This is a genomic window from Henriciella sp. AS95, from assembly GCF_038900055.1.
Taxonomy (GTDB): Bacteria; Pseudomonadota; Alphaproteobacteria; order Caulobacterales; family Hyphomonadaceae; genus Henriciella.
Genome location: NZ_JBBMQM010000001.1, coordinates 1578152 through 1692301, shown reverse-complemented (window position 1 = coordinate 1692301; position 114150 = coordinate 1578152). Strand labels below are relative to the sequence as shown.

The following is a 114150-nucleotide window of genomic DNA, read 5'->3' as shown; positions in this document are numbered from 1 at the left end:
CCGACGCGGAGACGCTTTGGCCGCAGACGCGGCCCCTGCTCGATCAGATCGACAGCCATGATCAGATGGTCTTCGCGCGCTATCGCCACCGCACCCATCCAGACCCTGTCGGCGGACCAAAGCTCGTCCATATCGGCGATGCCTGGCATGCCGCCTCGCCGCAGCTCGGACAGGGGGCGAACATGGCGCTGCTGGATGCATATGCGCTCGCCCTCGCCCTGGATGTCACCAATGAGGTGAGCCTGGCCTTGGCCCGATACCGGTCCCTGCGCAAGTCACATATCGGCCTCTACCAGATGATGAGCTGGCTGTTCACGCCGGTCTATCAGGGCGACAGTCGAGTGATGGCCTGGCTGAGGGACTATCTCGCCGCGCCGCTGACCCGTATTCCGCCGGCGCCGAAATTGCTGGCGGGGATGGTGACGGGCGCGTTCGGGTCGCCGCTCAAAGATCTCGGATTGCGGGACTGATCTGGACGGCCTCCCCGCCAGCGTGCGAAGAGTGACGCGACGATAGTTGCACCTGCAAAGAGTATTTCATGACCGCTAATCTCGACGCGCTGAAGACCATTGAGCAACGCCTGCTCTGGCTGTCGGCCTGGACGATCCACAATGCGAACAATATCCGGCCGAAGGCGGATGGGGCGATCAAGGTGGGCGGGCACCAGGCCTCGTGTGCGTCCATGGTGCCGATCATGACGGCGCTCTATTTCCATACGCTGAAGCCGGAAGACCGGGTGGCCGTGAAGCCGCATGCCTCACCCGTCTTTCATGCGATGCAGTATCTGATGGGCAATCAGACGCGCGAGAAGCTGGAAGACTTCCGCGGCTGGGGCGGCGCACAATCCTATCCGAGCCGCACGAAAGACGTCGACGATGTCGACTTCTCGACCGGCTCCGTCGGCCTTGGCGTGGCGGCGACGGCGTTCAACGCGCTGGTGCAGGATTATATCGCCGCGAAGACATGGTCGAAGGACATCAAGCTTGGCCGGCAGGTCGCGCTGGTCGGTGATGCCGAGCTCGACGAAGGCAATGTCTATGAGTGCCTTCAGGAAGGCTGGAAGCATGACCTTCGCAACACATGGTGGGTGATCGACTACAATCGCCAGAGCCTCGACGGTGTCGTGCATGAAGGCCTGTGGGAAAAGATCGACGCCATCTTCAAGGCGTTTGGCTGGCGCACCGTGGTGCTGCGCCATGGGGTGCTGCAACGCGAAGCCTTCAAGGAGCCGGGCGGCGAGGCACTCAAGACCTGGATCCAGAATTGCCCGAACTCGGACTATTCGGCGCTCACCTATCAGGGCGGCGCGGCTTGGCGCAAACGCCTGATGGACGATATTGGCGACCAGGGCGAGGTGACCAAACTGCTCGACAAGCGCAGTGACGATGAACTCAGCGCGCTGATGAACAATCTCGGCGGCCAGTGCCTGAAGACCCTCACCGATGCGTTCGATTCCATCGAGGACGACACGCCGACCGTGTTCCTCGCCTATACGATCAAGGGTTGGGGCACGCCGCTGGCCGGGCACAAGGACAATCACGGCGGCATCATGAACAAGCCCCAGTTCGCCGACTTCCAGAAGAAGATGGGCGTGCCAGACGGCGAGGAATGGGAGAAGTTTGCCACCGTGGAGGACAAGGACGCGCTGCAGGCCTTCCTCGACAATGTCCCCTTCTTCAAGGACGGCACGCGCCGCTACACCGCGCCGGAAGTGAAAAGTCCGGGCCCTGTCTGGCTGGATGATCGTGAACTCGCCACCCAGGCCGGCTTCGGCAAGATCCTCGACGGACTGGCAAAATCAAAGTCAGAGCTCGCTGACCGGATCGTCACCATGTCGCCGGATGTGACCAGCTCGACCAACCTCACAGGCTGGGTGAACCGGCGCTCGCTGTTCGCGCGGCGCGAGGTCTCCGATACGTTCAAGGAGAACTCGATTCCGTCGGCGCAAAAGTGGGAGTTCTCCCCCGAAGGCCAGCATCTGGAGCTTGGCATCGCCGAGATGAATTTGATGCTCCTGCTCGGACAGGCGGGCCTCGCGCATTCGCATTTCGGCGAACGGCTGATCCCCATCGGCACGGTGTACGACCCGTTCATCGCACGCGGCCTCGATGCGCTGAACTATGCCTGTTATCAGGATGCCCGCTTCATCATTGTCGGCACGCCGTCGGGTATCACGCTCGCCCCGGAAGGCGGCGCCCACCAGTCCATCGGCACGCAGCTCATCGGCATGAGCCAGGACGGCCTTGTCAGCTTTGAACCCGCTTTCCTCGATGAGCTTTCCATCATCATGGACTGGAGCTTCGACTATCTGCAGCGCTCTGGCGAGAATGACCCGGATGAGCGCACATGGCTGCGCGATGAGACCGGCGGCTCTGTTTATCTCCGCCTCTCCACCCGCCCGATCGAACAGCTCGGTCCCCGCAACCGCGACGATGAAGAGTTCCGCCGCGGCGTCGTCGACGGCGCTTACTGGCTCCGAAAGCCCGGCCCGAATTGCGAAGTCGTTATCGCCTATCAGGGCGTCATCGCGCCGGAAGCCATCGAGGCCGCCGGCCGCATCGGCAATGACCGGCGCGACATTGGCGTGCTCGCTGTCACCTCGGCCGACCGTCTCAACTCAGGCTGGACCGCCGCCCGGCGCGCAAGAGCACGCGGTCATGCATCCGCGCAGAGCCAGATCGAGCGGCTGATGGCTGACGTCCCGCGCGACGCGACCCTCATCACCGTCACCGACGGCCACCCCGCCACGCTCGCCTGGATCGGCTCCGTCGCCGGCCACATGACCGCTCCCCTCGGCGTCGAGCATTTCGGCCAGACCGGCACCATCCCCGACCTGCACAAACACTACCAGATCGACACCGATGCCATTGTGAACGCGGCGCAGCACCTCAGCGCAGGGCGGAAGATCAGGCTGGCCAAGAGCTAAGGTGCTGCGCCGCGTTGGCCATCAGTGCATCTGCCGCACATCGGCGGGGGCCGCCTTCTGTCTGAACAGGAAGATCAGCGCGACGATGGCCCCGCCGAGCACCAGGCTCGCACTCACCCGGCTCAAGTCTAGGCCGCCCTGCGCGTAGGGTTTGTCGAGAAAATCGCCAACGACCGCACCAAGCGGTCTCGTCAGGATGAACGCGGCCCAGAACAGCGCTACACGGTCAATTTTGCTCCAGAAATAAGCCATCGCAATCAACGCCAGAAGCGATCCGAATATCAGCGCTGAGCCGAGATAGCCGAGCGGACCGTCCGCGATCCAGTCACCAAGCGCTGTCCCGAGCGTCTGCGAGAATGTGATTGTGATCCAGTAGAAGATTTCGGCCTTCGGACGGTGAATAGACGCGACAGAAACGGTCCCCAGCGTCTGACGCCACACGAAAATCGACGCCAGAACACACAGAAACAAAAGAAGCGATCCACCCGAATACCCAATCCCGAGCGACCGGGTCGCAAAATCCGCCATTGTCGTCCCGGCAGTCGTGGATGCGATGATGGCCGCCCAATAAAGCCAGGGATTGAAGCGGCGGGCGCGGATTTGCGCAAAGACCAGCACGGCCAGCGCGAGGCCAAAGATGCCCGTACCGATCAGATAACCGTTCTGCCAGAACGCGTTTGATGCATTGGCCGTCGTCTCGCCAAGCCACGACATCGACACGCTATCGCCTGCCGTCTCGCCGAATGTTGTTGCCAGTATCTTGATGATCCAGAACCCCAGCGTAATCGCGGGGACTTTGGTCAGGATGGCTTTGTCAGTCTCGTTCACAGCGTCTCACCTCTTGAGTTGGTAGATGGGATCGCGACTTAATGAGACGGTGGAGAAAGCCTATAAGCACGCGCTTAGAGCGGGCCAAATAAGCAGAAGTCCATGCAGAACGCGCAGCCAGAAAGCATCATCCGATGAGACATCACACCAACCTCAAACTGGCCTTCCCCATAGGTCTGATGGTCCTGCAACTGCTCGCTGCGGGCTTCTTCGTCATCGACGGATTTGAAGACTGGATCGCTGCAAGCACCAACGGACCTGGGCTGGAATTCGCCATGGAATGCGTGATCGCGCTCGCCCTGCTCACGGGCGTGGTTCTCAGCTCGCGCAATCTGATGCGCCTGACGGCAGACCTCCGCCAAAAGGAGCGTTCGCTTGCTCAGGCGCGCGGCGCGCTTGGCGAGCACATCATGATCCGCTTCAAGGAATGGGGGCTGACCAGGGGCGAAGGTGAAGTCGCGCTCTTTGCGCTGAAGGGCTGCGATATTCAGGAAATAGCCCGCCTGCGAGGTGCCGCGGCCGGGACGGTCAGATCTCAGCTAAGCCAGGTCTACGCCAAGGCCGGCGTCAGCAGCCAAGCGACGCTCATGTCCGTTTTCATAGACGACCTCATCGAGAGCCCGCCGCAGACTACGGCTCAGTAGACAGTTTCAGTATGCTCTTCCCCCTCAATCGACCCGCGTGAACATGACCTCAGGGCTCGAAAGATTGAACGTCAGGCCACCGTCGACGAAGGTGACACGGAAGAAGTCCACATTCAGCCCAAGCGGCAGCTCTTCAACCACCGCAAGCCCGAACGTGTCGCCGTCTTCATGGGTCAGGAGAAATGTCGCAGCTGGCGTTTTCAGTCTCAAACCGCCCGCTTCATGGGTGATTTCAAGCTGGCCATACCCTTCCGCGCGATAGGATCCGACGAGCGCCTGGGGCGCCTGGCGCATGGCGGCTTTATCCGCATCGCTCAGTCTCGCCGCTTCAGGTGATGCGAGACCATCAACCGGTTTCACAATAACAGGATAGTCCTCTACCGGCGTTTGCGTGAGGCCCAGCATGCACCGCATCAGAAGGTCATTCACGACGTTCGGCAGCAAGGAATCCTGCTGATTGGTCAGCGTAACAAATCCGAGGCTTTCCGACGGGACGAAAAGGACGTGCGCAGTGAAGCCGTTTTCGTTGCCGCCATGATGCACGACATAATGCCCATCGACCGACTTGATGAACCAGCCATAGCCATAGCCGAACAGATAGATGCCCGGCGCGTCGCTTTCGGGAGGGCTGCCATCATTAATGGCCTGCATCGAAATCGCCTGCGCGACATAGTCTGCTGGCAGCACATCTGCGCCCTCATCCATCCAGACATTTGCCCACTTCGCCAGATCGCGCGCCGACGCATACACCTGCTCGCCGAACACATATTCCGTCGCTTTCGGGACAGCCCCGGCGTCTCGCAGACCGTATCCCGTGGCCGCTCTATCGGATGATTTGAAGTCTGCGGTCGCGCTCACACTGTTCGCCATGCCGACCGGCCCCAGAATGCGTGTCGCCAGCAGGTCGGACTTTGACTGGCCCGTGACCGCCTCAGCGATCATGTCGAGCATGATGAAATTGAAATTGTTATAGGCCCAGCAATCGCCAACGCGGCAGGACGAGCCAAAGCTCGATAGCCGGCCTGCCAGCTCGCCCTGCGTCGCTTCCGGAAACAGCACATACGATCCCTCAAGCCAGGGCAAACCCGAGGTCTGCGACAGAAGGTTCGAGACACGCAGATCCTCCTGCAGATTCTGATCGCCGAATTCGAGGCCGGGAACATAGTCGGACGGGTGCGCCTCGAGATCGACCAGCCCCTCCTCTTCAAGCGTGCCGATCAGCCCACTGGTGAAGGACTTGGCGACCGACCCGATGGCATATTGCGTTTCCGGGGTCGCTGGCGCGCCTGACGCGATATCCTGCAGCCCGGCCGCATGGGTGAATATGATCTCCCCGTCCTTGATAACGGCCACCGACACCGACGCCGCTTCATAGCGCGCCAGCACTTCGGAGATATCGCTCACGGCGCGGGCCTTATCCAGACCCATCGTAGCCTCACCTGCCCCATCAGGCTGCGCCTGCCCCGCAAGGCCTGACAAGGACATCACCCCCGCACAACAACAAGCTTTGAAAACGCGTATCAACATGTACCGACTCCAGATTTCGAAGTCGGCGAACTAGGCTGTGAACCTGCTTGCTTTCGTCCGACTACGCGAAGTCGAACGCTTTTGACGGCGCCGCGACCGCCGTTCGGCGATACTCGCTCGGTGTCATCCCGACATGTTTGCGGAACGCGGTATTAAACGATGATTTCGAATTGAACCCCGACGCATAGAGCACCGTCAGCACAGATTGCTTTGGCGTTGCCAGCAACTCCGCTTTGGCGTGTTCGACGCGGTACATGTTCACAAAGTCAAAGAAGTGAAGCCCCAGCGACTGGTTCAACAGTTCCGACAATTCGCGCGGGGTGAGCGCCACTTGCTCGGCCAGCCCCGAAAGCGTCAGCTCCGGGTCGAGATAGGGCTGCTCGGTATCCATATGTCGTTTCAACCGGGCCGCGTCTGCCTGGCCATTGGAGGCCGCATCGGGAGACCGCAGCAGACGCCGGTCCACATCCCGAAAGAGCTCAGGCTGCATCAGCGATTTCAGCGCGATCCAGCTCATCACAGACAGCGCAACAGACGCCCCAATGACCTGCAAGACCAGCACGAATTCAGGACTTATCGCCGGGCCAATCAGATCGCGCGACAGTATGATGAGACGCGCAAAAAGGGACGCCGCGGCCAGCTGCACCAGCCAGACCAGCATCTGCGAGCGCCCGCCTGAATGATGCATTCGAAACTGCGCCTTAAAGCGCCAGAGCAGCACCAGGATCGCCGCCATATAGCCAAAATAGATGAGCTGCGAGACCGCCCACCCCTGATGCGTCCATTCATCGAACAGACCCGCCAGAAACCCGCCACCCGGCCCGCCCGGAACCGCAAGCAGCAGACAAAGCAGAGCTGGCAGGAGGTGAAGCAGATCATGCCGCTTCAACCGCAAATCCGAATAACAGGCCGAGAGAAAGAAAAAGAAGAAGGCTGGCATCTGCAGCCGCCCAAGCGCACGCCAGACCGCTATCAGCTCGCCATCTCCGCCCGCCTGCCACCCGCCCCAGACCCAGATGCTGAGCTCAATCGCGGTCAGCGTCAAAAACGCTGCGAGAAACAGGTTCGACGTCTTCCGCTTCGACGGAACAGCCACAAGAAACCCGCTCAGAAGCAGACACACGAACCCCGTCAGTATGCCAACGACCCCGAAGAAATTCTCATATGAAAGGGCGATCTCACCGTCTCCGTTGGGGCCTTTGGCCACGAGGATCGAAGGTGATGGCCCAGCTTGGCCTTTTAGCTACCAGCTGGCACACCGACAACGTCATGTCGCATCCAGAACCTGACACACATCGGCCTCCGGCTCATTCGAGCAGAAATCAGGCGCTCCGGCCTGCCGCCAGTAATCCAGCAGGCCGAGGTTTCGCACAATACCGGTAAAGCGTGGGCCAGTGCGAAAGGCGGCATTGCGCGGATCGTAGAAGATCACCGCGTTGATGAAACGGCCCTTTTCGCTTTCGCGTTCAGCGATGGTCAGCATGGTATCGGTGTCGCCTGTTTCCTGAATGAGGCTGATCGCCATCTGCGCCGGCAGTCCAGCCTCATACGCCTCCAGCATTTCACGGGCGAAAGCCTGCACCTCGTCCGGGTCTGATCGGCTGTAGACCTCGCGGGCGCGGTCGAAATACCCGCACGCCTCGCCGATCGGGCATTCGGACTGCCAGTTTGCCATCTCGTCAAACTCGCCTTGCCAGAGCAGCACCATCCAGCGGCCAAACCAGGTGACCGGTAATTCGAGGCCATGCTCGTTCCAGACTGTCTCCAGCAGCCGGCGCCCCTCGGCTGCATCAACGTAGAAGGTGGTATTCATCGCCATTTCATTCAGCGCTGGCGGGTAGTTCGGCTCGATGTCCAGCGCCTGCTGCGTCAGCGCGAAGGCCTCGCCCATATATCCGGCCTCCCGGCTATGGCCGGCGGCCCAGAGGAAGATGGTCGGATTGTCCGGGTCGCGGGAGAGAGCGTCTTCGTAGATGTCGCGCGCCGTGATCCAGTCGCCGCGCCGCTCGGCGATCTCGGCCATGAGGGTGCGTGGCTCGACCAGGTCCGGGTTCAGGCGGAGGGCACGGTCGGAGGCGAGCAAGGCCTTGTCCAGCGCCGCATTGAGATCGGCCTCCTCATCATAGGTGGGATAGGTTGCCCAGGCCGAGGAGAGCGCGGCCCAGGCTTCGGCGAACCCCTCATCCTGCTCGACCGCTTCGGTCAGCAGCAGGATGGCGCGGCGGTTCGGCTCCTTGCCGCGCTGCTGCCAGAGCGCGAGGCCGCGCTCATAGAGATCGAGCGCATTGGCATTGTCGGTCAGGGCGGCGGTCTCAATGGGAGGCGGCGATGCGGCGGTCTCACGTCTGAGGTTCAGATAGCCAAGGAAATTCAGCGCCAGAAGCGCGACAATCGTGACGCCTGCGGCCCAGGGCCAGATTTTCTGCAACAGGCGGCCTGACCCGCGCCCCTCCGCCACGCCGTCGATTGCCCCGGGCGTGCGCGAGCGGATCCAGTCATCGAGCTCGGCGGGATGGGCATAGACCGTGCTGCGGGCCTCATGGACCTGACGATGAACCGGCAAGCCCTCCTCGGCTTCCCAGCGCCGGGCGGTGCGCTCGCTACAGCCGACATGGCGCGCGATGCGCTTCCAGCCGATCAGGCGTTCGCCATCGGGAGTTGAGCTGTCTGTCGCCATTCCTGCCCTGCTGTCACCATGGGTCCCCTTCGACCCCTAGCCTAGCAAAAGTGAACGGACAATTGCGGCCATCGGGCGGCCAGACGCGGTCAGCCCCACGCCGTCTGTAGATATTGCTGCAGCAGGGCGCTCTTCTCGTCTCACCAAACGGGGAGACCTTAAATGCTACCTTTTCCACGCGCGCACCTTTATGTCGGCGCCTTCCTGCTCGCGACCTTTGCGGCCTTCTGGCCGTCCTATTTCTCGGTCTTCGGCGAAGCGAGCTTCGCCCATCATCTGCACGGCATGACGGCGACGCTGTGGCTCGTGCTGATCATGGCGCAGAACTGGACGATCCATCACCGCCACCGCGGCTCCCACAAATGGCTCGGCCTCTCCAGCCTGCTTCTTATCCCGGTCTTCACGGTCGGCGGCCTCCTGACGACGCGGGACAGCGTGGCGAGCGACCACCCCTTCACCGAAATGTTCGGCATCCGCCTCGCCGTCGCAGACCTCGTCGCAACCGTCATCGTCTGCCTGTTCTTCGCTCTGGCGCTCCGGCACCGGCGCAATGTGCACCTGCATTCGCGCTACATGCTGGCGACCGTGACGCCGCTCCTCGGGCCATCGCTGTCGCGGCTGTTCAGCAATTACATGCTGGGCTTTTTCGTCGAGGGTCCGTTTGTGCTGTCAATGTTCGCGATCGGCGCAACTGTGAGCGTGGTGTTCGCCATCCTTCTGCTCGCCGTCCTGATCTGGCGGGACTATCGCAATGACCGGCCGACCCTGCCCTTCACCCTCGCCCTGATCGGGACGCTGGTGATGTATAGCGGCTTCTTTCTCTGGGGCGACTGGCCGGTCTGGATCGCCACAATGGAGGCCTATGGCACCGTGCCGAGCTGGGCCCTCTGGGTGATCGGCCTCGCCATGGGGACCGCCGCCGGCGCATGGGGCTGGCAAACAGGCAAGCGGCCGATGACACCCGCAACCCAGGCCGCGATCCTCGGCGAGGCTGCCGTATAACGTCTTCCCGCAGGCGTGGGGACACATCGCGGAAGCGGCCGGGCGAAGTGTGAAAGCTTCGCCCATTGCCTGCCGGGTCGCGCAGCGTCTTCGTCGGGGCCTGCCGTTTCTGTGGCCGCGTGCCGCAGTTGTCTTTTGGTCTATCCTGTCGTCCTAAACGCGGGTCATGACTGCAGTCACATCCTCCTCCCGCTCACGGCTCATGTCGTTGCTCGGCGCTTTCGCGCTGATCGCGTTCGTCGTGCGCGGGCTCGTGCCTGCAGGCTACATGCTGGAGACATCGGCTGAGCCCGGCCAGTTCGTGAAAGTCGCGATCTGTCACGGAGACGGCGGCAGCGGCACGCTCACACTTGATCTGAAAACCGGCAAATACGTCGATACCGATGACCTGCCGGGCCAGTCGGATCGCGATCAGACGAGCAGCTGCCCCTATGCGATGACGGCGTTTTTCTCACTGCCTGCGGTGGCTGTGACACTGGACAAACCGGTTTACGAATCCTACGCGCCGGCGCTGGAATTTGCCGTCGTCGCGCCGGGTCACGGTCTGGCCGCACCGCCGCCGCCGCCGCGAGCTCCCCCTCTTTCAATCTGAGCCCTCAAGCCCGCGCACGCTGCCAGCGATGCGCGTTTCCTGTGCTGGCCGCAAAGGCCCGCTCCGATTGTTCAAGAGTACAAGACATGAAAACCAACCTCCTATGCAGCACAGCTGCCACCCTCCTTGCTGCGACCTTCCCTGCGCCTTCAGCCATCGCGCAGTCCCCGACCGAACTGCCGCCCATTGATGCGCAAGACGCCGAAACCACCCAGCCAACCGGCCCGGCCGGCGCGTCTGCCGGCGGCTATTCCGTCGCCCCTGAGGAAATCGACAAACGCCGCACCAGCTCTGCCGACCCGCTCATGCTGCTCTCGCGGGAGCCAGGCGTCGCGGTCCAGTCGAATGGGGGCATCGCCTCCCTGCCCATCCTGCGCGGTCTCGCCGATGACCGCGTCGGTGTGCTGATCGATGGGCAGCAGGCGACAAATTACTGTCCGAACCACATGAACCCGGTGACGTCCTATATCGACGCCTCCCGCGTCGAGCGGGTCGTCGTGACGCCGACGCTTTCCCCCGTCAGCCTGGGCGGGGACAATATCGCCGGCATTATCTCCATCGAGACGCGCACCCCTGACTTTTCCGACGGCGGCGTCGAGGTCTTCGGAGAGGCCGGCCTAGGCTATCGCAGCGTGTCCAATGGCAGGTCCGCGTCGCTCGAGGCCAATGTCGCCGGCGAAAAGGTCAGCGCGCGCTATGAGGCCAGCTGGAACCGGGCTGACAATTACGAAGCCGGCGACGGCAAGGAGGTCCGCTCGACCCTTTACGAGAATTACGATCAGTCCCTGCTTCTGGCCGCGCGCCCGGCTGACGATGTGCTCTTCTGGATCCGGATCGGCCAGCAGGGCGTCCCTTATGAAGGCTTCGCCAATCAGCGCATGGACCTTGTCGATAATAAATCAAACAGCGTCCAGCTGCACGGCGAAGGCCCGGTCGGCGCCGGGCGTCTGACGGCCGATGCGTCCTGGCGCGACGTCGACCACGAGATGAACTTCCTGTCCGACAAGGGCGGAACGTCGAATGGCGGCATGCCCATGATCACCAAGGGCGAAGATATCTCCGCCAAGCTGAAATACGAACTCGCCGTCGAAGGCGTTGGTGATCTCCGCTTCGGCGCCGAGACCTTCCGCGCATCGATGGACGATTACTGGCCCGCCGTTCCGGGCAGCATGATGATGTCCCCGCTGGACTATGTGAACATCAATGATGGCGAGCGAAACCGCACCGGCGCATGGGCGGAATGGGAGGCTGAGCCGACCCCGAAATGGTCCACCCTGCTCGGTGTCCGCTATGAGCGCGTCGAGATGGATACAGGCGAGGTGCAGCCCTATTCGTATACCGGCATGATGAATATGGCCGATGCCATGGCCGCGATGGCCTTCAACGCGGCCGACCGGGCCCGCGAGGACGACAATGTCGACGTTACCGCCAAGGCCACTTGGAAGCCCACGGACACGGTCGCCATCGAGTTCGGCGCCGCCCAGAAGACCCGCTCGCCCAATCTCTATGAGCGCTACGCCTGGGGACGCGGCAACATGTCGACGTCGATGACCAATATGACGGGCGACGGCGCCGGTTATGTCGGCGATATCGGACTGGAACCGGAAGTCGCCCGCAGCCTTGCCGCCACGCTCGACTGGACAGATGGCAAAGAGGATGGCCGCGCCCTCCGTCTGTCAGCCTGGGCATCGCAGGTCGATGACTATATCGATGCTGACCCGCTCGGCACGCTGAATGACGGTCTGCCTATCCTGCGGTTCGCCAATCACGATGCTGAACTCTACGGCTTTGAGGCCAGCGGAACGATGCCGGTCTGGCAATCGGAGTTGGGGGACACTCGTCTGACCGGGACGCTCAGCTGGTCCAAGGGCACCAATGAGGATACCGGCGACAACCTCTACAACATCGCCCCGCTAGAGGGCGTCATTTCCCTCGAGAATACCAAGGGCGCCTGGACGCAGGCCCTGGAAGTGGAGCTCGTCGACGAAAAGGACAGCGTCAACGCGCTCCGCCAGGAACTTGAAACGCCGGGTTATGTGCTCGTGAACCTGCGGCTCGGCGGAGACATTGGCAGGTTTACGGTCAATGCCTCGATCGAGAACCTTCTCGACCAGGACTATGACCTGCCCCTCGGCGGGATTGCCTTCGGCGACTACAAATATGAAGGCAGCGTCGGGCCGTTCCGCCAGGTTGCCGGTCCGGGCCGCTCGGTCAATCTCGGCCTCAGCGTCGCCTTCTAGCATGTGGGGACAGACGTCCCTGCCCGTATCCCTGACGAGCGCAGCCCTCGCTGCGCTCGTCCATGCGGCTATTGCCGCTATCCTGCTCCTTTTGCCCGTTTCAGCCGGGACCGGCGAGGGGCTCTCCGAAACAATCATCCCCGTCACACTGGTGGCGCCAGCAGTCGAGGAGACGCCTCTCCCCGAACCGGACCCTCAGCCTGAACCGGAGCCTCTCCCGGATCCAAAGCCGAAGCCCGTCCCGACACCAGAACCAGAACCGGCAGTCTCCCCGCCCCCGGAACAACAGCCAGCCCCCGAAGCCGAAGCGCCGCCTGAGGCGATGGACGTTATAGAGGACACGGACGAGCCGGACATGCCGGCGCCGCCACCTCCGGACCCATCCGCGCAGGAGGACGGCGTCGCGCTGTCACCGCCTGCTGTCGATCCCGCTCGCGAGCCCCCTCGTCCCTCAGACGCACACGACACAGCTGATCGCGACGACGCGCCAATGGTGTCCCAGGCGCAGGCGTCGCCACCCGGAGATGGCCGCAAGCGCTCAGGACGCGACAGCGACACGGCGATGACCGCCTACCTCGTTCAGGTCAGGCAGCATTTGCTGCAGCACGCGCCCAAAGCCATCTCGGGCGCACGCGACTGTGAGGTCGAGTTCCATCTTTCCCCTGAAGGCGAGGTCACTTCCAGAGCCATCCGCACCAGCAGCGGCACGCCCCGCTATGACCGCCGCTGCCTGAAAGCTGTCCAGTCCGCAGCCCCCTATCCGACAGCGCCTCCGGACGCCAAAGACAATGATCTTCACTTCTCCATCCTCATCCGTCAGCCACGCTAGCATTTGCCATCAGCCGCCCCCGACAGCTCACGACATGCCCCGCCGGCGGGAGGCTGTACGCTGCCAGACCTCAGTTCCGGCTCCGGCCCCAGCTGCGGGTGATCTGGTCGCGGACCCGGTCGATTTCATCCTGCGGGATCGAGGCGCCGACGCCTTGTTCCAACGGGTCGGAATGGAAGATGTAAAGCCGCGAGGTGAACTCCGCGATTGGCACCGAGGATTCACCGTAGGATTCGCCATTGCCCGCCGTCGACACGATGATCCCGTCGCCCCAGTCCTGACCGCTGTCATTATTGGGATTGAAGAAATAGACGCGAACATCGCCGGATGGGTCGCGCGCGACGCGGATGATGGCGATGGCATGCCAGCCCACGAAGCGTGCCGCGCTGTCGGTCACCGCGATCCCGGCAGGCCCCGGATGGATGACGGGCTGGTTGCCATTATAGTCCGGATGGAAGGCGGCATAGAAACGGCGAACGAACCCGTCGATATCGACGAGCTTGCCCGTCGGCACATCGACGACAATGTTGAATTCGCGCGAAACCCACCAGCCATGCATCTCGGGATTGATCCAGCGATGCGGATCGCCTTCCCGGTCCGCGCAGAGTCGGCCCATCTCCATGTAGATGCGGTCCAGGTGCGGCACGAGGATCGCCGAGACGGGGTCGACCTCCACAAGCGGGCCCTGAGCCATGGCGGCCGTAAGCTCACCAGACGAGACGGGCTGCCCCTCAAACGACATGCGAATCTCGTTGTCGCGGGCTGCCCATGTCACCAGCTGGAGCAGGTAATCGGGATCGACATAGGACCACATCGCAATCGCCCGGGCCGCCTGGCAGGTTGGGTTGTTTCCCTGGCCGACACCGAGCGGCTGGCCCAGTACGCTGATCACGCCGGCAAGAAGCCAGGCCTCGGCGTCCGGCGCCGGTCCGAAACTCTCGACAAGACGCTCACGCGCTTCCTGTGAAAGAATGAGCTTGAGCTGGCGCCACAGGGCCGGCGCGGTCGGCGGAAGGTGCAGGATGCCCCGCTCGAGCATGAGCGAGAGGCCATAGATCGCCTGCGCTGTTTCGACATGAATTGCCTTTTCCGCCAGCGCCTGAATGAGCGTGGCAAAGGAGCCGTAATTCTCCCGCCCCGTCGCCGACAGGCCAAGGCAGTCCGGAATCAGATCGCGGCGATGCTGCAGCAAGTGGCGCAGCAGGACAGCGTGATAGGCCGAGACAAGGCCGGTATCGTGCATGGCGCGCGCCATGGCCGTGGCCTCCTGCGAAAGCGCATTCTCGTCGATGGCGGCCAGGCGCTCCTGATAGGCCTCGACGCCGGGGTCTTCACGGCACTCATTGGTCGGGCCGAACAGCGCGCTGACGAGCCGGTCGGCGCCCCAACCCGACGGAGACTGGTCGCTCGCCGCCTTGCCGGACCAGGCCGCGAGCTGCGCGATCATCGCCTTGATGCGGTCCGTCTGGATCGGGCGCTGCGCAAGGATGCGCCAGATTTCGGCAATCACGGCATCGAAGATGCTGCTATAGCCGATCTCCTCTGCAATCATCGCGAACAGGCCTTCGATGGCCTGTGCCCAGTCCTCTCCGATCTGGCGAGACACCTCCGTGCCCCCGCCGAACAGGCGCTCGAGGTTGAGGCCGAGGACCTGAGCCAGAAAGTGCTGCGCTTCTTCCGCCGACAGCGTCTCCAGCATGTAGTCCCCGCGCGCCACCGCGAGGAAACGCAGCTCGCTCAGCGTTTCCAGGGTGACCGCATTCGGCGCGCCGGCTTCGAAGGTATGGCGCACCAGGACCGGCTTCAGATGCGCCGGATCGTTCCAGTCCGTACCGACAAAGACACCGGCCTCGGCCAAGGCCTCAATCCGCTCCATGCAGGCGGAAAGCCCGCCCGGGGCACACAGCACCTTGCCGGCCTGATCGATCACCGTCGGCTGATGCGTGCCCTTCAGCAGGTCACTTGCATTTGCCAGCCGCGCGATGGCACTGTCCAGCCGCTTGAGGAGGACAGCATCAACGCCCGGCACGGCCTGATTTGAGTCTGCCTGGCTCACAGCGCTTGGCCCTTTCGAATCCATGCAGGAAGGTTAGCGAAGACACCCTGGTCTGCCTACTGACCTTTAACGCCTAGACGTAGAAGTCGACTTCTTCCTGGGCCTTGAGCAGGTCGCGCATGGTGACCGCATCATCGCCATGGAAATAAACCAGCCCCCAATGCGTGCCGAAGGCCGAGCGCTTGGAGACCTTGTTCTCCATCGGCTCACCAAGCTCATGCCAGTCGAAATAGGGATGGTCTTCGGTCTCTTTCGGGATTTCCAGACGCGACACCACGCGGTTGCGCGGATAGACGCCGAAGCAGCCAGCATAGCCATTCGCATCCTCGACGGGCGTCGGCAGGAAGTTCTCGATCTCTTCTTCGGTGGTCTTCGGGTCGAACATCATGACCATGGCCTGATAGGCATTGAAGCCGTAGACGCGCTCAAGCAGCTCGAACACCTTGAAGCCCGGCGGGCGATAGGCGACCTCGCCAAAGTACATGACATCATCCGGCCCGATGAAATATTCCGGGTGGATAAAGCCGAACTTGATGTCGAACGTCTTGATCAGTTTCTCGATCTCGGCCTCGACCTTGTCGCGCATGGCTTCCAGCTCCGGGCTCGCCGGCACGAAGACCGAATAGCCGAGCCGGACATATTCGGAGATGTTCAGGAAGCGGATCTTGCCGTCATGAATCCAGGCTTCGGCCGCAAATTCCCAGCCATCGAGATGGCTTTCCATCAGGACGGGGAAGTCGCTGTCGGGGATTTCCGCGACATCTTCCACGGTGCGGACCACGCGGTGCCCCATGCAGCCGGCCAGGTCGAAGGCCTTGATGTGGATCGGATCATTGTCGTCGCCTTCCTGCTTCAGCAGGGTCTGGTTCACGCGCTTAAGGAAGCGCTCGACATCATCACGGTCATGGGCCTCCTCGAAGATGCCGACCCGGATGCCGCCAAGCTGTGCGCGGCGCTTCATCAGCGACTTGTCGCGAAACAGCATGGACTGGCCAAGCAGGCGCGGATTGTCGAGCAGCACGGCGTTCACCGCGCCGGCCCATTCCACAGTTTCCTCGTAAAGCGGGACGGCAACGTCAACGCCTTCATCCTTCAGCATCTGCGCGATCTCGAAGGAGTTCTCGTTCAGCCGTTCGAAATTCCACGACATGAAGGGGATATCGTGCTTGTCGGCATAGTCTTTCGCCCAGCTCGGTGCGACGACGATGTAGCGCCGGTCGAACTTCTTCATTGCATCGATGGCATTCAGGCTCCAGCCAAGAAGCGCGATATAGCCTTTATCGGGATTGTAATCAGTCATTGGACCTCCGGGGGTCGGTTGAAATTAGGAGCGCATGGATAAGGCAGCGAGGCGGGATAACGCTCAGGTCGCGGCTGCCCAAACGTGCCTGATCTAACGAGAAAAGCGTTTTTTATCAGACACAAAATCAATTTGTTGAGGGTAGGGTATGAGGCCTGCGTGTCAATCAGCTGCGTCGATGGTTCTGAAAGGGCCGTGCGTTTGGCACAGCCGCATCAGCTGTCACCACTCCTGACACACCCCTGTCAGCAGTGGGGCCTTTACCTCACCCCCACTCCGCACCATCTTGCCGTTCATGGCTCGTTCTCCTTCTTCTGGCGTCGCTGATGCAGGCGCGACATTCAACTGGTCTGGCGCGGCGCGGGATGCTGCTGGCGGGCTGCCGTCCGACAACTGGACGCCGCACCGGCCGGACCGGCAGTGGGAAAAGATCGAGGGCGGCAAGCGCTTCAAGGTCGCGTCGGACTATGAGCCGGCGGGCGACCAGCGCACCGCCATCCCGGAACTCGTCGAGGGCATCGAGGCCGGCGAACGCGACCAGGTCCTGCTCGGCGCGACGGGCACCGGCAAGACGTTCACCATGGCCAAGGTCATCGAGGCGGTGCAGCGTCCGGCGCTGATCCTCGCGCCCAACAAGACGCTCGCGGCGCAGCTCTATGGCGAAATGAAATCCTTCTTCCCGGACAATGCGGTGGAGTATTTCGTCTCCTATTACGACTATTACCAACCGGAAGCCTACGTCCCGCGCGCCGATCTCTATATCGAAAAGGAATCCTCCATCAACGAGGCGATCGACCGGATGCGCCACTCGGCGACGCGGGCGATCCTGGAGCGCGATGATGTGATCATCGTGGCGTCCGTCTCGTGCATTTACGGCATCGGCTCGGTCGAGACCTACACCTCGATGACGTTCAAGCTCGAAGAAGGCCAGCAGATCGATCCGCGCGAGGTGACGCAGAAGCTCGTCGGCCTGCATTACACGCGCAATGACGCCGCCTTCCAGCGCGGCAGCTTCCGCGTCAAAGGCGATGTGATCGACATCTTCCCGGCGCACTATGATGACTGCGCGTGGAAACTCTCCTTCTTTGGCGATGAGCTGGAAAGCATTGTTGAGTTCGACCCGCTCACCGGCAAAAAGATCCAGGATCTGCCGGCGATCAAGATGTACGCCAACAGTCACTATGTGACGCCGCGCCCGACGCTGAACAATGCGATTGGCAGCATCAAGGCTGAGCTGAAGGAAACGCTCGCCCATTTCGAGAAGCATGGCAAATTGCTCGAGGCGCAGCGCATCGAACAGCGCACGACCTATGACCTCGAAATGATGGCCGCGACCGGCAGCTGTAACGGCATCGAGAACTATTCGCGCTATCTCACCGGCCGCAAGCCCGGCGAGCCGCCGCCGACCATGTTCGAATATCTGCCGGAAAACGCGCTCGTCTTCGTCGATGAGAGCCACCAGACCGTGCCGCAGATCGGCGCCATGTTCAAAGGCGACTTCAACCGCAAGTCGACGCTGGCTGAATATGGCTTCCGCCTGCCCTCATGCATCGACAACCGGCCGCTGAAATTCCCCGAATGGGAGGCGATGCGGCCGCAGACGGTGCATGTCTCGGCGACGCCGGGGCCGTGGGAGCTCGAGCAGACGGGCGGCGTCTTCACCGAGCAGGTGATCCGCCCGACCGGCCTGATCGATCCGCCTGTGGAAGTGCGCCCGGTCACCGGCACGAAGGACAATGGCAATATCAACCAGGTCGATGATCTGATGTCCGAGGTGAAGGCGGTCGCGGAAAAGGGCATGCGCTCGCTCGTCACGACGCTGACCAAGAAGATGGCCGAGGACCTCACCGAATATCTCCACGAGAATGGCGTGCGCGTGCGCTACATGCACTCTGACATCGACACGGTGGAGCGGATCGAGATCATCCGCGACCTGCGGCTCGGCGAGTTCGACGTGCTGGTGGGCATCAACCTCTTGCGCGAGGGGCTCGATATCCCGGAATGCGGCTTTGTCGGCATTCTTGATGCGGACAAGGAAGGCTTCCTGCGCTCCGAGACCTCGCTGGTGCAGACCATTGGCCGGGCGGCGCGGAATGCCGACGCGCGGGTTGTTCTCTATGCGGACCGGATCACCGGTTCGATGCAGCGCGCCATGGACGAGACCGAACGGCGCCGCGAGAAGCAGATCGCGCACAATGAGGAACACGGCATCACGCCGACCACCATCGTGCGCGCCGTCGCGGACATTCTCGGCGATCTCGGCGAGAGCCGCAGCAAGACCCAGCAGCTCAAGGGCGGACGCTCACGCAAACTGCCGCGCGGTGTCGCCGAGGAGAAAGCCCCTGCCCTCGAGGCCGGCTCAGGCCACAACCTCAAAGCCGCCATCGCCGACCTGGAAAAACAGATGCGCGAAGCGGCGGCGAATTTGGAGTTTGAAGAAGCCGCCCGCCTTCGCGACGAAGTCAACAAGCTGAGAGAAGAAGAACTCGGCCTCTGACTGGAGTTTGAGGGTTCGACCCGGCCCGCAGGGCAAAATCGATCCAGTGGATCGATTTTAGGGTCGGACGCGCGGCTCAAGGATGAGATGAAGAAGCTGCGGGAAGAGGAGCTGGGGCTTTAACGTCATCCCGGTCTCTTCCCCATCATCCCGCCCCCTCCACCGTCATCCCGAGCGAAGTCGAGGGACTACGGTCTTCGAAGGTAATCTGTCAGGCAGAGCTGGTCGGGCCCGCTCCCGAAAAATTGAAACTTACAAGGAGATTGCGCAACAGACGTAATTTCCAAGCAGTGAATGCTTGGAAAGCTCCTGAGCGATTCAATGCCACAAGAGGGTGAGCATTGACGCCATTGAACAAAAGCGAAACGATTATCGATGGACCACAAGAAAAGGGTTGCTGTTTACACAAGCCTGCAGCACCATCTCCGCACAAAGGAGAATCTCATGTCCGTCTCAGTTCACCCCAACGAAACGAAACCCTACTTCGACATTCGCGTCATCACTCCCGAGGAGGCCGCTGGGTATCTGGGACGAGCACGAAACAACGCACCGATGGATCGCCGACTACTGGCCTCCTACATTCGAGACATGTCTGCCGATGCCTGGTGCTTCAATGGCGACCCAATTATTTTCTCAATGGACGGTGCTCTGCTCGACGGCAGACTGCGACTCAAGGCGTGCTGTGAATCGAAGCGACCATTTTCCTCACTAGTTATTCACAACATTGACCCTGCAACCTTTCTCACGATTGACGCTGTCCGGCGCCGAACCGCCGGCGACATTATGCACATTCGAGGGGAGAAAGACGGGCGCGCGCTCGCTGCTGCTCTAACGCTAATTTGGCGCGCCGGGAACGGGGATCTGGATAAGCAATCCAAGAAGCAGTCGTCCAACGAGCTCATCGAGATTTTGGACAAGAACCCCACAATTCGCAGGTCACTCGCGGTAGCCAAAGTCGCAGCTCCATTGCTGCCGCACGGAATGGCAACCGCATTGCACTTCCTCTTCCAGAACGAAGATAGACGGCTCGCAGATCGCTTTTTCGAAGAATTTGCTTTGGCCGATGAAACCAAGCAAGGAGCCCCCTACGCACTATGGAGGGCTATCGACAACATTAGAAGTGAAGGTGGCAGTCGATCATCCAGGCAGCTTATCGGATTAGTGCTCAAGGCGTGGGCGGCCTTCCGAGAGCAAAAAGAAGTCAAAGTCATTCGCTTTGTCCCGGAAACCGAAAGCTTTCCCGAGACACCCGGACTGGAAAATCTGATAATGCCGGACTCCACCGTCAGAGACGGCGAACCTACTCCACAAGAGGCAGCGAGAGTGACGCGCAAGACGGAATGTCCGTCGGGGATTCGGGTAGAAATCGTCGACATTGTGCCGGATTACGCAGAAGAACTTTTGCAATCAAACGACAGGAATCGGAAGATCGCTGCGGCCGTGGTGAACAAATACGTTCGCGACATGAAAAACAACGATTGGGCACTGAATGGGCAAACAATTAAGGTTGGCGCGAGTGGGCAGCTGCTTGATGGCCAACACCGATTGTCAGCCTCCGTTAAATCCGGCAAGGCGTTTCCAGCAATCGTGGTTTACGGCCTAGACGATGAAGTCTTTGGAACGTTCGACGTCGGCAACAAGAGATCTTTTTCTCACATTCTCACTGATCTAGGCGAAACGAACACGGCGCTTCTCGCCGGGACGTTGCGGCAGATATGGGAGCTAGAGAACGAGTTGGTGACCACGCGGATCGCCGCACCTTCGGAAAACGAATTGCTAGATACGCTGGAAAAACATCCCGACGCTCGCGCAAGCGTTCGATTGGGAAACAAGCTACGGAAGATCGGCCCTCCATCGCAACTTTGCGCGCTGCATTACTGGTTCGCCAAGACTAATCCTAAAAAGGCCGAGCATTTTATGGACAAGCTGGTATACGGCGACGGCCTCCACCGAGAGAGCCCGATTCTGGTTTTGCGAGAGATTTTGAAAGACGACAAAAACAATCTGAAGCGCCGAATGGCTATTTCCGAGCGTATCGCCCTTACAATCAAGGCTTGGAATGCGTTCGTCGAAGGTCGTCCGGTGAAAAACCTTAAGTGGACGAGCTCAGGCGCCAGAAGGGAAGCCTTCCCGAGCATTCGTGGAATTTCCTTTGACGGAGGTATCGATGTCCGAAAGGCAGCATGAAAAGCTGACCGAGTGCGTCCGTGTTCGGGTTGGTTATAACGAAAAGCAGATGATCGACGCCGCATCGGAGCGAAAAAAAGTGACTAGCGCAGAGTTAATACGAACCGCCGTCCGAGACTATCTGTCGAATGACGAAGACGGCGGTGACCAAGCTAAGGACCTCGACTAGGCTTCTCTGATATCACTCGCTCTCTCCAATGGTAGCGCAGTTGCAACAACAGTTCTCCGTGCTGATAAATGCATCTCCCTACCCACACCAATCCACCTGCCTCCCCTCTTCCAGCGGGCGCGCCAGCCCGTCCTTTGAGAGCAGCCAGCCGACATGCGTCCCGTCGAGATAGACGTGGGCGCGGGTGCGGCCGTATTGATCGGCGCCCTCCGGCAAAAAAGTGACCTTGGATCCGGCCGAGAAGAGCGCCCGCGCGCGGGCCTCTGTTTTCTGGCCGAGCGCGTCCTCTTCGGGGCAGCGCGCCGCGTCGCCCGTCTCGGGACTGTCCCATCCGATGAGGCGCAGGCGCACCCGCTCCTCCCCGCCCCGCGCATTGAGCCGCCGGAGCTCGAACGTGTCGCCATCCACCGCCAGGAGATCGCGCACCGGAACGCTGACGCAGCGCGTGCCCGCCTCCGCGCAGAGATTGGCCGGCTGGTCATACCCGCCGCTATTGCAGCCGGCGAGCGCCAGGATGTGGGCTGCTATGCCCGCCCCTGTCATCAGCGTCTTCATCACCCCGCTCCCCTCGCAGACCTCTCGACATGCAAGGAAGCAGCGCTCTGCAAAATGCGCAAGCCGGAGAGCGGACAGGCGGATAAGTCGGCCTGTCGGATCATGGTGCAGCGTTATCCACAAGCGCCGATCTGTGCCACCAACGATGCTGCGCATGCGAACGAAATCCCGGCGTCTGGAATAGTGATTACAGGACCCGTGAGGCCTCGCCTGAGACGCGAAAACACTTGTCCACAGCCTTGTCTTAAATCTGTGAAATAATGCTTGAAACCGCTCGACTCACCCCCGGCTTTAAGACATCATTTACCTACGCCAACGAGAGCCGGGCGAGGAGCAAACCTCGACAATCGGCGCGCTGGCAGACCATCGCCCCCGACGTGTCGGCCGGGCCAGGAGCAAAGCGGCGAGAGCTGCGGCGTAAAAGGCCAGGTGCAGGCAGACGGGACAAAGCAGGTGATGGCCGCAGGCGGGTTTTCGAGACCCAGAACTGCGGGGCCGTAAGTCGCGACCGGGGCACGATCCGAAGCGCGATGCCAAAGGCGGAACGAGCTTTCTTTATAGAGAGCTTTGCCAGCGGCGGCCAAAGGTTGTCGTTTCTCGCGAGACGGGAATCGACTGCCCCAGGCAGACAGACGCGGCGTGTCCAGTGCACAATAGGATGCGAAGCGGCTCGAAGCTGAAGGCGGTCGACCCAGATCACAGAAGTTGATCGGCCCGCGGCACAGGCTAGCCGGGTGATGGCTCTGGAAAGACAGACTGAATGTGGGCCCTCAGGGGCACACGGACAGGAAGACGGACCAGATGTGACCCAAAGGCCTGAAATGATCGGCAAGCCGGCCCGGTGGGCCCAATTCCGGACCGGCGTGTCAGATCAAAACTGGGCAAATGGACCTGGACTGGACAGTAGGTGTCAAAGCCTCAATGGCCGGAAAAGGAAAAGGCGCCCAAGGTGCTCGGACCCGGACGCCTCATTCGCTGTCACAGGCATTTGAGTAACCGATTCGAAGCATAAGGGAAAGACGCGGAGTCCCATAAACCGGACGACGCGTCTTTCTTGCTTTTGGGGCCAGCATGACAAATCAGTGCGGCGCAGGCCGGCAACCGGGTTGCGCGGCGGGCACAAAATTGTCCCCTGCGGCGCAACCAGTTCCGCAAAACCGCGTTATCCGCTCATCGCAACCTGTGTGAAAAGGATGACGCACATGAAGATGACGAAGAGCATTTTGCTGGCCGGTATCGTTGGCAGCAGCTTTTTCCTGACCGGCTGTCTGGCTGCCGCTGTGGGCGCCGCATATGTGGTCGGTGAAGAGGTCAACGAGAATGATGGCGACTTCGACCCACTGGATGAAATCGTCGACGGCTAGACGCTTCCCCCGTCTCGCGCGCCCTGCGAGGCAACCATCAGACGGCCCGGGTCCGACTCCCGGGCCGTTTTTCGTGCGCCGCCCGAAACTAGGCGAACCGATCGCGCGCTCCGGCGTTTATGTCTGAGGCTACCTCAAGACAGAAAAGGACGCCGCCATGAAACTCGACCTTCAGAAAATTGACCCGAAACCGCTGATCCTCGCCGGCATCATCGGCGCCAGCTTCTCGCTCACCGGCTGTCTCGCCGCCGCTGCCGGCGCAGGCTATGTCGCCGGCGAAGAACTCTCCGAAGACGACGGCGACTTCGACCCGCTGGACGAGATCGACGAGTAAATAGTAGAACCAAAAAGTGCGGCTCCTGCTGACGGAGCCGCACTCCTCGATCGCTACTGATTTGCGTCAGCGTCTCTAATTGCGGAAGATATCTCCTCGATCGAGAATTTCTCGTCCTTGTTGCTTGAAAAGAACCTCGGGGTCAGAATTGCTCTGATTTTTTCTTGAGTTGGAGCGTCTAGCGCCGACAGATAGGGCCCAAGCGCAGCCAACTGCAACTGCCGCTCTCTAGCGTTTTCTGCAATTTTCTTTTGCCTTCTAGCTTGCGCCACCGCGTATCCTGCAGGGGCAAACAGGACCGTTGAAATCGGAAGTCTGGTCAACACTTGCATCCAATCTATCCCAGTAAATCCGGCCTGCGCGTACGATATCAAACTTGGACCCACCAGTATAAATATTGCAACAATCATAGCAGCGAACACAACTCGATCCCAAAAGTTCGCTGCGGCCTGAGCGTTGTCCGCTTCCTGAGAGTATCCGCCTATCTGAGCGTCTCGGCCAACAATACCATATATGTCTAGAATGCCTGAGTGCTTCAGCTCTGCGTCCTGTTGAATTTCATCGAGGAGTTCATCTCGCTTTGCCTTTTGCGTCGCAATATCTTCCGTTTGCAGCTCAAAGAACTCATCAAAGTCACTTTCAATTTGCGATATCAGCTCAGTTCGCTTCGCCGCTAGCTCATCGAGTTGAGTTTGAAAAGCTTGGCTTCTAGTAGCCTGGGCCGACGTAAACTGACTTTCAACATTGCCGAGACCTTCAGATATTCTGTTTCGCTCAGCCTCAATTTCGGCCCTTAATTTTTCCGCCTGCTGCGTCACAGCGGCAAGTTTGGAGCTGGATCCACCAATACTATCCACTAAACCGTCCAGTATGGACTGGGACTTCTTGCTCAGTTCGGCAATGACATTCTGATAAACTGCTTTAGAATTCGATTTGTACCGAACCGGAAATATTCGAAGCACCTGCGAAATCTTGTCTAGAAACTGATTGAGATGCGCGTCGCTTCCGTTTGATCGATAGTTAGTGAATTCATTATACGCTTCCGTAAGAACACGATGGCCATCAACTAGTGCGGATGTTGGAGTTTGAAGTGGGTCCGAACCTACGACATTTTCTTTGGCGAGCGCGAATAGACTGACAACTCGATCAAACCGATTCTTCTCTATAGTCGGTTCGCTTTCGATCCATGCGTCGAACTCCTTCGATGTTCGCTCCATCAACTGGAAAAGTGCATGTTTCTCTGCGTCGCGCGCTGAATATACCACAAGAAGTCTCCAACCTTCACGACAAGCACCGTATCAACTTAACCTTAAATTCCGCTAAAGCTCTATGAGCAAATCTGTGAAGCGGATGATCACCCCCTTCCCTTTCGCCCCTAATCGCGTTTACAAAGCCGCCCCGCTCTCTTGTCCAACCAGAATGGTGGCTGTTGGTAGATGTTCGAACTTGTTGCGTTGCATGAGACCGACCCGAAACGGGTTGCGCATTTCCTGGAGATCAATCGCGAGCGGTTCCAGCCTTTCGCCCCAACGCGCACCGATCATTACTTCACACCGCGTCACTGGCGTGAGGCCTGCAAGCTCGCCAAGGCCGAGTGGAAAGACGACAAGGCCTACCGGTTCTGCATCATCCACAAGGGCGAAGAGGTGATCGGCAAGATCGATCTCGACCAGGTGACGCGCGGGCCATTCATGTCGGCAGTGCTGGGCTACATGCTGGACCGGCGCCATGAGGGCCAGTCGGTGATGCGCCGCGCGCTGGATGATGTGTTGGACCTCGCCTTCGGTGAGTTCGACCTGCACCGCGTCCAGGCCTCGATCATGCCTCACAATGAACGCTCACGCACGCTCATCGAGCGCCTTGGCTTTCGCGAAATCGGCCTGGCCGAGCGCCATCTTCTACTTGATGGGGCGTGGCGCGATCATGTTCTTTACGAGAAACTCGCGCCGTAAATTCCCGTTTTGGGAGTAAAAAACGCGAAACGGCCCCGTTCAGCTCACATTAAAGCGGCATAATGTATGCATGCATGGGTTGACCGCCCCAACCGTGACTGTCCAAATGGCAGTCGAGGGACTGGGGCCATTGCCTGTGACTTTTTGGTCGCAGGATTGTCGAGTATCGAGTAGATTGGCCGCCATGGATGACACCCGCACACCCCGCCCAGAGTCGCTTCCGACTGTGACGCCGATCCAATCGGCGTCTCCGCCATCGCGCCATCTGGCCGCGCTGGAAGAGGCGCGTGACCGGGGACGGGCGTTTGGCTGGCTTGGTCTTGGCCTCGCGCTCGCCTGGTGGGTGGCCGCCTTTGGCGGTGTCACAGCCCTGCTCGGCCTCGAACAGCTCTCCGAATATTCCGCCGCGGTGATCGCCGCTGGCGGTGTCGCCCTCGCCATTCCCGGCTTCATGATCTTGCTGGCTGGCATGCTGGCGCGCGAAAACTCTCGCGCCGCCTCGACCAATGCCGTGGTGCTGGAAGCGGCCGCACGCCTGCTGGCCCCGATGGAAAAAACCGGGTCCGACGCGACAGTCTTCGCCGAGCACATGAAGAAATCGGCGTCCGAAGTGGACCGCTCCATGGCGCATGCCTTGTCGTCGATGAAGGCGATGGCGGGTGAAATTTCTGATGAAAGACAACGCCTTGAGAGCGTATCCTACGTCACCGCCGATAATGCGAAAGAGCTGTCCGGACGCCTCGGCGATGAGCGCAAGGCGCTCGAAACGCTGGCCTCTGATATTCGTAAACAGACCGAGATGATGGGCGAAGCGATCCCGCGCCAGGCCGCTCAGATGCGCGATTCAGCGCGCGCGGCAGCGTCCGATATTGCGCAAGCCGACCAGGCCCTCGAAATCCGTCTTGAGACCCTGCAAACCGCCAGCGCAAGTCTGACCGAAAAAGTGTCGTCGCTGGACAAGATGTCGGTCGAGGCGGCCAAGCGCAGCGAAGAGCTGATCTTTGCGGTCACGCGCATGGAAGAGAAGCTCGAACAGTCCCGCAAGATGGTCGAGCAAGCGCTCCGGGCCGGCGAAATGGTCGCCGCCAGCGCGTCGACAACCGGTGACAGGCTGACGGACGCGGTGAACTCCGCCCTTGAGCGGGCCCGCATGGCGTCGCGCGACATACAGGCCGAAGCTCTGGAAGCCTCCGAAAAGGCCGCACGCTCGCTTGCCGCGCTGAAAACTGCCAGCCTCGATGCGACGTCAGCGGCGCGCCAGCTCAAGCACGAAACCGGCATGAGCGATGAGCAGATCCGCGGTTCACGACTGGAAGTTTCTCCAGATCCTTATCTGCATGAAGAGACGCGGCGTGACGCTGCCCGTCCTGCGGCTCAGCGCGGACCATCCCAGCCAACGCTTGAGGATGACGATGTGTTTGACGAGCCGGCCCAAACGACGGCTCGCACCGATGACAGGCCGCCTGCGCAAAACCGCGATGACACCGAGCTGTTCGAAGACCAGGACGAGCCTCGCGCCAGCCGGGCCCCCGAAACACCAGCGGCGACACCAAAGGTCGAAGCCGACAATGAAAATGAGGTCGAGGGATCGCCTGTGGCCAATGAACCGGTGCAGTTTCGCCGCCGGGCCAGCGATCGCACGCCGGGCTATCTGAAACCTGTCGGGGGTCGTCAGGCCGCCAATCTTGCCGCCGCTGAAGACTTCGCCGAAGACGAAGACACTGACATGATCGCAGATGCAGAGGCCGAACCGGAGATCGAGATCGACATCGAACCTGACGTCGAAACCGAGATTCAGACACCGCCGGCTCCAGCGGCCGAGACACGCGCCGATAGCCAACAGTGGCGCGACATCATCGCGGACATGGAACGTGACGAGCAGGCCCCTCTCCCGCGTGAAGAAAACGCCGAAGAGATTATCCACCGGCTTCTGGATTCAGGTATCCGACTGTCGGAAATCTTCCGTCCACGCGACAAGAAGCGGATCGCCAATGCCGCCCGCAAGAGCGAAGGCATGCGTCGCAAAGCGATTGTCGATGCCGCCGCCCGGCAGGTCCAGCGCGTCCAGAAACGCCTCGACGCAGACCGCCAGCTGATGGCGATGGCCCGCGAATTCCTCACCATGGAAGAGCCGGACGCCCTGATGGCGCTCGACAAGACCTGTCATTCATCGAAATCAGCAAGCCCTCGGCTGGCCGCGTTCCTGCTGATTGATGCTGCGCTCGGATAAGCTTGCCAGGCTTGCCAATGGGGTCGCCCGTCATGGTGATCGGCAACGAGAACGAAGTCTTCGTCGTCATATAGACGCAGCAATTGGCTGTTCGCGCCACGGACATCAAGTAGGTCGTGATCTTTTGGAAGGTGCGCTGCCGGTTTGAGGCCAGCGCAGCAAAATGGTTTCAAACAGACAACTGACGCTTTAGAGAAGTCCGGAGCCAAGCCCGAGCCCCACCCGAACAGACGCGAAAGACGATGATACCGATGAGATCAGCCCTGAAGGTGATCAACGGTCTGGTTTTCCTCTTCGCCCTCATGCTGGCAATGCCCGCTTTCGGCCAGTCGACAATCAGTGATGGGGCGCTGGAACGGCTATCGGAAATCGAAACACGGCTGGATGCCATTGCAGGCGAAATCCAAGACCTGTCAGAAGCCGAAGAGGCGGTCGATGACAACAGCGCCCTCGGCAGCAGGATCTTCCGATTATCGAGTATCCGAGATGAGCTCGGCACGCTCGAACAACGCGCGATGACCATCCGGACCCAGTCGCAGGAAGCACTGGACGCGGTCGCGGATCTCCTGCCCGGAAAGCGTGAGACAGCCGACGCCTCGCAGTCAGGCGAGACGGCGAGCAATGAGAGCCCCGCCGCAGACACAAGCGAGCCGGACCGCCTCGCGAGCAGCGAGCTTTCCGGCGTGACCGCTCCCTATCGGGAGCTTCAGCGCCGCGCGAGCATCGCGGCTGCGGATGCCCGTCTCCTTGCAATTGATGCCAGCCGGCTTTCTGACCAGATTACACAAGAACGCGAGACGGCATTCGTCTCATCCGTGGCGGAGCGCGGCCTCTCACCGGTTCGTCCTGCTGTGTGGGTTGAGGGCCTCCAGACGGTCGACGATGTCTGGAACCATATCTTGCGGCAGGCGAGCGCCTGGCGACAGTCGCAGATAGATCGGGGTGCGCCCTACCCCGTGCTGATCCTGTCTCTCGTATCCTTCGTCCTGCTGGGCGGGCTGATGCTGCTGTACAGAGCCTTCTATCGCTGGGAGACCAAGCGAAACACCCAAAGGCGTCCGAGCCGTCAGACTGTGGCAACGCTGGCCATGACGAGCTTCCTGCTGCGCTTCTCAACGGCTTTTGCTGTGGTTCTGGCGATTGCAGGCGTCGGCTATCTGTTCGGCATAAAGCTGTTCGACACGCCCGCCGGACAATCTATAGCATTCGTCATGATCGCGGTTCTCTGCATGCGCGCCCTCGTATCCTCCGTCATGGCACCGCGCACAACAGCCTTCCGCCTCATCGGTGTCGGCGATGAGACGGCGCGGGCCATTTCCATCTCCTTTCTTATTCTTGTTGTCGCCTTTGCCGCGGACTCCGTTTTTACAGCGACCGGCGTGCTGGCCTCACCAGGGAGTGCGCTCACAGCCCTGCGCACGTTCTGCTTTGCCCTGCTGACGGGGGGCCTGCTCGTCTGGCTTGCCATCAAGCTGAGAGCGAAAACAGACACCGGAAAATCGACGGTGCGCATTGTTATTCGCTGGCTCATTCTGCTTCTTGCCTTCACAGTCGTGGTGACGTCCCTTGCAGGGTATCACTTCCTCTCGGGCTATATTGTCGAACGCATTGTTCTGGTTTCGATCGTTCTCATGATCGCGATCCTCGTGCGCGAATTCGTCCGGGCCGCAGCGCTCAAAATGCTATCCGGCGTCGTTGAAAAGCGCCGTTACGCATCCGCGCGGGAGCAGGATGAGGCAGACGACGATACGAGCCTGATCAACTCGGAATTCTGGATCAAGAGCAGTGTCGACACGATCGTTATCCTGGCCCTGCCACCATTTCTGGCCCTGGCTTTTGGCATGCCGCCGGCCGAGCTCTGGACCGAGATCAAGCAAATCCTGTCCGGATTTGACATCGCCGGGCAGCGCATTTCCATCGGCGGAATCCTCTCAGCCCTGTTCACCGTGTTTGCGATCATGCTGGCGACCCGCCTCATCCAGCGCACGCTGGAGCGCCAGATCCTGCCCAAGTCCCACATCAGCAGCGGCGCGGCCAACTCACTTGTCACGCTGCTCGGCTATGCCGGCGTCATCATCGCCATCATATCAGCCGTCGGTGTGATCGGCTTCGATCTTTCGAGCCTTGCGATCATTGCCGGTGCGCTCTCTGTAGGCATCGGGTTCGGCCTGCAGAGTATCGTAAGCAACTTCGTCGCCGGCCTGATCCTGCTGTTCGAGAGGCCCTTCAAGATTGGCGACTGGATCGTCACCCCGTCGGGCGAAGGCACTGTGCAGAAGATCAATGTGCGTGCGACCGAAGTCCTGACCTTCGACCGTCGTTCGATCATCGTTCCGAATGCGGAACTTGTCAGCAATTCCTTCGGCAACTGGACCCATAAGAGCGACGTCATGCGCGTCGCGATCGCCGTGGGCGTGAAGTATGGCAGCGACACGCGCAAGGTCGAGAAGCTGCTCCTGGAGATCGCAGAGTCGGTCCAGTACATCCACAAATACCCGCAGCCCTATGTCGTGTTCAAAGATTTTGCCGACAGCTCGGTGAATTTCGAACTGCGCGCCTTTATCGTTGCAGACCACATCGTGGTCGCGCCCAGCGAAGTTCGCCACGAGATCGCGCGGGTGTTCGAGCGCGAAGGCATCACGATCCCCTTCCCGCAGCGCGATATCCATTTCGACTGGCCAGACGCACCAGAGGGCCTTGGCCGTCAGCGCCAGGGTAAAGAGGATGACAGCGGCCAGAGCAAACCGGCCTCAGACGAAAACGAGAAACGCGCGGCAAGTGAGCGGGAAGACAGCTAGTCTGAAAGATCGCACCGCATCCCTGTCCCGCAGGTCCGTCCGGCGCATCCTCTCCTGCTAGCGACCCTTCACGAAGCGGAGTACGCCGAACAGGCGCAAGGCTATTTCATCCAGCGAGAGATGACGGGCATTCGGTTGACTGGCCTGCTCAGTCAGTTGGTCCGGAAACGATCTCGTGACCGGACAGCCAATCTCCAAATGCCAGGCGCCCTGCGCTCATCGCAGGGTTCTTTTTTGTCCCAAGCCCGCGCCAATCTGTGGTAAAGGCTGAAGGAAGCGGGACAAGCAGCTCGGTGACAACCGGCTGCGATTCCGGGTGCAGGCCAACAGCCATTAGAGATTGAAGATGAGCAAGCTCACCATTCAGGTGTTTGGTCCCGTGCGCGTAATTGCAGGGGGCGAAGACGTGGCGCTGCCTGCCTCCCGCAAGACGCGTGCATTGCTGGCCTATCTGGCGATGACTGGACGACTGCACAGACGCGAGCGTTTATGTGACCTTCTCTGGGATCTGCCGGACGATCCGCGTGGCGCCCTGCGCTGGTCCTTGAGCAAACTCCGCAGCGTGTTCGACCGCGATGATGTCACGCGGATTGTTGCAGACCGCGAACGGGTTCAGTTCGACATTGAAGGCGTGGACATCGATTTCCTGAAAATGCGAGACATCGCGAACGGCAATGAGGCGCGCCCGGAAGACCTCATCGAGGCCTGGGAGATGACCGAATCCGAGTTGCTGGAAGATTGCGAGCTGCCCAACCAGCCCGGGTTTTCGGCATGGCTGTCCCAGCAACGAAATGAAGTCATCAGGCTGCGTGTGCGTCTTGCGCGCCGCCTGGCGGTCTGTCCTGACCTGCCCCCCGAAGCCTCGGAGCGATGGGCCGACAGGTGGCTGCAGGACGCCCCTTTCGACCCCATCGCGGCTGCATATGCGGTCGACGCCCGGCGCGGACTGGGACGAGAACGGGAAGCTGACGCGCTGGCTGAAGACTTGCATCAGGCCTTTGAAGCGCAGGGGCTGGACGCGCCCTCATTCTCCTCCCCTTCCGAAAGCAGCATCGCGCCCATCGCCAACACCGCCTCAACCGATACGCCTGACGGCGTTCTCGTCCCGACCCAGTCCATTCGTTTTGCCAAGACTGAAGACAATGCCCTGCTTGCGTGGGCGAGCGTTGGCAGCGAGTCCAATCCACCGCTGGTCAAGGCGGCCAATTGGCTGTCACACCTCGAACTGGACTGGGAAGCGCCGATCTGGAGCCCGCTCTTCCGTCAACTGGCGACCACGTTCAATTTCGTCCGATATGATGAACGCGGATGCGGGCTGTCCGACTGGGACGTGCCGGATATCAGCTTCGAGACGTTCGTCAGCGACCTCGAACGGATCGTCGATGCGGCTGGCCTTGAAAAATTTCCATTGCTGGGCATCAGCCAGGGCGCGGCCGTCTCCATCGAATACGCGGCGCGCCATCCCGACAAGGTCTCACACCTCATCCTGTTCGGCGGATATACGGCCGGTTGGCGGCACACGGCGACCCCCGAAGAGGCCAAGGAGCGCGAAGCCATGATGGTGCTGACCGAAACCGGGTGGGGCCGGCAAAATCCGGCCTACCGGCATGTGTTCTCGCGCACCTTCATGCCGGACGCGACAGCCGAAGAACTCGCCTGGTTTGACGAATTCCAGAAAAACACGACGTCGCCCGAGAATGCGGTCCGGTTTCTTGAAGCCTTTTCCCTGCTTGATGTGCGCGATCGTCTCAAGGACGTGCAAGCGCCGACGCTCGTCATTCATTGCCGCGGCGACATGCGCATTCCGATCGCATCCGGCAAGCAGATTGCCGCTGAGCTGCCAAACGCCGAATTCCTGACGCTGGAAAGCAACAACCACCTGCTGCTAGGCCGCGAACCGGCCTCGAAGATCTTCATCGAGGAGATCGAGCGGTTCCTGAAGGCCTGATCATACAGGGTTCAGGTCAGCGCTATTTTCCGCGAAAGAAGCGGGCAACACCGAACAGGCCAGCCAAGAGGGAGCCGACACCGCCGAGCACCATGAACAGTGGGTCGAACTGGTCCGCCGCAGCGATGACCTGTCCAAGGCGGGAGACCTTCACCTCGACACTGTCAGAGAAGGTTCTGATCGGCAGCGCTTCATTGTTTTCAAGCGCGAAAAGCTCGATCCGTAGGGTCTGCACACCGGTTTCCAGCGGGGTCACTTTCCAGCGCCAGACATTTTCAGTGACGGGAGAGACGGTCTGGATGGATGGCGAAATGGCCTGGATGTCAAAGGCTGGCCCGGACAGAATGGCCTGCGCCTTCTCCAGAACCTGCGCCTCACCCTCGACGATATTGCCTTCGCCTGGAAGCGCATCGACCGCTGTGCTGTCCCCGGTCGCATCGATCGCGACAGTGACCTCGAAGCTTCGATTGTAGCGCGCGGACGAGGGCGTCTCATGCGCGATAGGGACGGTCCGCAAGCGGCTCATCATGCTGCTGCGGGTACTGGCGGTCGAAAACGTATCCTCATCGTCGGCCACAAAGGCTTCAACTGGCGCACCAGGCGTTCGCTCTCTCGCCATTTCGGCCGGCGCCGATGTGCTCGCTTCGGATATTTCAGGCGAGGCGCCCGTTTCGCCTTTGTAATAGCGAAGCCCGCCCCAGGCGACGAAGCCGATGCCTGCCAGTATCAACAATAAGGAGAGGAACCTGATCATCGCATATTCCCTTCGTCCGATCGGTCACACGTTCGGTCTGGACCGCATGTTCACCTGATCGGCGAGCCTTGTCCAGCGCAGCTGAATCCGCGCTGAACGATCAGTTGCTCAGACCATCCGTTCCTTGGTCGCGGTGAATTTGAGGTCGGGGTTCTTTTCCTGCGCGTAGCCGACATCCCAGGCATTCTTGGCGAGGTAAACGGGCGCGCCATCAAGATCGGTGCCCGTGGTGCCACGGTTCTTTTCAAGGAAGGCTTCCAGCTTTTCCGGGTCGTCTGACGATATCCAGCGCGCGACATTGTAGGTGGCCTGTTCGAACACGACTTCGAGATTGTATTCGGCGGCGACGCGCTCTGCCATCACATCGATCTGAAGCGAGCCGACCGCGCCGACAATCATGTCCGAGCCGAGTGCCGGGATGAAAAGCTGGGTGACGCCCTCCTCGGCCAGACTTTCGAGCGCCTTGCGAAGGTGTTTGGATTTCATCGGGTCCTTCGGACGCGCCCGGCGCAGGATTTCCGGCGCGAAGTTCGGAATGCCCTTGAACTTGATGTCGCCATTCTCGGACAGGCTGTCACCGACGCGCAGCTGGCCATGGTTCGGCACGCCGATCACATCGCCTGCATAGGCTGTCTCGGCAATCTCACGGTCCTGGGCGAGGAACATCAGCGGATTGTGGATATTGAGTTGCTTGTTCTCGGTCGTCTTGAGGCGCATGCCGCGCTTGAACTCGCCTGAGCAGAGACGCAGGAAAGCGACGCGGTCGCGGTGGTTCGGGTCCATATTCGCCTGGATCTTGAAGACGAAGCCCGCGACGCCCTTGTCAGAGCGCTCGATCGTGACTTTCTCGCCCTTCTTCTCGGCCGATTGCGGGCGCGGAGCGGGCGCGAACTCGGCCAGCGTCGAGAGCAGCTCATTGACGCCGAAGTGACGAAGCGCGGAGCCGAAGACGACGGGCGTCATATGGCCCTCTCGGAAGGCTTGCTCGTCAAAGTCCGGCAAGGCTTCGGAGGCGAGGTCAGCGCCCTCCTCCAACTCGTCCATGACCATTGTGTCGAGCGTCCCGCGCGCTTCCTGCATACCGACGCGCGTGCTTGGCCCCGGCTCCATATTCTGGTCCGCAGTCTTCTTGAGATAGGAAACAAAGTCGCCCTTGCGCAGATCCTTCATGCCGGCAAAGCGCTGGCCGGACGCAGCTGGCCAGTAGAGCGGCGAGGTGTCGAGTTGCAGCTTGTCCTGGATCTCGTCGAGCAGTTCCAGCGGGTCGAGCGCTTCACGGTCCATCTTGTTGATGAAGGTGATGATCGGGATGTCGCGCATCCGGCAGACTTCAAACAGTTTCAGCGTCTGCGGCTCGATGCCTTTGGCGGCGTCCAGCACCATGACTGCAGAATCTGCCGCCGTCAGCGTGCGATAGGTGTCCTCGGAGAAGTCCTCGTGGCCGGGCGTATCGAGCAGGTTGAACATGAGGTCATCATGCTCGAACGTCATGACGGAGGCCGAGACCGAGATGCCGCGGTCGCGTTCGATCTTCATCCAGTCAGAGCTCGTGCGACGGCGCTCACCGCGCGCGGCCACCTGGCCAGCCAGACGGATTGCGCCGCCTGCGAGCAGCAGGTTCTCGGTCAGCGTCGTCTTACCGGCATCCGGGTGCGAAATGATGGCAAATGTCCGCCTGCGGGCGGCTTCTTCGGCAGGTGAAAGTGACATGGAGGAAAAATCAGTTTTTCAGATAAGTGTTCGCGCCCGTCGCTAGCCGATCTGGCAGCCCTTGGAAAGCGGCTGACTGGATTGCCTTCTACCGCAGAGCGCGGCTAGGGTCGGCATAATCAAAATTTCGAGGGCTGAAACGGATGTCAGATCAAAGCGCGCAGGCGCCGCAGAAGGGATTTCTCGGCTGGGTCGAGAAGACGGGCAACAGGCTCCCGGACCCGGTTTTTATCTTCTTCTATCTCATCATCGCGCTGATGATCATTTCCGCGATTTGCGCCTGGGTTGGCGTCTCCGCGCTTCATCCAAGCCTCACCAATCCAGATGGCACGCCGCAGGTTGAGGAGGCTGTCAGCCTGTTCTCTCCTGAAAATATCCAGCGGCTCTGGGTCGAGATGCCAGCCACGTTCACGCACTTCCATCCGCTGGGCTATGTGCTGGTCGTGATGCTTGGCGCTGGCGTGGCAGAACGATCGGGCCTGTTCGGCAGCGCCATCCGGGCAGCCGTTCGCGGCGCGCCAAAAGCGATGCTGACGCCTCTGGTAGCGCTGATCGCAATGCTGTCGAACCATGCAGCCGATGCCGGTTATGTTGTGATGATCCCGCTCGCGGCGATCATATTCGCTTCGGCAGGTCGCCACCCGCTTGCCGGGATCGCGGCAGCCTTCGCGGGCGTATCCGGCGGCTTCTCGGCCAACTTCACACCGGGCCAACTCGACGCCCTCCTCTTCGGGATCACCGAGAGCGCCTATGAAGCCAGCAATATCGATGCAGGCTGGTCGGTGAACTTTGCCGGCAACTGGTACTTCATTGCCGTGCTTCTCTTCATCTATCTGCCGGTGATCTGGTTCGTGACCGACAAGATCATTGAGCCGCGCCTTGGCAAATGGAAGCCCGACGCCGACAGCGATACGCAGATCTATGGCGATGAGGACAAGCCGCTCACCGATGGCGAGAAGAAAGGCCTTGGGCGGGCGGGCCTCGCCATTCTTGGTGTCATCATCCTATGGGTTTTCATGACAATCGGGCCGGGCACACCGCTGCTCGCGGACGGTCCGGGCAATGAGGGCGCGGCCTGGTACGTTCAGGCGGGCCCGCTGTTCCGCTCGCTCGTCGCCGCCTTCCTCATCCTCTTCCTCGCCGCCGGCTGGGCCTATGGCTCCGCCGCTGGCACGATCAAGAACCACCGAGACCTCGTCGACATGATGGCGAGCGGAATGCGGGACATGGCCTATTATCTCGTCCTCGCCTTCGCCGCCGCCCACTTCGTGGCGATGTTCGGCTGGTCGAACCTTGGCCTGATCACGGCGGTGCATGGCGCCGATGCGATCCAGAATAGCGGCTTGCCGCTTCCCCTGGTGCTCGGGCTCATCGTCATTTTCTCGGCGGCACTGAACCTCTTTGTTGGCTCGGCCAGCGCGAAGTGGGCGCTGCTTGCGCCGGTGCTGGTGCCTATGCTGATGCTGGTGGGGATCAGTCCGGATGGGGCCACAGCGGCCTACCGTGTCGGTGACGGCGCGACCAATATCATCACGCCGCTGATGGTTTACTTCCCGCTGATCCTGGTCTTTGCCCAGCGCTGGCAGAAGAATTTCGGCCTCGGCAGCCTGACGGCGATGATGATTCCTTATTCGATCTGGATGCTGATCACGGGCGTCGCCCTAATGATGATCTGGCTGTTCCTGGGCTTCGATCTTGGACCGGGCGCGCCGGCACAAATCGACATTCCGGGTGGAAATTAGTCTCGCGGACTAGCTGAATGCGCGACGAGGCTCTGCACTCCGATAGGGTGCGGAGCCTTCATCGTTTGCGGCCCCGCGCGCATAAACTTCCAGCACCTGGTGGGGGATGATCCGCAAGTGCGGCTGTGTCGATCCATCTGCGCTGCGACGCAGGATCAGGCTGTTTGCACCGGTCCGGGCAATGACCAGGGCGGCGAGATCGCAGGCTTCCTGATGGTCTACGCCGTGAACAAAAAAGCGCGCCTGCTCGAGACGCGCGTGAACGAAATTCACAACATCATGTGCACGGAAGGCGTGGGGTCTGCCACAGCCAATACGTCGCCATCGCCGTTCCAGATGCATCTCTGGAATCTCAACATCGACAATCTGATCGTTCAGCAGAAACAACATCTGCCCGGACCCCCGAAAAGCCTCGAGACTATGTGTCCCCGATTTGGTCTTAACGTTAGGTTACCAGTCCATCGCGATGTCAAAATACGAGATACTTCGCAAGGACGGTCAAACCCCGTGAATTTCACTCGCAGCGGCTTCGGCTTTGATCCATTTGATGAAAGCGCGCACATCCTCGGTGAGGTGCCGCCCTTTGGGCCAGACAAGCCAGTAGCCGAAATCAATGCTTGTTGAGCCATCTGCGAACGGAGCAATGAGACGCCCCGCCGCCATGTCAGACGAGGCAATCGCCCGCTTGGCCAGGACCACACCGCGCCCGGATGCCGCCGCCTCGATGGCCAGTGACGACTGGTTGAAGCGAGGGCCTCTGTGCGAGTCCACCTTGTCGGCGACGCCGCGCGCGGCCAGCCAGCTGGTCCAGTCCGGGCAAGACGGATCCTGCTCTGTGCTCTCATCATGAATGAGCGTATGCTTGGCGAGATCTTCCGGCCTGCGGATCGCATCGGAGCCTTCGAGCAGGCGCGGCGAGCAGACCGGAAGCACAGTCTCGTCCATAAGTTTTTCTGACTTCAGGCCATCATAATTGCCTCGCCCATAGCGAATGGCGAAGTCGGCGTCTGCGGTGGTAAAATCGGTGATCGACATGTCAGCCGACAACCAGGCTTCGACGCCGGGATTGGAGATATGAAATTTGTCGAGGCGGGGCGCCATCCATTTGGCCGCAAAGCTTGGTGCACACGACACCATCACCCGGCCCTTGCGGGCTGGCTGTTGCATGATCCTGCCGGACTCGGCGATTTTGGAAAACGCTTCGCGCACAAGTGGCAGGCTTGCCTGCGCCGCGTCGGTCAACAGGACGCTGCGCCCTGTCCGCTTGAAAAGCGGTGTGCCTGCATATTCTTCAAGCTGGCGAATGTGCTGCGAGATCGCCCCCGGCGTGACATTCAGTTCGTCTGCTGCCTTGCTGAAAGACAGGCGTCGGGCAGCCGCTTCAAAGGCACGCAGCGCATTCAGGGGTGGAAGGCGGTCATTGCTATCGGCCATTGGGGAGTCCGTGTTCAACTGTTTGGCCGCGGCGGGCGGCGGATTTTTGGTTGCTGGCGGCGTTGCTGCCGCTTGAACGGACATTTGTCCGCCCGGCGCGCCATTCCTCGCATCCCTTTTTCATCAAGCTGCCCCCACGACAAAACATTTGAGCATGGACCCCGCAGCCCTTCATAGTTTATCTAAACGATCGGATCAGGGGTCTACGCTTGCTGAGAGAGCGCCACAAGCCCCATTTACCCAGCTACAACACCGACACTGCGAGAAGCGATCCCTCCCATGCGCCAGTTTCCAGCCTTCTTCCTGATGGACGATGCCCATGTGGTGATCTTTGGCGATGGCATCAATGCTGAGCGCAAAGCCCGGCTTGTCGCCAAGACCGAAGCCACCATCAAGCTTGTGACCGATCGCGCCCCGGACTGGGCGGCGGCGTTTGGTGAACAGGTGCAGCTGGTCGCCCCCGACAAAGCAGAAGGCGCCCTCGTCGATGCGCGCTTTGCCATTGTCGCGCTTGACGGCGATGCAGAGGCAGAAGCGGCCGTGGCGCTGGCTCATTCGCACGGCGTGCCGGTGAACGCCGTGGACCGCAAACATCTCTGCGACTTCACGGTGCCGAGCCTGCTGGATCGCGGCGAGATCGTAGCGGCCGTCGCCACGGGCGGTGCAGCGCCCGTCCTCGCAAAGGACATCCGCGCCAAACTCGAAACCCTGTTGCCAGACCGTATCGGTGACCTCGCAGCGCTCGCCCAGCGCTGGCGCGCCGCAGTGAAAGAGGCCATCAGCGACGAAACCCGTCGGCGCCATTTCTGGGAGAGCGCGCTTCGTGGCCCGGTGGCTGAAGCCGTCTATGCTGGCGATGAAGCCCGCGCCGAAGCGCTCATGGCCGAAACGCTTGAGCAATTTAGCGCCGATAGCGCGGTCATCGGCCCCGTCCATATTGTCGGCGCCGGTCCGGGTGACCCCGAACTCCTCACGCTGAAGGCCTTCCGGCTGATTCAGCAGGCGGATATCGTCTTCCATGACAAGCTGGTGTCGCCTGAAATCATGGACATGGTCCGCCGCGATGCCGAGCGTGTGCCAGTCGGCAAGTCGAAGGGCGAGCATCTTGTCCCACAGGACGGCATTCACGAGCTGATGATTGCGGCCGCCCACGAAGGCAAACGCGTTGTCCGTCTCAAGGGCGGAGATCCTTTCATTTTCGGACGCGGGGGCGAGGAAGTCGATGCGCTTCGCGAGGCCGGGATCGAGGCAGATGTCGTGCCGGGCATTTCATCGGCCCTTGGCTGCGCCGCATCGGTAACGCTTCCGCTGACCCATCGTGACCACGCCCAGTCTGTCACCTTCGTCACCGGCCATGCCAAGAAAGGCGGGGTGCCTGATCTTGATTGGGCTGGACTTGCCAAGCCGCACCAGACCGTCGTCGTCTTCATGGGCGTCGGGACCGCTGGCATCATCTCAGACAAGCTGCGCGAGGCGGGCCTTCCGGGCGATATGCCGGTCGCCGTCATCGAGAATGGCACGCGCGCCAATGAAAAACGCGCCTTCGGCAAGATTGCCGATCTGTCAGCTATTATCGCAGCGCGCGGAATAAAGGGCCCTGCCCTCTTGATTATCGGGGAGGTCGCAAGCCTTCCTGCAGACGCACAAACCCCAATCATTGAAGAGGCGCTGGCATGACGTCCGTCCGTCCAAAACTGAAGCCTGACCAACCCAAAACAGTCACCGCCTGGGAAACCGCGAGCGGCCGCGTCGTCTGGATGAACCAGGCCGGTGAGTGGACGAATGACGCGTCCGACATCGGCGTATTCACAGGCGAAGAGGCCGAAGCGCGCCTGGCGCAGGCTGCGGCCGATGAGGGGCGGGTGACCGACCCGTATTTCATGGAAGTTTCTGACAATGGCGATATAGCGGGCCGCGAGACCTTGCGGGAAACCATCCGCGCCAACGGTCCAACCGTTTAACACGAGCCGCAAAGAGCAGCACGATGATCCGCATTTATGGCGACAGCATATCGGGCAATTGCCTCAAGGTGAAATGGGTCGCAGAACGCCTCGGCATCGAGCACGAATGGGTCGAGGTCGACATCACGAAGGGCGAGACGCGAACAGACGCGTTTCTCGCCATCAACCCGTTCGGCCAGGTGCCCGTCGTTGAATTTCCGAACGGCAAGACGCTGGCTCAGTCGAATGCGATCATCTCCTTTCTGGCCGATGGCAGCGAGCTTATCCCGGAAGACAAGTTCGAACGCGCCAAGGTGCTCGAATGGCAGTTCTGGGAGCAATATTCCCACGAAACGGCGATTGCCGTTCGCCGCTTCCAGAAGCTCTATGAGAAGAAACCCGAAGCGGAGATCGATCCGCACCTGATGGCCAAGGGCCGCCGCGCGCTGGGCCGGATGGAACTTGCCCTGCTCGGCAATGACTGGATTGCCGGCGGTGACGCCATGACGCTCGCTGACATATCCCTTCTCGCTTACACCCGTCTTGCCCATGAAGGCGGGTTCGACGTGTCCGAATTTCCGGCGGTCCAGGCCTGGATTGCGCGCTGCGAGCGCGAGCTTGGCCTGCCCCATCTCCACGAGGTTACCGATGTATAGATATGACGAGTTCGACGCGCAGATCGTCCGCGATCGCGTTGAACAATTCAGAGGTCAGGTGGCGCGCCGCCTATCCGGCGAAATCAAGGAAGACGAGTTCAAGCCGCTACGGCTGCAGAATGGCGTCTACCTTCAGCTGCATGCCTACATGCTGCGGATCGCCATTCCGTACGGCCAGCTGAACCCGACGCAGATGCGCAAGCTGGCAAAGATCGCGCGCGATTATGATCGCGGCTATGGCCACTTCACGACGCGGCAGAACATCCAGTTCAACTGGGTCGCGCTGAAGGACATTCCGGACGTCCTGGCCGAGCTGGCCGACGTCGAGATGCACGCCATCCAGACCAGCGGCAACTGTATCCGCAATACGACAAGCGACCACTTCGCCGGCGCGGCCAAAGACGAGGTGATGGACCCTCGCCCATGGTGCGAGATCATCCGGCAATGGTCGACCTTCCATCCGGAATTCGCCTTCCTGCCGCGCAAGTTCAAGATCGCCGTGACGGCCGCCGAACATGACCGAGCGGCAATCCGTGTGCACGATATCGGCCTGCACATGCGCGAGCGTGACGGCCAGGTCGGATTTGAAGTGCATGTTGGCGGGGGTCAGGGACGCACGCCGCATATTGCCGCGAAAATCGCTGACTTCGTGCCGGAGCATCAATTGCTCGATTATCTTGAGGCAATCATGCGGGTCTACAACCGCTTTGGCCGCCGGGATAACAAGTACAAGGCGCGCATCAAGATCCTCGTTTCCGAGACCGGCGAAGAAGAGTTCACCAAGCTCGTCGAGGACGAATTTGCCGCGCAACGCGACGCGGAGAAGATCACGCTGCCGCAGGCAGAGATCGACCGTATCCATTCCTATTTTGCCCCACCAGAGCTGCCTGAACGCCCGGACGCCGCGCAGAAACTTCATGATGCGATGACGCAGGACGATACCGGCCTTGCCCGCTGGGTGCGGATCAACACCCATCCGCACAAGGTGAACGGATATACCTCGATCACGATCAGCCTGAAGCCGAACGGCGTTGCGACAGGTGATGCGACCGACGCGCAGATGATGGTGGTTGCCGACCTTGCCGAAAAATACGGTCATGATGATGTGCGCGTGACGCACACGCAGAACCTCATCCTGCCGCACATTGCGCTGGATGACCTTCCCGCGATCCATGCCGAGCTGAAGGCAGCCGGTCTGGCGACACCGAACGAAGGGCTGATCTCGGACATGATCGTCTGCCCGGGCCTCGACTATTGCAATCTCGCCAATGCCCGCTCCATCCCGGTGGGTATGGCCATTCAGGACGCCTTCACAGATCCTGACGACCAGGAAGACATCGGCAAGTTCCACATCAACATTTCCGGCTGCATCAATGCCTGCGGGCACCACCATGTCGGCCATGTCGGCATTCTGGGTGTCGACCGGAAAGGTGAGGAATATTACCAGATCACGCTCGGTGGCCGCGCCGATGAGAAAGCCCGGATTGGCGATATCGCCGGCCCCGGCCTGAAGGCGGACGAAGTGCCCGATGCGCTGAAGCGTATTGTCGAGCGCTACCGCCAGCTCAGAACCAGCAAGGATGAACCCTTCATCGAGACCTTCGAACGCGAAGGCATGGAGCCGTTCAAGGAAGTTATTTATGCCGCTGATTAAGAATGGCCGCGAGGTCGACGATATCTGGGCCTTCGTTCCGGACGAAGCCCCCTTGTCGCCCGGTGGCTGCATCACCGTTTCTCTGGCGCGCTTTCGCAGCGAGACAGAGCTCCTTCTTGCGCGCAATACCGATATCGGCGTGCGCCTCGAGCCAGCAGACGACCCGCATGAACTGGCCGAATTCGTCGACCGGGTGGCTCTGATCGAGGTCAGCTTCCCTAAATATACCGACGGCCGGGGATACTCGCAGGCACAGCTTTTGCGTGGCCGGTTCGGCTATACAGGAGAGCTTCGCGCGGTCGGCCAAGTGTTAAGAGATCAGATTCTCTATATGAACCGTTCAGGGTTCGATGCTTTTGAGACCGAGAGAGCCGAACTACCTTCTGTTGTAGAGGCGCTGAAGGAATTTTCAGCGTTCTATCAACCGGCAGCGAATGGAAGCGTGTCAGTCTTCTCTCGCCGCCACCAGAAGGATTAGGGGCGTTTCATGCCTTATGCGGATCAAAAAATTCGGGCAGCCCAGCCTGTCGACGAGCGTCTTGCCCGTCTGAACGGCGAACTGCGCGATGCATCCGCAACCACGATCCTGCGGGCGTCATTCGTTCGCGAATGGCAAGACAAGATCACTTATGTATCGAGCTTTGGCGCTGAGAGCGCCGTAATGCTCGCGCTGCTCGCCGATGTTGACCCGGACTTTCCGATCATCTTCCTGGAAACTGGGATGCACTTCCCGCAGACGCTGGACTACAAGGCGGAGCTGACGGAGCGTCTCGGCCTGACCAATGTTCGCGACATTCCGCCGAATGAAACTGAGCGCAAGGTCCTCGACCCGAAGAACACGCTCTGGAAATCAGATCCGGACGCCTGCTGCGCCCTGCGCAAAGTCCGTCCACTCGAGCCGGCGCTTGAAGGTTTTGATGCCTGGATCACCGGCCGTAAGCGCTTTCACGGCGGCGCACGCCTCAGCCTGCCTGTCTTCGAGTTTGCGCAAGGCCGCTACAAGGTGAACCCGCTCGCAAGCTGGACGCAGGATGATGTGAACAGCTTCCTCAAGCGTCGCAACCTGCCGAAGCACCCGCTGATCGATCAGGGCTATCCATCCATTGGTTGCTGGCCCTGCACGAAGCCGGCTGCAGACCCGGGCGATGTCCGTTCCGGCCGCTGGGCTGGACAGGCCAAGACCGAGTGCGGCCTGCATGTCGACAAGACCGAGCGTCCACGCGTTTTCTAGCGGCGTCTCGCCCTCCATATTGAAAAACGATATACACTTCTCATATCATGCCTTCGACGAATGATGTTGAAGATGAGGAGACCGAGATGTCGTTGACGATCCCTGAAAGCCTGTTCCTGCTGTCTCGGAAGAATGATGACGGCGAGAAACAGGGGCATATGGTCGAGTATGCGATCGCTGGCGGCGCGCTTGCAGACCTTATGTTCCGGGGCCGGATAGCGCCTGATCCCGACAAGCCCAAAAAGCTCGTGATTGAAGACGCGTCCCCCGTCGACGACGCTTTTCTGAACCATTGCCTTGAGACGATCGTGAAGAAAGGCCCCGGCAAGTCGATTAGCGATTATGTGTGGAAGCTCGGAAACTCGTCTGACCTGATGCGCATGCAGGCCGAGTCTCTGGTGCGCCAGGGTATCCTCCATGAAGACAAGAAAAGCTTCCTGATGTTCAGCTGGAAAAACTATCCTGAAGCGAACGGCCAGCCTGAGGCAGACATGATTTCCCGCCTCTCCAAAGCAATCGCCGGGAAGATCGACCTCTCGCAGGAAGATTGCGTGACGATCGCACTGGCGGACAAGACGTTCCTTCTGCGCAAGAATTTCGACAAGGATCTCATCAAGCAGAACAAGGATCGCATCAAGGCGATTTCGAAAGGCGCGATCGGCCCGACAAAAGCCGCCATGCAGGCGATAGATATCGTGTTCACAGCGATTATCGCCGCGACGGTCACCAGCACTGGCGCCGCCTCCTCAGGCTAGCGCCGCGCCAGAAATTGCAGTTTCTGTTGATCTTGTAATGGAACCTGTCTTTTTCTCGTCAGATTTTTCTGCGAGTCTGGAACCATGCAAAACATTCTACGTTATTCCCTGGTTTCATTTCTCATCGCGCTCCTCCCGGCCAATTTCGCTTCGGCGAAAACGGCTGATCAGGCTATGGGCACCGACCTCTGGGGCGAGGCGCTCGCTGCCAAGGCCGCTCATCAGGACCGCGTGAAGAATGACGATATGATGATCGTCATCGATTACAGCAAGCACTCAAGCGAGCCGCGCTTTTTCCTGATCGATATGAAGACAATGCAGGCTGAGGCCTTTCTGGTCTCGCACGGCCGCAACTCCGACAAGAACCATGACGGCATCGCCGATGCGTTCTCGAATATCAGCGGATCGAAGATGACATCGCTCGGCACGTATGTGACCGCTGAAACCTATTACGGAAAGCACGGCCTGTCCCTGCGCCTGGACGGTCTCGACCGTGAGAATTCCAGGGCCCGTGAGCGCGCCATCGTCATCCATGGCGCCGACTATGTCACGCCGACGCGCGCCAAGATGGGTCGCAGCTGGGGATGTCCTGCCCTTGAGCGGGACGTCGCTGAACGCCTCATCCCCGCCATCGCTGATGGTGTGCTCATCTATGTGCGCGGCAATGTGCCGAACCAGCAATATGCCAGCGCCGGGAAGGCCAAAGGCTCACGTTAAGGCGGACACGCCTGGCTCTCTCTCCTACAGGCCAATATTGTCGATCAGACGCGTTGATCCCATCCAGGCTGCCGCGAGAAGCCGGCAGCCCTGGTCTTTTTCAAGCGGCCCATCCGGCAGATCCTGCAGTGTCGCCGGATCCACCGCGCTAACATAATCCAGCTTTGAAAACCCGGCGCCGAGAATTGAGCCGCGCGCTTCGCGAACCGCTTCGTGGACCGGAACACCGATTCGAATTCGGGCCGCTGCGCGGTGAAGCGCGGCAAAGATCTCATTTGCACGCTGTCGCTCTTCTTCGCTGAGATAGGCATTGCGCGAGGACTGGGCCAACCCGTCGGGATCGCGCCAGGTCTTGCCACCGATAACCTCGATAGCAAATCCCAGGTCACGAACCATGCGCTTGATGATCTGCAGCTGCTGGTAGTCCTTCTCACCGAAGACGGCGACGTCCGGCTGGACGTGTATGAAGAGACGCGCGACCACCGTGGCGACGCCATAGAAGAAGTGCGGACGGTAGATGCCGTCGAGCAGGTCGGACATTTCCTCGACCCGGACATTCGTCAGAGACCCTTCGGGATACATCTCTTCAACGCTTGGGCAGTAGACGAGATTACAGCCCGCCGCACTGAGGCGCGCGACATCGCCCTCCTCGTTTCGCGGATACCGGTCGAGATCCTCACCTGGGGCGAACTGGGTGGGGTTCACGAAAATGCTCGCGACGACGCACTCACATTTATCCCCAGCTTTTTCGACGAGCGAAATGTGCCCATCATGCAGGGCGCCCATTGTCGGTACGAACCCGATTTTCTTGCCTTTTTGCCGTTCTGCCGCCACCGCTTCGCGCAGTTCAGTGCGCGTTCGGACGATCCTGGCTGCCTGATTGTTCACTTGGAGAAGCCTCCGAATTCTGATTTCGTAAACGACCTGTTAACCATTTCGCTTGAATTGTTCACTTATGAGAAAGCCCATCATGCCTCGACTGAAAGCCATGCTGGCGGTTGCCAGCCTCACCTCTTTCACCCGCCGGGCTGGTAAGCCCAAAGCAGATCTCGCGTTTGAGCCTATCCGGCGTCCACTCGATGATTGCAAGGGCGATGTGCAAGATGACTGGTTGTTCGATGCAGATCATGAGCGCTCCGCTCACAGCGATGCGCTGAATGCCCTCTCGGCATCAATGGGCCGTCTGCGCGAGACACTGTCTCGCATCTCGATTGATTCCCCGATTTTTGTTGAAGCCGAGCCGGCGATGAGCCTCGGCACGATGAGCTTCGACAATGATCTGTTTGATGGTGAGCCGATGATGGTCAGCGCTCATTCTTCAAGCCAATTTGATGATCTGCTCTTTGACGAACAGGATGTGGCGTCCATTTCCTTTGCCGCTGAAACGGACACTCAGGGCCTGTTCCGTCAGGCAGCCTGATAAACCGGTATCCGTGACGCACGGCGAATGTGGAGTGACCCCGAATGCCAGCAGATGGATTCAGAACTGTAGACACACCTGAGAGTCCGCTGACTTTGCGGCAGTCGTCTGGCGGCGAGTGCCGTGTCATCGTTGTAGGCAATGAAAAGGGTGGCGCAGGCAAGTCGACTGTCTCAATGCACCTGGCCGTTGCCTTGATGCGCATGGAACAGCGCGTCGGCATTATCGACCTTGATGTGCGCCAACGCACCCTGACCCGTTATCTCGAGAACCGGCTACGCTGGATGCAGTCGACGGGCTCAAAGCTGCCCATGCCGGAAATTATCCGCGTTGATGCAAGCACCGAGCGCGACCTCGACACCGCTGAAAAAGAAGAAACCGATCGGCTGATGGGCGCCATTGAGCGCCTGAAACAGGTGAGTGACTATATCATCATCGACGCGCCCGGCGGCGATACATTCCTGTCGCGACTCGCGCATACCAGCGCGGACACGCTGATTACGCCGCTCAATGACAGCTTTGTGGACTTTGACCTTCTGGGCGATGTGAACCCGCAGACGCTGGAAGTGATCCGGCCGAGCTTCTATTCCGAGATGGTCTGGAACTGCCGCAAGAAGAAAGCGCAAGCCTCGCGCAAACCGATCGACTGGATTGTGATGCGCAACCGGGTCTCCCCGCTTGAAGCACGCAACAAGCAGAAGGTCGGTGAGGCGCTAAGCAATCTCTCCAAACGGATTGGCTTCCGCCTCGCGCCAGGCCTGTCCGAGCGCGTGATCTATCGCGAGCTCTTCCCGGCTGGTCTGACGCTGCTGGATCTCACCGAACGCGGCTCCAACGTCGCCTTCACGATGAGCCATGTCGCGGCGCGCCAGGAGCTGCGCGACCTGCTCATCCTGCTCCAGTTGCCAAACCTGGCGGGTGCAGAAATCGCCTTCTAAGACATTTTGCTCGTCCAGTTTGGATGAGACCAAAACGAAGGGCGCTCCAGTTTGGAGCGCCCTTCTTTGTTTATCGTCAGTGTCTTTTGTCGGCTGAGCCTATTCGGCCAGTGCCGGGACCAGCTCTTCGAAGGTGCCGCTTTCGTCACCTTCGCCGCGAGGATTATTCGCGTTGTAGACCTGGCCGTTCAGCATCGGCAGGGCTGCGCCATCCGGATCAATTGGCGACTGAAGCGCGCTGAACGCGTAGCTGGCTTTCAGCTCGTCCGCCTCATTGTTCTCATCAAAGCTGTTATAGGCCGCTTCAATCAGATCGGTTACGTGCGCATCGCGCGACTTGGCGGTCGAGCCACCAAACATGACAGCGATGACGCGGCGATCGGACCGCTTGGCTGACGCCATGAGGTTGAAGCCAGACGCGCGCGTATAACCGGTCTTGATACCATCCACACCGGCAACCGATGCGAGCAGGTTATTGTGGTTCTTGTAGGTCCGGCCACCCCAGGAAAAACTGGCACGTGAGAAATAGTGGTAATAGTCGGCGTGATCTTCCAGCAGGCGTTCGGCCAGGATTGCCATGTCGCGCGCCGTGGACAGCTGGCGCGTATCCGGCAGGCCCGATGCGTTGCGGAACGTCGTATTGTTCATCCCGAGAGATTTGGCTTTCGCGGTCATCAGCGTTGCGAATCGCGATTCGGTCCCGCCGAGGCGTTCGCCCACAACCGCAGCCACATCATTGGCCGACTTGGTCACGAGAGCCTCGATGGCGTCCTTCACGCTGATTGTAGAACCAGCCTTCAGGCGCAAGGCCGATGGCGGCTGGCTTGCAGCGTGTCTTGAAACATAAAGGCGTTCATTGAGCGTGACTTCGCCGGACTTCAGCGAGTCGAAGAGCATATAGAGGGTCATGGCCTTGGTCAGGGAGGCCGGGTAACGCGGTTCATCTGCATGACGCGCGTGCAGCACTTCGTTCGTGTCTGCGTCGACGACGATCGATGCATATTTCTCGGCAATCGCCGCAGGAGCCAATGCAATAAGCATGACTGCCGCACCCAATGCTGCCCGGATATTCTTCCCGCCAGCGAAAATAGCCATGTACGTCCCTCCGTTATAAACGTTACGAACCCCGGGCCCTCCAGGGACTGGAGCATAGAGTGGCTTATATCTATTATCCACCCGTTAAGAGCATTTCCATGCAGGAACCATTCCGGCCTTAAAAAGTTAATATTGTGCACTGCACAAAAATATGTTGCATCCGCGAAGAGAATGCGCTATATACTGGGTATCGAAGGAGTTCATTATGGCTAAAACCGAAACCAATATGTTTGGAGCTTTTGCTCCGGAAAACTTTGTCAAAGCCTTTCCGTTTGCAACGTCATTCGGCGACATAGGCAAAGACGCAATGACCGCAAGCTCAGAGAGCGCCAAAGCCTCTGTGAAGAGCATGCAGGACGCAAGCGCCGCTGTCATGCGTCAGGCTCAGGACCGCATGAGCATGACGGTCGAAACTGGCAAGACGCTCGCTGGCGCGAAAACCGTCGAAGAAGCAATGTCGATCCAGTCTGACTTTGTGAAAACCGCTTTCAAGGCACACATGGATGGCCTCAGCGAGCTTGCTGGCATCTGCTCAAGCGCGATGAAAGATTGCATGGAGCCGTTTGCTGGCTACACCAAAGACATGATCGCAGAGACCAAGAAAGCTGCCACGAAAGCGAAAGCTTCCTAAGCGCTTCCCGTTTCTGAACGAATTTACAGGGGCCGACTGTTTAATCAGTCGGCCCTTTTTGCATTGGGCATTCATATCCGTCGACAAGTCTGCAATGGTGAAAGCGAACGCAATCGTGAGACCGCCATGCCAACCGATATCAGAACGATCAAACGCCCCTCTTCACCGAACACCTATCTGATGGCGCCTGATGGCTATTGCGAGAATGCCGAGCCAGATGCCGGCAGTCCGCTTTTCGACGTCAGCGCAGAAGTCCTGTTTGGCGCCGTGCTTGAGCATATCGAAGAGCAGTCGAATTGGACGATTGCAGAAACAGATCGCAATCACTGTCATGTCGACCTTGTCGCTGCCACGAAACTTCTCAAATTCAAGGATGATGTGACCATAGACACACTCGTTGCTGAAAATATGCCGGGGAAATCCCGAATGGCCATCTATTCCAGGTCGCGAGTCGGTTATCATGATCTCGGAGCCAACAAAAAACGCGTCAACAAACTGGTGCAGGCAATTGAAGACAAACTGGGAAATTCGGCTTGAACAGTAACTGCCCATCCGTCAGGCTTAAAATTGCCCTACCGCGACCATATCTTTGGACCATGACTGCTAGAGACTTCAAACCAAGACTATCCGACCCGGAAGACCCGAAAGGGCCGTCCAAGACGGATGACGACAAGGGAACAGGTCTCGCAACCGAAACGCGGGTCAAGACAAAGAAGCCGTCGATGTACCGCGTGCTGCTTCTGAATGACGACTACACGCCGATGGAATTTGTGGTCTTCATCCTCGAGCAGTTCTTCAACAAGAGCCGCGAGCAGGCCACCCGCATCATGCTTCATGTGCACCAGAAAGGTGTCGGTGTCTGTGGAGTGTACACTTTCGAAGTCGCTGAGACGAAAGTGGCTCAGGTCATGGACTTGGCGCGACGTAACGAACATCCTCTGCAATGCACGATGGAAAAAGAGGATTAGGACATATGCCTTCGCTGACCGATAGCCTCGAAAACGCACTCGAAAAGGCCCTGAACCTGGCCGGCGAGCGCTCACACGAGTACTCCACTCTCGAACACTTGCTGCTCGCGCTGACTGAAGACACGGACGCGGTTGAAGTGATGACGGCCTGCAAGGTCGATATCAAACAGCTGCGCGAAGCGCTCACCCAATATATCGACGAAGAACTCTCCAGCCTGATTACCGAAAATCCGGGCGCAAGCGTTCAGCCAACCGCCGCTTTCCAGCGCGTGGTTCAGCGCGCCATCCTGCATGTCGAAAGCTCGGGCCGTGATGAAGTGTCCGGCGCGAATGTCCTGATATCGATTTTCTCCGAACGCGAGAGCCACGCCGCCTACTTCCTGCAGGAGCAGGACATGACGCGCTATGACGCCGTGAATTTCGTGTCTCACGGTCTTGCGAAATCACCGGGCATGTCGCGCAGTTCAACCCCGCGCGGCGCGGAAGAAACTGAACAGCAATCCAAGCCAGGTCCGGCCAAGGAAGCGCTTGAAGCCTACTGCGTGAACCTCAATGAGAAGGCCATGCAGGGCAAGATCGACCCGCTGATCGGCCGCGATTTCGAGATCGAACGCTGCATCGAAGTGCTCTGCCGCCGCTCGAAGAACAATCCGATCCTCGTGGGTGACCCGGGCGTTGGCAAAACGGCGATCGCCGAAGGCCTCGCCAAGAAGATTGTCGATGGCGAAGTTCCGGAGATCCTGGAAGAGGCCGTTATCTGGGCGCTCGACATGGGCGCGCTGCTGGCCGGCACCCGCTATCGCGGTGACTTCGAAGAACGCCTCAAAGCCGTCATGAAGGAAATCGCCGAGCAGGAAAAAGGCATCCTGTTCATCGACGAGATCCACACGGTGATCGGCGCTGGCGCGACCTCTGGCGGCGCCATGGACGCATCCAATCTGCTGAAGCCTGCGCTCCAGAGCGGCGAAGTTCGCTGCATGGGTTCAACAACCTTCAAGGAGTACAAGCAGCACTTCGAGAAGGACCGCGCCCTCGCCCGCCGCTTCCGCAAGATCGATGTGGTCGAGCCGACTGTACCCGACGCCGTCAAAATCCTCACCGGCCTCAAGCCGACCTTCGAGGAATTCCACGGCATTCGCTACACCAATGAAGCGATCAAGACGGCTGTCGAATTGTCGGCGCGCTACATCACGGATCGCAAACTTCCGGACAAGGCGATCGACGTGATCGACGAAGCCGGCGCGACCCAGTGGCTGCTGCCCGCCAGCAAAAGGCGCAAGCAGATCGGTGTTCGCGAGATCGAAGCGATCGTTGCCAAAATCGCGCGCATTCCGCCGAAACAGGTCACGAAGGACGACGCGACCGCGCTCAAGAATCTCGAGCCGGATCTCAAGCGCGTTGTCTATGGCCAGGACGAAGCCATCGAAGCGCTCGCGTCGTCGATCAAGCTCGCCCGCGCTGGCCTGCGTGAACCGAACAAGCCGATCGGCTCTTATCTGTTCACCGGCCCGACGGGCGTCGGCAAGACCGAAGTTGCCCGTCAGCTCTCGTCCATCATGGGTGTCGAGCTCCTGCGCTTCGACATGTCGGAATATATGGAGCGGCACACCGTTTCCCGTCTGATCGGCGCCCCTCCGGGCTATGTTGGTTTTGACCAGGGCGGCCTGCTTACCGATGGCGTGATGCAGCATCCACACTGCGTGCTCCTGCTCGACGAGATCGAGAAGGCGCACCAGGACCTGTTCAACATCCTGCTTCAGGTGATGGACAATGGGTCGCTGACAGATGCGAACGGCCGCAAGGTCGACTTCCGCAATGTGATCCTGATCATGACGACCAATGCCGGTGCAGCAGATGCGGCGAAGAACTCGATCGGCTTCGGCCGCGGCAAGAAGGCCGACGAGCAGGAAGATGCTCTGAAGCGCCTCTTCACGCCGGAGTTCCGCAACCGTCTCGACGCAACGATCACCTTCGGTGGGCTGACGCAACAGATCATCGAGCGTGTGGTCGAGAAGTTCGTTCTGCAGCTGGAAGTTCAGCTGGCTGACCGCAACGTCACCATCGAACTGTCTGATGATGCACGCGACTGGCTCGCCAAACGCGGCTTCGACGAAGAGTTCGGCGCCCGGCCGCTGTCGCGCGCCATTCAGGAGCACGTCAAGAAACCGATGGCGGAAGAGCTTCTCTTCGGCAAGCTTGCCAAGGGCGGCGCCGTCAAGATCTCGGTGGACAAGAAGGACAAGGAAAAGCTGGCCTTCGAGTACATTGAGGACAAAGGCAAAAAGCAGAAGCCGAAGAAGAAGACCAAGGATAATCCGGAACAGGTCGACTGATCTGACGGCTTCAACGACAAAAATAGAGACGCCCGCTCCTGAAAGAGCGGGCGTCTTCGGTTTGGGCGGACCTAGCTTACATCAATTGTCCGAGCAGGCCTCCGGTACAACCGATCAGCGCTGTACTCACACCGGTCATCACCAGGAAGTGCGCCGCTTGAACCGTGTCGGCCTTGATCCCACCGCGCCGGGTTTCGGCCTTTGTGATGTCCCGGCCCGTGAGCAGGTCGAGAAACCGGTCCGATCCGCCATCGACAAGTCCAGCTTCACCTTCCCACTGTTTCGGGTTTCGGAACGTCCCGAACAGCATGTCCCAGATCGGTATGTCACCATAATTGTAACGGTGGACACCGCGCTCATGATGGAGGGCGTGGCTCTCCGGACGCGTGATGATAAAGCCGAGCCAGTGCGGCGTACGGACGTTAGCATGCTGGAACAGGCCGCAGAACGTGCTCACCATGACGGCAAACATGATCGCTTCCGGTGACACGCCGAGGATCAGTGTCAGGGCGAGGCTTCCGATGAAGGCAAAGCCGACAACGTCGAGCGGGTGAAAATACAGCGCGCCCCAGATGTCCACGCGCTCAGCGCTATGGTGGGTCTGGTGGAAAATGCGCCACAGCGTGTCGCTATTGTGCATCGTCCGGTGCCAGGCATAGACGCCAAGCTGGTAGAGCAGAAGCGCGGCAGGTCCGGCAATCCAGACAGGCCAGGCCGACCCGTCAATCAGCTGATACTGGCTGAGCCATGCGTCCCAGATGAAAGGCGAATAGCCAGCGACGAAGAAATACATCACCGCTGATGCGAGGCCTTTCAGCCTCCACGCCCGGACGGTTGGAAATGTCCGAGCCGGAATGACGAAGTCCATCAGGGCGAGCATTCCGAAGACGGCGAAAAAGAAATAATCGAGCAAACCAAACATGGGTCGCCTCCTTTCAGAGTTGAATGACGACGGAAACACGGTCGTTTCCGATGGCCAGAACATCTCTTCAGGCGACGATTCAAACTAGTGAGCGCGTGGTACGGTTTTCAGGGAGGCTGATTAACCTTTACCAATCAAGGCGCTAGCCAAAGTTTATCGTTTTTCGATGAATTGTTTCTTTCCTCGCGGCGTGCAAAACTGTACCAGAGGTGCAGTTATTTCTCGGAACAGGTGGGATTTACGATGGCCACGGCAACAAAAACAAAAGGCGAGATGACTCGCGATCGCATTCTCGACATCGCGGAGACGGGGATTCTGGCAAAGGGATTCACCAACACGTCGATTGACGAGATCATCGCCGAAGCCGAACTAACCAAGAGCGGATTCTTCTACCATTTCCGTGACAAGACCGAGCTCGCCCGCGCCCTGCTCCAGCGCTATCTCGTCAAGGATGATGAATTTCTCGATGAGATTTTCTCTCGAGGCCGCGAATTGTCGGACGATCCGCTACATGCCTATCTGGTCGGTCTGAAGATCTTCGCAGAGATGATGAGCGATCTGCCAAACGCCCACCCCGGCTGCATCGTCGCGACGGTGGCCTATCAGGACAAGCAGTTCAATGACGAGATTCGCGCTCTCAACCGGGAGGGGGTCAGCCGCTGGCGGGCCCGGTTTCTCGCATCGCTCGAAGAGATTGCCGAGACATACCCGCCAAGGATCGACACTGATCTGGTGGCCCTTGCCGACATGCTGACCGTCGCGATTGAGGGCGGCATCATTCTGTCACGGGTCTTCGACGATCCGCAGCTGCTGAGTGACCAGATCCTCAATTATCGCAGCCATGTGCGCTGCGTTTTCCTCGGCAGCTGAGCCCTACCAGACCATGGCATCTTTCAGCTTGGCGTGCAGGTCTGGCGGGATATCCTCGCCTGCGCTACCGGCTTTCAGGTCAGCTGGCGCTTCGCTGGCCTTGAGGTATCGCCAGCCCTGAAACGGGCGTTTGGGCATTGGGTCGACCTGCACGATCTCAGGATCCAGCACGAATTCGCAGGCTCGCTTTCCATGGCGGTCATCGATGACACGTATGTCTGTAAAGGCCTGGCGCACCTGAATCGCCCCCTTGATGACCCAGTAGATCGAGCCACCATCAAGCAATTCATCAATCCGCTTCGGGACCATGCGCGTCTGGTGCACAGGGGCCGGCAACGTCTTCATAAGACGTTTTTGCCAGTTGATCAGATCATTGACGTCATCAGCGCCAACGCAGAGTTTTACGATGTGCAGGGCCACGGAATAAAGTTTAGCGGTTTGCGAGCGCTCGGCCAGTGGTGTGGTGCTGCTGAGCTTCAAATTTTTCTTCTGCTTCGGGGCTTGAGAAGAAGAACTCGATCGACGTCACGGTGGCGGTGTAATTGCGATTGATCGTCTGAAAGCCGCCCTTTGCTTCAAAGCCCATCGTGTAGGCCGCGATATAGGACAGGCCCCATTCAGGGTCGCTTTCGAGAAAGTAGGACTGTTCAAATTTCGTGAGGCGTCCACCGTCCGGGCCGCGCACTGACCGCGGCAGGCTGTAATCGAGGCGAAGGAATTTGCCGGACACGGGGTCGAGCCAGGCATCCGCATTGACGCGTTCGGCGATCCAGACATCCAGCTCGCCATCATTAATCGACGGCTTATGCCGAAAACGCACGCGCCAGGCCGCGCCAAAATCCTGCACATTCACGCGCTGACCAATGCTTGGTCGAAGGTCGTCCGGAAAGAGGCGGCCATCCGGCGCAGGCTCGCTCGCCCAGGCGGCAACGGCTTCATCGAGGTCATCGTCCTCGCCGCTGGCTTCCAGAAGGGACCACCGGTTTGCACCCTGCTCGCGCGGGTCAAAACTGAAGGTGCGGACGGCTTTCGGGCTTTTCAGCGTGACCGTGAACGCGGCGCGAAACGTGTCCGGTGTTTCGGTCGATTTCAGCGCAGCATCAACCGGTCCGCTCGTTGCGGACAATTGGTAAGCAAGTGAGAAGATGATCGCAGAGACCGACAAATTTCCCCTTCCCGCGCCACCATTCGCGGCGCCGTCCTTGGTGAATCAAAGACTATCAGCGAGCGTATTTACAGCGCCTGAATGAGGCTGAATTCAGGCATCTTCCAATTCAACGAGGACAACGCCCTCGCCAACCTGTTCGCCAAGCTCGGCGCCGACAGCCTTCACCACGCCGTCGCGCGGCGCTTTCAGACTGTGCTCCATCTTCATGGCTTCCATGACAGCGACAGTCTGGTCCTTGGTGACACTGTCGCCGGCCTTGACGCGCAGGTCGATAACCTTGCCCGGCATCGGCGCGGCGACGCGGTCCCCGCCTGCGATGGCTTCGGCCTCGGCTTCATAATCGGGGACTTCGACCAGCCAGGTTTCGCCATCAATACCGACCGCAAAACGGGTGTCCGAAAGGCCGATTGCCTGCCAGTTCTCCGAGAGGTGCGCGTCGCTCAGACCCGCCTCCACGATATCGTCGCCGACCAAGAGCCGGATGGACCGGCGCGGCGCTGCATTCATGCGCCAGCCGTCGGTCTCATCCCATGGACCGTCCGCATTCGGCGACAACAGGATTCCTGCGACAAGCGAAGCGGCGAGCCGGGCTCCCTCTCCGTCTGAGGATGTCAGCGTTTCGATCTCCTCGGCGATCCAGTTCACGTGATGGTCGGCGCTGCGGAACACGTCATGGTCGAGGCAGCGTTTCAGAAAGCCGATATTGCACGGGATTCCAGCCACGATGGACTGGCCGAGCTGCTCTGACAATGCGCTGGTCGCGCTATCCCGGTCCGGACCTTTGATGATCATCTTGGCGATCATGGAATCATAGGTCGCGGGTACCGTGTCCGCGGCTTCGAAACCCGTATCGAGGCGGTAGTGAAGCTCGTCTAGGTCCGGCATGTCGCCCGCGAAAATATCTGGCTCACCAAGATCAAAAGCCGACAACCGCCCTGCCCCCGGGCGGAAACTGTCCGCCGGGTCCTCGGCGCAGATGCGGGCCTCGATGGCGTGTCCGTTTAGCGGGATATCCTTCTGTTTCAGAGGGAGTTTTTCGCCGGATGCGACGCACAACTGCCACTCGACAAGGTCGGTGCCGGTGATGAGTTCGGTGACCGGGTGCTCGACCTGCAGGCGGGTGTTCATCTCGAGAAACCAGAAGGTGTCCTTGGCCAGCGGGCGCGCGCCATCGACGATGAATTCGACCGTGCCAGCCCCCTCATAGCCGACCGCCTTCGCGAGCTTTACCGCCGCCCCCGTCATCGCTTCGCGGACATCGTCCGGCATGCCCGGCGCGGGCGCTTCTTCGACGACTTTCTGGCGGCGGCGCTGGAGCGAGCAGTCGCGTTCATAGAGATGGACCGCGCCGCCATGGCTGTCGCCGAAGACCTGCACTTCGATGTGGCGTGGCTGTTCGACCAGCTTTTCCAGCATGACGCGGCCATCGCCGAAGCCGGATTTGGCTTCACGCACCGCGCTTTCGAGTTCGCCTGCAAGCTCTGACTTTTTCGAGACGAGGCGGATGCCCCTGCCCCCGCCGCCCGCGACGGCCTTGATCAGGATGGGATAGCCAATCTTGTCGGCTTCGGCTGCCAGCGTCTTTGCGTCCTGCGCCTCGCCGCGATAACCCGGAAGCACGGGAACGCCCGCGGCCTCCGCGATGCGTTTGGCTTCATCCTTGAGGCCCATTTCGCGGATCGTCTTCGCTTTCGGGCCAACCCAGATGAGCCCGGCCTTCTCGACGGCGTCTGCAAAATCGGCATTCTCTGACAGGAAGCCATAGCCGGGATGGATGGCGTCTGCGCCCGAGGCTTTCGCAGCTTCGATGATGCGCTCCCCATCGAGATAGCTCTCGGTCGCGGGCGCGGCGCCGATGTGGATCGCCTCATCGGCCTCACGGACGTGTTTGGCGTAAGTATCTGCGTCGGAATAGACAGCCACGGTGCGGATACCGAGCCGGCGGCACGTCGCCATGATCCGGCAGGCGATCTCACCGCGATTGGCGATTAACAGGCTCTTCAGCATGGCGTCCTTCCCGTGTGCTGTGGAGAAATGCCACCAGCACGAAACTTATTATCATGAGCAGGTACCAAGAGCCGAATTTTGCCGGAGAAACAAGTTTCCACGCTGCTTCCTGCCCCGGATAAGTCCAGGCGCGGGCGAGCGTTCCAAGGTTTTCAGCGAACCAGATGAAGAGCGCCACCAGTCCGAAGCCGATGAGAAGCGGCATCTTCCGGTTGGTTTCGTCGGGCCTGAAATTCACCCAGGTGCGCCAATAGACCAGCAAACAGGCGGCGAACAACGCGTAACGCATGTCCGGCAGATAGTGGTGCGCAAAGAAGTTGATATAGATTGCCGTCGCCAGCAGGCCTTGCTGCCAGAGGGGCGGAAAATGGTCGAAGCGGAAGACGAAGATGCGCCAGACGCGAGCCAGATAGCTGCCGACAGCGGCGTACATGAACCCTGAAAAGAGCGGAACGCCGCCAATGCGCAGGAGATTGTCTTCCGGATAAATCCAGCTGCCAGCACTGGTCTTGAAGATCTCCATGATCGTGCCGACGATGTGGAACGCGAAAATGATCTTCGCCTCTTCCAGCGTTTCGAGGCCAGTGGCGAGAAGCACGATTTGGATCGCCACAGCGGCAATGACCAGAAAATCGTATCGGCTGAGTGCGGCATCGCCCGGATACCAGAGATGAGTTGCCAGAATGAGCGCCAGAAGCAGGCCACCGAAAATGCAGGCCCACCCCTGTTTGATGCCAAAGCTGACGAATTCGAAGATGCCCGCGCTGACCGTCCCTTTAACAAAGCGCCCCCGAAGCGCTTCTCGCTCAGAACTCAGCCAGTCGGAGATGTTCGAAAACTTCGGCATGGTGTTTTCATTCCCCTTCATCATGGCAGCAAGACGTCAGATTCTGCGCCATTTTCTGGTGCCTAGGCATTTCAGGGAAGCTGGTCTAGGCTCACGGTTAATGCATGAAGGGGATGAGTCATGGCGTATTTCGACAATAAGAGTATGAGCATGCTGGCCGGCGTGGTGGCTGGCGGCATTGGCGCATATCTTGGCTATGAGCAGGCCGCAGCAACAGGCGTAAACCCGTTTCTGGGCGCTGCGATCTATGGCGGCGCCGGCTTTGTGATCGGATCGGCCGGTGCCTTTCTGTTGAAATCCCTGTCTCAGTTTCTGGTCTTCATCCTGCTGATTGCCGCCATCCTTTACGTCGCGCGAGACCCGATCGAACAGATGACCGGCATGGACCCGGTCGATGCCGTCATGAACACGCTTCAGGGTTGGGGCATCCCGGTTGGCGGCGTGCCGCCATCCAACGCCGGCTGATCACTCCTCCGCCCACGACGGCTTTCTTTTTTCCAGGAAAGCCGTGAGCCCCTCGCGGCCTTCCTCGCTGGCACGGCGTGCAGCGATCCGCTTGGCGGTCTCATGACTGAGTTCGCTGTCAATCTCCGCCCCAAAGAGATCAAGCACCAGTCTCTTGGACGCTGTGATCGCTCCGGGAGCCGCCTGCATGGCGAGGCCTGCCAGATATTCTTCCATTTCGGTGAGGCCCGCTTCGTCCTCGACGACATATTGCACAAGGCCGATCCGCTCAGCGAACGCGGCATCGAAACTCTCCGCGGTCACGAAAAGTGCCTTGGCCCAGCGCGGGCCAATCGCGTTGATAACATGCGGGCTGATGGTTGCGGGCGTGAGGCCGAGACGCACTTCGGAAAAGCGGAATTTTGTGTCCTTCAGCGCGACCGCGACATCGCAGGCGGCGACAAGCCCTGCCCCACCGCCCATCGCTGCGCCCTGAACGAGCGCAATGGTCATCTGAGGCAGCTCTGACAATTTGCGCAGCATCTCGGCGAGCTTGTAGGCGTCTTCCTCATTCTCATGGCGCGTGTAATCGGCAGCGGCCTTCATCCATTGAAGGTCTGCTCCGGCGGAGAAACTTTTTCCATTTCCCCGCAGGATGACCATGCGAATGGTGCTCTGCTCTTCGAGCGTCTCGAGCGCGTCGGTCAGCTCCTCGATAACCTGCGCATTGAAGGCATTGTGCTTGTCAGGTCGGTTGAGTGTCAGAACAGCAATACCGCCGGGCGTCGCGTCCAGTTGAATCGTCTCGTAAGCCATAAGAATCTCCTGTCAGCGTTCAGCCTACGCCTTTGATCCGACTTTGAAAATGTCGCTTATTCCGCGCGTGCGACTTTGCGGTAATGACTGTCGCGCCGAAGCGCTGGTTTCTCAATCAAGTGCCAGAGCAGGAAGCTCGATAGAAGCACGACAAGCGTTGCGACGACCGCGGCTACACCGAAACCCAGCGATGCGAACAGTCCGAGCGCAATCATGGTCTGCAGGATCGGGAAGTGCGTGATGTAGAGGCCGTAGCTGACATCACCGAACTGCGCCGCGTCAGCCATTGGTCCCGGCGCGAAGGCGACGCAGGCGATGATCCCAGCCAGCCCTGCGGCGCGTAGGGGTTCGGCAAATGGGTGGGCATAGGACACGGCGAGCAAGACCAGGCCAATCAGGCCAAACATGCCCGGCTTCGCTTTAGCGACATCCCAGAGTTTCCAGATGGCCATGCCACTCGCAAAATATGCCATCTGGCCCGGCAACTGGCGGGCGAGCTCCGGCGCGAGCGGGTGGTCGAGCAGCATGGGCAGGCACAGGCTCCAGGCCGCGCCGCCCGCATATAAGATCAGCAAGCCGAGCCACCAGGCCTTGCCGAACAGGCGCAGGATGAGCGCGATAAACGGCAGGGCGATATAGAACATCACCTCAATTTTCAGCGTCCAGAGCGCTCCATTCACTTCAGTGAATCGCTGTCCCTCAAACAGACCGGGCAGGTCCGGCGCGAGGAAGTTCAGAAAGATGAGATTTGCACCGAGATATCTGGCGATCGCCTCCGGCTGAGCCAGGCCCGTGAGCAATGCGCTCATCAGTGCCGGGATGATGACAATCACGGCATAGGCCGGGTACAGGCGTCTCACCCTCTTCTCAGCGTAAAGGCTTAGAGACCGACTGCGTTCGAGCGAGCCAAACACAAGCGCGCCGGAGACGATGAAAAACCCTTCAACCGACAGTTTTCCGAGTTGGCCGAGGAAATTTTCGGCTGGTCCAAATGGCGCGACCGACGACAAGGCGACGGCGTGATACACAAACACACAGAACGCAAAGAGCAGGCGCAGAGAATCAAATCTGTTGGCGATCAGCGTTCCGCTCCGGGTTCAGTCATTCTTTACCGCGTTCGCATGCCCTGTGAGTGATGACAAGCAAAAGAGGCCTGCCGAAGCAGGCCCCTTGGGGTGAATGCAAGAGGGGGTTCGTCAGGGGGAAGGACTAGTATCCTGAGTCAGGCTCAGTATCGATCTCGACATCCACATCCATGTCAGCCTTCTCTTCTTTCCAGGCTTCCATGGCCGCCGTCATTTCGGCTTCGGTGACGACGCCGTCAAAGTCGGCATCGATTTTTGCGAACTTCTCGGCGGCTTCTGCCTCCGTCACTTCGCCATCTGCGGTTTTGTACGCCGTGAACTCTGCTTCGGTCACCTGGCCATCGGCGTTGGTGTCGATGTCAGAGAATGCGACCATCTCGCCGGCAGAGGCAGCAAAGGCACCCGTAGCAGCAGCGGCAGCAATAAATGCAAAGCGTTTCATGAGTTACTCCATGTGTTACGCGCCTAGTTCTGAGGCGCAGCCCATAGACGCACAGAATAGCTCGAAGGATGCGTTACCTTTCGGTCAGGCATGGTAAACCCGCTAAAAACCAAGAATTTTTCCGTAGTTTTTCAATGGCGTGCGGAGGTGATTACAATTCCTGCATGTGGGCTTTGAAAGCCACAATCACATCCGGAAGACGCCAAATCCGCGTTCGCCGAGCGGCGCATTAAGGCTTGCCGAGAGGGCAAGACCAAGCACGCGGCGTGTGTCTGCCGGGTCGATAATGCCATCATCCCAGAGGCGAGCGGTTGAAAAATATGGGCTGCCTTCGCGCTCATAGAGATCGCGGATCGGCGCTTTGAAGTCTTCCTCTTCGCTGGCGCTCCAGTCTTCGCCCCGGCGTTCCATGCCATCGCGCTTGACGGTCGCCAGCACCGAGGCGGCCTGTTCACCGCCCATGACCGAGATGCGGGAGTTTGGCCACATGAAGAGGAAGCGTGGGCTGTAAGCGCGTCCGCACATGCCATAATTGCCGGCGCCGAAGCTGCCACCGGTCACGACAGTGAGCTTTGGCACCGACGCCGTCGCCACTGCCGTCACCATCTTCGCGCCATCCTTGGCGATCCCGCCCGACTCATACTTCGAGCCGACCATGAAGCCGGTGATGTTCTGCAGGAAAACAAGCGGCGTGCGGCGCTGGTCGGCAAGCTCGATAAAGTGCGCCGCCTTCTGGGCGCTTTCGGAGAACAGGATGCCATTATTGGCTAGGATCGCGACCGGCATGCCATAGATGCGGGCAAATCCACAGACGAGCGTTTCGCCGTAGAGCTGTTTGAACTCATGAAACTCTGACCCATCGACGGTTCGGGCGATGACCTCGCGGGCGTCATAAGGCTCACGCACATCCTGCGGCACGAGGCCATGCATCTCCTGCGGGCTGTAGAGCGGCTCGGCCGGTTCGCTGAGGCCGACCGTCTCAGGTTTTGGTTGGTGCAGCGTACGAACGATGGAACGCACAATGGCGAGCGCGTGATCATCGCTGGCCGCATAATGATCGGCCACGCCGGACTTGCGCGCATGCACATCGGCGCCGCCCAAATCTTCGGCGGAAATCTCCTCGCCTGTCGCGGCCTTCACCAGGGGCGGGCCGCCAAGAAAGATCGTGCCCTGTTTGCGCACAATGATGGTCTCGTCCGACATCGCCGGCACATAGGCCCCGCCTGCCGTACAAGAGCCCATGACGGATGCGATCTGGGGAATTCCCATCGCGCTCATCTGGGCCTGATTGTAGAATATGCGCCCAAAATGCTCGCGGTCCGGGAAGACTTCCGACTGATGCGGCAGGTTCGCGCCGCCGCTATCGACCAGATAGATGCACGGCAAATGGTTCTGCATCGCGATTTCCTGCGCGCGCAGATGCTTCTTCACCGTCATCGGGAAATAGGCGCCTCCCTTCACCGTCGCATCATTGCAGACGATCATGCATTCGCGGCCTTCGACCCGGCCGACGCCTGTAATGATCCCGGCGCCGGGCGCTTCATCGTCATACATACCATTGGCCGCCAGCGCGCCGATTTCCAGGAAGGGCGTGCCGGGGTCAAGCAAGCGCTCAACCCGCTCCCTTGGGAGCAGCTTTCCGCGCTCGGTATGGCGTTTGCGCGCGCGCTCCGATCCACCTTGAGCCGCAGCCGCCGTTTTCTCGCGAAGGTCTTCAATCAGCTGTTCCATCGCCTGCCGGTTGGAAGAAAATTTCGCGCTGGCCACGTCGAGCTTGGATTTCAGTACGGGCATGTGCCCTCCCTTGGACTGTTTCTTGCAGAACTATCGCCGCATTGAGGGAATGTCATCCTGAACCATGAGCTTGTTCAAACCCATAACAGCACGATCGCTCACAAAAACGAAAAAGCCCTTTTCAGATGGCTCCGGGATGAACACATTCGGAGACATGAGTCTTGATATTTCCCCTGCCCTGAAATCCATCCCATTTCTAGGCGACGTTCCAAAGCGCGCCCTGAAAGCGGCCGGGAAGGAAGCGCGCTGGTTTTCGCTGCCCGCCGGCTGGGAATTGTTCAAGACCGGGGACATCTCCAGCTCGATCTATTTTGTTCTGTCCGGCTCGCTTGGTGCTTTCCGCACGACACCGGATGGGCGCAGCGACTTTATCGGCCACATCCGCGCGGGCGAGCCCGTTGGCGAGATGGCCCTGTTCGAGGGCGCGATCGACGAAGATGGCGATGGCGTCCCTGACAATGCCCCCCATACGAGTTCGGTCTATGCCCTGCGCGATACCGAAATCCTCGAGATCTCACGCGCTGGCTTCAACAAGATCGTAAAAGCCGAACCTGAAATCCTGACCTCCATGATCAGGCTGATGCTGACGCGTTTGCGCGAGGGACGAAAACCCAACCGGCGAAACGCCCCGAAAGTGTTCGCCCTGGTGGCGTCGTCTCCAACCATCGATCTCGGCTTGCGCGCCCGCGCCCTGAAAGCGTCTCTCGATCAGTTAGGCGTCAAATCCCACATCGTCGAGGAAGACGAAGGCGACGAAAAGCCCACCCGCTATTTCGACGAGCTGGAAGCCAATAATGATGTGGTGATCCTGATTTCATCGGTCGGCGATTCGGCCTGGTACCGTCTGTCCGTTCGTCAGGCCGACCGGATCTGGGTTGTCGGCCGCGCCGATGCCCGGCCTTCGATCCCATTGATGCCGCCCGACAATTCGCCGGCGCGCTCCCTCCAGCTGATCGATGTGCTGTTGTTGCATCACGGCTCCGAGCGGACCGCCTCGCGCCCTGCTGAATGGCTTGATGCAGCGGGCGCTGCACGGGTCTTTCATTGGCAGGGCATGGACAAGGCCGCCTGCGACCGCCTCGCCCGCATCATGGCTGGCCGCTCGGTCGGGCTGGTCCTGTCTGGCGGCGGAGCCCGCGCCTACGCACATATCGGGGTCGTCCGCGCCTTCCGGGAAGCCGACGTTCCGATTGATTTTATCGGGGGCGCCTCAATGGGGGCCGTCGTCGCCGGTTGCGTCGCGATGGGTTGGGATGATGAGGAGATCGACCGGCGCATTCGCAAGGCCTTTGTCGAGACCAATCCCTTGGGAGACTATAATTTGCCTGTGGTCGGGATGGTCCGCGGCAAGCGCGTGAACAACCGCCTTCACGAGCACTTTGGCGAGGCCGAGATCAGTGATCTTGAAATCCCGTTCTTCGCTGTGTCCACCAATCTGACGGATGGCACCTACCGCATTCATCGCCGGGGGCTGCTGCGCAAGGCGCTGAGAGCGACAATATCGCTTCCCGGCATTCTTCCGCCGGTGGTCGATGATGGCGAGGTTCTCGTGGATGGCGCGGTGCTCAACAATTTCCCGACCGATGTCATGCGGGAGCTACACCGCGGCATCGTCGTGGGATCAGACGTCGCGCGCGCGCCTGAGGGCCTCAAGGCGGACGACTTCATCAATCCGCCGGGCTTCCTTACCTGGGTCTGGAAAAACGGATTTTCGGCCGCACCGCCGATTGCCGGGCTGCTGATGCGGTCTGCCACGATTAGCGTCAATCCGATTGCCGGCCGGGAACTCGTGGACATGCTGGTCCTGCCGGACCTTCGCGACATCGAACTGCGCGACTGGGAAGCCTATGAAGAGGCTGTTGAAGCCGGCTACACCGCAGCACGCACAGCGATCCAGTCCGGCAATCTGCATGATTTCTGTTTCGGTCCGGCCAACTCTGTGCCCAGCGTCGAGATGGAGCCGGTATAAAAAAGGCGAGCCAACGGCCCGCCTTCCCTGGTCTCCTGGACTCTATCTCAGGCAGCCTTGTCCCAATCGGGCGCCCAGCTCGGATTGATCAACCGTGTCTCATTGGCGTTGAGCGCAGTGATGCGGCCCATTTCCTGAGCCGTGAGCTCAAAATCCAGGACGTCATTGTTCGAAGCAATGTGCTCTGGCGAAGATGAGCGCGGGATCGCAATCACGCCAGGCTGCTGCGTGAGCCAGCGCATAGCGACCTGCGCAGGTGACTTGCCATATTTGTCGCCGATCTCCTGGATGACGGGACTGTCGAATACCTTGCCCTGCGCCAGCGGTGAGTAGGCCGTCACCGACATCCCGAGCGCGTGCGCGGCCTCCAGAACTGGCGTTTGATTGATGAACGGATGGTACTCGACCTGATTGGTCAGGATCGGCGCCCTGGACAGCTTTACCGCCTGGCCAAGCTGTTTGCTCGTAAAGTTGGAGACGCCGATATTCCCGGTAAGCCCCTTGTCGCGGACCTCGTTAAGCGCGCCCAGCGTCTCTTCCAGCGGTACATCGTCGTTTGGCCAGTGCAGAAGGATGAGATCACAATAGTCAGTGCCAAGCTTTTCAACGCTTCTCTCGACCGATTTCTGCAGGTCGCCGTCATTGAACTCAGACATCCAGACTTTCGTGGTGACCCAGAGGTCTTCGCGCGGCAGCTGTGCGTCGGAAATGCCGCGCCCGACATATGTCTCATTTTCATAGGCTTGCGCGGTATCGATCATGCGGTAGCCTGCCTCAATCGCTTTCGAGACACACATCTGCGCTGTCTCTTCCTTGAGTTTCCAGGTACCGAATCCGATGGTTGGTATCTCAGTGCCGAAATGTTGCGTCGTCAGCGTCATGCAAATCTCCTGTCATCATTTTTTGTTTGTCTTCCTAAAAGAACGGGAGGCATTGCAGACAAGTTCCGGTAACGTCTTGGTGAGTACAGTGCGCATATCTGGATGGGAAAACTGATGGCTGACAAATCCTCAACTGATAGCTCGCCTAAGCTCGGCGCGTTCTCTGTCATTGCGCTGGCCACGGGCGGCATGGTCGGCGGCGGTATCTATGTGGCGCTGGGTGTCGTGGTGCAGGCATCCGCGCAATGGGCTTGGCTCGCTTTCGCAATCGCCGGCATTGTGGCCGTCACCTCCGCCCACAGTTATTCTCGACTGTCCGTTCATGCTGGCCGGTCTGGCGGTGCCTTCGAATTTCTTGAAGAGATGGACCGGGAAGGCCTTGCCGGAACGCTGTCCTGGCTCTTGCTCGCAGGGTACGTGCTGACCATCGCACTCTACGCCTATGCATTTGGCCAGTATGTCTCCCATGCTTTCGGCGGCGGTGGCCTGATGATGCGCGGGCTGGCTGTTGCCGCCATGGTGGGATTGACGGGGTTGAACCTGCTTGGCCTGGGAAAGATGACCAAGGTCGAAATTGTTATTGTCATCGTCAATCTTGTCGCGCTCGTTGCCCTCGGCGTTTCCGGTCTTGTGAACTGGGAGCCATCGCAACTCACGGCCGGCATCGAATCAAAGCCGATCTCAGCCAGCCTGATCGGCGCGGCAGCCATTTTTGTGTCCTATGAGGGCTTTCAGCTGCTGACTTATGAATATGAAGAGATCAAGCACGCCAAGACACGCTTCGTACCGTTGCTCGTTGGCTCGGCGATCGCGGTGGTCCTCATCTATATTATCGTCGCTCTTGGCGCGACCATGTTGATGGGGGCCGACAAGACGATTGCCAGCAAGGACGTATCCCTGGCCGTCGCCGCGAAGGATGCATGGGGGCCGCTCGGCCTGATCGTGCTGACGGTTGCCGCTGCTTTCGCCACCTCTGCGGCTATCAATTCCACCCTGTTCTCATCGGCAAAACTGGCCAAGCGCGTGGCCGAAGATGGCGAACTGCCAAGCTGGTTCTCGAAAACCAATGAAAGTGGAACGCCTTATGCGGCGATTGTCGGTTTTGGGGTACTTGCCACGACACTCGCAGTGACAGGCTCATTGTCTCAGCTGGTGGAGGCGGCCAGCCTTGTCTTCCTGGCGACGTTCCTGACGGTGAACTACATCTGCCTTCGCACCATCAAGTCTGTCTGGCTCGTGCCTCTGACGGGACTGATTATTGGCGCGGTGCTGGGCGGACTTCTTGTCTGGCGACTGGCATCGAATGCGCCCATCAGCCTGTCCGTAGTGATCGTCTACGCGATTGCGGCCTATTTCGTTCGACCGATGATCCTCAAGCGGCTCACCTGATCGTCTTACTGGTTGAGCCCCAGTTCACGCTGGAGCTTTTTGGTGAGCCCCAGAGAGACCAGTCGGTAGCTTTCTGCCAGATAGTCCTTCAGAGCCTCGTCATCCATGGTTTCAGCCGAGTAGCGCTGGATCCACTTCATCCCGCGTGAAGCAAGGTGCGGCGCCCCCTGACAACCAGGCTGCTCCTTCAGGATATCAAAGGCCAGACCAGACACTTTGAAGCTCACGCGAAAATCGCCGGCATCCGGATTTTCGTGGGCGATGGCAAAGACCTTCCCGCCGACCTTCCAGACATGAGCACCGCCCCATTGAACGACATGCGTCGTATGGGCCTTCGAAGCGCAGGATTCATTGTACTCAATCAGCGTCATCGTGTTTCAGCATCAACGGGTTCAGCCTCATCACCTGTATCTTGGATAACACGGTATTAACACAATCACTGCAATCAGACATTGGGCTTATCAGAGGGGCGGTCGGATGCACTCAGACCTTTTCGACAAACTTCCGCTTGTCGTTTGCGAAGTCGCGGCGGTTCGCGGCGACAATGGCGAGATTGTCGACTATGAGTGGACGGCAGCAAACGCGCTGATGAACGCCTCAATACTTCCCGACGGCGGAAGCATTGTCGGCATGAAAGTTTTTGAATTCGACCCCGGCTACCGAGATTCAGAGATGATCCGGTGTATCCGCAAAACGCTGGACACCGGTGAAGCCACGAGCATGGTCACCCAGGAAGGTCGCGCCGCATCGCTTCTCAAAAAGGTCCTGAAAACAACCGTTACGCCGACCGAGGGTGGTGTGCTTTGCTGTTCGCACGAAATCACCGAGATTGCGCGCGAACGCGACAAGGCCCTCGAACAGGCCACGCTGATGCAGATCGCATGCGATAATACCGCCTACGGACTCATCATCACCGACAAGGATGGCAAAGTTCTTTACGTGAATGACGCCATGCTGGAACTCGGCGGATATGAGCGCGAAGACCTGATGGGTAAGAGCGTCTTTTGTCTGGGCGGCCTGCGCGATGAGCGGATCGTTGCAGAGGTACGCGCCCTGCTCGCGAAGGGTGAGGAGTTTCACTACACCACCGATGATAACATCCTCGCCAAGGATGGATCGGAAATCATGGTGTCCGTGGCGCTAGAAAACGGCTTTCTGCCGACAACTGGCGAACAGATTTTCGTTGCCCACTTTGAAGATGTCCGCGAGGACCGGCGCAAGGCGCATGAACTCAAGAACGCGCTTCTGGCTGCCGAGCAGGCCACGCGCCTGAAATCGGAGTTCCTCGCCAATATGAGCCATGAAATCAGGACGCCGCTTAACGGTGTGCTGGGCATGGCGCAGACGCTCAACAATGAAAGACTGACCGACAGCCAGAAAGAGCAAGTCGAGATCATTCTTGAGTCTGGCCAGACACTGATGTCGCTGCTCAACGATATTCTCGACCTGTCCAAGATCGAAGCCGACAAGATCGAGGTGTCGCCAGTCGCGACAGACCTTCGTCACAAGATCAGCAATATCGAGCGCCTCTACCAGCCAATGGCGGCAGAGAAAGGCATCAGGCTATCGGCGTTCGTTTCGCCCGAAGTGCCTGCCTCGCTTCAGCTTGACCCGGTGCGCGTGCGTCAATGCATCAGCAATCTCGTCGCCAACGCCATCAAGTTCACAGCCGAAGGCGAAATCCAGATTGTGGCGACGAGCCGTCACACAAGCCAGGGGCGCCATGAAGTTACGGTACACGTGCGCGACACGGGCTGCGGCATCGCTCCTGATAGCCTTGAACGAATCTTCGAGACCTTTGAGCAAGAAGACGGATCGACGACCCGCCGATTTGGCGGCACCGGCCTCGGCCTGGCGATCACGCGCAAACTGGCGCGCCTGATGGGCGGAGACCTCAGCGTGGTGAGTCGACTTGAAGAGGGGTCGGTGTTCACCCTGAAAGTAACGTCTGACGAGAACGCGTACGTCCCGGTGACACATATTCACAGCAAAACCGGGGAAGAAAAATCGTCTCGCTTCTCCATAAAGGGCCGGAAGGCGCTGGTGGTGGACGACAATATGATCAATCGAAGGGTTGCTCGCTGTTTTCTCGAACAGCTGGATCTCGATGTGAGTGAGGCCATCGACGGAGAGGACGCGCTCAATACGCTTGCGCTAGAGCACGTCGACGTGGTGCTCATGGATATTCATATGCCGACGCTCGACGGGAGCCGGGCCTTCAAGATGCTGCGGGAGTCTTCCGGCATCAACCAGCACGTTCCCGTCATCGCCCTGACGGCCGATGGCATGGCAGGCGACAAACAGAAATTTCTGGCACAGGGCTTTGATGCTTATGTCAGCAAGCCGGTCGACGAGCGCGAACTGTCCACCATTGTCAGCCAGGTTCTGAGCGAACCGGCTGACCGATTGCAACACGTCGGCTAGGCGGTTTCTCCAAACAGTTCCCGGCCGATCAGCCAACGGCGGATTTCCGACGTCCCTGCACCGATCTCGTAGAGCTTCGCATCGCGCAGCAAACGTCCGGTTGGATACTCATTGATATAGCCATTACCGCCGAGCAGCTGGATCGCGTCGAGCGCGAGCTTGGTCGCTGTTTCGGCGGAGTAAAGGATCGCACCGGCGGCATCCTTGCGGGCCGTCTCGCCGCGGTCGCAGGCTTTGGCGACCGTGTAGACGTAAGCCTTGGCGGCATTCATCTGGACATACATGTCTGCGATTTTGCCCTGGACCAGCTGAAACTCGCCAATGGACTGGCCGAACTGTTTGCGGTCGTGGATATAGGGAAGGACCACGTCCATGCAGGCCTGCATGATGCCAGTCGGCCCGGCTGAGAGCACGACGCGCTCATAGTCGAGCCCGCTCATCAGGATTTCGACGCCGCCATTCAGCGGCCCCATCACATTCTCTTCCGGCACTTCGCAGTCTTCGAAGACCAGTTCGCCGGTTTCGGACCCGCGCATGCCGAGCTTGTCGAGCTTCTGGGCAACCGAGAAGCCTTTCATGTCACGCTCGATGATGAAGGCCGTGATGCCGCGCGACTTCTTGTCGGGTTCCGTCTTGGCGTAGACGATCAGCGTGTCGGCATCCGGCGCGTTCGTGATCCACATCTTGGTGCCGTTGAGCACATAGCGATCACCTTTCTTCTCGGCCTTGAGCTTCATGGACACGACATCAGAGCCGGCCCCGCTTTCCGACATGGCCAGTGATCCCAAATGCTCGCCGGTGACGAGCTTCTCGAGATAACGCTTCTTCTGGTCATCATTGCCCCAGCGACGAAGCTGGTTCACGCAAAGGTTCGAGTGCGCGCCATAGGAGAGGCCGACAGATGCCGATGCGCGCGAGATTTCCTCCATCGCGACGACATGTTCGAGATAGCCGAGGCCGGTTCCGCCCCATTCTTCCTCAACGGTGATGCCGAGCAGGCCCAGCTCGCCCATCTTGGGCAGCAGCTGGCGTGGAAAAACGTCCGTACGGTCGATTTCTGCGGCGAGTGGCGCGATTTGATCGGCGGCAAAACTTTGCACCGTATCGCGGATCATGTCGGCGGTTTCGCCGAGATCGAAGTTCAGTGTGGGATATGTGTTCGGGATCATGTGCCCGATCTAGCTGGACTTCGCGCACTTGCCAATGCGCACTGCAGCAGAGAGACAGCCTAGTCCCGCGACGCCATGAATGCCCGGCCGCAATAATACGCCATCACAACGAAAAGCAGTCCGCCCGCCAGCATCAGAAAGGGCGGCAAATAGGATAGCGCCCCTTCGAATTCTGCCTTGTCCATTCCAAACCAGCCGAACCTGGCTGCGCCGCCATAGGCAAAAAGCCCCGTCCCCAGCAGCGCAACCAGGCCGAACAGGAAGGTTTCGATCGGCCCCTCATTCCGATCGGCCTTCCGTGTGGCTTGTTCGACGAGTTTTGGATCGACCTCCGCAGGGGTCACATCGTCGATCAAAATCGTATCCTTGCGGTCAGCAATCGACTGATCCCGCAACTCCAGACCTTGAGCTTCAAGGTCAAAAACGTCTGTATCGCCGGAGGACAGCGCACCCAGCGGGCCGTCATCCAGCGTAATCTCTTCAAGTTCGATATCACCGGTCGCTGGTTTCGGGCGTTCGGTGTCATCCTGCACGAGCGCCGAAATCGCAGCGCGAATTTCCTCCACGCTGGCTTCATGCGGGGCCTGCGGCTTGGACGGTTCGCTATCTTCGACAGGCAGGACGTGTCCCTCTTCTTCCCCAAGGATGCGCGTCAGGCGTTCACGGACCTTGCGGGCCGCAGCTTCCGGTGCAGATTCAGTCTCGTCCGTCTCGCCGGTAGCGTCCGCCTCAGGCTCATTCATTTTCGGCGAGCTCTTCAGTGCCTGGACACCGCAATCATCGTTCATCGGGCGGAACCGGCTTGATGCTGCGAGAGGAACCGCTCCGCTCGTCTTGAGAAACATGGCTTTTTCATCAGCGCGCCGCCGCACGAGCGGATCGACGATCATATCACGCGTGCCCACCCGGGCCTTGCGCCAACGTTCCATCGCACTCGCAGCTTTCAGCCTGTCACCGGCATTCAGCAGCGTCAGAACGTCCGAGTTCTCGAACTGGTCGACACCGATATTGAAGGCGAAGGACACGAGCGCATCGAATTCGGTCTGCGTTACAGGAACCAGCAACAGGTCATGAAGGGCCTGCTCGACGGGTGGCAGATCGTACTGGCGAAGGATCGCCGCCGCTTCAGCCTGGCTCACGCGAAGGTTTTCGCGCGCAGCTTTGGTATGCCCATAACCGATGACCCAGCGACCATCCGGTAGCTGTTTCGACACGGGCCGAAAGCCCTCATATGACATGATCAGCTTCAGTCCGGCCTCGGACGTACGAAGATCTGACCCCATTAAATGCTCCAAAGCGGCACATCCCACTTGCTTGATCACGTGAAGGTGCAAGCTGCACGCCGGTCGACAAAAGGTCTGACTTTACAACAGGATAAGTGTGGCAAGACCAAGGAAACTGAAGAACGCCATCACATCCGTAAGGGTCAATACGAAAACCGAGGACGCAACGGCAGGGTCGGCGCCCGCTTTCCTCAAGGCGAGCGGCACGATCACACCGGAGAAGCCGGCCCACACGAATGTTGCGAACATGGCAATGCCGATCGTCAGCGCAAGGCCCACACTCTGGAACCAGAACCCGGTAATCGCGGCAACCCCGATGGCAAAGATCACACCGTTCGCAAGCCCCGTCAGTGTTTCACGCACGATGGCCCGGCGGCTTGCATCCCCGTCCATCTCGCGCTCGGCAATCGCGCGCACGGCGACCGCGAGTCCCTGGCTGCCAGCATTCCCGCCGAGAGCAGCAACAACCGGCATCAGGATGGCCAGCTGGACGATCTGGTCGATCGTGCCCTCGAAGAGCGCAATGATCGCCGAGGCAATGAAGGCCGTGACGAGATTGACCGCCAACCACGGCGCACGGGCTTTTACCGAATCCAGAACCGTGTCGGACCCGTCAGCCGAGTTCACGCCGGACAGGGCCAGAAGGTCTTCAGTGTTCTCTTCCTGAATAACGTCCACAACGTCATCGACGGTTAACATGCCCATCAGCCTGTCGGCGTCGTCGGTCACCGGCGCCGACGCCAGAGAGTATTTCTGGAACTGATAGGCCGCTTCTTCCTGGTCCATGTCGACATTGATGCTCGACTGGAGCTCTTCCATGATGTCCGCCAGCTTCACGTCTCGCGGCGTGCGCAGGAGCGCGGCAAGCGGCACCTGCCCCTTCAGGCGGTGCGTCGGGTCAATCACATAGACCTGGTAGAATTCATCCGGCAGGTCATCAGCATTTTCGCGGGCATGATCGATCGCGTGTCCTACGGTCCAGAACTCAGGCGCGGCGAAGTATTCGCGCTGCATGAGACGGCCAGCTGTGTCTTCATCATAGGCAAAGCCCTGTTCCAGAGAGGCGCGGTCTTCCGGCGACAGCTCCTCCAGAATGCGCTCACGCCGTTCAGCCTCAAGGTCTTCCAGGATCGTCGTGACATCATCGGAATCGAGCTCTTCCAGGACAGCGGCAACCGCTTCATCCGGCAGGACATCGACGGCCTCTTCGCGATATTCGTCGCGCAGCTCGATGATGATCTCGGTCGGCAGTTGCCCGTCGAGCAGTTTGACGGCGTCTGCGAAATCATCGGTAGAGAGCTGCTCAAGAAGGTCGGCAGCGTCAGCCGGGTGCAGGCGCGACAGCGTCCGCGCGAGCCAGCGCGTATCCTTTTCCCAGACCGCTTCACGAACATCCTGCTCAAGCGCGAGATGAGCCTCGCGTTCGCGCTCTTCTTCCTGTTCATCAGCCTGAGGGTTCGGCAGGTCGGACATCAGGTGAGGTCTCCTCTTGTCCGGGCTTGTCTTCAAGCCCTTGCTGCCAACTTCCCACGGGATGGTGCGGTCGAGAGGACTCGAACCTCCACGGATTGCTCCACAGCGACCTCAACGCTGCGCGTCTACCAGTTCCGCCACGACCGCACGTCTCCCATGCGGGAAGTCCGCGCGGTATAAGTGCGCAAAGAAGCTTTGTGAAGCCCTTCCTGCATCTCTATATGCGGGAAATGACAGATTTCCAAAACGTCGAATGGGCTGTGAGCCAGCAACCGGTGGACTATGAGGCCGCTGTGGCCTTCATGGAACGCCGGGTGCGCGATATTCGCGAGAGCGGCGCGCCGGAGCTGGTCTGGCTGCTCGAACATCCACCGCTCTACACCGCGGGCACGAGTGCGAAGGCCGATGACCTGAAGGATGCGAGCCGATTCCCCGTCTACGAAACGAGCCGCGGCGGCCAGTACACCTATCATGGTCCTGGTCAGCGCGTCGCCTACGTCATGCTGGATGTTGCCGCGAGAGGCCGGGATGTTCGCGATTTCGTGCGCAAGCTTGAATCCTGGGTCATCACAGCTCTCGATTCATTCAATGTGAAAGGCGAAATCCGGTGCGGCCGCGTCGGCGTCTGGGTTGACCGCACGCAGCTCGGCGGCCCAACGCGCGAGGACAAGATCGCCGCCATTGGCTTGCGCCTGAAACGCTGGGTGAGCTTTCACGGGATCAGCCTCAATGTGGAGCCTGACCTCTCTCACTTTGGCGGGATTACACCTTGCGGTATCTCAGAAGACGGCCTTGGCGTCACAAGCCTGGTCGACCTTGGATTGCCCGTGACGATGGACGATGCCGATCACGCTTTGAAGAAAGCCTTTCGGAAGGTGTTTCTCTCTGACCTGGTCGACGCAGAGCCGCCGCTATCGACTCAGACTTCGTAACCGCGTCTTTCGCGGTAGTCAGGGTCGCCCGGATAGGTTCCGAAAAACGGCACACGCGCCACCCAAAGAAGGCTCCAGATGGCAACGAGTGCGCTCAAGGGGATCATGATGCGCTGGATCGTTGGTAGCGATGCCTTGAGCACGGTTGGAGCCTTGGCCGGAAGCGGCTTGTCGACGGCCATACCGGGCCCGCCGGCCCGTCGGTTCTGTTGTCCGCGGGGCTGCGCTTTTGGCTCTTCGCCACTGGCTTCAGCGTCTGCGGCCCGCTGCTTGGCGGCTTCCTGGGCCTTGCGACTCTGCTCGAGCTGACGCTCAAGATAGGCTTCGGGATTGGCCAGGTATTCCTGACGCTGTTCGAAACGCTGATCGTATTTCTGGATCTCTCCCATCGCGGTGCCCATAAAAGCGACCAGGGCCAGCACAAGCGGAACGAGTGGAAGGAAGGCGAGAATCGTCCACTTCCCCGCATCATTCAACCGGCGTGCATGGATCACGTATGACATCAGCGTCGTGACGATGAAGACGACAGGCGTCGCATACACGCCGAAAGCACCGATGGGCGCACCGTTGCCGCCAGCCATGTTGACGACCATTGCCGCAGCGAACGGAACGAGGATCACAACCAACTGCAGCATGAAAAGCAGTGTCCAGGCCCGTGTAAAATGCAGACGGGGTGACTTGCCCGTAGGGTCGAAGAGCGTGTGCATCCAGTTCATATGACCCGGCAATTCACGCTCGTCCGTGAGCCAGGGTCTTTTTGGATCCAACACAGTGCCACTGCTCGTATCTGACATAACCGGGAGGCCTTTTTGTTCTTATCGAAAAACGCTTATACGCGCTTTTGGTTATTTATCAATAAACGATAAGAGAAAAGGTGCAGGCGGTCAGAAGTCCTGCCACTCCTCACCCGGAACCGGGCCGTGCTTGTTCTGAACCGGTTGGGTTTTCAGCATGCCGACGATGTAGCCCAGGATGACATTGTTCACGATGCTCGACGCGATGGACAAAGGCAGCATCCGTTGATTGAGCCGTTCTTGCGCTTCTACGAAGACCTGAAATTCGCCCTGCGCCAGACGTTCTGCTGCTTCTTCCTGAATGGCCCGGCCTTCTTCGCCGAGGAAGAACGACCCGAACAGCATCCCTTCAATCATAGACAGGACCAGGGCGCCAAGCCAGACGGCGATCACCCACCAGCCCGTCGTCCCCGCATCGTGGAAGCGCTTCGCATAGACGCAGATGTAGGGATAGATCAGCAACAGGGACAGCATGCCCCACATGGGGCCGAGATAGACCGGCAAGGCCGTGAAGATGACCGTGGCCACGGTCAGCACAACGAGCCCCTGCCAGAAGCGGTTCTTCAGAATACGTCCCTGAGGACTGAAAAGCAGATTGCTCATAGCGGAACCTCCCGAACCGAACGTTCAGTCTAGCCGAATGTCACGATTTGGCGAACGTGGCTATTCGAATTCAACCATGATCTCATCAGCGGCGACGCTGTCACCAGCGCCAACATTGATGGCTTTGACCACGCCCGTTGCTTCGGCACGAATGATGTTCTGCATCTTCATCGCCTCGACGATACAGACCGCTTCGCCCTCTTCCACCGTCTGGCCCATCTCGACATCCACCGAGACTACGAGTCCCGGCATCGGCGAAATGATCAGCTTGGACGTATCCGGCTTCGGCTTTTCAGGCAGGCGCGAATGCAGGCTGGCCGTCAGCGGTGTGCAAACCAGCGCGCGAACAGAAACCCCGCGATGGCGGAAGACATAGCCCTCCGTCTTGTCGGAGAATTTCACGGCAAAGGGTTCGCCATCGAGAAATCCTTCGAAGAGGCGCGTGCCAGGGTGCCAGTCCGTCACCAGCGTATGGTCGGTGCCATCAATCGTGATGGTTGCCTCACCATCGCCAAGCTCAAGCTCGATATCCTGATGCTCGTCACCAAGGATCACGACCCAGTCGCGGCGCTGTTCGCCAGGCTCTGTCATGCGGCCGGAAATCTGCTCTGCGCGGCGGGCGAAGAGCCCATGCACATAAGCAGCCGAGGCCGTGAGCAATAGCGTTTGGTAATCGGTGGCCGGAACACCCTCGAACCCATCAGGGAACTCATCCTTGATATAGGCGGTGGTGATATCACCCGAGCGGAAACGGGCCTCGTCCATGACGGCGGCAACAAACGGAATATTGTCCTGGATGCCTTCGATGTGGAACCGGTCGAGCGCGGCGGCCTGAACGTCGAGCGCCTGGTCGCGGTCCTTGCCGTGCGTGATCAGCTTGGCGATCATCGGGTCGTAGAACATCGAGATTTCGTCGCCCTCACGCACACCGGAGTCGAGGCGCACCGTGCCCCCATTGAGCGGGCCCTCCATCGGAGGATGGAAGCGCTTCAGACGGCCAATGGACGGCAGGAATTTGCGATACGGGTCTTCGGCATAGACACGGCTTTCGACCGCCCAGCCATTTATCTTCAGATCGCTCTGCTTGATCTTTAGCTTCTCGCCATAGGCAACGCGGAGCATCTGTTCGACGAGGTCGACGCCGGAGATCATTTCCGTGACAGGGTGTTCCACCTGCAGGCGGGTGTTCATCTCGAGAAAATAGAAGCTTTTATCGACGCCGGAGGCAACGAACTCGACCGTGCCGGCGCTGTCATAATCGACAGCTTTCGCCAGCGCGACGGCCTGCTCACCCATCTTCTTGCGGGTCGCTTCATCAAGCAGCGGGCTCGGGGCTTCCTCGATGACTTTCTGGTTGCGGCGCTGGATCGAGCATTCGCGCTCAAACAGGTAGACACAGTTGCCGTGCTTGTCGCCCAGCACCTGGATCTCGATGTGGCGCGGATTGAGAATGAACTTCTCAATGAAGACGCGGTCGTCGCCAAAGGAGGATTTCGCTTCCGCTTTCACGGCCGGGAAGCCCTCTTCGACTTCCTTGTCGTTGGCCGCCACGCGGATGCCCTTGCCGCCGCCACCTGCCGACGCCTTGATCATCACCGGATAGCCGATGTCCTTGGAAATCTTGACCGCTTCCTTGGTGCTTTCAATGAGCCCCATATGACCAGGAACGGTCGAAACCCCGGCTTCGGCAGCAAGTTTCTTGGAGCTGATCTTGTCGCCCATCGCTTCGATCGCATGCGCATTCGGACCGATGAAAACGATCTTTTCCTTCTTCAGCCGCTCGGCAAAGGCAGGGTTTTCAGAGAGAAAACCAAACCCTGGATGAACCGCTTCCGCGCCGGTCTGCTTCACCGCGTCAACGATCTTGTCCATCACAAGATAGGATTCCGATGCGGCCGATGGACCAATGTGGACGGCCTCGTCGGCCATCTCCACGGCCATCGAATCAGCGTCGGCATCTGAATAGACCACGACTGTTTTCACGCCGAGGCGCTTACATGTTTTGATAACCCGAACGGCGATCTCGCCGCGATTGGCAATCAGGATCTTCTTGAACAAACCTGCCCCCTGAAACAGCAGTTACACTTTAGACTGGAGTGACTTATCGCCCGCCGCGCTGCGTGTCCATGATGTGCCGTGGGGGAAGCGCGTCGATTCGCTCACACTTTTTTGGAATGCTCGTCCGGTTTGACCCATCCGTCCTCAAGGCTGGCCTCGAACATGCGCACCTTTGTCGACACAGAGACAAGGAAGGCGGTCGACCAGCCGATCAGCAGAAATCCGTTTGCCGATTCGGTTGCGCCCAGGATCCGCCAGTGTCCTGCCGGGTTGATATCGCCATAGCCCACCGTGGTGAAAGACGAGATCGAGTAGTACAGCGCGTCATGAATGGAATCGAATGCACCGCCAAACAGAAAAGCAAACGCATATATCCAGATCTGGAGTGAATGCAGCGCGAAAATCGTCAGGACATAAACGATGATGGCAAAGCCTTGGCCGAGCACCGTCGTGAGATTGGCAGGGTGAACACGCTGGCGCCGCATCACGTGCGACAGCCCCACCAAGCCCGCCAAGTGCACGACACACGTTATGACCACCATGATGGCAGCAATGAAGAGCATGCCAATCAGCATGCGATCAGGCCGCTTCGATGGACTTGGTCGCTTCTTTCAGCCCCTGGGCAAAACCCGGTGCTTCTCGCTTGAGAAGTTCAATCAGTTCGCGCTCTGCCGGACTCACACTCTTGTCCCAGCCAAGCCGGCGCAAAAACCAGTTCTCTTCGTCATCTGTGACGATCGCGGCCTTCTTGGTTGCCGCTTCCTTGGCCATATAGCGGGCCCGGGCAGCCGCTTCCTCATTATAGCTGACCTTGTCGAACCAGGTCCCGCTCGTGAACGCATTCGCCATCCGACCGAAAAAACCGGAGATGCTGGAATTGTTGTCCTTCAGCCAGGCTTCGCGGCGCAGTGCCTCGGCTTCAGACACCGGATCGGGATGCGCGGCAGCAACCAAATGGTTCAACACTGCTCTTGCGAAAATGGTGTTCCAGACCTTGGAGTTCGAGGCAGTCGCGATCGCGTCATTGGTCTTGAACAGCACAGTCGCCTCATGCCGGCTGACGAAGAGGCTGCTCTCCCCTGCCGGGGCAAACAGAACTCTGCGCATCCGCTCTGTCATCGCGTCATCGGCGACGCCGTTCTCGATAATACGGCGCGAAACCGCCTCAAGACAGTAGCGTGAAAGCTTTTCAGGCGCGCCATCGGCATAACGCAGCAATGTCAGGATGAGGTCGATTTCACTGGTCGTCTCGATGTGGTTGTCGCGGCCGGTCTGCGTGATCAGCCAATCTGCCTCATCATCGGTTATCCACCCCTCAGGCGCTTCACGGGTAAGCAGAAAATCCTTGATGGCTTCGATAAATCGCTCGACCCAGACAGGATCGCGCTCGGCAAGCTGGTCATTGAGACGGAACAGCGTTTCGGCTTCGTCGCGGCTGACGATGCCGTCCTTGTAAATCTCGTTAACGATCCGGCGGGCATCAGCTTCACTGATTTCGCCAAGATGGGCGATGCGCGCCATCATCAGCTGCATCTCGTTTTCCATCGATTCCTCAAGCGCTGTGTTCATCATGGTGCCGGACACCCTTCCAGAAATCCGTTGCCATAGGGTTATCAGCGCGAGGTTAATGAATGGGAGGCGTCAGCTCACCGCATCCGGATGAATTTGGAAAACAGGTACAGCAAGTCGCGCGGCATGTCCGGGCTGAGCAATGAATCGACCGAATCGTCCTTGCGCAGGACCATGGTCGACGACCCTCCGTGATTGTCGACGCGATGATAGTTCATGCTCCATTGCGGAAAGGCACGGGCACTCACCGGTTCTCCGATGATCTGCGTCACACCATAATGGCGATCATCCTTCAGGATACGGCTGTAGATATCCTGAACTTCTGATCGCACACCTTCCAGCGCTTGCATGAAGGACCGCCCATTATGTGCCAGAAAACCGGTCAGATAGCGCTGGTCATTATTGTTCTGTGAAACGTTGAGAATGTCTTCGATGTCCTTGTCCGACAGGCCATCAACAGCCGTGCTGACATACACCAGACGATACATCTCCTCTGGATCTTCTTTCATTCTGAGGGGCATCCTCACTGATTGGTCCCAAGCTGCAAAAATCCCATGAATTCAGCCCGTCATCAACTGCTTACAAGCTGAGCGTGTGCAATAAGTTTTTCACGCAGAGATTGATTGCGCCGCGACCTAACGACTTTTCCGAATGTCGGCAGTTTCCCGATCCACGCGGTCGTGCAAGGGTCTTAAAAAAATACGGGGAGTAAGGATGCACTACGCAGAACTGCTGAAGGCGCGAGAGCAGCTGACCGGACCGGGCGGCGATTTCGAGATTATCGAGGCTGACATTCTCGGCAACAGGCTGAAAACCTATAAGAACGCCCCACCCAGCATTCGTGAAGTCTGGCTTGCCACCCGAGAATTCGCTGACCGCGACTACCTTGTCTTCGAAGACGAGCGCCTGACATACGCGGACGCTCACAACCAGACAGCCTCGATCGCCAACTGGCTCTTTGATCAAGGCGTCCAGCCTGGCGACCGGGTCGCGATTTCCATGCGCAACTATCCCGAATGGATGCTGATTTACTGGGCGTGCGTCTCTGTCGGCATCACTGTCCTCGGCATGAATGCCTGGTGGACAGCCGAGGAAATGAGCTATGCCCTCGCCGACTCCCAACCAAAGGTCTTCTTCCTCGACAAGGAGCGGCTGGCGCGCGTGCGCGAAAAGCTGGAAAGGGTCGAAGGCATCAAGCTCGTTGGCGTGCGGCTGGACGAAACAGCATCCGACGTGACGCCATGGTCAGAGGTCATCGCGCATGGCGGCGCATTGCCGGACGTCACTATTGACCCGGACTCAGACGCCTGCATTTTCTACACATCAGGCACGACAGGTTCCCCGAAAGGTGCGCAGCTGACGCATCGTGGCTGTGTCGCCAACCTGATGAACATGAAGTTCTCACGCACAGCTGGCGCGCTGGCCGTGTTCTGGGCGACCGGCGTCGCACCCCCGGATCCGCCGCCTGTACCGCATGGCCTGATCACGACGCCGCTCTTTCACGTCACAGCCAATAATTGCGGCGCCTACATCATCACCGCCGTCGGCGGCAAGATAGTGCTGATGTATCGCTGGGATGCGGGCGAAGCGCTCCGAATTATCGAGCGCGAGAAAATAACCTCCATGAGCGGCGTGCCAGTCATGGCCCGCGAAGTGATCAACCATCCGGATTTCGACAAGACCGACACGTCCAGCCTGATGACGCTCGGCGGCGGCGGTGCGCAGGTGCCGCCCGACCTCGTCCAGAAGATCGAAGACAAGGTGGCCACGGCCCGCCCCAACACAGGCTACGGCATGACCGAAACCTGCGGCATCATCACCTCGATCGCGGCCGACTTCTTCGTCGACAAGCCCGACAGTGCCGGCCCGTATATGCCGAACTTTGACGTCAAATGCGTCGATGATGTCGGCAATGAAGTGCCACAAGGCGAATTGGGCGAGCTTTTGGTGAAGGGCTCCTCGGTCATCAAGGGATATCTCAACCGCCCGGATGCCACGGCCGACGCCATCACCGATGGCTGGCTGCACACAGGCGATGTCGCCCGCATTGATGAGCACGGCTTCATCTATCTCGTCGACCGCAAGAAGGACATGGTCCTGCGCGGCGGTGAGAACGTCTACTGCGCCGAAGTCGAGGCCGGGCTCTATCGCCACGATGCGGTGGCCGAATGCTGCGTCTTTGGCGTGCCGGACGACAGGCTGGGCGAGGAAGTTGGCGTCGTCGTTGTGCTGAAACCCGGCGCAACGCTGAGCGAGGACGAGCTGCGCGCCCACTGCGCGAGCGTCATGGCCAAGCACAAGATCCCGCGCTTCATCTGGTTCCAGGATGACCTGCTTCCCCGCAATGCGAGCGGCAAGTTCCTGAAGAAGGACCTACGCCAGAAATTCGTCCCGGCGACGGCCTGACCGCCAGCATGCACTGGGTCGCCATTCTCATCATCGCAGCCTGGATGCTGATCGGCGGCGCCGCACACATGATCGCGCCGGAGCCTTTCTTCGCAATCGTGCCGGACTGGATGCCTGAGCTGGCGGTGGTCTACATCTCCGGCATTGTGGAGATCGTCATCGGCATCGCGGTTCTGATGCCGCGAACACGGTCGCTGGCGGGGCTCGCCTTTGCGCTGCTCTGCGCTGGCTACCTGCCCTTGCACATCTGGGACTTCATCCGCCCGGACCCGGTCTTCTCCGTGCCATGGTCCGCGAGCCTTCGTATCCTCATACAGATGGGCCTGATCGCGCTGGGCCTTTGGCTCTGGCGGCGCGGCCAAACCCCAGCCGGGACATGACAAATGTGTCAGAGCAGCTGTTTCCCCTTGCGTAACCGCTGCAAACAGTAGAGAGAGAGGTCTTCGACCCTTTCGCCGGACTATCAGGCCTTGTTTGCGGTTGCCCACTTTGTGGACCTGCTGCGCTCTCGACTTAGACGACTCCTAAAAAAGTTTCGACAATCCCGCTCGCAATGTCGCGTGTGGGTAATGCTATTAGGAGTTCTTTATGACCCCAGGCACAGTTAAATTTTTCAACGACCAAAAAGGTTTTGGCTTCATCTCTCCCGACCAGGGCGGCGACGACGTATTCGTTCACGCCAGCGCGCTTGAGCGTTGCGGCATGCGTTCGCTTTCGGACGGCCAGAAGGTGCAGTTCACCACCGCGATTGACCCACGCAAGGGCAAATCAGCGGTTGACCAGATCGAACTGGTCTAGCTGTTAAAGGGACAGGCCCCGCGCCGCGTCCCGACAGATTGAAAGACGCCGGCAGGTCTCCTGCCGGCGTTTTTTTATGCCCGGCGCGGCGATGCCAGCGCGGCCCTTCCAGCACGAAAAGCGCCAGGCGGGCTTAGCCCGCTGGCGTTTGGTGATGCCTGCCGATCAGAGGACAGGGCCGGGCGCGTCCGGTTTGAACGCTGATGTGACTGCCGCTCTTTCGAGACGGCGTATAAGCGCCCGAACCGGACGCGCCCGCGGAGTGTCTTGGCCGTTCGGGTGTCCCACTCCCGGCCCATCTCGGTATCGGACCTACGATATGCAGCCTGCTGCAAACGGGCCTGGTTCCCACATGATGCTCACCGCTCGGCAGGGCGTTAGTCCTGCCAGCAGCAAAGTCACCTCCGCTCCCCAAAGCCACCGGCCGGTCCGGACCGCCCTGTCAGGCCCTGGGATGGATGAATTTATAGACGGGGCGCGATGGTGGGGGATAGATTTTCGACGCCCGGGCGCTTCACCGCGACCTGATCGCGGTGCCCATCTCCCGCCGGACCCTCAAAACCCGACGTCCGGAGATGGACCCCGGATCAAGCCCGGGGAGGAGTAAGACATCTAATTTCCGCTCATTCCCGCGAAGGCGGGAATCCCGTGCCTCGACGTCAGACTTCACCTGCCTGAGATCCCCGCCTTCGCGGAGATGAGCAGTGTTGGGGTTTTGGTTCTGGCAGCGGCGCGCTTAGCCCGGCGGTTCTTCATGGTGAGCGAAGTCGAACCATGACGAGACCTGACGCGCCCGCCTTCGTGATTCGACCCTCATCCTGAGCGAAGTCGAAGGACGCTCACCACGAAGGCTTTGAGAGCGTCCGGTGTCCGATCTGGATCTGCAAATGGCAGGGTCGGCCATTGGGCATGATTGCAATTTGGCGGACAAGCCACAGGCGGGTCCTGACCGCCCTGTAAGATCATCGGACGGAGGAGTGGATTGGCAGCTAAAATTTCGAAAAGACGTTCAATACCAACACCTCAATATGAGCCGCGACGGTGTTGTCAGCGAGTTGATAACTGTTGGGGTGACCACAGGCGTTTCGCCTATCGAGACAATGACGCAGTGCGGTTTTTACGTTTTTTCCGATCACGGAAATTGCTTGAAGCACGTCCAAAAATTCGCTTTCACGCATATTTCCCAAGTCGTCGGCTGATTTGGCCGGCTTCCACTTGCCTTTTCGCTTCGAGGCTTCTGCATTGAATTCAGCCAAGTGGTTGTTGACTACCTCAGCATGAAGAACGGCAACAGCACCAAGCCAAGACATTACCACCGCAGATCGGAAAAACTTTGATTCATGGCACTTTATCGCTTCTTCGACGAATTCGCGGACCTGTGAATTTGCAATTGCCGAAGCATGACGCCTCAACTCCACGGATACACGCTGAATCTCTGGATTCGCCTTAAATACCCCCAAAGACGCGAGATGTTCGTGCCCCTCTTCTGAAAGCTCCCAACCTTGCGGAGTACGGATTGCCTTACCTTTGCTACGACCCAACAAGGCCGACACATTCCAACTCTTCGGAATTCGAAATCCCGCCTCAACAGCGCGCGACTTGATGTCTTTTACTTGGCAGGACTCTTCAATCGAGGCCAACAACAGTAGAAGCTTGTCCGACGCCTGAAGGTCTTTGTGCAACCAGCGCTTCAGATCAGCCAAGTTCAGCAAGTGATGCCTCCGCTTCTGAGCGAGTTGCATTTGACAGCGCGTACTTTCCGGAAGAGCGCGACAATAGCACTCCGTTCTTCACCAAAACCCGTAGAGTTTTGGTGTGATTGCCACGCATGTTTTCCTTGTAGAATGACGTAGCCGTTTTCATCGCATCCAGGATATCAGTCCTGCTGAATTCAACCTGACCAGTGACGTAGTATAGGTATATCGAAGCTGCTACGGCCAAGTCTGAAGCAGACGAAGACTTCCGATGACTTGCGATCGCATCGACCGAAAAATCAAAGTTAGCCTGCACCTCAGAAGTGACGCTCTGATTTCCAAGCGCCGCAGCGGGTATATTAGCTGGCGGAAGCGGAGCGGTCTGCACGGGCACTGGCTGAGCGGGCACCATATCCACCATGCGCTCAAGAATACCCAGAGCCTCCTCGTGCAAGTTGTCCTGCTCACCCTCAATTTCAACCTCTGCGAGACCGAGCTTTAGCTTGACGCGTCGGGTAGTCATGCTTCCGACCCTCCCTCAATTAGCTGTCGGATCAACTTATTACCTGCGACCGTAACTTTGTACGTCTTGCGGGCTTGTTGGCTTGTTCCGCTCTTTTTCAATTGAAGTACAAGTGCCGGCTTCTGCTCCTTCAAAGAAGTCAGCGCCGCTGTAACATTCTGAATCCCGTAACCAAGATTCTTCAGCAATGAATTTGCAGATTGCGAATCAAAGCCTTCCAAGCCCTCGTGCTCCTGTAACCAATATCCGGCCACAAGAGCTTTGTCGGCATTCGTCGTTGGATTTGCAGCATCGAACAGCTCAGCAAAAGTATCGAACAGAGTCTGTGCCCCGGAGGCAGCTGCCACTTCTTCGCGTTCATTGAACTCGCGAGTTTTGACGGGATGGCCTGCAACTTCTATTTGAAGAAGGTTGATAAGGTAGCTCAGCACCCGCGCTCTCGCATCTTCCGCAAGCGGATGAAGCTCATCGTGAATTTTTTTGATCGCCGCGAACTCTTCAGCCGCCGAATTATCTGAGTCCATCACCACACTCTCCATTTAGCCCAAGCTAAATGGTGAGCGAATCTTGAATTGCAAGAACCCCGCCTCTTTTAGTTAAAGATTCATGATTTTGATGACCGCAACGCAAGCCGTGACGTCAAAGTTACTCCGCTCACCCTAAAGCGGAATATTATCGTGCTTTTTCCAGGGGTTTTCGAGTTCCTTGTTGCGCAGGGTGCGCAGGGCCTTGATGACGCGGCGGCGGGTTGAGTGCGGCATGATGATGTCGTCGATATAGCCCTTGCGCGCGGCCACATACGGGTTCGCGAAATTGTCCTCATACATCTTGGTGTGCTCGGCGATCTTCTTCTCGTCGCCAATATCCTTGCGGAAGATGATCTCGACCGCGCCCTTGGCGCCCATCACGGCGATCTCTGCCGTCGGCCAGGCATAGTTCACGTCGCCGCGCAGGTGTTTCGAGCTCATCACGTCATAGGCGCCGCCATAGGCCTTGCGCGTGATGACGGTGACTTTCGGCACGGTCGCCTCGGCATAGGCGAAGAGGAGCTTGGCGCCGTGCTTGATGAGGCCGCCATATTCCTGCTTGGTGCCCGGCATGAAGCCCGGCACGTCAACGAAGGTCACGATCGGGATATTGAAACAGTCACAGAAGCGGACAAAGCGCGCCGCCTTGCGCGAGCTGTCAATGTCGAGAACGCCGGCGAGCGTCATCGGCTGGTTGGCGACGACGCCGACGGTCGAGCCTTCCATACGGCCGAAGCCGCAGATGATATTGGCGCCGAAATCCGGGCTGATCTCGAAGAAGTCACCCTCGTCCACCGTCTTCTCGATCAGCTCCTTCATATCGTAAGGCGTGTTCGGATTGGCGGGGATCAGCGTGTCGAGGCTCTGCTCGATGCGTTCGGGATCATCAAAGCTCGGGCGGACAGGCGCAGCTTCGCGGTTGGACAGCGGCAGGAAGTCGATCAGGCGGCGCATCTGCACCAGCGTCTCGATATCATTCTCGAACGCGCCATCGACAACGCCGGACTTCTTGGCGTGGACGGACGCGCCGCCGAGCGATTCGTGGGTGACTTCCTCATTGGTGACGGTTTTGACCACGTCCGGGCCAGTCACATACATGTAGGAGGTGTCCTTCACCATGAAGATGAAGTCCGTCATGGCGGGGGAATAGACGTCGCCGCCCGCGCATGGGCCCATGATCACGGAGATCTGCGGGACGACGCCGGATGAGAGCACGTTCTCCATGAAGATGTCGGCATAGCCGGCGAGGCTGTCGACGCCTTCCTGGATGCGCGCGCCGCCAGCGTCAAAGATGCCGACAACCGGCGCGCCATTGCGCATGGCGGCCTTCTGGATCTTCACGATCTTTTCCGACTGCGCCTTGGACAGCGAGCCGCCGAAAACGGTGAAGTCCTTGGAGAAGACATAGACAAGACGGCCATTGACCGTGCCGTAGCCGGTGACGACACCGTCGCCGGGAATGCGTTGGTCTTCCATGCCGAAATCGTGGGAGCGGTGCTCCACGAACATGTCGGTTTCCTCGAAGCTGCCTTCGTCGAGCAGCATGGTGACGCGTTCGCGCGCCGTCAGCTTGCCCTTTTCGTGCTGGCGCTCGATCCGCTTCTTGCCGCCGCCGAGGCGGGCCTCTTCGCGTTTCGCTTCCAGCGCTTCAATGACGTCCTTCATGCCGCTCTACTCCATCAGTCCGTATACCGTCGCATGTGTTACGCATGCGGGGCGCTGTAGGCAAGCAGAAGGGCAGCCTTCCCTTGGGAAACCTCACGAAGCCTGCGCCGCCACGAAGGCACGAGCGGCCTGGCCTGAGCGCAAGCCTTTCCTAATGCGCGCAGAAATTCCCAGCCATTTGGTCGAGCTCAGCCTGCATGCCCCTCATGCCGATGGCCGCCCGGCGCGCGTCGACATTTTCAGGATCCTCCATCGGGTGCAGATTGAGCGTGCCGTCTTCATTACACACCCACACCGGCTGGGTGCCATACCGCTGTCGTTCGCCGGTATTGATCGCCACGCGGTCCCACAAATAGGCGTAGTTGGAGCCTTTTACCCCGCCCGTCTCCAGAAAGGGCTGCATCCGCGACAGGGCGAGCGCCTGAAACTCGGGATGATCGTCCGCGTGCTGAACCAGAAGCCAGGCGTGCTCGGAAATTTTCCGGCCGAACCGGTCTCTGTCGATCCAGTCATAGGTTTCCAGCAGGTCCTTCATCAGCGCGGTCGCCTCTTCATCGACGAGGACGGTGTTCGCTGTTGCCAGGCGCCAGCCCCAGAACTCGGCGCCCGTCCGGTCTTCAGTGTTCAGGGCAACATAGGCCTGACGGGCGATCTGATCCCTCAGCCATAAATCGGAAATCGAACGCTGGGCGGCGGCGATGTCTGCGTTGCGCGATTTGCTGTACCGGTTTTTTCCTTTGAGGAGTTTGGTGAACGTCTCCACCTGCGCGTCGAATCGCGCTTTGCCCGCGTCGAAGGTAAGCTGGCAATCATCAGGATGCGCGGACGCCACCTTGATCCCGGCGCTCAGAATTACTGCGGACGCGATCTGACGTTCGGTATAAACCTTCTCGCTGTTCTCCATCACTTCGCCGAGCGCTTCGATTTCAGCGTCTGTATCAGCGGACGTACGGTCACAGAAGTCGACCGCCTGAGCCGCTTTCGGATCGTCAAGCAGGTCTTGCAATTGCGCTGGCAATGCATGCGCTGGCGACGAGACAGCCAGGACGCAGAGACCAAGGAAGGCGCAGCAGGCACGCCAGCGAATGGCGGGTTCTCGTTTCCCGGCGGGGCTTTGCGCAACATTGGTCGTCATGGGCAGATCCTCATCTGGTTCTGACAACCTTAGGTGAAGCTGCGCGCGATAGCCAGCAGCTCTGCACGCCAAAGGGCAGGCTTCCGACTGGGAAACCTGCCCTCGCCTGCTTTCTGTCAGGCTGCTTGTTTGGCGTTGGCGCGGCTAGCTGCCGGCGATGCCACCGCGAAGGTCATGCTCGCTATAGGGCTGCAATCCGCCCGGACCTGTGCGACGGGATTTGTCGTCGCGGTCTTTGCGCCAGTCGCGATTGTTGTCGCGGTCACTGTTGCGGCCCTGGTCATCATCGTCGCCGCGGCGATTGCGACCACGGTCATCCGCGCGGCGGTCGTGGTCATTGCGATCGTAGCGGGAGTTGGAATAGCCGCGATTGCCCCAGGACGAGCCGCGATGATTGTTGTGGCCCCAGCTATTGCCGCGATGGTCATCCCGGAAGCCATAGCCACGGCGGCCCGGCTGTGGGATGCCGCTCAGCGAGACGACACGGCCATAGTCGACAGAGCAGGAGATATCGCGCTCCAGCTCACGCCGGCGGCCTTCGAACTCCACATCGTCAAAGCGGACATGGAAGCTGTTGCGACCAGTCTGACGGACGCGGACATCGTCATCGATGTCGATATCGCGAAAACCGGCGCGGTAGCCCTTGCGCTGAATAGCGGCGGCGCATTGCTGCATCGCGCTGCGGCGCATCTGGCGGACTTCCCATGGGCTTTGCCCGTAGGTCGAACGACCATAATAGCGGCCGTTGCGGCCTCTCCAGCGATCGTTGCCGATGGAAACGTAGAAGGAGGCGTCACCGAGCGCGACTGTCAGCGCAGGCGATGCTGTTACCGTGCTGCGGGCCGGCGCGTCTGCAAACGCCGGAGCGGCGAGGAGTGGGGTTGCCGCTAAAGCCAGCGCCGCCACTCGGGTCGTCATGATGCGTTTCATCATGGCTGCAGGAAAGCACACGCCACATCAACCCGGCATGACTGGCGCAGTCGGGTCCGGTTCATCTCGTTTTTGATGGTTTTTCAAACTGTTAAGGCCTCTTCCAGAGAAGAGGTCATGGGCGGCGAGGCGCATTCCTGAACAACGGCTCCGCCGGTCTGGCGAGCCCGTTGTCCAGTTCATGCTGAGTTCAATGCAACGGTGGAGTTACGAACAGCCTTCGACGTAGCTCACCGCCGGTTCGATGCCGTAGCGATAGGCCCGCACGTTGCCGTCGGCGTCTTCCTCGAACACACCATATACATCATCGCCGAGATCGACTTTCAGGACTTCGATTTCAGGCTCGTATTTGTTCGGTGTGCGCGTACCGCCATCATAAAGGGATTCGACTTCATCCAGCGGCATGCCAACAGCGGCGCCAGCACTGGTCGTTACACCGGGTGCTCGGACATCGACGCGCTGCATCGTGCCCTCTGCCATCATGTAAGAGACATCATATTCATCGGCATCGGGCAGCAGATAGTAGCAGGCGGTGTTCTCGCTCATGTCGCCGGACAGATCGCCGTCAAAGGCGTCACGGACCTCGGTTTCGGTCAGACCAAATGAGACGTTGCAGTATCCAGCCGACGAGATCGACGTGCAGTCAGTGCCAGTCTCTGCCGAAGCAGTATCAGTGGTGTCGGCTTCGTCAGTGGGTTCTGCTGGCAGGACGGGTGTTGCCCCATCTGCGGGAACGACCGGCGTTGAGTCTTCGACAGTTGCATCAGGCGTTGCGGCACGGTCGGTCGTATCATCCGGTCCGCCGCACGCAGTCAGCGCGATCAGGGCGGCGGCAGGGACAGCAAGTAAGAGTGATTTGGGCATGAGAGTACCTCCTGCTTCTCAACGCGGGAGAGGCTGGGCGGTTCAATGGCTTTTCAAATATAATAACGAGTGTAGACGCGCCGACCCTAGTCGAGGGCCCGGAAAAAGGCTCCCAGGGCTTCGGCGTCGCGCTGGCGGGCATTGGCGGCATCCTTAGCCTCGGCGTCTTCGCCCCAATGTTCAATCTGCCAGTCTTCGTCGATGCGTGAGAGGGCGAATGCGGTGCCCGCGTCCACTCTGTCCTCCAGAAGGGCGTAAGCGAGGACGCAGGAGCCGAGCAGACCGCAGGCCCAAGTCAGGCCGGTCAGCGTCAGGTCATCTCGAGACAGGGCGTGATCGAACGCGGCCTGCAGTGAGGACTGCGGTTGCGGCGAAGCGATGATGCCTTCGACGGGGACCAGGACAATATCCAATTTCTTTCCCGCCCACTCGCGAAGTGGCTTCCAGCCAGCATCCTGTCGTTCCCGTAGGCCTACCGGGCTCTCGGCGAGGTGACACACAAGATCGGTTTCGGCGTATTTCGCAATTTCAGCGGCGAGGTCTTCGCGGGCCTGCGGGGTCCGGTCCAGCGCGACGTTGACGAGACGGGTCAAAGGCATTGTCTCAGGATCGATGGCGTCCCCCTGCCCTTCCCATTCTTCAGCAATGAGTTGGGCAAGCGCCTCGCTGGGCAGAACGAAATCCTGCTTTGCGGGCGTCTTCAATGGGCGGCCATCAAGCTCGATGCGCCACCCGCCATCCACAGAGGTTGGCGTCGCAGTTTTATAGAAACGTTTTGGCAGGCCTGCGGCCCTGTCAGGTGTCGGCGTCATGACCGGCTTCCTGACATGGGTAAGGCTAAATTGAAACGGGTCTTGTCAGGTTCTAGCCGGACGTTGGAAGCGTCGCGTCTGCAAAGCTCGTCTGATCAAGGCGCATTGTATCGATAACCTGACGGGTCTCGCGGTCCATCAAGGCAATGGTGCGGCCGATGCGAACGGTCTTGATAGTGTCCGCCTTGCGCGGCATGTCGAGCGCAGCGCGCCACTCCAGCGCCAGCGGATACATCGTATCGGGAAAGCGCTCTCCCTCGACAATGTTATTTTCGAGGCTCGATGAACGGAAGCAGAGACCGCGTTCGGCAAAGCCGACTTCACAGGTTTCGTCTCCGCGCTGGAAATTGCGGTCGAAGGCAGCGTAGTCGGCTTGCGTGAATGTTGTTTCGAGCGAGTTCTGAGGGGGGCTGGACCATGCTGAAAGCGCGAGTACACCGCCGCCCACTGCAGCGACCGCCATACCTGTGAGGAAATAGTCGATGCTGAATTTCATGGGTCTGCCTTTGTATTGTTCGTTGATCTATCTAACCAACGCGCATCAAGAGAAAGCGATCCACAGGGACTGAACTTTATCACTGTTAAAACAGAACCTTAGGCCAACAATGCAAAGAGCCGCCCCATCTCCGGGGCGGCCCTTCAGAACTTTCTGTTCCGCGGCTATCTAGTCGACAGCGTCTTCTACGTCGTCGGCTGCTTCATCAATTTCTTCGCCAGCTTCTTCAGCCGGACCATCATTGCTATCGCAGGCGGCAATCATGGACGTGCCAGCGGCGCCGAATGCGAAAAGCAGTGCGAGAAGTGGTTTTTTCATTGAGGTTCCCCTTATTTGCCTTGGTAACCAAACTACCAACGCTGCACCTGCGAAGGGGTTCCTCAATTTTCTGATTTAGCTAAAACGAATTGGTCGAGACCGTCATTCAGGCTCGCATAATCATGGTGGACTTCGTGTGCGCCCGCCGCTTCGAGCTCAGCCGTTTCGCCAAAGCCCCAGCTGACGCCCATCGTATGAATGCCAGCATTGCGGCCCATGGCGATGTCATGAATCGCGTCACCGATGATGAGGGATTGATGCGCCTCTGCACCAACGGCGGCCATCGCCTGCTCCACCATGAAGGGGTGAGGTTTTCCGGGGCCGTCATCGGCGCACCAGATCGTGTCGAAATACTGCTCGAGTGGATGCATCTCGAAAACGGCGCGGATGCCGCGATGTGACTTCCCGGTCGCCATGGCGATCAACCAGTTATCATTGGCTAGCCGTTCCAGCGTCTGCATGGCGCCGTCATAGAGCGGCTCCCTGAAATCTTTTTCGGCGCGGCGGAGGACAAAAGCGTTCCTGTAGGCGGCGATCAGCCCTGGAATGTCGTGATAATCAGGCGCGAGTGTGCGGCAAACGTCTTCCAGGCCAAGACCGATCGTCTTGCGTATGTCGTCATATCTGGGCTCCGGCAGGCCGCAATCGGCGAAGGCCCGGCACATGGCCGTCCGGATGACTTCGCGGCTATCAACAATGGTGCCATCCATGTCCCAGATGGCGAGTTTCAACGACATATCGACGTGGCTACCTTGTGTGGATCTTGCGGATAACAGGCCTGATGGCCCTATTCGCAGGACTGCTCAAGCGTCTGCAGCGTATCGATCGAGCCCTGGCGGTCTAGTTCCGATATGTCGGTTTCAACGTCCAGCTCATCCCAGATCAATCGGGCTTCTGCTGCGGTCTCGCACATCTGAGCGGTTTTGCCCGCCCGGTCGTAAACTTCCGCGATGAGTACCAGCGCATAGGCAAATTCCCGCTTGATGCCCACATCGTCGCTGGCCTTTTTAAACTCAGCGTGTGCGTTCTCCAGGACGTCGTCGGCCTGATCGACCGCCTCTTCGTGACGTCCCGCATAAGACAGCGTCCTTATTTTCTCTTCCCGGATTCCGCCGAGGTGGCGCCGGATCCAGGCATCGTCAGGGTCATCTTCCAGAAGCTCGACAGCAATGCGCTCGGCCGACAATGTATCCTCATAGGCTTCGTCATACTCCTCCAACCCCCGCCAGGATGCGGCGCGGCCAATGTAGATCGCGACCAAGCTGCGATACGGCCCTATGGCGTCCGGGTCGCGCTCATAGGCCTCATGGCGCAGTCTGATCGCGTCATTCCAGTACGGAAGATCATGTTCTTCACTGTCGATGGAGCCCCGCGCCCGGACGATGGCGCGGGCGAGCTCGACATTGATGGAGCCGAGCAGATTGACCGCTTCGATTTCGTCCGGGTGCGCCGAGACAAGGTCCTGTCCGCGTTGGCGCGCGGTTTTCAGGATGTCGATCGCTTCCTTATGCTGGCCCATCCAAGGCAGCGGAACGGCGGTTAGCATATAGGCGCGGACGGCCTGGCGCTCATCGTTGAAGCTGGCGTCCGGACGCGCGGCCAACTCAGCCCATAATTCTGCAGAGCGCACAGCCTCGTCATGCGCCAAATCATATTTATCGCTGGTGACATAGGTATGCGTGGCCGCAGAGAACGCGATATCGGCAAGGCTTCGCTTGACCTCGTCATTGTCAGGGTGCTGGGCCAGCAGGTCTTCGGCCTCCTGCAGGGCCTGTTCAAGCAGGGGGCCGGCTTCAATTCGCTTGCCCATGTTCTGGTTTTTCGGATTTCCCATGATGTCGGCAAGGCGTTTCAGCCCGTTCACCGTGTCCAGCTTCACCTCGAGCGATGCGCGCTCATCATTGGCGAGGGATTGCAGGTAATTATCGGCCTCATCGGCGAGCATGGAGATGGTTCGCGTGTTGCCGCTGATCTTTTCCAGCTCATCATAGAGGTCGAACATCATGAAACTGGCGAGCGAGCGGACTTGCGAAAACCGCTGGTCTGCTGCCGCCCGTTCTGCTTCGGCGCGCTGATAGAGGATCGTGGTGGTGATCAGGCCGGCAACAAGGCTGACCAGGGCGACCGAGGCCAGGGTCACGGCCGCTTTGTTGCGACCGACAAATCTTGAGAATGTGTAGGGCAGGCTGCGGCCGCGCGCGGCCAGCACGCGCCCACTTTGCAGGCGCTGCAGATCATCGAGCAAGGCGTCGACGGATGTGTATCGATCCTCTGGACTTGTCGCTGTGGCCCGGTCGATGAGGGCCGTCAGATCAGCCGAGGAATAGCCCGCCGTCAGATCCTTCAGCAGCTTTCCAAGCGAGAACACATCAGACAAGGCGTTGACGTTGGCGCCGGCGAGCCGTTCAGGCGCGGCATAACCGGGCGTGTAGGTCTGGAAGCTCGTCACGCTTTGCGCAGCTTCATCTTCGGGATCTGAAATCTGCGGCCGTGCGATGCCAAAGTCGATGACTTTGACGATACCCTCATTCGTAACCAGGACATTCGAGGGCGTGATATCGCGGTGGACAATCATGTTGCGATGCGCGTGAGCAATCGCCTCGCAAATAGCGCTGAAGAGTTCCAGGCGCTGCGGAAGGGACAGGGACTGGTCGTCCGCCCAATCCAGAACCGGGGCCCCGTCGACGAACTCCATCACCATAAAGGGTGACCCGTCATCCAGATAGCCGCCATCAAACAGGCGCGCGATATTCGGATGGCCGAGCCGGGCAAGGATCTGTCGTTCTGTCTCGAAGCGGGTGATGAGGCTGTCGCTTAGCGCGCCGCGGCGAATGATCTTGATGGCGACCCTGTGCTGGAAATCGCCTGTGTCGCGCTCGCCTTCATAGACCGCGCCCATACCGCCGCGGCCAATGAGACCGATAATCCGGTAGGCGCCGGCGCGTTCGGGGTCCGGATCGTCGAGTGTGTCCTGGCCTGCTCCTCCCGTTCGGAGGATCTCGGTGTCTGAGCTGTCGATGTTGAGAAGGGTGAGAACACGGTTGAGCAGGGCGTCATCGCCGGCGCATTTCTGGCGCAGCCACGCTTCGCGCTCATCGTCATCGCGCTCGAGGGCCTGGCTGAAAAGGGCCATGGCCCGTCGTTCGAATGGATCACTCCCGTTCATTCACCCCTTTTCCCGCTCATTGTCCAACTTCACCGCGCATCCTGCAGGATTCGCGCCGTTTATGACTAATGCAGGTTGCGTGAGGGCGCTAGATGAACAGCTCGAACGGGTCGTTCCCGGCCTCTTCTTCCAGAAAGCCGAGCGTCTTGAACGTCTCTTTCATATGGCCCGACAGCGGCGCCTTCAGAAGCAAGGGCTTCTTGTTCGGCCGCGGAATCAGCAGCGCGCGGGCATGCAGGTGCAGGCCGGAAGCGACACCCTGCGGGATCTCACGGCGGGTTACATACTTGTCGTCGCCAAGGATGGACGCGCCGATCTCATGCATGTGGAACCGCAGCTGGTGCATGCGGCCCGTCTGCGGACGAAGAGCCACCCAGGCGGCTTTCTGTGCGGCCTGCGAAACCGTCACATAATCGGTGATGGCGTGGCGCGCGCCTTCATCATTCTGGGCGCACTGGACCATGCGCTCGCGCCCTTCAGGCCCCTGCCCTTTTGTCATCCAGCAACGGACCTGCCCTGCCGGCGGTTTGGGGGCACCCACGGTGACGGCCCAGTAGGCCTTCTCCATGTCACGAGAGCGGAACAGCTCACCAAGGCGCGCGGCCGATGCCGGATGGCGGGCAATCAGCAACAGACCCGACGTTTCCTTGTCGAGCCGGTGGACCAGCTTTGGCCGGTATTCGCCATCCGAGAGAACGTCGAGCAGGCCATCGATATGACGCCCGCCCTGCTTTGTCCCGCCCTGAACGGCGATGCCGGACGGCTTGTTGAGCGCGAACATGTCATCATCTTCGTAGACGACCATCTCGCGCATGAACTGTTCATCCCGCGACGAGGTCTTGCCGGGCTTGTAGGCCTGCTTCTCTTCAGCCGTCGGCTTATGGACAGGCGGAAGGCGCACGACCATGCCGGCTTCCAGCCTTGTATTGGCCTTCGCGCGGCTGCCATCGACCCGGATCTGGCCGGAGCGAAGCAGCTTTTCGAGCTGGCCCTGCGTCACTGGCAAACGGCGTTTCACCCACCGGTCGAGGCGGACGCCCTCTTCTTTCGGGCTGACGGTTTCATTGATGACCTGCTGGTTCATGCGAGTACCTTTCGCATGATGAACATGCCTGCGAGGACCAGGGAGAGGCCCAGAATGACGGAGAGGCCAGCATAGGCCACGGCGCGGGTCCAGTCGTCCTTCTGGATGTATTGAGCCATCTCGAGGGAAAAGGCCGAGAAGGTCGTGAAGCCGCCGAGCAAGCCGGTTGCGAGGAAGAGACGCGTGTCCTGTCCACCGCCAAGCGCGTCGCCCTTGAACGCCAGAAAGCCGATGAGCAGCCCCATCAGGAGACTGCCGAGCAAGTTCACGAAGAAAGTGGCCCAAGGCCAGCCGCCGAGGCCAAGACGCACCGCCGCCAGCCCCGCGCCATGCCGCAGGCTCGCCCCGATCGCGCCGCCGAGCGCTACATAGAGAAATCCGTTCATAGGCGGGCTTTTACGTCGATTGGTGAAGAAAAGACAGGGGTGTCAGACGTGAACTACGCACCCCAGTTTATACTGAAGAGGGATTGTTGTTGCATGCGATCGATCGCCGGCCAGTACAATCGAGTACTACAGTCTTTGACAAACCACATTTACTCAAAGACATACGTTCTCGAAGTATCTGCGCGCGTTACCAAATACGACGAGCCTATGGCTAGTTTTCCTGGGCCGATCTACTTACCGTCGCAAGGTCGCATGACTGGAAAAGCGTTTCAAAGGACTCGGGATCGTCTTCCATTCAAAGAGAATTATTCAGAATGAAAAGGTGTTCGAATGTCAGCATTTTTTGTATTAGGCGCATTGCTCATCATCTGGGCCACGGTCTTGCGGTTCTGGAATGCCAAAGAAAATGAGCACATGGATAAAACGTACGGAACGCCACCCGATGAGGCGAGTGAAAAAGAACACAAATCCACAATCGCATGGATGTATGGGTTGGGCACACTTTCAATAGTCGCTGGTCTGATAGGCTTGGCGCTCCCCTCCTAAATTTTGTTCAGCGAGTAGATGAGCACGCGGCACCGACGTGCAATGCTATCCGGGGTCCGCCGCCAGCCCCGCGCCATGCCGCAGGCTGGCCCCGATCGCGCCGCCGAGCGCCACATAGAGAAATCCGTTCATGGGCGGGCTTTTACGGCGATTGCAGGCAAAACGATAGTGGCGACCGTCATTCGGGCTGAACGCGCTTGCAGCATCGTCTGCCGCATCCTGAATGGCGCGATGGAGGCCATCGGCGATCACGGTGGTGTGAACGTGTTCGACGCCGGCTGATCGAAACCAAACTGGACGCGAGGCGTAGGTGAGATAGCTCCCTCATCAAAGCTCAGAATTCCGGAAAGGTTTCTCATGAACACGCTATCGCCCCGCCTGATTGCAACCGCTGCCTCTTTTATTGCCCTTGGCGCCTGCGCCACGGCCCAGACGACCGAGCCGCTTTCCATCACCGGCAGCGAAGGCACTGCGCTGACAGCGACGCCGCTCGAAACCTTTGACAGTGCGTGGGCCATGACCTTCCTGCCTGACGGACGGGCCCTGGTCACCGAAAAGGGTGGCGCTCTCTGGCTGCTTGATACGAATGGCAAGAAACTGGGTGAAATCAGCGGCGTGCCGTCTGTCACCGCGCGCGGCCAGGGCGGTCTTGGAGACATCATTCTCGGCGATGGTTTCGATGGCGACAGCGGCGAGGTGTTCATCTCCTATGTCGAGCGCGACGCCGATGATGACTCGCTAAGCGGCGCTGTTGTCGACAAAGCCATGCTGACGCTGACCGCCGATGGAGGATCGCTGTCAGACGTGACCCGTATCTGGGAGCAGTCACAGAAAGTGCCCGGAAACGGCCATTACAGCCACCGCCTCGCCATCGCACCGGACGGCAATCTCATCATCACGTCCGGCGAGCGCCAGAAATTCAGCCCTGCGCAGAACATGGACATGAATCTCGGCAAGATAATCCGCGTCACGACCGATGGTGAGCCGCTCGACGACAACCCCTTCTATGGCAATGGCGCCGTCGCCGACACGATCTGGTCGCTCGGCCATCGCAACATGCTGGGCGTCGCGTTTGATGCCGACGGCCAGCTCTGGGCGCATGAGATGGGACCGAAAGGCGGCGACGAACTCAACCGCATCGTGAAGGGCGAGAATTACGGCTATCCCTATGTCTCGAATGGCGAGCACTATAATGGCAAGCAATTCCCGGCCAATCACGAAGAGAACCCGATCTATGAAAACCCGGCTGTCTCCTGGACACCGGTGATCAGCCCCGCCGGCCTCATCATTTATGATGGCAGCCTGTTCAGCGACTGGCAGGGTGATGCCTTCATCGGCGGACTGTCTTCGCAGGCGCTCATTCGCGTCGAGTTCGAGCAGGAGCCGCTCGATAATCAAGGTGCTGGCGGCACGTCCAACACGATGGAAACCACAGCGGCCGAGGCTGAACGGTATGAATGGGGCAAGCGCATCCGGGAAGTCGAACAAGGTCCCGACGGCTCAATCTATGTCCTTGAAGACGAGGATGGCGGCCGACTGATCAAACTGACGCCTGCGACCGAAAGCTAAACGGTCAGCGATGCCCGCTTGGCCTGCGCGACAAAGTCATCTGGCAAGGGCGCGGACAATGACAGGGGGTCGCCATCGGGATGGATGATCTCGAGACGGGCCGCATGCAGCATCAATCGCTCTGCCGACATTTTTCCCGTGCCGTAGATACGATCGCCGATGATCGGGCATCCCATGATGGCAAAATGAGCGCGGATCTGGTGCATCCGTCCTGTTTCCGGCCGGGCCTCAACCATCGCGTGGTTTCCTGATCGCGCGAGAATGCGCCAGGCCGTCCGCGCAGATTGCGCCCCCCTCTCATCATCGGTTGCCGCGATCATCTTTTCGCGGCCGCCGCGATCTGATGGGACCTTTTTGAGCGCAGTCGCGATTACGCCGCTGTCTGCGCCGGGAACGTCGCCTGAAATCAGGGCTGTGTAGGTCTTTCGGGCTGTGCGCCCTGAGAACTGTTCCGACAGGTGAGCGGCTGCCGGCTTGGTGCGGGCGACAACGAGCACGCCCGATGTGCCGGAATCGATCCGATGGACCAGCTTGGGCCGCTTGCCATTCGACTTTGCAAACGCCCAGAGCAGGAAATCGAGCGACTGGCCTCGTCCGCCAGCGGTCTGAACAGCCAGGCCAGACGGCTTGTTGAAGGCCAGCAGCTTGTCATCCTCATGGATAAGGAGCGAGCGAATGTACGCGGCGTCTTCGGCCTTGATGTGCGGGATCGGGCGATTTCGGGTCACGGTGTGCCAATAGTCGCGGCGGACCAGAGAAGCAATTCAGCTGGGCCGTTCTAGACCGAAAACACGCTTGCAAGGAAGGTGAAGGCCGTGAGCACGGAAAGGCCGATCAACCAGACAAAGCCCAGCAGCGCCGTCCTGAGGAACCCCATGAAAAAGCCAGTGCCATAGGCCCCTCGCAGACTGAGCAATACGTAAATGGGAACGACCAGGAGGAAGACGCCCCATACGCCTGGCCCCGTCGCAAGCGACAGCACGACGGCGACCGTCCCCGCAAGGTACATCCATGTGTGCAGATGGAAGGCGTGGATCGCGTGATTGTAGGTGTAGAGTTTCCGCTTCCAGAAATACATCAGCGCCAGCGTCAGCATGGTCAACGGAACCAGCATCAGGCTGAGCCGCGGTGCCCAGTCCTGCAGGGCCATGAAAAACAGTCTCGGATTGTCGGCGATCCGTCGAATGCGCTCTTCGATTTCACTTTCGAAGTCGCTATCGGCTGGCGTGCCAGTCTCGGCGTCGGCGTCTGCCTCGCCGGTTGTATCGGTGTTTGCATCGCCGTCTGACGTGGTGGGCGTTTCTTCATCGCCCGCCTCATCGCTCATCGAAGGATCGTCGCCGGTACCGAACCGCATCCAGCTCGGCCCAGTTTCTACTCCGGCATCCTTCAATTCCTGCTGCAGCTCGGCGGCTTCCTGCTCCGTCATGACATCGCCGCCGTCGAGCACGAGCGGTTGCTTGGTCCAGGTCTGCCCATCCAGCAGGGCAAAGACGACGAAATAGAAGATCAGCGAGGACAGCAGGAACAGCCTGAAGGGCGGCACATAGCGGGCACGCTTTCCTTCATTGTACCGGCGCGTCAGCACGCCCGGCCGGAACATCAGAAGCGGCAAGGTTCGCGCGATGCGGCCATCAAGGGCGAGAGAGTCTGAAACAGTCTCGAAAATGAGCGACAGGAACGGGCGATGAAAGCTCGCCGCCAGCTGCCCGCAGCGCGGACAGTGGCGTTGATCGACCATCTCGCCACAATTGCGGCAAGGCTGGCCTGACAGATCAGCTCTCTTCGACGTTCCAAGGCTACCGAGTGACGCGGTGCCCAGGGTCTCCATTTCCGAACTCATCTCGCTCCCCCTCGCAGATGGTCTGCTTATTCGCCGGCTGTTTCTGCGTCGCCGCTCACACTTTCGGCTTCCGTGTCAGCCCGGCACATCCAGCGCGACAGGTGATCGTCCTGTGCGTTTTCAGCCCAGCCTGTAATGCTCGGGTCGACAAGGTTCTTGGTGACCTGAATCCACATCGGCGTGATCGGATAGTCTTCAAGCATCAGCTTTTCGGCCTCGGCGAAAATCTGCGCGCGGGCCTCAAGGTCGCGCTCCTGGCTCGCCTGTGCCAGCAGATTATCATACTCAGCATTGTCGTAGCGGCCATAGTTCTGCTGGCCGGTCGTGGAATCCAGAAGATAGAGGAAGTTGATCGGATCATCGAAATCCGCAACCCACGCCCCGTCTGCTGCCTCGAAATCGCTCTGGCGAAGGCGCGCATACAGCACTTTGGTATCCTGTTTCAGGATCTGGGCGTTTACCCATGGCGCGATGTCCTCCCAATTGGCCTGGGCGACCGGCGCAACTTTCGGATTGTCGTCGGTGGACCGATAGATGAACTCGAAGTCCAGCGGATTGTCCGGCCCGTAGCCGGCATCCTCAAGCAGGGATTTGGCTTCAGCAAGCCGCTCGTCCCGGCTCAGATCCTTGAAGCTGACTTCCGGGCGCTCGACATCGTAATTGCTCATTGTGGGCGGCACGAATGAGTAGGCCGGGATGTAACCAGGCGTCAGCACCTTATCGACGATGAATTCACGGTCCAGCGCCATGGCGAGCGCCTTGCGCACGCGCACATCGGTGAACGGCTCCTGGCTGGTATTCAGCGTCCAGTAAGTGGTGATCAGGCTTGGCGCCGTGCGGACCCAGCCTGGAAACTTCGCCTCGAGTTCCTCGGTCCGGCCGCCATCAAAGCCATTATTGATGTCCATATCGCCAGCTTCGATCTTGCGCTCCACGGCAGCGGAGTCTTCAAGCTCGAAATAGGCGACACGGTCGAAGCACACTTCGTCAGCTTCATAGTAGAGCGGGTTCTTTTCCGAGACGAGCTGGTCGCCTGTCCGCCAGTAAGCCAGTTTGTAAGGCCCGTTGACCTCGATATTGTCCGGCTGGATCCAGCTTTCTCCGTATTGCTCGACGATGTGTTTGGGCACCGGGTAGGTCGTGTAGTGCGTCATAAGGCCGAGCAGGTATGGCGCTGGTTCTTCCAGCGTAATCTCGAATGTGTAGTCATCAACCGCGCGAACACCCAGTTCTTCCGGTGGCAGCTCACCCGAATTCACCTGAGCCGCATTCTTCACGATGTAGAGAAGCGAGGAGTATTGCGACGCGATTGCCGGGTCCTGGATACGGCGGAAGGCGTAGACGAAGTCATCTGCCGTGACGGGCTCACCATCCGACCACACCGTCTCTTTCAGCTTGAACGTCCAGGTCAGGCCATCTTCGCTCGTCTCCCAGCTTTCAGCGACGCCCGGGATCACTTCGCGGTCTGGCGTGATCGTCATCAGGCCGACGATCATGTCCGAAATGACGATGTTTTCCCACTTCGCCGAAGAGCGGTGCGGATCGAGCGTATCGACCTTTGCCGAGATACCGCGGCGCAGCACCTTTGCATCATCATCAGATGAAGACCCGCCACCGCCGCATGCTGCGAGCGTCAGAACCAGGCCGGCGGCAGAGGCCGCCAGAAGCGAAGACTTCAGTGATTTGATCATATGTTTCCAGAACTTCCATTATCTATCGGTCTTGTCATAGTGTCTCAGACGAGCGCGCTCTTGGGAAGAGAGCGCGGCAGAACTGAGCAGGAGACGAACGGGCATGAATAAAATTTTGCTACTAAGCGGCGCCATGCTGGGCATAGTCATGCCATCTTTCGCTGAAGAAGCCAGCCAACCTGTTTCAACCTCGGCTGTTTATGCCTGCTCGGATATCGCTGAGGATTCTGAACGCCTGGCCTGCTATGACGCCGCCGTTGGCCGTCTGAAACTTGCAGAAGAGTCCGGCGAAGTTGTCACCGTCACGCGCGAGGAAGTCGATGAAGTCCAGCGCGACTCGTTCGGCTTTAATCTTCCCAGCCTTCCAAAACTGGTCATGCCGAAATTTGGCAATGGCAAGGATGACGGTCAGATCAAGGAAGTCACCCTGCCGATCGACCGCATCGAGAAAAGCCGGACCGGCAAGCTCACCGTCTATCTGGAGAACGGACAGGTCTGGTATCAGATTGGCTATGAAGAAGTGCGTTACTCAAAACGCAAAGGCGCCGAAATGGCGACAATCAAAAGCGCTGCCCTGGGCAGCTTCATGATGAAGCTTGATGGCGGGCGCGCTTTCCGGGTGCGCCGCGAAAAGTAAGGGCCGTAAAAAATCGTCCGGCCGCATTGCAGCAGCCGGACGATAAATTCAGCATCACCTGAAAATCAGTATTTTACCGAGCAGCCATAAGGCTTGGAAGACGCCACTTCGACGGCCTCGCCGGCTTCCACGGCATCAAGCGCGGCGCGGACATAATTGTCAGCGGTCGCGATATCTTCAACGCGGGCCGAACGGATCGAGTCGATCGCGCCGGCATAGGCGATTTCGCTGTCACCCTTGATGACGAACATGTGCGGCGTGGTCTTGGCCCCGTAGAGGCGGCCGATGTCGCCGGATGGATCAAGGATCACATGGTCAGGCGCCGCGCCCCGGTCAGCATTGATCTGATCGGCCCCGGCGCCATCGACATAGCCTTGCTTTCCAGGCGCTGAAGAAATGACCTGAAGCCAGACGATATCGTCGCCCGCAGCATCCTCGCCTTGCAGCGTCTGCATGTTTTCCGGCGGCTCTGCATAATGCTTCTTCACGAACGGGCAGCCATCATTCGTCCATTCCAGAACGACCGTCTTGCCCTCAAAATCGGACAGGGAAACTTCGTCGCCCGTGCTCGTCGTCCCTGTGAAGCCAGGCGCAGCCGTGCCTGGTTCAGCCGCCGGTGAGGCTTCGGCGGAGAAGGCGATCAGTGCGCCGGCGCTGAGAGCGACAGCGGCCGCCATTCCGGAGGCGAGGCTGATTCTGCGGCGGGTAAAGGTGGTCATGAACAAACTCCCTAATCGTCGTTGAGGGCGGCGGTGTCGAAAGCCCCGAATTTGCGCTTCATCATCGCTGGATTGAGCAGGGTCGGCAAAATTTCAGGGTCGCTCTCACCGGGCGCATAGAGAAGATAGAGCGGGACGCCGGGGCTTCCACGTTTTTTCAACTCTGCCGCAATCTCGTCATTGGGCCTAGTGAAATCGGCGACAAGGAAATTCACATTCGCTTGAGCCATGGCGTCGAGCACGTCGGGCTTTGTCAGCGTGGTGCGCTTGTTGACCTGGCAGGTCGCGCACCAGCTTGCGGTGAAGTCTACAAAGACCCCCTCGCCTGCGGAGACGAGTTCGGCAACTTTCTCATTCGACCATTGCTCTGGCGTGACGGACGCATACGTCTCGACACTGTTGTCGGCCGGCCCTTCTTCGAGGCCAGCCATGATCGGCCAGCCAATCGCGAAGAGGCTGAGCGCGGCCCCGACGGCAAGCACCGGCACGCGGAGTTTTCCGCCGGACTCGCTCATCAGCCAGATGCCGAAGGCCAGGATGACGGCGCCAAACGCCGTTGCACCCGCAGCGGGGTGATTGCCAAGGACCGTGATCAACCACGCCGCCGTCAGGAACATCGGGAAAGCGAAGGCCTGTTTGAGGCGCTCCATCCACGCGCCCGGCTTGGGCAAGGCCTTGTGCAGGCCAGGGATGAAGCTCAGCACCAGGAATGGCAGGGCGAGGCCAAAGCCAAGCACGAGGAAGACCGCCATGACGACCGGCCATGGTTTGTCCAGCACAGCCCCCAGCGCGACGCCGACGAATGGCCCGACGCAGGGCGCGCCGACAACTGCTGCCAGGACGCCTGTGAAGAAGGCCCCGACATTACCCCGCTTGCTGGCGAGGCCCGACCCGACATTCTGGACGGACGTGCCGAGATGGAAAACACCGAGCAACCAGAGGCCGATCAGCACCATCACAAGCGCAAGTGCTGCAACAATGGCAGGATATTGCAGCTGAAAACCGAGGCTGACGAACTGGCCTGCGGTCCGCAATGTCAGGAAAACCAGCGCCGTCGCCGCGAATGAAAGCAGGACGCCAACCGTGTACCAGATGCCATGCTCACGCAGATGAGCGTTCTCGCCCTGGGCGGCCGCCTGCACCATGCCGACAGCCTTGATTGAAAGCACGGGCAGCACGCACGGCATGAGGTTCAGGATCAGCCCGCCAAGCAGTGCCAGGCCGAGCATGATGACAAGGCTTGCGCCGCCGACTGCCCCGGCGCCCTGGCCGCTCCTGCTCGCGCCGGGAATGCCCGTCGTGCCGTCGAGGGCCTCGCCTGGACTTGCGTCGATATTGACCGAAACCGGGTCTCCGCCGTCTTCGGGATGGATGGTCAGGATACCCGCCAGTGTTTCAGGGCGCGCATCGCTATCGGGCGTCAGGGTGAGCCGGACGCCGTCATCTCCGAACTCGTGAGGCTGGTCGGCTGAGTGGATGATGTCATGGGTTTCAGGAAAGAAGCGCGCCTCGCCGGTCATGCCCGCAATCTGATCGCCCGTGACGGACAGGACCCAACGATCGCCTTCCTCGCTGAGGCGGGCGGTTCCATCGAGCTCAGGCGGAATGCTGGCAAGCGATGCAGCGATCTTGTCCGCACCTACAAGGTCAGGCGTCTGGGCCGTTCCAATATCGAGGTAAAGCGTCAGGTCGACGCGCTCTGGAATGCAGATGTCCTCGCAGATCAGATAGTCGAGCGTGCCGTCAAAGCGGATCGTGTCGTCTGCGTCCTCCGGGATCTTTACCGGAAACGGCAGCACAACGCGGTCGCTGTAGCCATAATCCATGATCTCGCCTTCGACGACTGGAATAAGCTCGGGCGCCGGCCAGTTGATCTCCCCGATCGCGGCTTCGTCTATGGTGGTCTCTTCAGACCAGAACATTTCAGGCGGGATGCCGGCATCGCCTGCATTCAGCCAGTAGATGTGCCATTTGGGATCGAGCTCGAAATCAAATCCGAGCCACACGGTTTCGCCCGGCGTTGCGACTTCGCGCTCGCTTATGAAGTCGACACGGGCATGCCCGCCATCGACCGGTTCGGCCATGGAGGGGGCCATCGCCGCGATCGTCGCAAGCCATAGCGCAAGAAGCTGGATCAGCGTTTTCATCATTCCCCTGCAATAGTCGCTCAGAGTTATCGTTCTGCGAAGGGATATGCTGCATTTGGGGGCGAATGGAACCACCTCTCCTAAACGTGAGGCGTTTGTTGCACAAAAAACGGCCCGGCAGATTACCGGGCCGCATGAATTGTCTGGCATCAATATGAAGCCAGTAAACGTTTAGATCTGGAAGCTTGGACCTTCAGATCCGCCTTGCGGGGTCGGGGACTGATTGGCCGCCGTGATCGGATTGTTCTGCGTCTTGAGCGCGCGATTGATGAGACGCGACCAGTTGAGCAGCGAAATGGAGGCCGCCGCGCAAGCCGCGAGAACACCATTGCGGTTCAGCTCTTCGGCCTTTTCGGCGGGAAGGGCTTGCACCTTCTGCTCGTCAATGGCCCAGTATTCTGCCAGCGTCTGCTGATCGCCGGTCGGATTGCCCTGCGGGTCACGCGGCTGGAAGGTGGCCGATTTCATGGTGAACAGGTCAAGGTCGCGCAGCGTGCGGACGAACACTTCGGTGCTCTGGCGCTGGCGCTCGAATTCCTGACAGAACTCCATCGCATTCTTTGTGAACGGGCTGAGTTCGCCATTCTCGAAAAACGGAACTTCCGGCTGGTTGCTCACCATCTCCGCGTCGCGATCGACACAGAGCAGCAGGCGCTGGGCTTGCTGGTCATTCGCGAAGACGAACGGATAGCGGCGGGCGAAGGCCGGAACATAGTAATCGGCGTCAATCTCGCCCTCAGCCGTGACGAACAGGTTCTCATTCTGACGAATGCCCATGGCCCCAATCGGCGTGCGCTCTTCACCGACGAACAGGATTGGGTAGGAGGTCGCAGCCAGGCCAAACTCATTGACGGTCAGCGGAACAGCATGTGCCTTGCCAAGAAAAGCGAATGGCTTTTCCACTTGCTTAATACCAAGGCCAGCATGCTTCTCGGCAGAGAGCGGCTGTGGGTTGGAATAGAAGAGAACCTGCCCACTAAGCGGCGTTGGCTGTGCTGGCTGAGTGTTTTCCACGGGGAAACTCCTGTTAATTAGATCGGCGGGGTTTATCGAATATGCTTACCACTCACAACCGTAGAACGGCTTTTGAACTGCGAGTTTAATCATACTGTCATGTTATTGACCGCCGACCGGGATCATTCAGAATGAGTTTTCCAGCCAAAAACCAGCTCTGCATGCTGGCGCTCGCAACGACCGCGCTGACCGCTTGCTCGCCGCCCGTGAACGAAGACGGTATCGCGAGACGGACGGTGCAGGAGATCGAGCAGACGTTCCGGGACACTGCTTTCGCAGAGCTGGCGCTGTCACCAGAAACCGCGAGCCGGCTGGGCCTTGAAGAAACGCGCATCGGCCAGACCTTCCAGGACAAGCTGGACGATCGCTCGCAAGCCCGTTTCGAGCGCAAACGCCTGCTGCGGCTGGAAATGCTGGAGCGCCTCAACGCCACCCCCACCCTGCCAGATGACAGCCGGCTCGCCCGCCACCTTGAAATCATACGCTCCCAATATGAAGCGCTGACCCGCCTGGAATCCTACGGGTTTGGCCGGTATGAACTTGGTCTGGCCCGGCCCTATGCCGTCGATCAGCTGAGCGGTGCCTGGGTGGACGTGCCCGACCTTCTCATCTCGAGCCAGCCGCTGGGTTCGTATCGCGAAGCGGACGATTTCCTGGCGCGGCTGGATGCCCTGCCCGGTGCGATCGCCGATGAAGAGAGACGGCTGGTTTCAGATGCCGCGAATGGCGTCATTCCCCCACGTTTCGTTCTCGACCGGCTGGAACAACGCCTTCGCCAGTTTGCAAATGAAGACCTCGAAACCCATCCGCTCATCCGGCGGTTCGACTCGGTCATTAGCGGTCTTGGGTCAGATGAAGACTTTACCCAGGCAGACTACAGCGCGACGGCCCGCCGCCTTATGAGCGACCGCATCTTTCCGGCCTATCTCTCATTTGCTGACAAGGTTGCAGAGCTGAAACTCGACGCGCCGGACGCGCCCAGGCTTGAAATCTCAAGCCCCGCCGCCCCATCGGGCCAAGGCGAAACAGACGCTTCAGCCGCCTATTACCGTGATATTCTCGCCTTCTATACCGAGGACGGCGTCACCCCGGATTTCCTTCACGATGAAGGGCTGGCCGCAATCGCGGATATCCAGGCCGAGATCGACAATGCCTTCGCCGCGATAGGGCTGACCGACGGCAGCGTGGTCGACCGCTTGCGCCTGCTGACCGCATCGCCGGGCCAGATCTATGCAGACGATCAGGAAGGCCGTGATCAGGTTCTCGAGCGGCTTCGCCAGCAATCGAGCGCTGCGTCGGAAATCATGCCGCGGCTTCTGGAGTCGCCGCCAACTTCGAGTCTGGTGATCACCCGGATGCCGGCCTACAAGGAAGACGCGTTTGCAGGCGCGTCCTACATTCCCGCCGCTGCCAACGGGTCGAGCCCTGCCCTCTTCCAGATCAATCTGGCGGACCTGACACAATGGCCGGACTTCACGCTCGCCACCCTGCTCCACCATGAAGGCATTCCGGGACACCATATCGAAAGCGCCAGCGTGGCGCAGGCCAGCCGGATGCCCCTGCTGCGCCAGATGATCTGGAATACGGCCTATGGTGAGGGCTGGGCGGTGTACGCTGAAGACCTCGCCGACGGCGCCGGTCTTTACGCTGGCGACCCGCTGGGCCGGATCGGCTATCTGCAATCCATTCTTTTGCGGGCGGCCCGTCTCGTCGTGGATACAGGTATCCATTCGCAGGGCTGGAGCTTTGACCAGGCCGTGACCTATCTCACCGACACAACCGGGTTTCCACGCGAGGCGATGGAGGAAGAAGTCGCCCGCTATGCCGTCTGGCCCGGCCAGGCGTCCGCCTATTTCTATGGTCGCAACAGGATCCTCGACATGCGAGATCGGGCCGAAGCCGTTCTGACCGGGCGATTTACCGAGCAGGGCTTCAATTCGGCGTTGCTGCGCGGCGGGCCTCGGCCGCTCTCAATGGTCGAGAAGGACATTGAAGCCTGGTACGCCGAGCGCCTCGAACAATAAAACGGGGTGCCGGTGCCGACTGGTGAATAGCACCAGCACCCCCTCCATTACGCCGCGAGGCGCAAGCTTTCGGGCTGAGCACCGGTAAAAGCCGGGAAGACCGGGCTCAGCCCTGCTTCGAGGTCGCTCATCAGGGCGCGACGGACCTCGAAATCAGTTTCATCGTGAACAAAGATGGCCGACGCACCGTAGCGCTGCGCGTCGAGCTCTGCCCAGAAGGGCTGAACGTCATGCATGCGACCCGTCATCTCGACCATGCGAATGATCCGCCAGCCATAGGTGTCACGGGCGGCAAACAGAGCGAGTCCGGGCCGCCGCGCCCACGCGCTGTCAGATGCCATTCTGGAAAATGCGACCGGGCGCCCAGAGCGTCCGCAAAAATTGACCCGTTCCATGTTGTTCTCCTTCCGTTCCTGCTCATCTATTCCCCTTTTGTTCCGGCGCGCAACAAAATTTTGGTAAACAGAATCTTAATTTCGAAACAAGGCTCTGACTCTTATGGGAATCTTTTTTGTCGACCGGCCCCGACACGGCGGAACAGAACGCGATCGTGCAGCGATTTATTTTGAGACAGGCCTCTTGCAAACCTCAGAGTCGCGGATTACACAGCCTTTTGCTCACCCCGCCTATAAGGGGTGGCGAAGGCTGGATTTCTCTCTCTTCCACTCGGAAGGTCTTGAAATCTGGCATTCGTATACCTAACTAATGCTCATATTGAGCAAAAGCGTGGAGGGCCCCATTATGGCCAGATTGATTGATTCCGGACCGAGCTGTCCGACCCCGACGCCGCTTCGCGCTGCAAACGCTGCTGAAGCCCGCGGTCTGGAGTATAATGATGCCGTGAAGGCTGAAACCGAAGCGCTTTACCCGCTCGTGTCCGACTTCATTACGCCGATGGAGTGGCCAGCCGTCGCGCCGCTCGTGGCTGAGATCAACCGTCTCAAGAAAGAGAAGAATGCGGTTATCCTGGCGCACAATTACATGACACCCGATATCTTCCGCCTCGTCGGCGATTTTCGCGGTGACAGCCTCCAGCTCGCCCGTGAAGCAGCCGAAACCGAGGCTGATATCATCGTGCAAGCCGGCGTCCACTTCATGGCCGAGACCTCGAAGATTCTCGCGCCTGAGAAAACCGTACTCATCCCGAGCCTTGAGGCCGGGTGCTCGCTCGCAGCCTCGATTACGGGCGCCGATGTCCGCCTGATCAAGGAAAAATATCCTGACTATCCGGTCGTTACCTATGTGAACACGACAGCCGACGTGAAGGCCGAGTGCCACATCACCTGCACCAGTTCGAATGCCGCGCAGGTGGTCGAGGCTGTGGCGAAGGAATGGAACAGCGACACCGTCATCCTGGTGCCGGACCAGTATCTTGCCAAGAACGTCGCCGCTCAGACCGACATCCGCATCATCACCTGGCCGGGCGCTTGCGAGGTGCATGAGCTGTTCAGCGCCGATGATGTCAACCAGCTGCGTGACGCCCATCCCGGCGTGGTCATCCTGGCCCACCCCGAATGCCCGCCAGATGTCCTGGAAGCAGCCGACTTTGCCGGCTCAACCTCGGCCCTCGCCAACTATGTGAAGGATGAGAGCCCGAACAAGGTCGTTCTGCTGACCGAGTGTTCGATGAGCGACAATGTCGCCTCTGAGAATCCGGGCGTGAACTTCATCCGCCCATGTAATCTCTGCCCGCACATGAAGCGCATTACCCTTGAGAATATTCTCGACTGTCTCAACACGATGGAGCACAAAGTCGAGATTGAAGAAGACGTGCGCGTGAAGGCGAAACAGGCGATCGATGCGATGCTGGCCCTTCCGAAAACGGACAAACCGCTCGCCTTCGAAACGGGGCTGAAGCCGATGGAGATCGAGGTCTTTTCCGCCGCCTGATGCCTTGAAGTCGCCGCTTTGGCGCGGTTTGCTGACGATCAGCGATCCCGCCTCAGCTCTTTCCTCCCGGAGGTCTGCCCATGCGCTCTATCCTGATGACCTGCCTCGTTGTGGCGCTGGCCATGTCTACTCCCGTGGCAAGCGCGACGGAAAACCGGGATCCGAGCGACATTCTTGGTAATTGGACCTTCCACACCAAACCCTATCGCGAAGGCCAGTGCCTGATGAGCGGCACGGCCCGGCTGACGCCAAACCCCGAGGAAGGCGTCTACGATTGTGAGCTGACGGCGGTTGAAGTCTGCTCCCTGTGGGGACGCTCCGTCGTTCTGCAGCAATGCTCGGCCAGGCGCTTTGGCAACCAGGTTTCGATCCGCTCGGAAATCGACCAGTTTCTCGAATCCAAGATGGAAGGCCTGATCTACGTGCCGGATAATTTCGCGCTGACCATTCAGAGCGCGGAACGCATGTATGGCTCACTTGTGTCAGCGGCGACCGCTCCGGTCGAGTTCATTCGCTCAGAAGAGGGCATTTCGTGAAGCGTTCTGCTGCTACTCTCGCCGCTATACTCTGCCTGACTGTCGGCCCAGCGCACGCTGACGATCTCGATGCCACGCCAAATATTGCCGGCCTCTGGACATTTGAAGCAGAAGTGCACCCGATCTGCAGCTTTTCCGGACAGGCGCGCCTGATGCCCGGCGATACGCCGGACACTTACGGGTGTGAGCTGACCGCCCGTCAGGATTGCCCGTCGGTCGACGTGCTATACACGGTTGAACAAAGCTGCACCGCGACGGTTGAGGATGACGTGCTGAGCGTTCAATCGACGATCGTGAATTTCCTTGAAGGTGAGCCGAGCGAAGCTTACCTGCCTGACCACTTCCAGCTCGTCATCAAGGACGCCTCGACCATGGACGGCATATTGATTGGCAGCGGCGCGTACCCTGCCATCTGGCGGCGCGCGGAAGGCGCGATTTCCTGATCGGCTATGGGGGCTGAGATGAACCATTCTACGCGCATAGAAGCGAGCGAACCCGGCCACGGCGAGGACATCCTCATCGTGGGCGCCGGTCTCGCTGGCCTGTTCCTCGCGCTGCGGCTGGCGCCTCGCAAATGCACGGTTATCGCCCCTGCCCCGCTCGGCGAAGCGGCCTCTTCCGCATGGGCGCAAGGCGGCCTCGCCGCCGCTCTCGACCCGATGGATACAGCCGCCTCACACGCCGCCGATACAGTTGCCGCTGGCGCCGGTCTGGTTGACCCGATCATCGCGCGCCTGATTGCCGAAGAAGGCCCGGCCCGCGTGCTCGACCTGATCGAAATGGGCGTCCCCTTTGACCGTACCGATGAAGGCGCGCTGGCGCTTTCACTGGAGGCGGCGCACTCGGTCCCGCGTGTCGCCCGCGTCGCCGGTGATCTGGCCGGCAAGGCCATCATGGGCGCACTCACCGCAGCCGTGCAGGCGGCCGATCATATCACACTCAAATGGCCGTTCCGGGCTGTCGGCCTGCTGCAGGACGATAATGGACGCATCGCGGGCGCTGTCGTTCGCGACCGCAAGGGCAATCTGTCGCCGCTCACTGCCCGGGAGACCGTTTTCTGTACGGGCGGGTCTGGCGGCCTGTTCAGGGTCACGACCAATCCGCCCCAGTCACGCGGCGACGCGCTCGCCATGGCCTGGTCGGCGGGCGCTCTGATTGCCGACCCTGAATTCGTCCAATTCCACCCGACCGCCATGGATGTCGGCCTCGACCCGGCCCCGCTTGCCACCGAGGCCCTGCGCGGCGAAGGGGCGATCCTGCTCGACCGCAAAGGCGAGCCCTTCATGCACCGCTATCACAAGGATGCCGAACTCGCGCCGCGTGATGAAGTGGCCCGTGCGATCCATTCTGAACGAACGGCCGGACGGGGCGCCTTCCTCGATGCGACCGAAGCTGTCGGCCAGGACTTCCCGGCCCACTTCCCGACCGTCTTTGCCGCCTGCATGGCGGCGGGGATCGATCCGCGCGTCAAACCCATCCCGGTCGCGCCCGCCGCGCACTATCATATGGGCGGCGTCGTGGCGGACATGTGGGGACGCTCGACACTGGATGGGTTTTCGGTTTGCGGCGAATGCGCGTCGACCGGCGCCCATGGCGCGAACCGGCTCGCCTCCAACTCGCTTCTCGAAGCCGTAGTGTTTGCATCGCGCATCGCAGACCGCCTGCGCGAGGCCGACCTCAACCAACCGGCCAAGTCTGCGGGCGACGTGCCCGATGACCTGCCTGCCGATGCGCTTCAGACCCTTCGCCTCGGCATGGCAGAGAAATGCGGCGTTGTGCGCGACGCGGTTGGGCTTGCCAGCCTGCTGGAGCAGATTGACACCCTCGCTGTCCAGCACGGCGATGCGCGCGCGCTGTCAGCATCCCGCCTGATGGCCGCGTCCGCGCTCAGCCGCGAGGAAAGCCGCGGCGGTCACTATCGCTCAGACTTCCCTGAAACCATGGACACGGCGCTGCGCACATTTGCGCGGCTGCCAGCCGAACCCGCCAAAGCAGAAGCCACCACATGATAGCACCTCCACCGCTTCCGGATCTCGTTCTCGACCCGATCGTCCGTCTCGCCCTGTCTGAAGATCTCGGCCGCGCCGGAGACCTGACGACCGATGCGACGATCGAGCCCGGCACGATGATCGACGCCAAGATCGCCGCGAGAAAACCGGGCCGTCTCGCAGGGATGGATGCGGCAGCCTATGCACTGAAACTGGTCGATCCCGGTGTCACGCTCGATCAGGTGATGCAGGACGGCGACGCGCTTTCGCCCGGCGATACGATTGCGACCCTTTCAGGCGCCGCCCGGTCCATCCTGATCGCTGAGCGGACGATGCTCAATTTCCTGGGCCGCCTGTCGGGCATCGCGACTCTGACGGCGACCTTCGTTGAAAAAGTGGCCCATACGGACGCCACCATCGTCTGCACGCGCAAGACGACGCCGGGCCACCGCGCCGTGGAAAAGCGCGCTGTGCGTTGCGGCGGAGGGACTTCGCACAGGTACGGACTCGATGACGCCATCCTGATCAAGGACAATCACATCGCCGCCTGCGGATCGGTCACCGAAGCGCTGAAACGGGCGCATGCCTATGCGGGTCATTTGCGCATGATCGAGATCGAGGTCGACACGCTGAAACAGCTCGAAGAAGCCCTGCCCCTCAAGCCTCATGCTGTCCTGCTTGATAATATGGACAATGACACGCTACGCCGTGCGGTCGCCATGATTGACGGGGCCTGCAAGGCCGAAGCGTCCGGCGGCGTCAATCTCGATACGGTGGCCGCAATTGCCGAGACCGGGGTCGATTATATTTCCGTTGGCGCGCTAACTCACTCTGCGTCAAACCTTGACGTCGGTCTCGACCTGCCCTGATCCTGTTCGCGTGATCGCCGACTATAAGAAACGGCGGCAAACAGGAGGAGAAGGATATGGGCGAGTGTATCGGCCGAAAAAGCATTTTCATCACGGGCGCGGCCTCCGGCATCGGCGCAGCAACCGCGAAACTGTTCGCTGACCGAAGCTGGTTTGTGGGCCTCTACGACATTGACGAAGCCGGCCTGAAATCAGTCGCAGCAGAGATCGGCGAGGAGAATTGCATCTGGGACAAACTCGATGTGCGCAACCGGGATGACTGGAAGCGCTGCATGGACGCGTTTGGTGAAGCAACCGATGG

General features: G+C 59.6%; 105 protein-coding genes and 1 tRNA gene (2 of these 106 only partly in view). 50 read left to right on the top strand and 56 right to left on the bottom strand.

Annotation, left to right across the window (positions count from 1 at the left end):
• On the top strand, positions 1 to 470 hold the 3' end of the coding sequence (locus WNY37_RS08350) for an NAD(P)/FAD-dependent oxidoreductase (protein WP_342973008.1). It extends 730 nt beyond the left edge of the window; the window shows 470 of its 1200 coding nt (coding positions 731-1200); its start codon lies off the left edge, out of view; its stop codon occupies positions 468 to 470.
• A 68-nt stretch (positions 471 to 538) separates the two neighbouring features.
• A complete protein-coding gene (locus WNY37_RS08345) occupies positions 539 to 2926 on the top strand; it encodes a transketolase (RefSeq protein WP_342973007.1) in 2388 nt (795 codons plus the stop codon).
• Positions 2927 to 2947: 21 nt separating this feature from the next.
• On the opposite strand, the gene WNY37_RS08340 is transcribed toward WNY37_RS08345, so the two are convergent.
• Entirely contained in the window at positions 2948 to 3754 is an 807-nt protein-coding gene (locus WNY37_RS08340) for a hypothetical protein (RefSeq protein ID WP_342973006.1), read from the bottom strand.
• 134 nt (positions 3755 to 3888) lie between these two features.
• On the opposite strand from WNY37_RS08340, the gene WNY37_RS08335 reads away from it, so the two are divergent.
• On the top strand, positions 3889 to 4398 hold the full coding sequence (locus tag WNY37_RS08335) for a hypothetical protein (protein WP_342973005.1): 510 nt from the start codon (positions 3889 to 3891) through the stop codon (positions 4396 to 4398).
• Between the two features lie 24 nt (positions 4399 to 4422).
• Here WNY37_RS08335 and WNY37_RS08330 read toward each other — a convergent pair whose 3' ends face one another.
• The 3 genes from WNY37_RS08330 to WNY37_RS08320 all read right to left on the bottom strand — a co-directional run bounded on the left by WNY37_RS08330 (position 4423) and on the right by WNY37_RS08320 (position 8602).
• Complete coding sequence (locus WNY37_RS08330; protein WP_342973004.1) at positions 4423 to 5826, bottom strand: serine hydrolase; 1404 nt, start codon at positions 5824 to 5826, stop codon at positions 4423 to 4425.
• Positions 5827 to 5986: 160 nt separating this feature from the next.
• Positions 5987 to 7132 carry a helix-turn-helix domain-containing protein gene (locus WNY37_RS08325; RefSeq protein WP_342973003.1) on the bottom strand — a complete coding sequence of 382 codons (1146 nt, stop codon included), beginning with the start codon at positions 7130 to 7132 and terminating at the stop codon, positions 5987 to 5989.
• A 60-nt stretch (positions 7133 to 7192) separates the two neighbouring features.
• Positions 7193 to 8602 carry a hypothetical protein gene (locus WNY37_RS08320; RefSeq protein WP_342973002.1) on the bottom strand — a complete coding sequence of 470 codons (1410 nt, stop codon included), beginning with the start codon at positions 8600 to 8602 and terminating at the stop codon, positions 7193 to 7195.
• A gap of 162 nt (positions 8603 to 8764) precedes the next feature.
• On the opposite strand from WNY37_RS08320, the gene WNY37_RS08315 reads away from it, so the two are divergent.
• The 4 genes from WNY37_RS08315 (at position 8765) to WNY37_RS08300 (ending at position 13265) form a co-directional block, all read left to right on the top strand.
• On the top strand, positions 8765 to 9604 hold the full coding sequence (locus tag WNY37_RS08315) for a hypothetical protein (RefSeq protein WP_342973001.1): 840 nt from the start codon (positions 8765 to 8767) through the stop codon (positions 9602 to 9604).
• A gap of 166 nt (positions 9605 to 9770) precedes the next feature.
• Entirely contained in the window at positions 9771 to 10196 is a 426-nt protein-coding gene (locus WNY37_RS08310) for a DUF2946 family protein (RefSeq protein WP_342973000.1), read from the top strand.
• A gap of 86 nt (positions 10197 to 10282) precedes the next feature.
• Complete coding sequence (locus tag WNY37_RS08305; protein WP_342972999.1) at positions 10283 to 12436, top strand: TonB-dependent receptor; 2154 nt, start codon at positions 10283 to 10285, stop codon at positions 12434 to 12436.
• Between the two features lies 1 nt (position 12437).
• Complete coding sequence (locus WNY37_RS08300; protein ID WP_342972998.1) at positions 12438 to 13265, top strand: TonB family protein; 828 nt, start codon at positions 12438 to 12440, stop codon at positions 13263 to 13265.
• A 70-nt stretch (positions 13266 to 13335) separates the two neighbouring features.
• Here WNY37_RS08300 and WNY37_RS08295 read toward each other — a convergent pair whose 3' ends face one another.
• Positions 13336 to 15321 (bottom strand): hypothetical protein, encoded by a 1986-nt coding sequence (locus WNY37_RS08295; protein ID WP_342972997.1) that lies wholly within the window; start codon positions 15319 to 15321, stop codon positions 13336 to 13338.
• A 73-nt stretch (positions 15322 to 15394) separates the two neighbouring features.
• Positions 15395 to 16621: a carboxylate--amine ligase gene (locus WNY37_RS08290; protein WP_342972996.1), complete on the bottom strand. Its 1227-nt coding sequence runs from the start codon at positions 16619 to 16621 to the stop codon at positions 15395 to 15397.
• Positions 16622 to 16916: 295 nt separating this feature from the next.
• Here WNY37_RS08290 and uvrB point away from each other — a divergent pair, with 295 nt between their 5' ends.
• Both uvrB and WNY37_RS08280 read left to right on the top strand, forming a co-directional pair.
• On the top strand, positions 16917 to 19118 hold the full coding sequence (gene uvrB, locus WNY37_RS08285; RefSeq protein ID WP_342972995.1) for an excinuclease ABC subunit UvrB: 2202 nt from the start codon (positions 16917 to 16919) through the stop codon (positions 19116 to 19118).
• A 444-nt stretch (positions 19119 to 19562) separates the two neighbouring features.
• A complete protein-coding gene (locus tag WNY37_RS08280) occupies positions 19563 to 21305 on the top strand; it encodes a hypothetical protein (RefSeq protein ID WP_342972994.1) in 1743 nt (580 codons plus the stop codon).
• Between the two features lie 247 nt (positions 21306 to 21552).
• Here the strand turns inward: WNY37_RS08280 and WNY37_RS08275 are convergent, their stop codons facing one another.
• Entirely contained in the window at positions 21553 to 22029 is a 477-nt protein-coding gene (locus WNY37_RS08275) for a thermonuclease family protein (protein WP_342972993.1), read from the bottom strand.
• Between the two features lie 1202 nt (positions 22030 to 23231).
• Here WNY37_RS08275 and WNY37_RS08270 point away from each other — a divergent pair.
• Both WNY37_RS08270 and WNY37_RS08265 read left to right on the top strand, forming a co-directional pair.
• Positions 23232 to 23393, top strand: a complete 162-nt coding sequence (locus WNY37_RS08270; protein WP_342972992.1) for a hypothetical protein — start codon at positions 23232 to 23234, stop codon at positions 23391 to 23393.
• A 157-nt stretch (positions 23394 to 23550) separates the two neighbouring features.
• A complete protein-coding gene (locus WNY37_RS08265) occupies positions 23551 to 23727 on the top strand; it encodes a hypothetical protein (protein WP_342972991.1) in 177 nt (58 codons plus the stop codon).
• A 53-nt stretch (positions 23728 to 23780) separates the two neighbouring features.
• Here WNY37_RS08265 and WNY37_RS08260 read toward each other — a convergent pair whose 3' ends face one another.
• Positions 23781 to 24992, bottom strand: coding sequence for a hypothetical protein (locus WNY37_RS08260; protein WP_342972990.1), 1212 nt, complete (start codon positions 24990 to 24992; stop codon positions 23781 to 23783).
• Between the two features lie 171 nt (positions 24993 to 25163).
• Between WNY37_RS08260 and WNY37_RS08255 the strand changes: the two genes are divergently transcribed.
• The 4 genes from WNY37_RS08255 (at position 25164) to WNY37_RS08240 (ending at position 32655) form a co-directional block, all read left to right on the top strand.
• Positions 25164 to 25679, top strand: a complete 516-nt coding sequence (locus tag WNY37_RS08255) for a GNAT family N-acetyltransferase (protein WP_342972989.1) — start codon at positions 25164 to 25166, stop codon at positions 25677 to 25679.
• A 184-nt stretch (positions 25680 to 25863) separates the two neighbouring features.
• The gene (locus WNY37_RS08250) at positions 25864 to 27909 is read left to right on the top strand and encodes a hypothetical protein (RefSeq protein ID WP_342972988.1); all 2046 of its coding nucleotides are present in this window, start codon (positions 25864 to 25866) and stop codon (positions 27907 to 27909) included.
• Positions 27910 to 28160: 251 nt separating this feature from the next.
• Positions 28161 to 30707 carry a DUF3772 domain-containing protein gene (locus tag WNY37_RS08245; protein ID WP_342972987.1) on the top strand — a complete coding sequence of 849 codons (2547 nt, stop codon included), beginning with the start codon at positions 28161 to 28163 and terminating at the stop codon, positions 30705 to 30707.
• A gap of 346 nt (positions 30708 to 31053) precedes the next feature.
• Positions 31054 to 32655: an alpha/beta fold hydrolase gene (locus tag WNY37_RS08240; protein ID WP_342972986.1), complete on the top strand. Its 1602-nt coding sequence runs from the start codon at positions 31054 to 31056 to the stop codon at positions 32653 to 32655.
• 22 nt (positions 32656 to 32677) lie between these two features.
• Here the strand turns inward: WNY37_RS08240 and WNY37_RS08235 are convergent, their stop codons facing one another.
• Together WNY37_RS08235 and WNY37_RS08230 are read right to left on the bottom strand one after the other, a co-directional pair.
• On the bottom strand, positions 32678 to 33409 hold the full coding sequence (locus WNY37_RS08235; protein WP_342972985.1) for a hypothetical protein: 732 nt from the start codon (positions 33407 to 33409) through the stop codon (positions 32678 to 32680).
• A 108-nt stretch (positions 33410 to 33517) separates the two neighbouring features.
• Positions 33518 to 35119, bottom strand: a complete 1602-nt coding sequence (locus WNY37_RS08230) for a peptide chain release factor 3 (RefSeq protein ID WP_342972984.1) — start codon at positions 35117 to 35119, stop codon at positions 33518 to 33520.
• 143 nt (positions 35120 to 35262) lie between these two features.
• Here WNY37_RS08230 and WNY37_RS08225 point away from each other — a divergent pair, with 143 nt between their 5' ends.
• Positions 35263 to 36861, top strand: coding sequence for an AbgT family transporter (locus tag WNY37_RS08225; protein WP_342972983.1), 1599 nt, complete (start codon positions 35263 to 35265; stop codon positions 36859 to 36861).
• Between the two features lie 9 nt (positions 36862 to 36870).
• Here the strand turns inward: WNY37_RS08225 and WNY37_RS08220 are convergent, their stop codons facing one another.
• Both WNY37_RS08220 and gcvA read right to left on the bottom strand, forming a co-directional pair.
• Positions 36871 to 37251, bottom strand: a complete 381-nt coding sequence (locus WNY37_RS08220) for a hypothetical protein (RefSeq protein WP_342972982.1) — start codon at positions 37249 to 37251, stop codon at positions 36871 to 36873.
• Positions 37252 to 37359: 108 nt separating this feature from the next.
• The gene (gene gcvA / locus WNY37_RS08215; protein ID WP_342972981.1) at positions 37360 to 38295 is read right to left on the bottom strand and encodes a transcriptional regulator GcvA; all 936 of its coding nucleotides are present in this window, start codon (positions 38293 to 38295) and stop codon (positions 37360 to 37362) included.
• A 279-nt stretch (positions 38296 to 38574) separates the two neighbouring features.
• Between gcvA and cysG the strand changes: the two genes are divergently transcribed.
• From cysG to WNY37_RS08175, 8 genes are all read left to right on the top strand, one after another.
• Positions 38575 to 39972: a siroheme synthase CysG gene (gene cysG / locus WNY37_RS08210; RefSeq protein ID WP_342972980.1), complete on the top strand. Its 1398-nt coding sequence runs from the start codon at positions 38575 to 38577 to the stop codon at positions 39970 to 39972.
• Positions 39969 to 40256 carry a DUF2849 domain-containing protein gene (locus tag WNY37_RS08205; protein WP_342972979.1) on the top strand — a complete coding sequence of 96 codons (288 nt, stop codon included), beginning with the start codon at positions 39969 to 39971 and terminating at the stop codon, positions 40254 to 40256. Before cysG ends, WNY37_RS08205 begins: the two co-directional genes overlap by 4 nt.
• A 23-nt stretch (positions 40257 to 40279) precedes the next feature.
• Entirely contained in the window at positions 40280 to 40891 is a 612-nt protein-coding gene (locus WNY37_RS08200) for a glutathione S-transferase family protein (RefSeq protein WP_342972978.1), read from the top strand.
• Positions 40884 to 42545, top strand: a complete 1662-nt coding sequence (locus WNY37_RS08195; protein WP_342972977.1) for a nitrite/sulfite reductase — start codon at positions 40884 to 40886, stop codon at positions 42543 to 42545. The genes WNY37_RS08200 and WNY37_RS08195 overlap by 8 nt, the downstream gene beginning before the upstream one ends.
• Positions 42532 to 43023: a DUF934 domain-containing protein gene (locus tag WNY37_RS08190; RefSeq protein WP_342972976.1), complete on the top strand. Its 492-nt coding sequence runs from the start codon at positions 42532 to 42534 to the stop codon at positions 43021 to 43023. The genes WNY37_RS08195 and WNY37_RS08190 overlap by 14 nt, the downstream gene beginning before the upstream one ends.
• 9 nt (positions 43024 to 43032) lie before the next feature.
• Positions 43033 to 43776, top strand: a complete 744-nt coding sequence (locus tag WNY37_RS08185) for a phosphoadenylyl-sulfate reductase (RefSeq protein WP_342972975.1) — start codon at positions 43033 to 43035, stop codon at positions 43774 to 43776.
• A gap of 86 nt (positions 43777 to 43862) precedes the next feature.
• Complete coding sequence (locus WNY37_RS08180) at positions 43863 to 44531, top strand: GPP34 family phosphoprotein (RefSeq protein WP_342972974.1); 669 nt, start codon at positions 43863 to 43865, stop codon at positions 44529 to 44531.
• An 84-nt stretch (positions 44532 to 44615) separates the two neighbouring features.
• Positions 44616 to 45248: a murein L,D-transpeptidase catalytic domain family protein gene (locus WNY37_RS08175; RefSeq protein ID WP_342972973.1), complete on the top strand. Its 633-nt coding sequence runs from the start codon at positions 44616 to 44618 to the stop codon at positions 45246 to 45248.
• A gap of 24 nt (positions 45249 to 45272) precedes the next feature.
• On the opposite strand, the gene panC is transcribed toward WNY37_RS08175, so the two are convergent.
• A complete protein-coding gene (gene panC, locus WNY37_RS08170; RefSeq protein WP_342972972.1) occupies positions 45273 to 46136 on the bottom strand; it encodes a pantoate--beta-alanine ligase in 864 nt (287 codons plus the stop codon).
• A gap of 82 nt (positions 46137 to 46218) precedes the next feature.
• Here panC and WNY37_RS08165 point away from each other — a divergent pair, with 82 nt between their 5' ends.
• A complete protein-coding gene (locus WNY37_RS08165; protein ID WP_342972971.1) occupies positions 46219 to 46668 on the top strand; it encodes a hypothetical protein in 450 nt (149 codons plus the stop codon).
• 44 nt (positions 46669 to 46712) lie between these two features.
• Positions 46713 to 47606, top strand: coding sequence for a division plane positioning ATPase MipZ (locus WNY37_RS08160; protein WP_342972970.1), 894 nt, complete (start codon positions 46713 to 46715; stop codon positions 47604 to 47606).
• A 99-nt stretch (positions 47607 to 47705) separates the two neighbouring features.
• On the opposite strand, the gene WNY37_RS08155 is transcribed toward WNY37_RS08160, so the two are convergent.
• Positions 47706 to 48701 carry a D-alanyl-D-alanine carboxypeptidase family protein gene (locus WNY37_RS08155; protein WP_342972969.1) on the bottom strand — a complete coding sequence of 332 codons (996 nt, stop codon included), beginning with the start codon at positions 48699 to 48701 and terminating at the stop codon, positions 47706 to 47708.
• A gap of 205 nt (positions 48702 to 48906) precedes the next feature.
• Between WNY37_RS08155 and WNY37_RS08150 the strand changes: the two genes are divergently transcribed.
• The 4 genes from WNY37_RS08150 to clpA all read left to right on the top strand — a co-directional run bounded on the left by WNY37_RS08150 (position 48907) and on the right by clpA (position 52633).
• Entirely contained in the window at positions 48907 to 49332 is a 426-nt protein-coding gene (locus WNY37_RS08150; RefSeq protein WP_342972968.1) for a phasin family protein, read from the top strand.
• A gap of 126 nt (positions 49333 to 49458) precedes the next feature.
• Positions 49459 to 49869, top strand: a complete 411-nt coding sequence (locus WNY37_RS08145) for a DUF1499 domain-containing protein (protein WP_342972967.1) — start codon at positions 49459 to 49461, stop codon at positions 49867 to 49869.
• A gap of 59 nt (positions 49870 to 49928) precedes the next feature.
• Positions 49929 to 50300, top strand: coding sequence for an ATP-dependent Clp protease adapter ClpS (gene clpS / locus WNY37_RS08140; protein WP_342972966.1), 372 nt, complete (start codon positions 49929 to 49931; stop codon positions 50298 to 50300).
• A gap of 5 nt (positions 50301 to 50305) precedes the next feature.
• Positions 50306 to 52633, top strand: a complete 2328-nt coding sequence (gene clpA, locus WNY37_RS08135) for an ATP-dependent Clp protease ATP-binding subunit ClpA (RefSeq protein WP_342972965.1) — start codon at positions 50306 to 50308, stop codon at positions 52631 to 52633.
• A gap of 76 nt (positions 52634 to 52709) precedes the next feature.
• Here clpA and WNY37_RS08130 read toward each other — a convergent pair whose 3' ends face one another.
• On the bottom strand, positions 52710 to 53555 hold the full coding sequence (locus WNY37_RS08130; RefSeq protein WP_342972964.1) for a sterol desaturase family protein: 846 nt from the start codon (positions 53553 to 53555) through the stop codon (positions 52710 to 52712).
• Positions 53556 to 53828: 273 nt separating this feature from the next.
• On the opposite strand from WNY37_RS08130, the gene WNY37_RS08125 reads away from it, so the two are divergent.
• Entirely contained in the window at positions 53829 to 54425 is a 597-nt protein-coding gene (locus WNY37_RS08125; protein WP_342972963.1) for a TetR/AcrR family transcriptional regulator, read from the top strand.
• Positions 54426 to 54428: 3 nt separating this feature from the next.
• On the opposite strand, the gene WNY37_RS08120 is transcribed toward WNY37_RS08125, so the two are convergent.
• The 4 genes from WNY37_RS08120 to WNY37_RS08105 all read right to left on the bottom strand — a co-directional run bounded on the left by WNY37_RS08120 (position 54429) and on the right by WNY37_RS08105 (position 58447).
• Positions 54429 to 54845 (bottom strand): DUF1489 domain-containing protein, encoded by a 417-nt coding sequence (locus WNY37_RS08120; RefSeq protein ID WP_342974883.1) that lies wholly within the window; start codon positions 54843 to 54845, stop codon positions 54429 to 54431.
• A gap of 10 nt (positions 54846 to 54855) precedes the next feature.
• The gene (locus tag WNY37_RS08115; protein ID WP_342972962.1) at positions 54856 to 55590 is read right to left on the bottom strand and encodes a hypothetical protein; all 735 of its coding nucleotides are present in this window, start codon (positions 55588 to 55590) and stop codon (positions 54856 to 54858) included.
• Between the two features lie 93 nt (positions 55591 to 55683).
• Positions 55684 to 57600: an acetyl/propionyl/methylcrotonyl-CoA carboxylase subunit alpha gene (locus WNY37_RS08110; RefSeq protein ID WP_342972961.1), complete on the bottom strand. Its 1917-nt coding sequence runs from the start codon at positions 57598 to 57600 to the stop codon at positions 55684 to 55686.
• Entirely contained in the window at positions 57566 to 58447 is an 882-nt protein-coding gene (locus tag WNY37_RS08105) for a DUF817 domain-containing protein (protein ID WP_342972960.1), read from the bottom strand. Before WNY37_RS08105 ends, WNY37_RS08110 begins: the two co-directional genes overlap by 35 nt.
• A 120-nt stretch (positions 58448 to 58567) precedes the next feature.
• Between WNY37_RS08105 and WNY37_RS08100 the strand changes: the two genes are divergently transcribed.
• Entirely contained in the window at positions 58568 to 58912 is a 345-nt protein-coding gene (locus tag WNY37_RS08100) for a hypothetical protein (protein ID WP_342972959.1), read from the top strand.
• On the opposite strand, the gene WNY37_RS08095 is transcribed toward WNY37_RS08100, so the two are convergent.
• From WNY37_RS08095 to WNY37_RS08080, 4 genes are all read right to left on the bottom strand, one after another.
• Positions 58913 to 59707 (bottom strand): enoyl-CoA hydratase-related protein, encoded by a 795-nt coding sequence (locus WNY37_RS08095; RefSeq protein ID WP_342972958.1) that lies wholly within the window; start codon positions 59705 to 59707, stop codon positions 58913 to 58915.
• Between the two features lie 56 nt (positions 59708 to 59763).
• The gene (locus WNY37_RS08090) at positions 59764 to 60765 is read right to left on the bottom strand and encodes an acyltransferase (protein ID WP_342974882.1); all 1002 of its coding nucleotides are present in this window, start codon (positions 60763 to 60765) and stop codon (positions 59764 to 59766) included.
• A gap of 151 nt (positions 60766 to 60916) precedes the next feature.
• The gene (locus tag WNY37_RS08085) at positions 60917 to 61234 is read right to left on the bottom strand and encodes an EF-hand domain-containing protein (protein WP_342972957.1); all 318 of its coding nucleotides are present in this window, start codon (positions 61232 to 61234) and stop codon (positions 60917 to 60919) included.
• 186 nt (positions 61235 to 61420) lie between these two features.
• Positions 61421 to 63028 carry a carboxyl transferase domain-containing protein gene (locus WNY37_RS08080; protein WP_342972956.1) on the bottom strand — a complete coding sequence of 536 codons (1608 nt, stop codon included), beginning with the start codon at positions 63026 to 63028 and terminating at the stop codon, positions 61421 to 61423.
• A 154-nt stretch (positions 63029 to 63182) separates the two neighbouring features.
• Here WNY37_RS08080 and WNY37_RS08075 point away from each other — a divergent pair, with 154 nt between their 5' ends.
• The gene (locus WNY37_RS08075; RefSeq protein ID WP_342972955.1) at positions 63183 to 64997 is read left to right on the top strand and encodes a patatin-like phospholipase family protein; all 1815 of its coding nucleotides are present in this window, start codon (positions 63183 to 63185) and stop codon (positions 64995 to 64997) included.
• A gap of 47 nt (positions 64998 to 65044) precedes the next feature.
• Here the strand turns inward: WNY37_RS08075 and WNY37_RS08070 are convergent, their stop codons facing one another.
• Positions 65045 to 65878, bottom strand: coding sequence for an aldo/keto reductase (locus tag WNY37_RS08070; protein ID WP_342972954.1), 834 nt, complete (start codon positions 65876 to 65878; stop codon positions 65045 to 65047).
• Between the two features lie 114 nt (positions 65879 to 65992).
• Between WNY37_RS08070 and WNY37_RS08065 the strand changes: the two genes are divergently transcribed.
• Positions 65993 to 67267, top strand: coding sequence for an APC family permease (locus WNY37_RS08065; RefSeq protein WP_342972953.1), 1275 nt, complete (start codon positions 65993 to 65995; stop codon positions 67265 to 67267).
• 5 nt (positions 67268 to 67272) lie between these two features.
• On the opposite strand, the gene WNY37_RS08060 is transcribed toward WNY37_RS08065, so the two are convergent.
• Positions 67273 to 67638 carry an MmcQ/YjbR family DNA-binding protein gene (locus WNY37_RS08060; RefSeq protein ID WP_342972952.1) on the bottom strand — a complete coding sequence of 122 codons (366 nt, stop codon included), beginning with the start codon at positions 67636 to 67638 and terminating at the stop codon, positions 67273 to 67275.
• Positions 67639 to 67744: 106 nt separating this feature from the next.
• Here WNY37_RS08060 and WNY37_RS08055 point away from each other — a divergent pair, with 106 nt between their 5' ends.
• Positions 67745 to 69691 (top strand): ATP-binding protein, encoded by a 1947-nt coding sequence (locus tag WNY37_RS08055; protein ID WP_342972951.1) that lies wholly within the window; start codon positions 67745 to 67747, stop codon positions 69689 to 69691.
• Here WNY37_RS08055 and WNY37_RS08050 read toward each other — a convergent pair.
• The 4 genes from WNY37_RS08050 to WNY37_RS08035 all read right to left on the bottom strand — a co-directional run bounded on the left by WNY37_RS08050 (position 69688) and on the right by WNY37_RS08035 (position 73763).
• Positions 69688 to 70860: an isovaleryl-CoA dehydrogenase gene (locus WNY37_RS08050; RefSeq protein ID WP_342972950.1), complete on the bottom strand. Its 1173-nt coding sequence runs from the start codon at positions 70858 to 70860 to the stop codon at positions 69688 to 69690. The genes WNY37_RS08055 and WNY37_RS08050 overlap by 4 nt on opposite strands.
• Before the next feature lie 59 nt (positions 70861 to 70919).
• Positions 70920 to 72143 (bottom strand): lysozyme, encoded by a 1224-nt coding sequence (locus WNY37_RS08045; RefSeq protein WP_342972949.1) that lies wholly within the window; start codon positions 72141 to 72143, stop codon positions 70920 to 70922.
• 81 nt (positions 72144 to 72224) lie between these two features.
• Positions 72225 to 73616 carry a magnesium transporter gene (gene mgtE, locus WNY37_RS08040; RefSeq protein ID WP_342972948.1) on the bottom strand — a complete coding sequence of 464 codons (1392 nt, stop codon included), beginning with the start codon at positions 73614 to 73616 and terminating at the stop codon, positions 72225 to 72227.
• A 62-nt stretch (positions 73617 to 73678) separates the two neighbouring features.
• Positions 73679 to 73763, bottom strand: a tRNA-Leu gene (locus WNY37_RS08035).
• 83 nt (positions 73764 to 73846) lie between these two features.
• Here WNY37_RS08035 and lipB point away from each other — a divergent pair.
• Positions 73847 to 74548 (top strand): lipoyl(octanoyl) transferase LipB, encoded by a 702-nt coding sequence (gene lipB, locus WNY37_RS08030; RefSeq protein ID WP_342972947.1) that lies wholly within the window; start codon positions 73847 to 73849, stop codon positions 74546 to 74548.
• Here the strand turns inward: lipB and WNY37_RS08025 are convergent.
• The 6 genes from WNY37_RS08025 to WNY37_RS08000 form a co-directional block, all read right to left on the bottom strand.
• Complete coding sequence (locus WNY37_RS08025) at positions 74536 to 75264, bottom strand: DUF805 domain-containing protein (protein WP_342972946.1); 729 nt, start codon at positions 75262 to 75264, stop codon at positions 74536 to 74538. The genes lipB and WNY37_RS08025 overlap by 13 nt on opposite strands.
• Positions 75265 to 75432: 168 nt before the next feature.
• The gene (locus WNY37_RS08020; protein WP_342972945.1) at positions 75433 to 75945 is read right to left on the bottom strand and encodes a DUF805 domain-containing protein; all 513 of its coding nucleotides are present in this window, start codon (positions 75943 to 75945) and stop codon (positions 75433 to 75435) included.
• Between the two features lie 60 nt (positions 75946 to 76005).
• Complete coding sequence (locus WNY37_RS08015; protein WP_342972944.1) at positions 76006 to 78003, bottom strand: acetyl/propionyl/methylcrotonyl-CoA carboxylase subunit alpha; 1998 nt, start codon at positions 78001 to 78003, stop codon at positions 76006 to 76008.
• 101 nt (positions 78004 to 78104) lie between these two features.
• On the bottom strand, positions 78105 to 78578 hold the full coding sequence (locus WNY37_RS08010) for an ion channel (RefSeq protein WP_342972943.1): 474 nt from the start codon (positions 78576 to 78578) through the stop codon (positions 78105 to 78107).
• 4 nt (positions 78579 to 78582) lie between these two features.
• Positions 78583 to 79575, bottom strand: a complete 993-nt coding sequence (locus WNY37_RS08005) for a hypothetical protein (RefSeq protein WP_342972942.1) — start codon at positions 79573 to 79575, stop codon at positions 78583 to 78585.
• Positions 79576 to 79649: 74 nt separating this feature from the next.
• The gene (locus tag WNY37_RS08000) at positions 79650 to 80081 is read right to left on the bottom strand and encodes a BLUF domain-containing protein (protein WP_342972941.1); all 432 of its coding nucleotides are present in this window, start codon (positions 80079 to 80081) and stop codon (positions 79650 to 79652) included.
• 205 nt (positions 80082 to 80286) lie between these two features.
• On the opposite strand from WNY37_RS08000, the gene WNY37_RS07995 reads away from it, so the two are divergent.
• The 3 genes from WNY37_RS07995 (at position 80287) to WNY37_RS07985 (ending at position 82776) form a co-directional block, all read left to right on the top strand.
• The gene (locus WNY37_RS07995) at positions 80287 to 81978 is read left to right on the top strand and encodes a class I adenylate-forming enzyme family protein (RefSeq protein WP_342972940.1); all 1692 of its coding nucleotides are present in this window, start codon (positions 80287 to 80289) and stop codon (positions 81976 to 81978) included.
• Between the two features lie 8 nt (positions 81979 to 81986).
• Positions 81987 to 82358, top strand: coding sequence for a hypothetical protein (locus tag WNY37_RS07990; protein WP_342972939.1), 372 nt, complete (start codon positions 81987 to 81989; stop codon positions 82356 to 82358).
• 208 nt (positions 82359 to 82566) lie between these two features.
• Positions 82567 to 82776 carry a cold-shock protein gene (locus WNY37_RS07985; RefSeq protein WP_342972938.1) on the top strand — a complete coding sequence of 70 codons (210 nt, stop codon included), beginning with the start codon at positions 82567 to 82569 and terminating at the stop codon, positions 82774 to 82776.
• A 989-nt stretch (positions 82777 to 83765) separates the two neighbouring features.
• Here the strand turns inward: WNY37_RS07985 and WNY37_RS07980 are convergent.
• The 14 genes from WNY37_RS07980 to WNY37_RS07915 form a co-directional block, all read right to left on the bottom strand.
• Positions 83766 to 84488: a hypothetical protein gene (locus WNY37_RS07980; protein WP_342972937.1), complete on the bottom strand. Its 723-nt coding sequence runs from the start codon at positions 84486 to 84488 to the stop codon at positions 83766 to 83768.
• The gene (locus WNY37_RS07975; protein ID WP_342972936.1) at positions 84472 to 84993 is read right to left on the bottom strand and encodes a hypothetical protein; all 522 of its coding nucleotides are present in this window, start codon (positions 84991 to 84993) and stop codon (positions 84472 to 84474) included. Before WNY37_RS07975 ends, WNY37_RS07980 begins: the two co-directional genes overlap by 17 nt.
• Positions 84990 to 85517 (bottom strand): hypothetical protein, encoded by a 528-nt coding sequence (locus tag WNY37_RS07970; RefSeq protein WP_342972935.1) that lies wholly within the window; start codon positions 85515 to 85517, stop codon positions 84990 to 84992. The genes WNY37_RS07975 and WNY37_RS07970 overlap by 4 nt, the downstream gene beginning before the upstream one ends.
• Positions 85518 to 85652: 135 nt before the next feature.
• Complete coding sequence (locus WNY37_RS07965; RefSeq protein WP_342972934.1) at positions 85653 to 87185, bottom strand: acyl-CoA carboxylase subunit beta; 1533 nt, start codon at positions 87183 to 87185, stop codon at positions 85653 to 85655.
• Positions 87186 to 87336: 151 nt separating this feature from the next.
• Positions 87337 to 88320, bottom strand: a complete 984-nt coding sequence (locus WNY37_RS07960; protein ID WP_342972933.1) for a DUF6624 domain-containing protein — start codon at positions 88318 to 88320, stop codon at positions 87337 to 87339.
• Between the two features lie 144 nt (positions 88321 to 88464).
• Positions 88465 to 89238 (bottom strand): hypothetical protein, encoded by a 774-nt coding sequence (locus WNY37_RS07955; protein WP_342972932.1) that lies wholly within the window; start codon positions 89236 to 89238, stop codon positions 88465 to 88467.
• Positions 89239 to 89457: 219 nt separating this feature from the next.
• A complete protein-coding gene (locus WNY37_RS07950) occupies positions 89458 to 90114 on the bottom strand; it encodes a hypothetical protein (protein ID WP_342972931.1) in 657 nt (218 codons plus the stop codon).
• An 86-nt stretch (positions 90115 to 90200) separates the two neighbouring features.
• Positions 90201 to 90926, bottom strand: coding sequence for an ATP12 family protein (locus tag WNY37_RS07945; protein WP_342972930.1), 726 nt, complete (start codon positions 90924 to 90926; stop codon positions 90201 to 90203).
• A gap of 52 nt (positions 90927 to 90978) precedes the next feature.
• Positions 90979 to 91422, bottom strand: a complete 444-nt coding sequence (locus tag WNY37_RS07940) for a hypothetical protein (protein ID WP_342972929.1) — start codon at positions 91420 to 91422, stop codon at positions 90979 to 90981.
• Positions 91423 to 91590: 168 nt separating this feature from the next.
• Positions 91591 to 91740, bottom strand: a complete 150-nt coding sequence (locus tag WNY37_RS07935; RefSeq protein WP_342972928.1) for a hypothetical protein — start codon at positions 91738 to 91740, stop codon at positions 91591 to 91593.
• A 62-nt stretch (positions 91741 to 91802) separates the two neighbouring features.
• Positions 91803 to 92477, bottom strand: a complete 675-nt coding sequence (locus WNY37_RS07930) for an HAD-IA family hydrolase (protein WP_342972927.1) — start codon at positions 92475 to 92477, stop codon at positions 91803 to 91805.
• 50 nt (positions 92478 to 92527) lie between these two features.
• On the bottom strand, positions 92528 to 94906 hold the full coding sequence (locus WNY37_RS07925) for a serine/threonine-protein kinase (RefSeq protein ID WP_342972926.1): 2379 nt from the start codon (positions 94904 to 94906) through the stop codon (positions 92528 to 92530).
• Between the two features lie 88 nt (positions 94907 to 94994).
• The gene (locus WNY37_RS07920) at positions 94995 to 95990 is read right to left on the bottom strand and encodes an RluA family pseudouridine synthase (RefSeq protein ID WP_342972925.1); all 996 of its coding nucleotides are present in this window, start codon (positions 95988 to 95990) and stop codon (positions 94995 to 94997) included.
• A complete protein-coding gene (locus WNY37_RS07915) occupies positions 95987 to 96376 on the bottom strand; it encodes a CrcB family protein (protein WP_342972924.1) in 390 nt (129 codons plus the stop codon). The genes WNY37_RS07920 and WNY37_RS07915 overlap by 4 nt, the downstream gene beginning before the upstream one ends.
• Positions 96377 to 96706: 330 nt before the next feature.
• Here WNY37_RS07915 and WNY37_RS07910 point away from each other — a divergent pair, with 330 nt between their 5' ends.
• From WNY37_RS07910 to WNY37_RS07900, 3 genes are all read left to right on the top strand, one after another.
• The gene (locus tag WNY37_RS07910) at positions 96707 to 96922 is read left to right on the top strand and encodes a hypothetical protein (protein ID WP_342972923.1); all 216 of its coding nucleotides are present in this window, start codon (positions 96707 to 96709) and stop codon (positions 96920 to 96922) included.
• An 18-nt stretch (positions 96923 to 96940) separates the two neighbouring features.
• Positions 96941 to 97204: a hypothetical protein gene (locus tag WNY37_RS07905; RefSeq protein ID WP_342972922.1), complete on the top strand. Its 264-nt coding sequence runs from the start codon at positions 96941 to 96943 to the stop codon at positions 97202 to 97204.
• A gap of 75 nt (positions 97205 to 97279) precedes the next feature.
• The gene (locus tag WNY37_RS07900) at positions 97280 to 98491 is read left to right on the top strand and encodes a PQQ-dependent sugar dehydrogenase (protein ID WP_342972921.1); all 1212 of its coding nucleotides are present in this window, start codon (positions 97280 to 97282) and stop codon (positions 98489 to 98491) included.
• On the opposite strand, the gene WNY37_RS07895 is transcribed toward WNY37_RS07900, so the two are convergent.
• From WNY37_RS07895 to WNY37_RS07885, 3 genes are read right to left on the bottom strand one after another with little or no spacing between them, the layout of a single operon-like run.
• Positions 98488 to 99219, bottom strand: coding sequence for an RluA family pseudouridine synthase (locus WNY37_RS07895; protein ID WP_342972920.1), 732 nt, complete (start codon positions 99217 to 99219; stop codon positions 98488 to 98490). The two genes, WNY37_RS07900 and WNY37_RS07895, sit on opposite strands and share 4 nt — an antisense overlap.
• Before the next feature lie 50 nt (positions 99220 to 99269).
• The gene (locus WNY37_RS07890) at positions 99270 to 100334 is read right to left on the bottom strand and encodes a DUF3667 domain-containing protein (protein ID WP_342972919.1); all 1065 of its coding nucleotides are present in this window, start codon (positions 100332 to 100334) and stop codon (positions 99270 to 99272) included.
• A gap of 26 nt (positions 100335 to 100360) precedes the next feature.
• A complete protein-coding gene (locus tag WNY37_RS07885; protein WP_342972918.1) occupies positions 100361 to 102025 on the bottom strand; it encodes a peptide ABC transporter substrate-binding protein in 1665 nt (554 codons plus the stop codon).
• Positions 102026 to 102128: 103 nt separating this feature from the next.
• Here WNY37_RS07885 and WNY37_RS07880 point away from each other — a divergent pair, with 103 nt between their 5' ends.
• Positions 102129 to 102662: a hypothetical protein gene (locus WNY37_RS07880; RefSeq protein WP_342972917.1), complete on the top strand. Its 534-nt coding sequence runs from the start codon at positions 102129 to 102131 to the stop codon at positions 102660 to 102662.
• A 65-nt stretch (positions 102663 to 102727) separates the two neighbouring features.
• Here the strand turns inward: WNY37_RS07880 and WNY37_RS07875 are convergent, their stop codons facing one another.
• From WNY37_RS07875 to WNY37_RS07865, 3 genes are all read right to left on the bottom strand, one after another.
• Positions 102728 to 103381 carry a redoxin domain-containing protein gene (locus WNY37_RS07875; RefSeq protein ID WP_342972916.1) on the bottom strand — a complete coding sequence of 218 codons (654 nt, stop codon included), beginning with the start codon at positions 103379 to 103381 and terminating at the stop codon, positions 102728 to 102730.
• Positions 103382 to 103392: 11 nt separating this feature from the next.
• Positions 103393 to 105528, bottom strand: a complete 2136-nt coding sequence (locus tag WNY37_RS07870) for a protein-disulfide reductase DsbD domain-containing protein (RefSeq protein WP_342972915.1) — start codon at positions 105526 to 105528, stop codon at positions 103393 to 103395.
• 171 nt (positions 105529 to 105699) lie between these two features.
• Entirely contained in the window at positions 105700 to 106542 is an 843-nt protein-coding gene (locus WNY37_RS07865; RefSeq protein ID WP_342972914.1) for a SapC family protein, read from the bottom strand.
• 131 nt (positions 106543 to 106673) lie between these two features.
• Between WNY37_RS07865 and WNY37_RS07860 the strand changes: the two genes are divergently transcribed.
• Entirely contained in the window at positions 106674 to 108566 is a 1893-nt protein-coding gene (locus tag WNY37_RS07860; protein ID WP_342972913.1) for a DUF885 family protein, read from the top strand.
• 47 nt (positions 108567 to 108613) lie between these two features.
• Here WNY37_RS07860 and WNY37_RS07855 read toward each other — a convergent pair whose 3' ends face one another.
• The gene (locus WNY37_RS07855; protein ID WP_342972912.1) at positions 108614 to 108961 is read right to left on the bottom strand and encodes a hypothetical protein; all 348 of its coding nucleotides are present in this window, start codon (positions 108959 to 108961) and stop codon (positions 108614 to 108616) included.
• A 346-nt stretch (positions 108962 to 109307) separates the two neighbouring features.
• On the opposite strand from WNY37_RS07855, the gene nadA reads away from it, so the two are divergent.
• The 6 genes from nadA to WNY37_RS07825 all read left to right on the top strand — a co-directional run.
• A complete protein-coding gene (nadA, locus tag WNY37_RS07850) occupies positions 109308 to 110456 on the top strand; it encodes a quinolinate synthase NadA (protein ID WP_342972911.1) in 1149 nt (382 codons plus the stop codon).
• An 80-nt stretch (positions 110457 to 110536) separates the two neighbouring features.
• Positions 110537 to 110992 carry a hypothetical protein gene (locus tag WNY37_RS07845; protein WP_342972910.1) on the top strand — a complete coding sequence of 152 codons (456 nt, stop codon included), beginning with the start codon at positions 110537 to 110539 and terminating at the stop codon, positions 110990 to 110992.
• Positions 110989 to 111435, top strand: a complete 447-nt coding sequence (locus WNY37_RS07840; protein WP_342972909.1) for a hypothetical protein — start codon at positions 110989 to 110991, stop codon at positions 111433 to 111435. Before WNY37_RS07845 ends, WNY37_RS07840 begins: the two co-directional genes overlap by 4 nt.
• Positions 111436 to 111453: 18 nt before the next feature.
• Positions 111454 to 113001 carry an L-aspartate oxidase gene (locus WNY37_RS07835; protein WP_342972908.1) on the top strand — a complete coding sequence of 516 codons (1548 nt, stop codon included), beginning with the start codon at positions 111454 to 111456 and terminating at the stop codon, positions 112999 to 113001.
• The gene (nadC, locus tag WNY37_RS07830) at positions 112998 to 113849 is read left to right on the top strand and encodes a carboxylating nicotinate-nucleotide diphosphorylase (protein WP_342972907.1); all 852 of its coding nucleotides are present in this window, start codon (positions 112998 to 113000) and stop codon (positions 113847 to 113849) included. Before WNY37_RS07835 ends, nadC begins: the two co-directional genes overlap by 4 nt.
• Positions 113850 to 113905: 56 nt before the next feature.
• Positions 113906 to 114150, top strand: partial view of an SDR family oxidoreductase gene (locus WNY37_RS07825; RefSeq protein WP_342972906.1) — the 5' end (the start) only. It continues 565 nt past the right edge of the window; the window shows 245 of its 810 coding nt (coding positions 1-245); it begins with the start codon at positions 113906 to 113908; its stop codon lies off the right edge, out of view.

Bases quoted from the DNA above. Each gene is read 5' to 3' on its own strand.
- WNY37_RS08335 (WP_342973005.1), top strand. From the start codon at position 3,889: ATGAGACATCACACCAACCTCAAACTGGCCTTCCCCATAGGTCTGATG.
- WNY37_RS08100 (WP_342972959.1), top strand. From the start codon at position 58,568: ATGGCGTATTTCGACAATAAGAGTATGAGCATGCTGGCCGGCGTGGTG.
- WNY37_RS08230 (WP_342972984.1), bottom strand. From the start codon at position 35,119: ATGTCACTTTCACCTGCCGAAGAAGCCGCCCGCAGGCGGACATTTGCC.
- WNY37_RS07915 (WP_342972924.1), bottom strand. From the start codon at position 96,376: ATGAACGGATTTCTCTATGTAGCGCTCGGCGGCGCGATCGGGGCGAGC.
- WNY37_RS08205 (WP_342972979.1), top strand. From the start codon at position 39,969: ATGACGTCCGTCCGTCCAAAACTGAAGCCTGACCAACCCAAAACAGTC.
- WNY37_RS07910 (WP_342972923.1), top strand. From the start codon at position 96,707: ATGTCAGCATTTTTTGTATTAGGCGCATTGCTCATCATCTGGGCCACG.
- WNY37_RS07965 (WP_342972934.1), bottom strand. From the start codon at position 87,185: ATGAAGGACGTCATTGAAGCGCTGGAAGCGAAACGCGAAGAGGCCCGC.
- WNY37_RS07970 (WP_342972935.1), bottom strand. From the start codon at position 85,517: ATGGACTCAGATAATTCGGCGGCTGAAGAGTTCGCGGCGATCAAAAAA.
- WNY37_RS08235 (WP_342972985.1), bottom strand. From the start codon at position 33,409: ATGATCAGGTTCCTCTCCTTATTGTTGATACTGGCAGGCATCGGCTTC.
- WNY37_RS08275 (WP_342972993.1), bottom strand. From the start codon at position 22,029: ATGAAGACGCTGATGACAGGGGCGGGCATAGCAGCCCACATCCTGGCG.
- WNY37_RS08185 (WP_342972975.1), top strand. From the start codon at position 43,033: ATGCCTTATGCGGATCAAAAAATTCGGGCAGCCCAGCCTGTCGACGAG.
- WNY37_RS08060 (WP_342972952.1), bottom strand. From the start codon at position 67,638: ATGACGCTGATTGAGTACAATGAATCCTGCGCTTCGAAGGCCCATACG.
- cysG (WP_342972980.1), top strand. From the start codon at position 38,575: ATGCGCCAGTTTCCAGCCTTCTTCCTGATGGACGATGCCCATGTGGTG.
- WNY37_RS07885 (WP_342972918.1), bottom strand. From the start codon at position 102,025: ATGATCAAATCACTGAAGTCTTCGCTTCTGGCGGCCTCTGCCGCCGGC.
- WNY37_RS08165 (WP_342972971.1), top strand. From the start codon at position 46,219: ATGCCTCGACTGAAAGCCATGCTGGCGGTTGCCAGCCTCACCTCTTTC.
- WNY37_RS08085 (WP_342972957.1), bottom strand. From the start codon at position 61,234: ATGAAACGCTTTGCATTTATTGCTGCCGCTGCTGCTACGGGTGCCTTT.
- WNY37_RS08150 (WP_342972968.1), top strand. From the start codon at position 48,907: ATGGCTAAAACCGAAACCAATATGTTTGGAGCTTTTGCTCCGGAAAAC.
- WNY37_RS08180 (WP_342972974.1), top strand. From the start codon at position 43,863: ATGTCGTTGACGATCCCTGAAAGCCTGTTCCTGCTGTCTCGGAAGAAT.
- WNY37_RS07905 (WP_342972922.1), top strand. From the start codon at position 96,941: ATGAGCACGCGGCACCGACGTGCAATGCTATCCGGGGTCCGCCGCCAG.
- WNY37_RS08225 (WP_342972983.1), top strand. From the start codon at position 35,263: ATGTCAGATCAAAGCGCGCAGGCGCCGCAGAAGGGATTTCTCGGCTGG.
- WNY37_RS07935 (WP_342972928.1), bottom strand. From the start codon at position 91,740: ATGAAAAAACCACTTCTCGCACTGCTTTTCGCATTCGGCGCCGCTGGC.
- WNY37_RS08190 (WP_342972976.1), top strand. From the start codon at position 42,532: ATGCCGCTGATTAAGAATGGCCGCGAGGTCGACGATATCTGGGCCTTC.
- WNY37_RS08310 (WP_342973000.1), top strand. From the start codon at position 9,771: ATGACTGCAGTCACATCCTCCTCCCGCTCACGGCTCATGTCGTTGCTC.
- WNY37_RS08130 (WP_342972964.1), bottom strand. From the start codon at position 53,555: ATGTTTGGTTTGCTCGATTATTTCTTTTTCGCCGTCTTCGGAATGCTC.
- WNY37_RS07925 (WP_342972926.1), bottom strand. From the start codon at position 94,906: ATGAACGGGAGTGATCCATTCGAACGACGGGCCATGGCCCTTTTCAGC.
- WNY37_RS08010 (WP_342972943.1), bottom strand. From the start codon at position 78,578: ATGCTGATTGGCATGCTCTTCATTGCTGCCATCATGGTGGTCATAACG.
- WNY37_RS08305 (WP_342972999.1), top strand. From the start codon at position 10,283: ATGAAAACCAACCTCCTATGCAGCACAGCTGCCACCCTCCTTGCTGCG.
- WNY37_RS07950 (WP_342972931.1), bottom strand. From the start codon at position 90,114: ATGCCCAAATCACTCTTACTTGCTGTCCCTGCCGCCGCCCTGATCGCG.
- WNY37_RS08255 (WP_342972989.1), top strand. From the start codon at position 25,164: ATGTTCGAACTTGTTGCGTTGCATGAGACCGACCCGAAACGGGTTGCG.
- WNY37_RS07960 (WP_342972933.1), bottom strand. From the start codon at position 88,320: ATGACGACCAATGTTGCGCAAAGCCCCGCCGGGAAACGAGAACCCGCC.
- WNY37_RS07835 (WP_342972908.1), top strand. From the start codon at position 111,454: ATGAACCATTCTACGCGCATAGAAGCGAGCGAACCCGGCCACGGCGAG.
- WNY37_RS07870 (WP_342972915.1), bottom strand. From the start codon at position 105,528: ATGAAAACGCTGATCCAGCTTCTTGCGCTATGGCTTGCGACGATCGCG.
- WNY37_RS08315 (WP_342973001.1), top strand. From the start codon at position 8,765: ATGCTACCTTTTCCACGCGCGCACCTTTATGTCGGCGCCTTCCTGCTC.
- WNY37_RS07920 (WP_342972925.1), bottom strand. From the start codon at position 95,990: ATGAACCAGCAGGTCATCAATGAAACCGTCAGCCCGAAAGAAGAGGGC.
- clpS (WP_342972966.1), top strand. From the start codon at position 49,929: ATGACTGCTAGAGACTTCAAACCAAGACTATCCGACCCGGAAGACCCG.
- WNY37_RS08065 (WP_342972953.1), top strand. From the start codon at position 65,993: ATGGCTGACAAATCCTCAACTGATAGCTCGCCTAAGCTCGGCGCGTTC.
- WNY37_RS08110 (WP_342972961.1), bottom strand. From the start codon at position 57,600: ATGCTGAAGAGCCTGTTAATCGCCAATCGCGGTGAGATCGCCTGCCGG.
- WNY37_RS08200 (WP_342972978.1), top strand. From the start codon at position 40,280: ATGATCCGCATTTATGGCGACAGCATATCGGGCAATTGCCTCAAGGTG.
- WNY37_RS08220 (WP_342972982.1), bottom strand. From the start codon at position 37,251: ATGTTGTTTCTGCTGAACGATCAGATTGTCGATGTTGAGATTCCAGAG.
- WNY37_RS07930 (WP_342972927.1), bottom strand. From the start codon at position 92,477: ATGTCGTTGAAACTCGCCATCTGGGACATGGATGGCACCATTGTTGAT.
- WNY37_RS07975 (WP_342972936.1), bottom strand. From the start codon at position 84,993: ATGACTACCCGACGCGTCAAGCTAAAGCTCGGTCTCGCAGAGGTTGAA.
- WNY37_RS08055 (WP_342972951.1), top strand. From the start codon at position 67,745: ATGCACTCAGACCTTTTCGACAAACTTCCGCTTGTCGTTTGCGAAGTC.
- WNY37_RS07990 (WP_342972939.1), top strand. From the start codon at position 81,987: ATGCACTGGGTCGCCATTCTCATCATCGCAGCCTGGATGCTGATCGGC.
- WNY37_RS07855 (WP_342972912.1), bottom strand. From the start codon at position 108,961: ATGGAACGGGTCAATTTTTGCGGACGCTCTGGGCGCCCGGTCGCATTT.
- WNY37_RS08050 (WP_342972950.1), bottom strand. From the start codon at position 70,860: ATGATCCCGAACACATATCCCACACTGAACTTCGATCTCGGCGAAACC.
- WNY37_RS07900 (WP_342972921.1), top strand. From the start codon at position 97,280: ATGAACACGCTATCGCCCCGCCTGATTGCAACCGCTGCCTCTTTTATT.
- WNY37_RS08245 (WP_342972987.1), top strand. From the start codon at position 28,161: ATGAGATCAGCCCTGAAGGTGATCAACGGTCTGGTTTTCCTCTTCGCC.
- WNY37_RS08075 (WP_342972955.1), top strand. From the start codon at position 63,183: ATGAGTCTTGATATTTCCCCTGCCCTGAAATCCATCCCATTTCTAGGC.
- WNY37_RS08070 (WP_342972954.1), bottom strand. From the start codon at position 65,878: ATGACGCTGACGACGCAACATTTCGGCACTGAGATACCAACCATCGGA.
- WNY37_RS08320 (WP_342973002.1), bottom strand. From the start codon at position 8,602: ATGGCGACAGACAGCTCAACTCCCGATGGCGAACGCCTGATCGGCTGG.
- nadC (WP_342972907.1), top strand. From the start codon at position 112,998: ATGATAGCACCTCCACCGCTTCCGGATCTCGTTCTCGACCCGATCGTC.
- WNY37_RS07995 (WP_342972940.1), top strand. From the start codon at position 80,287: ATGCACTACGCAGAACTGCTGAAGGCGCGAGAGCAGCTGACCGGACCG.
- WNY37_RS08105 (WP_342972960.1), bottom strand. From the start codon at position 58,447: ATGCCGAAGTTTTCGAACATCTCCGACTGGCTGAGTTCTGAGCGAGAA.
- WNY37_RS08025 (WP_342972946.1), bottom strand. From the start codon at position 75,264: ATGAACTGGATGCACACGCTCTTCGACCCTACGGGCAAGTCACCCCGT.
- WNY37_RS08045 (WP_342972949.1), bottom strand. From the start codon at position 72,143: ATGGGGTCAGATCTTCGTACGTCCGAGGCCGGACTGAAGCTGATCATG.
- WNY37_RS08250 (WP_342972988.1), top strand. From the start codon at position 25,864: ATGGATGACACCCGCACACCCCGCCCAGAGTCGCTTCCGACTGTGACG.
- WNY37_RS08095 (WP_342972958.1), bottom strand. From the start codon at position 59,707: ATGGCTTACGAGACGATTCAACTGGACGCGACGCCCGGCGGTATTGCT.
- WNY37_RS08000 (WP_342972941.1), bottom strand. From the start codon at position 80,081: ATGAAAGAAGATCCAGAGGAGATGTATCGTCTGGTGTATGTCAGCACG.
- uvrB (WP_342972995.1), top strand. From the start codon at position 16,917: ATGGCTCGTTCTCCTTCTTCTGGCGTCGCTGATGCAGGCGCGACATTC.
- WNY37_RS08345 (WP_342973007.1), top strand. From the start codon at position 539: ATGACCGCTAATCTCGACGCGCTGAAGACCATTGAGCAACGCCTGCTC.
- WNY37_RS08160 (WP_342972970.1), top strand. From the start codon at position 46,713: ATGCCAGCAGATGGATTCAGAACTGTAGACACACCTGAGAGTCCGCTG.
- WNY37_RS08005 (WP_342972942.1), bottom strand. From the start codon at position 79,575: ATGATGAACACAGCGCTTGAGGAATCGATGGAAAACGAGATGCAGCTG.
- mgtE (WP_342972948.1), bottom strand. From the start codon at position 73,616: ATGTCCGACCTGCCGAACCCTCAGGCTGATGAACAGGAAGAAGAGCGC.
- WNY37_RS08300 (WP_342972998.1), top strand. From the start codon at position 12,438: ATGTGGGGACAGACGTCCCTGCCCGTATCCCTGACGAGCGCAGCCCTC.
- WNY37_RS07945 (WP_342972930.1), bottom strand. From the start codon at position 90,926: ATGACGCCGACACCTGACAGGGCCGCAGGCCTGCCAAAACGTTTCTAT.
- gcvA (WP_342972981.1), bottom strand. From the start codon at position 38,295: ATGGCCGATAGCAATGACCGCCTTCCACCCCTGAATGCGCTGCGTGCC.
- WNY37_RS08290 (WP_342972996.1), bottom strand. From the start codon at position 16,621: ATGACTGATTACAATCCCGATAAAGGCTATATCGCGCTTCTTGGCTGG.
- WNY37_RS08155 (WP_342972969.1), bottom strand. From the start codon at position 48,701: ATGGCTATTTTCGCTGGCGGGAAGAATATCCGGGCAGCATTGGGTGCG.
- WNY37_RS08020 (WP_342972945.1), bottom strand. From the start codon at position 75,945: ATGAGCAATCTGCTTTTCAGTCCTCAGGGACGTATTCTGAAGAACCGC.
- WNY37_RS08240 (WP_342972986.1), top strand. From the start codon at position 31,054: ATGAGCAAGCTCACCATTCAGGTGTTTGGTCCCGTGCGCGTAATTGCA.
- WNY37_RS08330 (WP_342973004.1), bottom strand. From the start codon at position 5,826: ATGGGTCTGGATAAGGCCCGCGCCGTGAGCGATATCTCCGAAGTGCTG.
- WNY37_RS08280 (WP_342972994.1), top strand. From the start codon at position 19,563: ATGTCCGTCTCAGTTCACCCCAACGAAACGAAACCCTACTTCGACATT.
- WNY37_RS07985 (WP_342972938.1), top strand. From the start codon at position 82,567: ATGACCCCAGGCACAGTTAAATTTTTCAACGACCAAAAAGGTTTTGGC.
- WNY37_RS07955 (WP_342972932.1), bottom strand. From the start codon at position 89,238: ATGACGACCCGAGTGGCGGCGCTGGCTTTAGCGGCAACCCCACTCCTC.
- WNY37_RS08270 (WP_342972992.1), top strand. From the start codon at position 23,232: ATGAAGATGACGAAGAGCATTTTGCTGGCCGGTATCGTTGGCAGCAGC.
- WNY37_RS08125 (WP_342972963.1), top strand. From the start codon at position 53,829: ATGACTCGCGATCGCATTCTCGACATCGCGGAGACGGGGATTCTGGCA.
- lipB (WP_342972947.1), top strand. From the start codon at position 73,847: ATGACAGATTTCCAAAACGTCGAATGGGCTGTGAGCCAGCAACCGGTG.
- WNY37_RS07880 (WP_342972917.1), top strand. From the start codon at position 102,129: ATGAATAAAATTTTGCTACTAAGCGGCGCCATGCTGGGCATAGTCATG.
- WNY37_RS07860 (WP_342972913.1), top strand. From the start codon at position 106,674: ATGAGTTTTCCAGCCAAAAACCAGCTCTGCATGCTGGCGCTCGCAACG.
- WNY37_RS07875 (WP_342972916.1), bottom strand. From the start codon at position 103,381: ATGACCACCTTTACCCGCCGCAGAATCAGCCTCGCCTCCGGAATGGCG.
- WNY37_RS07890 (WP_342972919.1), bottom strand. From the start codon at position 100,334: ATGAGTTCGGAAATGGAGACCCTGGGCACCGCGTCACTCGGTAGCCTT.
- WNY37_RS07845 (WP_342972910.1), top strand. From the start codon at position 110,537: ATGCGCTCTATCCTGATGACCTGCCTCGTTGTGGCGCTGGCCATGTCT.
- WNY37_RS08195 (WP_342972977.1), top strand. From the start codon at position 40,884: ATGTATAGATATGACGAGTTCGACGCGCAGATCGTCCGCGATCGCGTT.
- WNY37_RS08175 (WP_342972973.1), top strand. From the start codon at position 44,616: ATGCAAAACATTCTACGTTATTCCCTGGTTTCATTTCTCATCGCGCTC.
- WNY37_RS08080 (WP_342972956.1), bottom strand. From the start codon at position 63,028: ATGCCCGTACTGAAATCCAAGCTCGACGTGGCCAGCGCGAAATTTTCT.
- WNY37_RS07940 (WP_342972929.1), bottom strand. From the start codon at position 91,422: ATGAAATTCAGCATCGACTATTTCCTCACAGGTATGGCGGTCGCTGCA.
- WNY37_RS08145 (WP_342972967.1), top strand. From the start codon at position 49,459: ATGCCAACCGATATCAGAACGATCAAACGCCCCTCTTCACCGAACACC.
- WNY37_RS08265 (WP_342972991.1), top strand. From the start codon at position 23,551: ATGAAACTCGACCTTCAGAAAATTGACCCGAAACCGCTGATCCTCGCC.
- nadA (WP_342972911.1), top strand. From the start codon at position 109,308: ATGGCCAGATTGATTGATTCCGGACCGAGCTGTCCGACCCCGACGCCG.
- clpA (WP_342972965.1), top strand. From the start codon at position 50,306: ATGCCTTCGCTGACCGATAGCCTCGAAAACGCACTCGAAAAGGCCCTG.